The organism is Pedobacter sp. 01N310, from assembly GCF_056399805.1.
The window spans coordinates 115,344-230,686 of sequence record NZ_JBFTSB010000007.1; the positions used below are offsets into that span (position 1 = coordinate 115,344).

The 115,343-nt window shown below is 37.9% G+C and carries 104 protein-coding genes (2 of these 104 cut by a window edge); 39 read left to right on the forward strand and 65 right to left on the reverse strand.

Annotated elements, in window-relative coordinates:
* Positions 1-247, forward strand: the 3' end of a protein-coding gene (fabG, locus tag AC1DNH_RS16035; protein WP_477609788.1) for a 3-oxoacyl-[acyl-carrier-protein] reductase. The gene continues 497 nt to the left of window position 1, outside the view; 247 of the gene's 744 nt are visible here — the last part of the coding sequence; the start codon falls outside the window, past its left edge; the stop codon is at positions 245-247.
* Positions 248-339: 92 nt separating this feature from the next.
* Here fabG and AC1DNH_RS16040 read toward each other — a convergent pair whose 3' ends face one another.
* Positions 340-1,074: a L,D-transpeptidase family protein gene (locus AC1DNH_RS16040; RefSeq protein WP_477580170.1), complete on the reverse strand. Its 735-nt coding sequence runs from the start codon at positions 1,072-1,074 to the stop codon at positions 340-342.
* 258 nt (positions 1,075-1,332) lie between these two features.
* Here AC1DNH_RS16040 and AC1DNH_RS16045 point away from each other — a divergent pair, with 258 nt between their 5' ends.
* Positions 1,333-3,417, forward strand: coding sequence for a hypothetical protein (locus tag AC1DNH_RS16045; protein WP_477625513.1), 2,085 nt, complete (start codon positions 1,333-1,335; stop codon positions 3,415-3,417).
* A 123-nt stretch (positions 3,418-3,540) separates the two neighbouring features.
* The gene (locus tag AC1DNH_RS16050) at positions 3,541-4,089 is read left to right on the forward strand and encodes an REP-associated tyrosine transposase (protein WP_477625514.1); all 549 of its coding nucleotides are present in this window, start codon (positions 3,541-3,543) and stop codon (positions 4,087-4,089) included.
* Positions 4,090-4,248: 159 nt separating this feature from the next.
* Here AC1DNH_RS16050 and AC1DNH_RS16055 read toward each other — a convergent pair whose 3' ends face one another.
* The 5 genes from AC1DNH_RS16055 to AC1DNH_RS16075 all read right to left on the reverse strand — a co-directional run bounded on the left by AC1DNH_RS16055 (position 4,249) and on the right by AC1DNH_RS16075 (position 8,470).
* A complete protein-coding gene (locus AC1DNH_RS16055) occupies positions 4,249-4,863 on the reverse strand; it encodes a trimeric intracellular cation channel family protein (RefSeq protein ID WP_215131366.1) in 615 nt (204 codons plus the stop codon).
* 107 nt (positions 4,864-4,970) lie between these two features.
* A complete protein-coding gene (locus tag AC1DNH_RS16060) occupies positions 4,971-5,270 on the reverse strand; it encodes an FtsB family cell division protein (RefSeq protein ID WP_025145767.1) in 300 nt (99 codons plus the stop codon).
* 167 nt (positions 5,271-5,437) lie between these two features.
* A complete protein-coding gene (gene eno, locus AC1DNH_RS16065; RefSeq protein WP_029278432.1) occupies positions 5,438-6,733 on the reverse strand; it encodes a phosphopyruvate hydratase in 1,296 nt (431 codons plus the stop codon).
* A 305-nt stretch (positions 6,734-7,038) separates the two neighbouring features.
* A complete protein-coding gene (locus tag AC1DNH_RS16070) occupies positions 7,039-7,887 on the reverse strand; it encodes a DUF2911 domain-containing protein (protein ID WP_477580754.1) in 849 nt (282 codons plus the stop codon).
* 61 nt (positions 7,888-7,948) lie between these two features.
* Positions 7,949-8,470 carry a GNAT family N-acetyltransferase gene (locus AC1DNH_RS16075; protein ID WP_477610063.1) on the reverse strand — a complete coding sequence of 174 codons (522 nt, stop codon included), beginning with the start codon at positions 8,468-8,470 and terminating at the stop codon, positions 7,949-7,951.
* A gap of 74 nt (positions 8,471-8,544) precedes the next feature.
* On the opposite strand from AC1DNH_RS16075, the gene AC1DNH_RS16080 reads away from it, so the two are divergent.
* On the forward strand, positions 8,545-9,177 hold the full coding sequence (locus AC1DNH_RS16080) for an ABC transporter ATP-binding protein (RefSeq protein ID WP_477580758.1): 633 nt from the start codon (positions 8,545-8,547) through the stop codon (positions 9,175-9,177).
* Positions 9,177-10,307, forward strand: coding sequence for a hypothetical protein (locus AC1DNH_RS16085; RefSeq protein ID WP_477580760.1), 1,131 nt, complete (start codon positions 9,177-9,179; stop codon positions 10,305-10,307). Before AC1DNH_RS16080 ends, AC1DNH_RS16085 begins: the two co-directional genes overlap by 1 nt.
* Positions 10,308-10,418: 111 nt before the next feature.
* Here the strand turns inward: AC1DNH_RS16085 and dacB are convergent, their stop codons facing one another.
* The 19 genes from dacB to AC1DNH_RS16180 all read right to left on the reverse strand — a co-directional run bounded on the left by dacB (position 10,419) and on the right by AC1DNH_RS16180 (position 32,566).
* Entirely contained in the window at positions 10,419-11,825 is a 1,407-nt protein-coding gene (gene dacB, locus AC1DNH_RS16090) for a D-alanyl-D-alanine carboxypeptidase/D-alanyl-D-alanine endopeptidase (protein WP_477580762.1), read from the reverse strand.
* Positions 11,826-11,842: 17 nt separating this feature from the next.
* Positions 11,843-12,967, reverse strand: a complete 1,125-nt coding sequence (locus AC1DNH_RS16095; protein WP_477607700.1) for an ATP-binding protein — start codon at positions 12,965-12,967, stop codon at positions 11,843-11,845.
* Positions 12,968-13,110: 143 nt separating this feature from the next.
* Entirely contained in the window at positions 13,111-13,713 is a 603-nt protein-coding gene (locus AC1DNH_RS16100) for a CDP-alcohol phosphatidyltransferase family protein (protein WP_477580766.1), read from the reverse strand.
* A gap of 67 nt (positions 13,714-13,780) precedes the next feature.
* Positions 13,781-14,770 (reverse strand): aspartate-semialdehyde dehydrogenase, encoded by a 990-nt coding sequence (locus tag AC1DNH_RS16105; RefSeq protein WP_029274013.1) that lies wholly within the window; start codon positions 14,768-14,770, stop codon positions 13,781-13,783.
* 360 nt (positions 14,771-15,130) lie between these two features.
* Positions 15,131-16,000 carry a TIM barrel protein gene (locus AC1DNH_RS16110; RefSeq protein WP_477580769.1) on the reverse strand — a complete coding sequence of 290 codons (870 nt, stop codon included), beginning with the start codon at positions 15,998-16,000 and terminating at the stop codon, positions 15,131-15,133.
* 9 nt (positions 16,001-16,009) lie between these two features.
* Positions 16,010-16,885 (reverse strand): sugar phosphate isomerase/epimerase family protein, encoded by an 876-nt coding sequence (locus tag AC1DNH_RS16115; RefSeq protein ID WP_215131348.1) that lies wholly within the window; start codon positions 16,883-16,885, stop codon positions 16,010-16,012.
* A gap of 10 nt (positions 16,886-16,895) precedes the next feature.
* Entirely contained in the window at positions 16,896-17,786 is an 891-nt protein-coding gene (locus tag AC1DNH_RS16120) for a hydroxypyruvate isomerase family protein (RefSeq protein WP_477580773.1), read from the reverse strand.
* A 1-nt stretch (position 17,787) separates the two neighbouring features.
* Entirely contained in the window at positions 17,788-19,029 is a 1,242-nt protein-coding gene (locus AC1DNH_RS16125; RefSeq protein ID WP_477580775.1) for a nucleoside permease, read from the reverse strand.
* A gap of 155 nt (positions 19,030-19,184) precedes the next feature.
* On the reverse strand, positions 19,185-19,865 hold the full coding sequence (locus AC1DNH_RS16130) for a 3-keto-disaccharide hydrolase (RefSeq protein ID WP_477580777.1): 681 nt from the start codon (positions 19,863-19,865) through the stop codon (positions 19,185-19,187).
* Positions 19,866-19,925: 60 nt separating this feature from the next.
* Positions 19,926-21,383: a Gfo/Idh/MocA family protein gene (locus AC1DNH_RS16135; RefSeq protein ID WP_477580779.1), complete on the reverse strand. Its 1,458-nt coding sequence runs from the start codon at positions 21,381-21,383 to the stop codon at positions 19,926-19,928.
* Between the two features lie 30 nt (positions 21,384-21,413).
* Entirely contained in the window at positions 21,414-21,800 is a 387-nt protein-coding gene (locus tag AC1DNH_RS16140) for a c-type cytochrome (protein ID WP_477607703.1), read from the reverse strand.
* 108 nt (positions 21,801-21,908) lie between these two features.
* Positions 21,909-22,961 (reverse strand): sugar phosphate isomerase/epimerase family protein, encoded by a 1,053-nt coding sequence (locus AC1DNH_RS16145; protein ID WP_029274021.1) that lies wholly within the window; start codon positions 22,959-22,961, stop codon positions 21,909-21,911.
* A gap of 9 nt (positions 22,962-22,970) precedes the next feature.
* The gene (locus AC1DNH_RS16150; protein ID WP_230149676.1) at positions 22,971-24,128 is read right to left on the reverse strand and encodes a Gfo/Idh/MocA family protein; all 1,158 of its coding nucleotides are present in this window, start codon (positions 24,126-24,128) and stop codon (positions 22,971-22,973) included.
* Between the two features lie 80 nt (positions 24,129-24,208).
* Positions 24,209-25,909: a GMC oxidoreductase gene (locus tag AC1DNH_RS16155; protein WP_477580784.1), complete on the reverse strand. Its 1,701-nt coding sequence runs from the start codon at positions 25,907-25,909 to the stop codon at positions 24,209-24,211.
* A 24-nt stretch (positions 25,910-25,933) separates the two neighbouring features.
* The gene (locus tag AC1DNH_RS16160; protein ID WP_029274024.1) at positions 25,934-26,518 is read right to left on the reverse strand and encodes a gluconate 2-dehydrogenase subunit 3 family protein; all 585 of its coding nucleotides are present in this window, start codon (positions 26,516-26,518) and stop codon (positions 25,934-25,936) included.
* Positions 26,519-26,797: 279 nt separating this feature from the next.
* Positions 26,798-27,703 carry a TIM barrel protein gene (locus tag AC1DNH_RS16165; RefSeq protein WP_477625515.1) on the reverse strand — a complete coding sequence of 302 codons (906 nt, stop codon included), beginning with the start codon at positions 27,701-27,703 and terminating at the stop codon, positions 26,798-26,800.
* A 47-nt stretch (positions 27,704-27,750) separates the two neighbouring features.
* A complete protein-coding gene (locus AC1DNH_RS16170; RefSeq protein WP_477625516.1) occupies positions 27,751-30,681 on the reverse strand; it encodes a TonB-dependent receptor domain-containing protein in 2,931 nt (976 codons plus the stop codon).
* A 195-nt stretch (positions 30,682-30,876) separates the two neighbouring features.
* A complete protein-coding gene (locus tag AC1DNH_RS16175) occupies positions 30,877-31,899 on the reverse strand; it encodes a FecR family protein (protein WP_477580791.1) in 1,023 nt (340 codons plus the stop codon).
* A 106-nt stretch (positions 31,900-32,005) separates the two neighbouring features.
* Complete coding sequence (locus AC1DNH_RS16180; protein ID WP_029274028.1) at positions 32,006-32,566, reverse strand: sigma-70 family RNA polymerase sigma factor; 561 nt, start codon at positions 32,564-32,566, stop codon at positions 32,006-32,008.
* A 320-nt stretch (positions 32,567-32,886) separates the two neighbouring features.
* Between AC1DNH_RS16180 and AC1DNH_RS16185 the strand changes: the two genes are divergently transcribed.
* Positions 32,887-33,831, forward strand: a complete 945-nt coding sequence (locus AC1DNH_RS16185) for an NAD-dependent epimerase/dehydratase family protein (protein ID WP_477580933.1) — start codon at positions 32,887-32,889, stop codon at positions 33,829-33,831.
* Between the two features lie 74 nt (positions 33,832-33,905).
* Positions 33,906-34,634, forward strand: a complete 729-nt coding sequence (locus AC1DNH_RS16190) for a YebC/PmpR family DNA-binding transcriptional regulator (RefSeq protein WP_029274031.1) — start codon at positions 33,906-33,908, stop codon at positions 34,632-34,634.
* Between the two features lie 452 nt (positions 34,635-35,086).
* Here AC1DNH_RS16190 and AC1DNH_RS16195 read toward each other — a convergent pair whose 3' ends face one another.
* From AC1DNH_RS16195 to AC1DNH_RS16250, 12 genes are all read right to left on the reverse strand, one after another.
* Entirely contained in the window at positions 35,087-35,866 is a 780-nt protein-coding gene (locus AC1DNH_RS16195; RefSeq protein WP_477580931.1) for a carboxylesterase family protein, read from the reverse strand.
* 149 nt (positions 35,867-36,015) lie between these two features.
* Positions 36,016-38,313 carry a beta-glucosidase BglX gene (gene bglX, locus AC1DNH_RS16200; RefSeq protein WP_477625517.1) on the reverse strand — a complete coding sequence of 766 codons (2,298 nt, stop codon included), beginning with the start codon at positions 38,311-38,313 and terminating at the stop codon, positions 36,016-36,018.
* Positions 38,314-38,464: 151 nt separating this feature from the next.
* Positions 38,465-40,210: a family 43 glycosylhydrolase gene (locus tag AC1DNH_RS16205; protein ID WP_477580927.1), complete on the reverse strand. Its 1,746-nt coding sequence runs from the start codon at positions 40,208-40,210 to the stop codon at positions 38,465-38,467.
* A gap of 1 nt (position 40,211) precedes the next feature.
* On the reverse strand, positions 40,212-41,579 hold the full coding sequence (locus AC1DNH_RS16210) for a glucoamylase family protein (RefSeq protein WP_477580925.1): 1,368 nt from the start codon (positions 41,577-41,579) through the stop codon (positions 40,212-40,214).
* Between the two features lie 15 nt (positions 41,580-41,594).
* On the reverse strand, positions 41,595-43,259 hold the full coding sequence (locus AC1DNH_RS16215; protein WP_477625518.1) for a glucoamylase family protein: 1,665 nt from the start codon (positions 43,257-43,259) through the stop codon (positions 41,595-41,597).
* 64 nt (positions 43,260-43,323) lie between these two features.
* Positions 43,324-44,151, reverse strand: a complete 828-nt coding sequence (locus AC1DNH_RS16220) for a LamG-like jellyroll fold domain-containing protein (RefSeq protein ID WP_477580856.1) — start codon at positions 44,149-44,151, stop codon at positions 43,324-43,326.
* Positions 44,152-44,169: 18 nt separating this feature from the next.
* A complete protein-coding gene (locus AC1DNH_RS16225) occupies positions 44,170-45,618 on the reverse strand; it encodes a RagB/SusD family nutrient uptake outer membrane protein (protein ID WP_477607915.1) in 1,449 nt (482 codons plus the stop codon).
* Between the two features lie 48 nt (positions 45,619-45,666).
* Positions 45,667-48,681, reverse strand: a complete 3,015-nt coding sequence (locus AC1DNH_RS16230; protein WP_477580852.1) for a SusC/RagA family TonB-linked outer membrane protein — start codon at positions 48,679-48,681, stop codon at positions 45,667-45,669.
* Between the two features lie 365 nt (positions 48,682-49,046).
* Positions 49,047-51,929, reverse strand: a complete 2,883-nt coding sequence (locus AC1DNH_RS16235; protein WP_477580850.1) for a triple tyrosine motif-containing protein — start codon at positions 51,927-51,929, stop codon at positions 49,047-49,049.
* Between the two features lie 360 nt (positions 51,930-52,289).
* Entirely contained in the window at positions 52,290-53,225 is a 936-nt protein-coding gene (trhO, locus tag AC1DNH_RS16240) for an oxygen-dependent tRNA uridine(34) hydroxylase TrhO (protein ID WP_477580848.1), read from the reverse strand.
* 181 nt (positions 53,226-53,406) lie between these two features.
* Positions 53,407-55,854: a DUF5686 and carboxypeptidase regulatory-like domain-containing protein gene (locus AC1DNH_RS16245; protein ID WP_477607911.1), complete on the reverse strand. Its 2,448-nt coding sequence runs from the start codon at positions 55,852-55,854 to the stop codon at positions 53,407-53,409.
* Between the two features lie 133 nt (positions 55,855-55,987).
* Entirely contained in the window at positions 55,988-56,341 is a 354-nt protein-coding gene (locus AC1DNH_RS16250; RefSeq protein ID WP_477625519.1) for a hypothetical protein, read from the reverse strand.
* Positions 56,342-56,577: 236 nt separating this feature from the next.
* Here AC1DNH_RS16250 and kbl point away from each other — a divergent pair, with 236 nt between their 5' ends.
* From kbl to AC1DNH_RS16270, 4 genes are all read left to right on the forward strand, one after another.
* Entirely contained in the window at positions 56,578-57,765 is a 1,188-nt protein-coding gene (gene kbl, locus AC1DNH_RS16255; protein WP_477585160.1) for a glycine C-acetyltransferase, read from the forward strand.
* A gap of 148 nt (positions 57,766-57,913) precedes the next feature.
* Positions 57,914-58,954: a phenylalanine--tRNA ligase subunit alpha gene (pheS, locus tag AC1DNH_RS16260; protein WP_215131298.1), complete on the forward strand. Its 1,041-nt coding sequence runs from the start codon at positions 57,914-57,916 to the stop codon at positions 58,952-58,954.
* On the forward strand, positions 58,954-59,364 hold the full coding sequence (locus AC1DNH_RS16265) for a Rieske (2Fe-2S) protein (protein WP_477607827.1): 411 nt from the start codon (positions 58,954-58,956) through the stop codon (positions 59,362-59,364). The genes pheS and AC1DNH_RS16265 overlap by 1 nt, the downstream gene beginning before the upstream one ends.
* A 1-nt stretch (position 59,365) precedes the next feature.
* Positions 59,366-59,941, forward strand: coding sequence for a TetR/AcrR family transcriptional regulator (locus tag AC1DNH_RS16270; RefSeq protein ID WP_029274048.1), 576 nt, complete (start codon positions 59,366-59,368; stop codon positions 59,939-59,941).
* A 278-nt stretch (positions 59,942-60,219) separates the two neighbouring features.
* Here AC1DNH_RS16270 and AC1DNH_RS16275 read toward each other — a convergent pair whose 3' ends face one another.
* From AC1DNH_RS16275 to carA, 6 genes are all read right to left on the reverse strand, one after another.
* A complete protein-coding gene (locus AC1DNH_RS16275) occupies positions 60,220-60,903 on the reverse strand; it encodes an XAC2610-related protein (RefSeq protein ID WP_477607825.1) in 684 nt (227 codons plus the stop codon).
* Between the two features lie 55 nt (positions 60,904-60,958).
* Entirely contained in the window at positions 60,959-61,915 is a 957-nt protein-coding gene (locus AC1DNH_RS16280; RefSeq protein ID WP_477583334.1) for a Fic family protein, read from the reverse strand.
* Positions 61,916-62,031: 116 nt separating this feature from the next.
* Positions 62,032-63,108 (reverse strand): ABC transporter permease, encoded by a 1,077-nt coding sequence (locus AC1DNH_RS16285; RefSeq protein WP_477583333.1) that lies wholly within the window; start codon positions 63,106-63,108, stop codon positions 62,032-62,034.
* A gap of 173 nt (positions 63,109-63,281) precedes the next feature.
* Complete coding sequence (locus AC1DNH_RS16290) at positions 63,282-64,046, reverse strand: ABC transporter ATP-binding protein (protein WP_477607823.1); 765 nt, start codon at positions 64,044-64,046, stop codon at positions 63,282-63,284.
* Positions 64,047-64,142: 96 nt separating this feature from the next.
* Entirely contained in the window at positions 64,143-65,003 is an 861-nt protein-coding gene (locus AC1DNH_RS16295; RefSeq protein ID WP_477625520.1) for a hypothetical protein, read from the reverse strand.
* A gap of 75 nt (positions 65,004-65,078) precedes the next feature.
* On the reverse strand, positions 65,079-66,191 hold the full coding sequence (gene carA, locus AC1DNH_RS16300) for a glutamine-hydrolyzing carbamoyl-phosphate synthase small subunit (RefSeq protein ID WP_477607821.1): 1,113 nt from the start codon (positions 66,189-66,191) through the stop codon (positions 65,079-65,081).
* Between the two features lie 35 nt (positions 66,192-66,226).
* Between carA and AC1DNH_RS16305 the strand changes: the two genes are divergently transcribed.
* The 4 genes from AC1DNH_RS16305 to AC1DNH_RS16320 all read left to right on the forward strand — a co-directional run bounded on the left by AC1DNH_RS16305 (position 66,227) and on the right by AC1DNH_RS16320 (position 68,702).
* Positions 66,227-66,421 (forward strand): hypothetical protein, encoded by a 195-nt coding sequence (locus AC1DNH_RS16305; RefSeq protein ID WP_477583325.1) that lies wholly within the window; start codon positions 66,227-66,229, stop codon positions 66,419-66,421.
* 92 nt (positions 66,422-66,513) lie between these two features.
* On the forward strand, positions 66,514-67,329 hold the full coding sequence (panB, locus tag AC1DNH_RS16310; RefSeq protein WP_057932746.1) for a 3-methyl-2-oxobutanoate hydroxymethyltransferase: 816 nt from the start codon (positions 66,514-66,516) through the stop codon (positions 67,327-67,329).
* 143 nt (positions 67,330-67,472) lie between these two features.
* On the forward strand, positions 67,473-68,159 hold the full coding sequence (locus AC1DNH_RS16315; RefSeq protein ID WP_108198402.1) for an RluA family pseudouridine synthase: 687 nt from the start codon (positions 67,473-67,475) through the stop codon (positions 68,157-68,159).
* A 114-nt stretch (positions 68,160-68,273) separates the two neighbouring features.
* Positions 68,274-68,702 (forward strand): hypothetical protein, encoded by a 429-nt coding sequence (locus AC1DNH_RS16320; RefSeq protein WP_477583321.1) that lies wholly within the window; start codon positions 68,274-68,276, stop codon positions 68,700-68,702.
* A 107-nt stretch (positions 68,703-68,809) separates the two neighbouring features.
* Here the strand turns inward: AC1DNH_RS16320 and AC1DNH_RS16325 are convergent, their stop codons facing one another.
* From AC1DNH_RS16325 to AC1DNH_RS16385, 13 genes are all read right to left on the reverse strand, one after another.
* On the reverse strand, positions 68,810-69,283 hold the full coding sequence (locus AC1DNH_RS16325) for a hypothetical protein (RefSeq protein WP_477607817.1): 474 nt from the start codon (positions 69,281-69,283) through the stop codon (positions 68,810-68,812).
* A gap of 144 nt (positions 69,284-69,427) precedes the next feature.
* On the reverse strand, positions 69,428-70,738 hold the full coding sequence (locus AC1DNH_RS16330) for a sensor histidine kinase (RefSeq protein WP_477607815.1): 1,311 nt from the start codon (positions 70,736-70,738) through the stop codon (positions 69,428-69,430).
* A gap of 77 nt (positions 70,739-70,815) precedes the next feature.
* Positions 70,816-71,493 (reverse strand): response regulator transcription factor, encoded by a 678-nt coding sequence (locus tag AC1DNH_RS16335; protein WP_215131276.1) that lies wholly within the window; start codon positions 71,491-71,493, stop codon positions 70,816-70,818.
* Between the two features lie 34 nt (positions 71,494-71,527).
* A complete protein-coding gene (locus AC1DNH_RS16340; RefSeq protein WP_477607811.1) occupies positions 71,528-72,727 on the reverse strand; it encodes an aspartate aminotransferase family protein in 1,200 nt (399 codons plus the stop codon).
* A 70-nt stretch (positions 72,728-72,797) separates the two neighbouring features.
* A complete protein-coding gene (locus AC1DNH_RS16345) occupies positions 72,798-73,238 on the reverse strand; it encodes a hypothetical protein (RefSeq protein ID WP_477585859.1) in 441 nt (146 codons plus the stop codon).
* 88 nt (positions 73,239-73,326) lie between these two features.
* Positions 73,327-73,983 carry a hypothetical protein gene (locus tag AC1DNH_RS16350; RefSeq protein ID WP_477585857.1) on the reverse strand — a complete coding sequence of 219 codons (657 nt, stop codon included), beginning with the start codon at positions 73,981-73,983 and terminating at the stop codon, positions 73,327-73,329.
* A gap of 33 nt (positions 73,984-74,016) precedes the next feature.
* A complete protein-coding gene (locus tag AC1DNH_RS16355; RefSeq protein ID WP_025145705.1) occupies positions 74,017-74,577 on the reverse strand; it encodes an RNA polymerase sigma factor in 561 nt (186 codons plus the stop codon).
* A gap of 92 nt (positions 74,578-74,669) precedes the next feature.
* Positions 74,670-75,626, reverse strand: a complete 957-nt coding sequence (locus AC1DNH_RS16360) for a transketolase family protein (RefSeq protein WP_029274068.1) — start codon at positions 75,624-75,626, stop codon at positions 74,670-74,672.
* An 88-nt stretch (positions 75,627-75,714) separates the two neighbouring features.
* On the reverse strand, positions 75,715-76,560 hold the full coding sequence (locus AC1DNH_RS16365; RefSeq protein ID WP_057932756.1) for a transketolase: 846 nt from the start codon (positions 76,558-76,560) through the stop codon (positions 75,715-75,717).
* 57 nt (positions 76,561-76,617) lie between these two features.
* The gene (gene bcp, locus AC1DNH_RS16370) at positions 76,618-77,082 is read right to left on the reverse strand and encodes a thioredoxin-dependent thiol peroxidase (protein ID WP_029274070.1); all 465 of its coding nucleotides are present in this window, start codon (positions 77,080-77,082) and stop codon (positions 76,618-76,620) included.
* Between the two features lie 177 nt (positions 77,083-77,259).
* A complete protein-coding gene (locus tag AC1DNH_RS16375; protein WP_477625521.1) occupies positions 77,260-78,993 on the reverse strand; it encodes a M23 family metallopeptidase in 1,734 nt (577 codons plus the stop codon).
* 3 nt (positions 78,994-78,996) lie between these two features.
* Positions 78,997-79,608, reverse strand: coding sequence for a fumarylacetoacetate hydrolase family protein (locus AC1DNH_RS16380; protein WP_477579637.1), 612 nt, complete (start codon positions 79,606-79,608; stop codon positions 78,997-78,999).
* A gap of 75 nt (positions 79,609-79,683) precedes the next feature.
* Positions 79,684-80,166, reverse strand: a complete 483-nt coding sequence (locus tag AC1DNH_RS16385; protein ID WP_477579636.1) for a T9SS type A sorting domain-containing protein — start codon at positions 80,164-80,166, stop codon at positions 79,684-79,686.
* A 228-nt stretch (positions 80,167-80,394) separates the two neighbouring features.
* Between AC1DNH_RS16385 and AC1DNH_RS16390 the strand changes: the two genes are divergently transcribed.
* Positions 80,395-82,353 carry a KUP/HAK/KT family potassium transporter gene (locus tag AC1DNH_RS16390; protein WP_477625522.1) on the forward strand — a complete coding sequence of 653 codons (1,959 nt, stop codon included), beginning with the start codon at positions 80,395-80,397 and terminating at the stop codon, positions 82,351-82,353.
* Between the two features lie 3 nt (positions 82,354-82,356).
* Entirely contained in the window at positions 82,357-82,509 is a 153-nt protein-coding gene (locus AC1DNH_RS16395) for a hypothetical protein (RefSeq protein WP_426325474.1), read from the forward strand.
* A 187-nt stretch (positions 82,510-82,696) separates the two neighbouring features.
* On the opposite strand, the gene AC1DNH_RS16400 is transcribed toward AC1DNH_RS16395, so the two are convergent.
* Positions 82,697-83,248 (reverse strand): hypothetical protein, encoded by a 552-nt coding sequence (locus AC1DNH_RS16400; protein ID WP_477579632.1) that lies wholly within the window; start codon positions 83,246-83,248, stop codon positions 82,697-82,699.
* A gap of 16 nt (positions 83,249-83,264) precedes the next feature.
* Positions 83,265-85,214: an amino acid permease gene (locus AC1DNH_RS16405; RefSeq protein WP_477608877.1), complete on the reverse strand. Its 1,950-nt coding sequence runs from the start codon at positions 85,212-85,214 to the stop codon at positions 83,265-83,267.
* A gap of 291 nt (positions 85,215-85,505) precedes the next feature.
* Between AC1DNH_RS16405 and AC1DNH_RS16410 the strand changes: the two genes are divergently transcribed.
* Complete coding sequence (locus AC1DNH_RS16410; protein WP_477579643.1) at positions 85,506-86,723, forward strand: MFS transporter; 1,218 nt, start codon at positions 85,506-85,508, stop codon at positions 86,721-86,723.
* Positions 86,724-87,463: 740 nt separating this feature from the next.
* Here the strand turns inward: AC1DNH_RS16410 and AC1DNH_RS16415 are convergent.
* The 3 genes from AC1DNH_RS16415 to yihA all read right to left on the reverse strand — a co-directional run bounded on the left by AC1DNH_RS16415 (position 87,464) and on the right by yihA (position 90,817).
* Positions 87,464-89,170 (reverse strand): M3 family oligoendopeptidase, encoded by a 1,707-nt coding sequence (locus tag AC1DNH_RS16415; RefSeq protein ID WP_477579626.1) that lies wholly within the window; start codon positions 89,168-89,170, stop codon positions 87,464-87,466.
* A gap of 75 nt (positions 89,171-89,245) precedes the next feature.
* A complete protein-coding gene (locus tag AC1DNH_RS16420; RefSeq protein ID WP_477579624.1) occupies positions 89,246-90,103 on the reverse strand; it encodes a UbiA-like polyprenyltransferase in 858 nt (285 codons plus the stop codon).
* A gap of 90 nt (positions 90,104-90,193) precedes the next feature.
* Positions 90,194-90,817, reverse strand: a complete 624-nt coding sequence (yihA, locus tag AC1DNH_RS16425; protein ID WP_029274081.1) for a ribosome biogenesis GTP-binding protein YihA/YsxC — start codon at positions 90,815-90,817, stop codon at positions 90,194-90,196.
* Between the two features lie 154 nt (positions 90,818-90,971).
* Here yihA and ubiE point away from each other — a divergent pair, with 154 nt between their 5' ends.
* The 14 genes from ubiE to AC1DNH_RS16495 all read left to right on the forward strand — a co-directional run bounded on the left by ubiE (position 90,972) and on the right by AC1DNH_RS16495 (position 105,339).
* Positions 90,972-91,703, forward strand: coding sequence for a bifunctional demethylmenaquinone methyltransferase/2-methoxy-6-polyprenyl-1,4-benzoquinol methylase UbiE (ubiE, locus tag AC1DNH_RS16430; protein ID WP_215131244.1), 732 nt, complete (start codon positions 90,972-90,974; stop codon positions 91,701-91,703).
* Positions 91,700-92,497: a type IX secretion/gliding motility protein PorT/SprT gene (gene porT / locus AC1DNH_RS16435; protein ID WP_477579621.1), complete on the forward strand. Its 798-nt coding sequence runs from the start codon at positions 91,700-91,702 to the stop codon at positions 92,495-92,497. The genes ubiE and porT overlap by 4 nt, the downstream gene beginning before the upstream one ends.
* Positions 92,498-92,586: 89 nt before the next feature.
* Positions 92,587-93,345, forward strand: coding sequence for an SDR family oxidoreductase (locus AC1DNH_RS16440; protein WP_477579619.1), 759 nt, complete (start codon positions 92,587-92,589; stop codon positions 93,343-93,345).
* Positions 93,346-93,456: 111 nt separating this feature from the next.
* Positions 93,457-93,903 (forward strand): GatB/YqeY domain-containing protein, encoded by a 447-nt coding sequence (locus AC1DNH_RS16445; RefSeq protein WP_057932770.1) that lies wholly within the window; start codon positions 93,457-93,459, stop codon positions 93,901-93,903.
* A 183-nt stretch (positions 93,904-94,086) separates the two neighbouring features.
* On the forward strand, positions 94,087-94,851 hold the full coding sequence (locus AC1DNH_RS16450; RefSeq protein ID WP_057932771.1) for an alpha/beta fold hydrolase: 765 nt from the start codon (positions 94,087-94,089) through the stop codon (positions 94,849-94,851).
* On the forward strand, positions 94,852-95,514 hold the full coding sequence (locus AC1DNH_RS16455; protein WP_029274088.1) for a CBS domain-containing protein: 663 nt from the start codon (positions 94,852-94,854) through the stop codon (positions 95,512-95,514).
* 9 nt (positions 95,515-95,523) lie between these two features.
* Positions 95,524-96,405 (forward strand): NAD kinase, encoded by an 882-nt coding sequence (locus AC1DNH_RS16460; protein WP_477579616.1) that lies wholly within the window; start codon positions 95,524-95,526, stop codon positions 96,403-96,405.
* Between the two features lie 2 nt (positions 96,406-96,407).
* Positions 96,408-97,205, forward strand: coding sequence for a type IX secretion system protein PorG (gene porG, locus AC1DNH_RS16465; protein WP_477609644.1), 798 nt, complete (start codon positions 96,408-96,410; stop codon positions 97,203-97,205).
* A gap of 19 nt (positions 97,206-97,224) precedes the next feature.
* Positions 97,225-97,965, forward strand: coding sequence for an isoprenyl transferase (locus AC1DNH_RS16470; RefSeq protein ID WP_029274091.1), 741 nt, complete (start codon positions 97,225-97,227; stop codon positions 97,963-97,965).
* Positions 97,966-98,114: 149 nt separating this feature from the next.
* Positions 98,115-100,658, forward strand: coding sequence for an outer membrane protein assembly factor BamA (bamA, locus tag AC1DNH_RS16475; RefSeq protein ID WP_215131232.1), 2,544 nt, complete (start codon positions 98,115-98,117; stop codon positions 100,656-100,658).
* Positions 100,659-100,758: 100 nt separating this feature from the next.
* Positions 100,759-101,289, forward strand: coding sequence for an OmpH/Skp family outer membrane protein (locus AC1DNH_RS16480; RefSeq protein ID WP_121283542.1), 531 nt, complete (start codon positions 100,759-100,761; stop codon positions 101,287-101,289).
* 63 nt (positions 101,290-101,352) lie between these two features.
* Complete coding sequence (locus tag AC1DNH_RS16485) at positions 101,353-101,931, forward strand: OmpH/Skp family outer membrane protein (protein WP_057932778.1); 579 nt, start codon at positions 101,353-101,355, stop codon at positions 101,929-101,931.
* Positions 101,932-102,164: 233 nt separating this feature from the next.
* Positions 102,165-102,986: a glutamate racemase gene (gene murI, locus AC1DNH_RS16490; RefSeq protein ID WP_477579612.1), complete on the forward strand. Its 822-nt coding sequence runs from the start codon at positions 102,165-102,167 to the stop codon at positions 102,984-102,986.
* Positions 102,987-103,437: 451 nt separating this feature from the next.
* The gene (locus AC1DNH_RS16495) at positions 103,438-105,339 is read left to right on the forward strand and encodes an amidophosphoribosyltransferase (RefSeq protein ID WP_029274096.1); all 1,902 of its coding nucleotides are present in this window, start codon (positions 103,438-103,440) and stop codon (positions 105,337-105,339) included.
* 672 nt (positions 105,340-106,011) lie between these two features.
* On the opposite strand, the gene AC1DNH_RS16500 is transcribed toward AC1DNH_RS16495, so the two are convergent.
* Entirely contained in the window at positions 106,012-106,638 is a 627-nt protein-coding gene (locus AC1DNH_RS16500) for a LysE family translocator (RefSeq protein WP_477579608.1), read from the reverse strand.
* Positions 106,639-106,781: 143 nt separating this feature from the next.
* On the opposite strand from AC1DNH_RS16500, the gene AC1DNH_RS16505 reads away from it, so the two are divergent.
* The 7 genes from AC1DNH_RS16505 (at position 106,782) to AC1DNH_RS16535 (ending at position 113,807) form a co-directional block, all read left to right on the forward strand.
* On the forward strand, positions 106,782-108,218 hold the full coding sequence (locus AC1DNH_RS16505) for an MFS transporter (RefSeq protein ID WP_215131225.1): 1,437 nt from the start codon (positions 106,782-106,784) through the stop codon (positions 108,216-108,218).
* Between the two features lie 64 nt (positions 108,219-108,282).
* On the forward strand, positions 108,283-108,741 hold the full coding sequence (locus AC1DNH_RS16510) for a deoxycytidylate deaminase (protein WP_138818054.1): 459 nt from the start codon (positions 108,283-108,285) through the stop codon (positions 108,739-108,741).
* A gap of 134 nt (positions 108,742-108,875) precedes the next feature.
* Positions 108,876-109,112, forward strand: a complete 237-nt coding sequence (locus AC1DNH_RS16515) for a type II toxin-antitoxin system Phd/YefM family antitoxin (protein ID WP_477579606.1) — start codon at positions 108,876-108,878, stop codon at positions 109,110-109,112.
* A complete protein-coding gene (locus AC1DNH_RS16520; protein ID WP_477579604.1) occupies positions 109,109-109,507 on the forward strand; it encodes a type II toxin-antitoxin system VapC family toxin in 399 nt (132 codons plus the stop codon). Before AC1DNH_RS16515 ends, AC1DNH_RS16520 begins: the two co-directional genes overlap by 4 nt.
* A 244-nt stretch (positions 109,508-109,751) precedes the next feature.
* Positions 109,752-111,281: a glutamine-hydrolyzing GMP synthase gene (gene guaA / locus AC1DNH_RS16525; protein ID WP_230151643.1), complete on the forward strand. Its 1,530-nt coding sequence runs from the start codon at positions 109,752-109,754 to the stop codon at positions 111,279-111,281.
* Positions 111,282-111,392: 111 nt separating this feature from the next.
* On the forward strand, positions 111,393-112,604 hold the full coding sequence (locus AC1DNH_RS16530; RefSeq protein ID WP_477579600.1) for an ABC transporter substrate-binding protein: 1,212 nt from the start codon (positions 111,393-111,395) through the stop codon (positions 112,602-112,604).
* 33 nt (positions 112,605-112,637) lie between these two features.
* The gene (locus AC1DNH_RS16535) at positions 112,638-113,807 is read left to right on the forward strand and encodes an RsmB/NOP family class I SAM-dependent RNA methyltransferase (RefSeq protein ID WP_477579599.1); all 1,170 of its coding nucleotides are present in this window, start codon (positions 112,638-112,640) and stop codon (positions 113,805-113,807) included.
* 89 nt (positions 113,808-113,896) lie between these two features.
* Here AC1DNH_RS16535 and AC1DNH_RS16540 read toward each other — a convergent pair whose 3' ends face one another.
* From AC1DNH_RS16540 to AC1DNH_RS16550, 3 genes are all read right to left on the reverse strand, one after another.
* Positions 113,897-114,121 (reverse strand): hypothetical protein, encoded by a 225-nt coding sequence (locus tag AC1DNH_RS16540; RefSeq protein ID WP_477579597.1) that lies wholly within the window; start codon positions 114,119-114,121, stop codon positions 113,897-113,899.
* 58 nt (positions 114,122-114,179) lie between these two features.
* Positions 114,180-114,746, reverse strand: a complete 567-nt coding sequence (locus AC1DNH_RS16545; protein ID WP_029274105.1) for a MarC family protein — start codon at positions 114,744-114,746, stop codon at positions 114,180-114,182.
* Between the two features lie 79 nt (positions 114,747-114,825).
* A protein-coding gene (locus AC1DNH_RS16550; RefSeq protein ID WP_477579595.1) for a porin crosses the window boundary here: on the reverse strand, positions 114,826-115,343 show its 3' end. The gene runs 814 nt beyond the window's last position; only the last 518 of its 1,332 coding nucleotides appear in the window; its start codon lies off the right edge, out of view; it ends in the stop codon at positions 114,826-114,828.

Sequence of the window (115,343 nt, forward strand, 5' to 3'; positions counted from 1 at the left end):
TACCAAATCAATTGCTAAAGAATTAGGTTCGAGAAATATCCGTGCCAACGTAGTGGCACCAGGATTTATCCGCACCGAAATGACAGATATTCTTGATCCGAAAGTTGTTGAAGGATGGGAAAAAGATATTCCATTAAAACGTGCTGGGGAAACTGAAGATATTGCCAATGTTTGCGTGTTCTTAGCCTCAGATATGAGTGCTTACGTAACTGGCCAAACTTTATCTGTTTGCGGTGGGATGCTGTAAGAGAAGGTTAAGAGATTGAAAGGTTGGAAGGTTGAAAGGTTTGAAAACGTAGCCTTGTAACATTCCAACCTTTTAACATTAAAACGCTCCAACTATTTTACAATATATTTCCCTTTTACCTCACTTACATTTGCTTGGTTTTTATTTTTCTCAAAAGCTAAATAGCCTACCTGCAACGATTTCCAAAAACTAGCCTGTGTAGGAAATTGAGCAATATATTTCTTCATATTACCATCTGTCATTTTAAAAGGATAGATGTTAACCGGAATTTTTTCCTGGCCTGCATTTCTGGCCTCAACCCCTAAAATATAAACTTCTTTTATTTTTTCGTCTGTTAAAGGAATGCAACCTACGGTTACACAATTACCATGGATGTAAATATCACTTCCAGGTTTTCTGCCCTTTCCAGTTCGGGCATAATCTGCAGCGTTTGGATAATTCACGCCTAACGATAGATGGAAATTACTCATCGGGTTAAAAACGTTAATGTAATAAAAACCTTCCGGTGTTTGCCCATCTCCTTCAATCACTTTTGGACCAATGGTGCCAGAATGTGCACAGAAATCATATGTTCTAAACAACGAATATGTTTTTGCCGAATTATTTTTTAACCAAATCTCTAGTTTTCCTTCAGTTTTATAGGCATTGATCAACATCGAAAACTGATCACCATAGCCACCTGCCACAACAAATTTTCTCATCGTTTCCCATTTTTCACTGTAGGCCTTTTCTACTCTTTCAAACTTAATTTGAGTGGCTTTAAAATTATTTTGGGCATTTACCATAAGGCTTAGAGACAGTAGAAACGTTAAACAGATTAATTTCATAAATTTTGATTTGGTTTAAAAATAGGGATTTAACCACAGAGCGCATAGCGTTCTCTTTTTTTTACCACAAAGGTCACCGAGGAAAGGCACGAAGTACACAGAGTTGGGTGCTTAAAGACAGTTTAGGTAATCTGTATTCCTCAGTGTAAAACTCAGTGAACTCGGTGGTTAAATGAAGTTGTATTTTAGCCCTCGCATAAATTCTTTTATAGACAATAATCTTGAAAATTTCCCCAAAATTACCATCTTTATAAAAGTATGAACAGTTTTTTTTCGGGTACATCTATTTTGTTTTTTCTCGGTTGCTTGGCGTTAGGCGCGTTGTATGCCTGGTTGCTGTATCGCGGCAACAAAAATTTGGATAAAAAGCTTCAGTATGGCTTAACTGCCTTGCGGATTATCGTAGTGACTACCATTGCGTGGTTAATATTTGCACCGCTCATCAAAACATTAAATTATACCTTAGATAAACCCGTAATCATTATCGGACAAGATAATTCTCTTTCCGTAAGTCAGGTTAAGGCAGTTGGTTTCGACCAAAAATTATACGAAAATAACCTTAAAGCTTTACAGGATAAACTATCAGACAAGTACGAGGTAAAAACGCTTCACTTTGGCGATCAGGTTGCAGATGGTTTCGATTTTAAAAATCAGGGAAAATTAACAGATGCCTCGGCTTTTTTTCAGAAAGTTAGAGATGAATATACCAATAGAAATGTTGGCGCCGTTATTTTAGCCACCGATGGTATTTTTAATCACGGTGGAAATCCGCTGTACAGCGTAAATCAGATTAATGCCCCGGTTTATACTATTGGCCTGGGTGATAGTATCCCAAAGCGCGATGTTTTAATTTCGAACGTAAATTACAATAACATTGTATACCTGGATGACGATTTTACGATCGAAGTTCAGGTTCAGGCTTTTCAAAGTGATGGCGAAAGTACTTCTTTAACGGTTAACCAAAATGGTGTTAAGGTAGAACAGCAAAATATTTCGATTAATGGAAGTTCCTTTGTTAAAACGATCCCGGTTAAGATCCATGCGGGTAAAATTGGTGTTCAGAAATATACCGTTCAGCTCGGGGCATTGAAAAATGAAATTACTACCCGGAATAATATCCAAACTTTTTATGTCGAAGTTATTGATGGTAGGCAGAAAGTATTACTTGCTGCGGTGGCACCACACCCTGATTTGGGCGTGTTAAAAGAAGCTATTTCGCTCAATAAACACTACGAGGCTAAACTTGCACTTGCTGATGATTTAAATACAACAGATCCGTCTAAATTCGATCTGATCGTATTGTATCAATTGCCCGATGTGCAAAACATTTCGTCAACGTTTTTAAAGAAATTAACTGGATTAAAGAAACCGATCTGGTACATTTTGGGCGCACAGAGCAATATAAATGCTTTTAATCAAATGCAAAATCAGGTCAACTTAGGTTCTGCAAATGGTTCCATTCAGGAAGTGTATGCCGATTTTGCCAATGGATTTACAAGCTTCAATCTTACGGAAGATGACAAGAAGCAGTTTTCATCTTTCGATCCTTTGTTAAGTCCGTTCGGAAGGTTAACCGTAAATGCAGGCGCAATACCCGTTTTTAATCAGCGTATCGGCAAAGTAAGCACACAACAGCCATTGTTGTTCTTTGCCAATGAAAATGGCTTAAAGATAGGTTATTTGATGGGAGAGGGGCTTTGGAGATGGAAACTTTCAGAAGCTGAAAATGAAAGCAATCAATTGGTTTTAAATGATCTGATTTCAAAAACGGTTCAATACCTATCTGTTAAAGATGATAAGAGAAGGTTTAAGGTGTTTACTTCAAAGTCTGCTTATGATGAAAATGAAACCATCCAGTTTAACGGTACCCTTTATAACGATAGCTATCAGCCTGTAAATGAGTCGGAAGTTAATCTTCAGGTTAAAAACGAAGCGGGCAAGGTGTTTAATTATATTTTTTCTAAAACCGAAAATGCTTATCAGCTAGATGCAGGAACCATGCCTGCAGGGAATTATTCTTATCTCGCCAATACCGAACTGGGTGGAAAGAAATTCACGGCTACAGGTAGTTTCTATGTAAATGCGTTGATTGCAGAATTTCAGCAAACAACAGCCAATCATCAGCTGTTAAATACGATATCCAAACAAAGCAATGGTAAATTGTTTATGCCAGAAAACCTACTCAAAATAGCTGATGAGATAGCTAAAAATGAGAATATTAAAACCATCAGCTATGAAGACCGTAAATACGACGAACTGATCAGTATGAAATGGCTATTCGGCTTAATTTTGATTTTGCTGGGAGTAGAGTGGTTTTTAAGAAAAAGGAACGGAGAACTTTAAGTTTGGAGTGCAGTCAGATGTTACCATCTGACTGATTAGATTGTTTTGAAATTGAGTAAACCACAGTATTCAATTAATTTGAAAATGTCAGGTGGTAACACCTGACACCACGAAAAAGATTATATGGGATTAAGAAACAGAAGTTTATTTCTGGAGAAAAAATGTTTTTTCGTGACTACCAGTTGTTATAAACATTTAAAACTTCTCGAAAGTGACTCATGTAAATTAATAATTGTCAATAGTTTAAATTTCATTGCTTTAAAATATAAGATTTCAATTCTTGGTTATGTAATCATGCCTAATCACTTTCATGTCTTATTCTATTTCAACGATGAAAATAAATTATCGGATAGTATGCGTGATTTGAAAAAATTTTGCGCTTTTGAGATTCGAAAATACCTGGAATCTAGCAAGAATTCAATGCTAAATTTGATAAGGATTGAAAGTGATAAACAAGCATTTAAAGTTTGGGAAGATAGATTTGATGATGTCTGGATAGGTAGTAAGGAACTTCTGGAAATTAAATTGGAATATATTCATCAGAACCCGTTGCAATCTCATTGGAATTTGAGTGAGTATCCCGAAAATTATAGATACAGCAGTGCTGCTTTTTACTTAGGTACTCGGGATAATGTTGTTAAAATAATTGATTATAGAAATATTTTTGATTGATTGTATCCGTTGATAGATGTGTAGTCAGATGTTACCATCTGACTGATAAATAATCCTTAAATTGGAGAATAATGAATGGTGTTCAAATAATTTGAAAGTGTCAGGTGGTAACACCTGACACCACGGAAAAAAGCTCTAAGTTGAAAACTTCCAACTGAATCAATGCCATTCATCACGATAAACGAACTTAGGCATGTGCCATTCGAAGCGGATAGAAAGTAATCTTAGGGCTAATCCAACTACGGCTGCTAAAATAGTAGCCAGCATCTCGCTTCCATGAAAATGCTCTATGCCGATATAAACCGCGCCGGTGACTATCGCTGCGCTGGCATAAATCTCTTTTCTAAAAAGAAATGGAACTTCGTTGCAGAGTACATCACGAAGTACCCCGCCAGCACAACCAGTAATCATTCCGCTAAAAAGTACAATTAAATAAGGTAAATGGATTTCCTGTGCAACCTGACAGCCAATAATCGTGAAAACCACCAAACCTAAAGCATCAAGATAAAGGAAAAGTTTTTTGAGTTTAGTCATAATCGAGGCAATAAATGCAGCGAGTAAGGCTGCTACTGCAGTAATTACCAAATATTCTGGATGTTCTACCCAGCTCATTGGGTAATGGCCAAATAATACATTTCTAACTGTTCCGCCGCCTAATGCTGTAACCCAGGCAATAATGCAAACACCAACCCAATCCATATCACGTCTGCCCGCAGAAAGTGCAGCAGTCATGGCTTCGGCGGTTATGGCAATAATGTAGAGGATGTGAAGCATTAGATAGGTTAACTGTTTGAATTGGTTAATCGGTTAACTGGAAATGGATTGTTCTATTGTTGAAATTGCTAACCTCAACCTGTTAACTGAGCACTGCCAACTGAAAACTAATCCTTCTTCTCTTCCTGGATAATCACAAAAACATCTTCATTATCTTTTTTCATGAAGTATTTTTCGCGGGCAAATTTTTCAGCCGTATTCAGATTGGTATTCAGTTCGTTTAAATCTTTTTTAACCTGGGCGGTTTCTTTCTCGAAATATTCTTTTTCTTCCTGCAGTTTATTGGCCTGACTGCGGTACTCGTATTGCGACATCATATCGTTTTTGTCGAAAAATAGCATCCACATCGCAAAAGCGACAGTAGCAAGGAAATATTTATTTCGGAAAAGATCTATTAAACGTTTCATATATTGATATGAGATTTTAGATGTGAGATTTGAGAAAACCCGAATCCAACAAACAAATATAGTATTAAAATAAAAACATCCGAAGATTTAAAATCTCCGGATGTTTCGCAAATAAGTTTTTCAACTTGTTAACATTATAGCATTGGGTTTAAACCCAATACTATAAATTATTTCTTAGCGTATTTGAATTTTGAACCAATGAAACGAGCGTTTTCACCTAATTCTTCTTCAATACGTAATAATTGATTGTATTTAGCAATCCTGTCTGAACGTGATGCAGAACCAGTTTTAATCTGTCCGCAGTTTAATGCAACAGCTAAATCAGCTATCGTAACATCTTCAGTTTCGCCAGAACGGTGACTCATTACCGAAGTATAGCCATTGTTTTGTGCTAAAGTTACCGCATTGATGGTTTCAGTTAAGGAACCGATCTGGTTTACTTTTACTAGGATTGAGTTAGCAGTAGCCTCATCAATACCACGTTGTAAACGGGTTACGTTAGTTACAAATAAATCATCACCAACCAATTGAACATGGTCACCAATTTTATCGGTTAAGCTTTTCCAGCCAGTCCAATCGTTTTCATCCATACCATCTTCAATAGAGATAATTGGATATTTTGCAGAAAGATCAGCTAAATATTGTGCCTGCTCTTCGCTTGAACGAATTACCCCAGTGGCGCCTTCAAATTTAGTATAGTCGTATTTGCCATCTTTGTAGAACTCAGATGATGCACAGTCTAAAGCTAAACAGATTTGAGAACCTGGTTTGTAACCAGCAGTTTCAATTGCTTTTAATACAGTTTCAATTGCATCTTCAGTACCGTCAAAAGTTGGTGCAAAACCACCTTCGTCACCTACTGCAGTAGATAAACCTCTATCGTGAAGAATTTTTTTCAAGCTATGGAAAACTTCAGTTCCCCAACGTAAAGCTTCAGAGAAAGAAGGTGCGCCAACTGGCATAATCATAAATTCCTGAAAAGCGATAGGTGCATCAGAGTGAGAACCACCGTTAATGATGTTCATCATCGGAATTGGTAAAGTGTTTGCATTAACACCACCAATGTAACGGTATAATGGTTGACCGATTTCATCAGCAGCAGCTTTAGCAGCAGCCAAAGAAACACCTAAAATTGCGTTAGCACCTAAGTTACCTTTGTTTTCGGTACCATCCAGGTCTAACATGATTTTATCAATTGTATTTTGCTCAAAAACATCAATACCTCTTAATGCATCAGCAATTTTAGTATTTACATTTTCTACAGCTTTTAAAACACCTTTACCTAAATATGTAGATTTATCCCCATCACGTAATTCAACAGCCTCATATTGTCCAGTAGATGCACCGCTTGGTACAGCTGCACGGCCAAAAGCACCTGCTTCTGTTACAACTTCTACTTCTACTGTTGGATTGCCTCTCGAATCGAGAATTTGTCTGGCATGGACATTAACGATTATGCTCATTTTTATTTGATTTTTTATTGATTTTTTAACCTGCTTAGTGTATAAAATACAATTACTAAGCGCAACATCAAAGTTAGTATTATTTTTAAATAAATAAAGTGTTTTAAGGGTTAATGTTATGATAGTTGTTCAAGTTAATCAGTGGTTAATTTTAAGTTAATATTGGTATTCTGTCATGCTGAGGTACGAAGCATCTGCAAGCTATGGAACAGATGCTTCGTGCCTCAGCATGACAATGTTATTTATAGCCTCATAAAAAAACCGTTGAATCAACTCCAACGGTTTTATAAAATATTTTAATCTCTTTATTTTTTAGCTTCGGCCAAAAGTTCAGAATTGAGGCGTACATATTCATCAATCTTTTGTGCCTTTGCAGCGTCTATACCTTGCTGCGCAGTAGCTGATGCTCCCGCTTTATCGCCCATTTTCAATTGGATACGGCCTTTCCATAATTTAAACCAGGGTGCTTTAGGATCTGATTTTTCTGCTTCCGTCATCCATTCTAAAGCTGTTTTTAAATCTTTTCCATTTTGATAATAATACAATGCCGAATTAAAGTAAGGTTTTTTTTCGCCCTTCATCGCTTCAGCAATATTTGCCATTACTTTTTCATCGATAGAAGTTGTAATATTGATGGCATAAGCACTATTCTCCCACATCATATTTAACTGCGCCGAAGTTTCGCTAACAGCCGAAAACTGCATGCTAAGGGTTTCTACTTTATCTTTTAAAGCTGTTGTTTTTACTTTTACACGAAGCACATCATCACTTTCCTTATATGCGTAGGCACCCCATTGATCGGGCGTTTTGCTGAAAATAACCGTCCACTCATTTTTGCCTGGAATGCTGAACAGGCCATATTCACCAGCAGGCAGATCTTTGCCTTCAATTTTAACGGCATCGGTAAATTTAATACGTGTGGCCGCATTTGCCCCGTTACGCCAAACTACGCCCATTGGCTCCATGCCGCCAAAAATTTTGCGGCCTTTAACATTCGGACGAGAGTAGGTTAAAGTTATTTTGCCTAATCCAAAATCCTGGATAATGGTTTGCCCGCTACTCGGTTGTGGAAACTTGGCTCCCTGGGCATTTGCGAAATCTGCTGCACCTAAAAGTGCAACAAACAGCATTACTGATTTGATCGATATTTTCATTGCTTTGTTGTTTTTGGTTTACACGAATTTACGCAATAAGCTTCGAGTTTAACAAAATGTTTTAATGCTGTTCTCTGCCTAGCTGGTGTTTCCTAAATCCAAAAATGAATTCATCAAAATATTCGCCATTTTTAAAAATAGTATCTTTTAGCGCTGCCTCGAAAATAAAGCCCGATTTCTTTAAAACCTGCTGCGAGGCCAGGTTCGTATGTGTAGTCCGTGCGAAAATTCTTTCAATATCAAATGTTTCGAAACCATATTTAAGCATTTCTTTTATGGCAAGCGGAACAATGCCTTTGCCCCAAAAATCCTCAGCAATCCAATAGCCTATTTCTGCACTTTTGCTGTAAATATCGGCCAGTTGATGCACACCAATCGATCCAATTACTTCATCGTTTAACACAATGGCCTTGATTTGTAAGGGATCATGACTCAGTGCGAGTTGAATAAAAGCCTCGCCATCTTTTTTCTCATAAGGAAAAGGGAATTTATTGGTTAAATATTTCGAAATATTGAAATTGTTGGCATGTTTAACCAAACTTTCAACATCACTTGGTTGGTAAGGGCGTAAAATTAATTGCATTGTGTATGATTTTATCAAGATGATTGTGCTTTGTAACTTTTCATTAAAACTAAAGTCAGAAACAAAATGCTTTTATGTTACACTTCAATCAATTTGAAAAATCTTATTTCAATCATCTTGTTTTAAAGATAGATAATATTAAAATTCCCGAAGGCATTTTCTGGATAAAAGGAAGTAACGGTTCGGGGAAAAGTACCCTCTTGAAAGCAATTGCAGGAATATTGTCTTTCGAAGGTGATATCGCGATAAGTACTATTTATTTAAAAGATCATGGTGTTTCCTATCGAAAGCTTGTAAATTTTGCCGAGGCCGAACCACTGTACCCCGAATTTTTGACCGGATTTGAAATGGTTGATCTTTTCGCTAAAGCCAAGGGGGCTGTTTCTGATCAAGCAAAGATCTTAATTGCTGAAATGGGTATGGAGCCTTACATTCATAATCCATTGGGTTCATATTCTAGTGGCATGTTAAAAAAGTTGTCGTTGGTTTTGGCTTTTTTAGGGCAACCTAAATTGATCTTATTAGACGAGCCTTTAAATACGATCGATGTAGAATCTTTGGAGATATTATACCGCTGGATTAATGAAAAGTGCCAAAATGAAAAAATCAGTTTTTTACTTTCCTCACATCAGCCATTAGATGAGTTAAAATTGCCCGGACTTCAACAGATCAATATTCAAGATAAAAAAATAATACTGAATTTTTAATGTCGTTGCTTTCAAATACCGCCTTAAAGAAAATATTTGTTGATGGTTTTTACCGTACCCATGCAGCTATGTTGGTATTCATCTTTGTGATGTTGATCAGTTACTGTTTGTTTATCAATACCCTGGGCACGGTTTGGCCCGACCAGATTGATTTCTGGCAGTTTTTCTTTACCATTAGTTTGGTGAGTAATCCACTAATGATGACTTTCTATCTTATAGGTAGCACATTGTATGCTTACAAAAGCTTAAAATACGTCTTAAGTCAACTTGTTTTGCCCCAGCAAGAGTTTCTGTATTATAGTTTCACGTCGTCAACCAAAAAACAGCAGTTTATGGCCTGGTGTGTAGTGCAGACCTGCATATTTATCCCTGTATTGTGTTATACGCTATACGTCATAAGCATTGGAATTGTATTTGGATATTATCTTATTTCTATCGGGATTTTATTTTTTCAATTGCTTCTGGTTTTAGCAGGCGCTTATATATACCTTAAAGAAAGTAACCGTTTAATAGAAGCTAACAAGCCAAATTGGTTACTCAGGGTTAGCAGAAAATGGAGCAAACCTGTTTTTTTGTTATATAGTTTTCAGGTTTTCAATCAGGCGAAATTGGCTTATGCGCTCACCAAACTGCTTTCGTGGGTGCTGATTTCGAGTGTGTTGGTAGTTTTTGCTGATCTTAAAGATGATTCAAGATTATTGATGCTTGTTACCTCCTGTATTATTGTGGCACATGTGGTGCTCATTTATCAGGAGAAGGTTTTTAATAATAGATACTTGTCTTTCTTGCCAAATTTTCCTTTTACTAAAGAAAAAGTATTTTTTAGTTTTTGTTTAAACTATCTCGTTTTATTACTGCCCGAAATCTGTTGGATATTTACCAACTTTGGTATTTTAACATCGTTTGGGTTAATCGCATTTACCTTTTCTGCGATTCTGTTATTTAGAAGCTTACTTTTGTTAAATGCAATACAGGTTAAAGGATTTTTGATATGGGTTTTTAGTCTGTTTTTCCTTTTTTATGTATTTATCATGTTTGGCTTCGGATTAATCCTTATTCCGTTGAATTTTATTGTGGCTTGGATGGTATTTAGGAGAAATTATTTGAATAATAATTGTATCGGTATTTGATGAAAAGATTTACCTACTACCATCGCCGTGCTGATCCGATAGCTATTGGATCAAGGTGACTGCGCGGATGTATATGTGGCCAAATGATATATTTTAATCGAAGTTTTTCTATTACTTCAGTTCATCTAATACCCTGAACAGCTTTTTGTTAATCCCGCTTCCACTATAGTTATTGATGTTAATAACGATTACATATTTATTACCTGCAGCATCAGTATGATAGCCTGCAAATGCCGAAACATCATTTATTGTTCCACTTTTAATTTTCATACCATTGTACTCGGGTAAGGCCTTATAATAATCTGCGAACCAGTTTTCTTTCTGGATCTGGAAAAGTATATCCGCCATTGCCGAAGTTGTTATTCTATCTCCCGGAGAAAGTCCGCTACCATCAATAATGTTTAATGCCGTTTTATCAATGCCTTTATCGGCCCAGAAATTGATTTCGGTTTCCGCTCCTTTACTTGTTGTACCTGCTTTGCCTGATTTTATCGCAATGGTTTTTAAAAATGACTCGCCATATAAATTGATGCTTTTCTTTAAAAACCAGTAGGCCATCTCGCTTAAATTAGGCGAACTGATGGTGCTTATTTTCTGTGTAAGCGAAGGAATGACCTGATTGTTCAAGGTCATTAACCTTGCCGTTGTGGCTTGCTGACCAGTCGAAATACCCAATCTTTTTAAAGTATCCTGTAAACGGTAAGCGCAATCAAAAGCAGGGTCGGGGAGGGCTACAGAAATGCCTGTTTTGGCAATGCCTATTCCCCAGCTTCCGCGGAGGTAAGCAATATTACTGTAAGGTGGAAGAAAAGCGTAACTTCTATCGCCAGAACCCGGACTTCCGGTTTTTAGTTCATTTATGATCTGTACATAAGGCGTTGCCGGAACTGTTTTTACTACCTTAACTTCATCTGCTGTACTACTTCCAGGTTTCAAATGAATATCAAATTGATTTTCGCGCCAGGCTAAGCCAGAAGTCCCGGCACCATAATAATTGCCAATATCCTGCCAAACCCAACCCTCAGGCGTTGTTTGTGTGCCAAAAATGCGATCGTCGCCAATTATTGTGCCTTCAATTTTTTTGATTCCTGCAGATTTTACTGCAGTAACCCATTGTGTTAAAACAGCATTCTCTTTGTTCTGATATCGCCAGGAGCCCAAAGTTGGATCGCCACTGCCAATAATGATCAGGTTTCCTTTTAATATTCCATCTGTAGTAATTGTTCCAGTATAGGCCAATGTGGTTTGGAATTGAAAATCCTTCCCTAAAATACTGAAAGCCGTGGCTGCAGTTATGGTTTTTAAGGTTGAAGCCGTAGCCAGGCCGATCTGCTCATTTTTGGCATAAAGTGTTTTACCTGTATTGGCATCTAAAACGCAAAGTGAAGCAATGGCATGTTTTGCCTGCTCATCATTTAATAAATTATCGAAGGCTTTTTCGAGGTTCTGAATTCGATTTTGAGCAATTGCAGCTATGCCTGAGAAAAGAAATAAGGTTAATATTTTGAAAAATTTCATGTAAGGCAAAGATTATTTTATATCAGAAAATTAGTATAGTTAGATTTGTTTATAACGTTTGTATCGTTTGTGGGATATGCATCTAAAAACGTTGATGGAAACCTCACTTTTTTATTCTCGTTCCATTTTATCTCTATGGCATTTATTTTTCCATCAATTTCTTCTATTAAATCAATTTCCTGCTGTTGAAAGCTTCGCCAGAAATGATATTTAGCATGTTTTCTTTTGTTATTACTTGCTTTTATGTATTCCGAAACGATATAATTTTCAAAAAGCTGACCAGCATCCTGCCTCAGCGCAAGCATACTAAAGTTTTCGATCACTGCATTGCGGATCCCAGTATCATAGAAATATATTTTTTTGCTCTTTTTTATTTCATTCCGTAGGTTACTACTGTATGCCCCCAGCCTAAATACAACAAAACATTGCTCTAATAAATCGATATAACGCTCAACGGTTAGTTTATCGGCTTCAATCATCTGGCCAAGCTCGGTATACGAAACCTCATTACCAATTTGCAAGGCTAAGGCCTGCACTAATTTTTCGAGCTGCAAAGGCTTTCTGATGCCTGTAAGTGATAAAATATCTTTAAAAAGATAACTATTGGCCAAATTCATTAAGAGTTCTTTTTCTTCTCCTGGATAATTAATCGCATCGGGATAAGAGCCATAGATCAATCTTTTTTCCAATGCCTGTTCTTCGGTAAGGATATTGGTATCATCAACAAGCTCTGCTACCGAAAAAGGAAAAAGATGATATTCAAATTTTCTTCCCGTTAGCGATTCTTTTATACCAACAGCCAGATCTAATGATGAAGAGCCTGTAACCAAAAGTTGCACATTGGTAAAATTATCTACGATTAATTTTAATGTTAAACCGATATTCGCAACCCGTTGGGCTTCGTCGATAAAAATGAATTTATTTGAACCGACGATTGATTTTAGTCGCTCAATGCTAATGTCTGTTAATGCGGTGCGAACATTGGCTTCATCACAATTAAGAAAAACAAAGGGAAGTTCTGTTTTTTGTACCAATTGCTTTAACATAGTGGTTTTACCTACCTGCCTTGCGCCGGTAACTATAATTGCTTTTTGCTTGAAAAATTTTGATTCTATGTGCGTTTGCAGACTTCTAATTATCATTTCATTATATCGTATTCAATAACAAATATAATGAGAAATTTAATTGTAATCTCTTTTTTATATATAATTTAGTGATTACAATCCCTTTTTTATATATAATTTAGTGATTATAATCTTTTTTTTAGTTTTTATGTCGCAGCAAATTATCCATTAAACAGCTTGTTACGTTTAATTTCTTTTCCCTGCCTTAGCTTTACTGCATGATAGATGGTAGGTACATCGTTGGTCCATTTTTTTAGCGTGAAAACGATGGCAAGTATTTCTATTCGGGTTGCCAATCCGAGCCAAAAGCAAATTTCAAATAATACAACCGATTCGCAATGCACTATAATTTCGACCAAAGTGGCAAATATAGTCAACGTCCAGATTTTAGCGCCGATAGAATGGGTAGCGATTTCTTTTCTGAATTTGATATAACTTAATGCATAGGTTGAAACTTCGAAAGAACCAAGGACAATCAGTTTTACCAAGTTGACTTTGAAAAAATCAGGACATTGGATATAAGTAGCAACCGCAACCGAGATAAAAAATACCTGATCAATACTGGAGTCTAAACGTCGTAATTTTTCGGAGGAGATATTGAGTTTTCTGGCTATTATTCCATCAAATACATCTGTTAATAAACCGATCGATAATAATGTGATTGCAAGAAAAGAATAATGATTGACGTGGAAAAAGCTTAATAGAATTATTATAAAACCAATCAGTAACCTGGAATATATTAAAGCGATTGGAATATGTTTCATGGTGGAGAGCGGGTATAAAAAAAGTCCCCCGATTTTTACACCGGGGGACTTCTCTTGAGGTTATTAATTAAACTAATTCTTTCTGAATTAGATATTCGGCAATCTGAACGGCATTGGTTGCCGCGCCTTTGCGCAAGTTATCTGCAACAATCCAAAGATTTAAAGCTTTAGGCGCCGATTCGTCTCTACGGATACGGCCTACAAAAACTTCATCTTTTTCATGAGCATCTTTTGGCATTGGGTATTTTAAGTTGGCAACATCATCAACAACGATTATGCCTGGTGCTTTTTCTAAAATACTTCGCACTTCAGCTAAATCGAAGTCATTTTCGAACTCGATGTTTACCGATTCTGAGTGACCACCCATTACCGGGATACGAACTGTGGTAGCGGTAACTTTAATGCTATCGTCGCTCATGATTTTGTTCGTTTCCTTAACCATTTTCATTTCTTCTTTGGTATATCCGTTATCTGTGAAAACATCAATATGTGGAAGAACATTCAAATCAATTTCGTATGGATAAGCTTTAGGGCCATCAATGCCTTTACGCTCGTTCATTAATTGCTCAACGGCTTTAACACCTGTACCCGTAACTGATTGATAAGTAGAAACGATTACACGTTTAATTTTGTATTTATCGTGCAAAGGTTTTAAAACCACAACCATTTGAATGGTAGAACAGTTCGGGTTAGCAATGATTTTGTTATCGATAGAGAGTTCGTGTGCATTAACTTCTGGTACAATTAATTTAATTGCAGGATCCATTCTCCATGCAGAAGAGTTATCGATAACAGTTGTTCCGGCTTCTTTAAAACGTGGAGCATGCTCTAACGAAGTATTTCCACCTGCTGAAAACAAAGCGATATCTGGTTTCATGCTGATTGCAGTATCCATGCTAACAATTGGGAACTTCTTACCCTTAAAAGTAATTTCCTTGCCAACACTCTTTTCTGATGCTACGGGAATCAACTCTGTTAAAGGGAAATTTCTTTCCTCCAATACTTTTAACATGACAGTGCCTACCAATCCGGTGGCACCTACTACTGCTACTTTCATTTTAAATTTTAATTATATATTATTAAACATTTGATATAAGCCCAAATATGCTAAAAATTAAGCTTATATCCCCATTGTTACCAATTAAATTTGCTTTTAATATTTAAAATCTTACTTTTTCAGTAGAAAATAAGGTTAAAAAGATTAGGCATAATTCGATTTAGTTGTACTTGATGGGTATTAAATGAGAAGGTATATGATAACCTTAGGTTGTAGAGAGCACTACAACTAGTATGAGGCGTCACCCTGAATTTATTTCAGGGTCTGTTTCATAAGAAAGATGCTGAACTAAATTCAGCATGACGATCGGAGAGATTTAAACCTCGCAGGTTTTCGAAACCTGCGAGGTTTGGATAAGTTTTAAATCAAATTGGCTTTGATATAATCACAGCTTGTTTTGATCGAACCAACTGGATCAGGTTGGTAATTGGTTTCGTGCTCTACAAAGAAATGTTGCATGCCTGAAAGTTTTGCCTGAGCAAAAATGCTTTTAAAATCAATAGAACCTTTACCTACCTCGGTATTCCATTCAGGTTTGGCTTTGTCCATATCTTTAACATGCCACATTGGGAAACGGCCTGGATATTTTTTGAACAAAGCTAACGGATCGTTACCTGAGCGTACCACCCAGTATAAATCCATTTCGAAATTTACCAGATTTTTATCGGTTTCGCTTAAGTAAACATCGTAACCGGTAGTATCACCTAATTTTTTAAATTCGAAATCGTGGTTGTGGTAGGCGAATTTTAAACCAGATGCTTTTGCAATTTCGGCAACCTTATTAAAATCATCAGCGGTTTTCTTAAAGCCATCTACTCCTTTGCTCATATCTACGTGTGCACCAGCAATGGTAAAGTATTTACCACCAATTGCTGCTGAAGATTCGATATCGGCTTTTAACTTATCGGTTTTTCCGGTTTTTGAAAATTCATCCATTCCGTAATGTCCGCTTGGTGCTTTTAAACCGTTTGCATTTAATAATGCTTTAAATTCTTTTGGGGTTAAGCCCCAAAATTTTCCATTAGAAAAACCATAGGTTTCTACTTCTTTGTATCCGGCTTGTGCCACTTTTTCGATAATGCCTTTTACATCTTTTGGCAGCTCATTACGTAAAGAGTATAGTTGTAAGCCAATATTTTTATTTACTTTATCAAAGGCAAACGACGGAATTAATAATACCGCTCCGGCAGCTAATCCTGCCTGTTTTAAGAATGTTCTTCTTGAATTCATCTCTTAAATTTAAATAATTTCTTTTTTAATGTATGCACAGCTCGCTGCAACAGATTCCATTGGGTTTGGCTTGTAATTGGTTTCGTGTTCTATAAAGAAGTGTTTCATGCCCGAAAGTTTGGCATCAGCAAAAATAGGTTTGAAGTTGATAGAACCTGTTCCTACTTCAGCATTTAACGCTGGATTTGCTTTATCCATATCTTTAACATGCCACATGGTAAAACGGCCTGGATTTTCTTTAAATAGTTTGATCGGATCGTTTCCTGAACGAACTACCCAATATAAATCAAGTTCAAAATCAACAAGGTTTTTATCAGTTCCTTTTAGCAGGATTTCGTAACCAGTGGTATCACCTTGTTTCTCGAATTCGAAATTATGGTTGTGGTAAGCTAACCTGATACCCGCTTCTTTGGCCAATTTTCCGGCTTCGTTAATTTTAACCGCAATTTTTTTGTAGTCGTCGGCACTTTTTCTAATGCTTTCATCTAACCAGGGAATGGTTACATATTCGCTTCCAAGCACTTTGGCAGCAGCAATTGCTGCTTTTAATTCTTCAGTGTTTCCATCGGTTAAATAGCTGCCTAAACCGTAGTGACCGCTTGGTGCAGTTAATCCGTTATCATCAAGCAATTTTTTGAATTCGGCTGGTGTTAAGCCCCAAAATTGATCCTTTATCGAAAAACCGTAGGTTTCTACCTCTTTAAAGCCTGCTTTTGCCACTTTAGCTATGGTGCCTTTTACATCTTTCGGAAGTTCATCTCTTAAAGAATATAACTGCAGACCAACTGATTTTTTATCGGAAGCCACACAAGCAAATGATGGAACCAAAAGTGCTGCAGCTGCAGCCATACTACTGTTTAAAATAAAACTTCTTCTTGATAACATAGGTATATTTTTAGATGTCGCAAATAGAAACTGCCTTTTTTAGAGAGGCTATTTTATCTGCATTTTTAGGTATAAATTCTTGTGCAACGAAACCTTTAAAGCCAGTTTCGGCAATGGCTTTCATGATGGCAGGATAATATAATTCCTGTGTATCGTCTATCTCATTTCTACCCGGAACACCAGCGGTGTGATAGTGGGCGATGTATTGATGATATTCTCTGATGTTTCTAATTACATCACCTTCATCAATTTGCATGTGGTAGATATCGTATAACAATTTGAAGTTTTCAGATCCTAAACGTTTGCAAAGTTCAGCGCCCCATGAAGTTCTATCGCACTGGTAATCTTTATGGTTAATTTTGCTATTTAGCAACTCCATTACAAGTACCACATTGTGTTTTTCTGCCAAGGGCATTAACTGTTTTAATCCTTTCACGCAGTTGTTCCAACCTGTTTCATCATCTTTACCACGGCGGCTTCCACTAAAGCAGATTAAGTATTTGTAGCCGGCTTCGGCAACAAGTGGAATCATCGCGGTATAGTTTTGAATTAACTTTTCGTGGAATTTTTCGTCGTTAAAACCATCTGTTAAATTAATTTCGGCACCATTACACATGGTAGATTCTAATCCATGTTTCTTTAAAGTCGGCCAATCTTTTGGCCCAACTAAATCAATGCCTTTAATGCCGATCTTTTTAGCTTCAACACAAAGCGTTTCTACATCTAAACCGCTAAAACACCAACGGCAAACGGCATGATTGATATTTCCTTTTAGCCTTAATGGCTGATCTGATTCTGATTTATCCATTGCTAATGCTGAAAATCCTGAAGAAACACCAATCGCAGCAGTTCCTGCGATGATGTTCTTTAAAGCATTTCTTCTATTTACGTTCGACGCCATATTAAACAGTTTTAGGTTCTATTTCAGCCTTGGATTTATCGTTGAAAACCAATGCAAATAATAAAAATACCACTAATGCAATTCCTGCTGGGATAATCCAGATCATTTTCCAGTCCATTACGCCATCTGCTGCTTTGTAGGCATCAGAAATTTTACCTGCTACGGCAAATCCAATTAACATACCTACGCCGTAAGTAGCTAAGGTAATTAAGCCTTGGGCTGAGCTTTTAAAACGCTCGCCGGCTTTAGAGTTGGTATAAATCTGTCCTGAAACGAAAAAGAAATCGTAGCAAACACCGTGTAATGCAATTCCTAAAATTAGCATAAAACTCAGTTCGCCTGCATTTCCGTAAGCAAATAATGCATAACGTACTGCCCAAGCCAGCATGCCCACCAAGATGGTCATTTTAAAACCGAATCTTTTAAAGAATATTGGGATAAATAATAAGAAAATAACTTCTGAAGCCTGACCAATCGTCATTTTTCCCGTAGGGTTATCCATACCGATATTGGAAAGGAATGGATTTGCATTTTGGTAGTAAAAAGCCAGAGGGATACAGATCAAAATAGATGAAATAAAGAAAATCAAGAAGTTTCTGTCTTTCAAAAGTTTTAAAGCATCCAGACCTAATACATCAGAAACGGTAATTTTTTCGTCTGAAGATACCTTAGGTGGGGTCTTTGGTAAGGTAAAGCTGAATAAACCTAAAACTAAAGACACTATACCAGCCATTAAGAAAGTATTTTTCAATAAGCCAGCTTCTGTACCTTCTTTTGAATCCCAATGGAAGAAATAACTGATTAATAAACCTGCAGCAATCCAGCCTAAGGTACCCCATATGCGGATTGATGAAAACTCTTTCTCCGGATCTTTCATTTGATTGAAAGAAACTGAGTTTACCAAAGCCAGTGTTGGCATAAAAAGAATCATGTAGCCCAACACGTAAGGATAAAATATGCTTACATCTGTAGCATTATACATTTGGTACATCAATAGTGCTCCGACAATGTGCAGCACACCTAAAATGCGCTCAGCATTAAAATATCTGTCGGCAATTAAACCTACAATAAAAGGAGCAATGATAGCGCCCCATGATTGGGTTGAAAATACAGCTCCGGTTTCTGAGCCCGTGGCTTTAAGGTTGTTTCCTAAGAAAGTTCCAAGTGTTACAAACCAGGCGCCCCAGATAAAAAATTCCAGGAACATCATGGCAGAGAGTTTAAAGCGAGTAGTGCTATTCATTTGGCTTATATAAGGTTGTTTAAGGTTAAAGGTATAGGGTGTAAGGTTAATGCGAAAGCGGATAAACTTTATGCTTTCCCGCTTTCTAACTCAAATGTCTGGTTTAAGCGAAAGACAAGAAACCTTCAGCTTCTACCTTACGCCTTAAACCTCAATTATAGTTCTTTAATAGAGATGTTTTTGTACCAAACCTCATCTCCGTGATCTTGTAAGGCAATTTTGCCTGTTTTAAAAGTTCCCCAGTTTTCCCATGTTGCAAATTTGCTGCCCGCAACAATTTTTTTCCAGTTATCATCCCAAAGCGTGGTTTTTACTACTTCAACACCGTTTAAAATTAGTGTTAATTTGCCCTTTTTACTGATGATTTCTGCTTTATTCCATTCGCCAACAGCTTTAACTGGCTCTGATGAACTTTTTACCAGATCGTACAAATCGCCGGCACGGTGTTTAGTGATTTTTCCATCTGGGTGGCCATCATTATCAATAACCTGCATTTCTAAACCTGTAGAATAGGTAGCATGGTATTTAGGTTCTTCGTGAACATAAAAAATTAAACCGCTATTTGCTTTTGGAGCCACTTTCCATTCATATTTTAAATGGAAATCGCCGTATTCCTTATCAGTAACCAAATCGCCGCCACCGTCTTTACCTTTAGTAGCTAAATCTAAATGAAGGGCACCATCCTGAACCTGCCAGGCGCTACCAACCGTAGTTTTGTTGTAAGTATGCCAGCCTGTTGTTGTTTTACCATCAAAAAGTGGCTTAAAGCCCTTTTGGGCCTTTGATATTTGTGTTAAGCTTAACAAAATGCAAGCAGAAAGAAAGATTTTTTTCATTTTTTTGAATTTAAACCTCGCAGGTTTTTAAAACCTGCGAGGTTTGTAGATGTGTTTTTATTAAAGCGTTAAATTGTTCCAGCCTTTGCGGTATTCGCGTTTTACAAACTGGTTTGCTTCGTCAAAATTGGTGACTTTCATATTGTCGTTATCCCAAAGCATTTTAGTGTACCGGCCTGGGTAAGTAGTTTTGCCGTTTACCGTTTTTTGGATATCAAAACTTCTGATTGCCAAATTTGCCATCAGTAAAGCTTCAGTTAATGGACCTGCAATTTCGAAAGGAGAACTTACTTCCTGCTTGCCATAACCTGCAATTGCAGCTTCAACCCATTGTTTATAGTGCCCGTTTGCACCATCTGGTACGCGAGCGTATTTTGGTGCAACTTTAATGTCTTTGTTTTTACTTAAAGGCAATAATTTCGGATTGGCACTATACGTTTCAGACATCATTTTACCTTTAGTTCCGATAAACAAGGTACCATTACCACCATCGCCAAAAGTTTCGTTTGCTTCTAATTCTTCAGGGCGTTCTGGTTGGATACCACCATCCATCCAGTGTAAGGTAACATCACCTTTTGTTTTATCTGTTTTCGGGAATTTCAAGGTAACATGGCTTGATGGAGGGCAGCTTTCAGGGAAATAACCACGTTTAAATTCATCTACATAAACAGAACCTACACTGGCCTGAACTTCTTTTGCGTATTTTAAGTTTAATACGCTAAATGGAGCTTCGATTAAGTGACAACCCATATCGCCCAAGGCACCAGTGCCATAATCCCACCAGCCACGCCAGTTAAAAGGAACCAATTTGTCAATATAATCTTTTTCAGGCGCAGTACCTAGCCATAAATTCCAATCCAATTCGGCGGGGATTTCGGCTTTTTTTGTAGGGCGAGGAATGCCTTGCGGCCAAACCGGTCTATCAGTCCACGCGTAAACTGTATGTACATCGCCAATTAAACCAGCTTCGTACCATTCTTTCATTTGGCGCGGACCATCGTTTGATGCACCTTGATTTCCCATTTGGGTTACCACTTTATATTTTTTTGCAGCAGCGGTTAGAATCCGAGCCTCATAAATATCATGTGTTAAAGGTTTCTGCACATAAACGTGTTTGCCCAATTGCATAGCTGCTAAAGCCTGGATAGCATGATTATGATCAGGAGTAGAAACAGATACAGCGTCGAAATTTTTATGTTCTTTATCTAACATTTCGCGCCAATCTTTATAGTATTTTGCTTTAGGGAAAGCTTTAACACTATTTGCTGCACGGCGATCGTCTACATCACATAAAAAAGCAATGTCTGCTTTTCCGCTTTTGTAAAACATGCTTAAATCGCTTTGGCCTTTTCCGCCAACACCAATACCGGCAACCAATAAACGATCGCTTGGTGCCAGATAACCGGGGCCACCTAAAACATGGCGGGGCACGATCATAAACGCAGCAGCGGCAATAGCTGTGGTCTTAATAAAATCACGGCGGTTACTCGTGTTTTTATTTTCTTGCTCTGTTTTCATATAAGTAAATCGATTTGCTAACTGGGTCGATTATTTTTTCTTTAAGGATAAGATATACTTTACCATTAATTTTGCATCGTCTTTTTTAAGTGTAGCATGAGCGGTCATTGGCATATTGCCCCAAACTCCCGTTCCACCTTTAATAATCTTATCAGCTAACATGTTGATATTTTTCTCAGTAGCCGGATATTTTTTTGCAACTTCTACGTATGCAGGGCCAATAATTTTGTTGGTCTTGTTATGGCAACCAAGGCAATCAGATTTGTTGATCAGTTTTTCACCTGGGTTTGACTGCAAAGCAGCATGATTGGTTAATGTTGCTGTCGCAACCACAGTTTTCTCCTTCGTTAAATCGGCTTTTGAAAACGACGCCATAAAAATGACTACAGCGCCTAAAATTAAAAATGTTTTTTTCATGTGTGTTGTGTTGTTTTTAATTGCATTCAAGCTTGCATAAGCGGTAATATTTATTCGTTGTTGCTTATGCAGGTTTTCATTCTGTGTGTGTTTTGTGTTTTGTTAATCTTATAATCCTAATATTTTTTTATTGAAAGCGCTATCACTACCCGATGCTGCAAAATCGTCAAATGCTTTATCGGTTACGTTAATGATGTTCTTTTTAATAAATTCTGCGCCTTCGCGGGCACCATCTTGCTGGTTTTTGATACAGCACTCCCATTCCATAACGGCCCAACCTTTAAAATCATATTGCGCCAATTTACTAAAAATGGTTTTAAAATCAACCTGACCATCACCTGGTGAGCGGTAACGACCGGCTCGGTTTGCCCAACTCTGGTATCCACCAAAAGTGCCTTGTTTGCCTGTAGGGTTAAATTCTGCATCTTTAACGTGGAACGCTTTTATGCGTTCGTGGTAAAAATCGATGTATTGAATGTAATCCAATTGTTGCAACACAAAGTGAGATGGATCATACAATAAGCATGCCCGAGGGTGATTATTTACTGCAGCGAGGAACATTTCGTAGGTTTCGCCATCAAATAAATCTTCTCCTGGGTGTATTTCGTAGCAAACATCGACGCCACATTGGTCGAATTCGTTTAAAATTGGTGTCCAGCGTTTTGCCAATTCTGCAAAACCTTCTTCAACCAATCCTGCCGGGCGCTGTGGCCAGGGATGGAAATATTGCCACAATAATGAACCACTAAATGTAGCATGTGCATTTAAACCTAAGTTTTGAGAAGCTTTAGCTGCATATTTCATTTGCTGCACCGCCCATTCTGTTCTTGCTTTTGGATTTTTGTGTACTTCTTTTGGTGCAAAAGCATCAAACAGGTCATCGTAAGCAGGGTGTACCGCAACCAATTGACCTTGTAAGTGTGTAGAAAGTTCAGTAATTTCTAGGCCATAAGAAGCTATTTTTCCTTTCAGTTCATCTGCATAGGTTTTGCTTTCAGCAGCTTTTTGAAGATCGATAAATCTTGTATCTAAGGTTGGCATCTGAATACCTTTAAAACCTAAACCTGCTGCCCATTTACAAATACTGTCTAGGGAGTTAAATGGGGCCTCATCGCTTATAAATTGTGCTAAAAATACTGCTGGTCCTTTTATCGTTGTCATGCTCGCTTGTTATAATTTATAATCTAACCACTTTTGGTCTGATTGGCTAGAAGCCACTACATTTTCGATAAATGCCATTCCTCTAATTCCATCTTCAGTACTTGGAAAGTCTAACATTGCAGCAGTAGGCTGCTCGTTGTTCAACTTCGCATCTACTGTTAATGCAAAGTTTTTATAAATATTGGCAAATGCTTCTAAGTAACCTTCTGGGTGACCACCAGGAGTTCGGGTATTGTGCTGTGCGAAACTGCCCATATAACCGTTGCCTGTTCTGTAAATTTGAGCAGGAGCATTTAACCATTTTACAATTAAGGTGTTCGGCTCCATCTGGTGCCATTCCATGCCACCTTTTTCGCCATATACTTTAATCTTCAATGCATTTTCTTCTCCGGCAGCAATTTGCGAAGCTACAAGAACACCATTGGCACCATTATCGAATTTTAATAATACGTTTCCATCGTCATCAATAGCTCTACCTGGAACAACAATGCTTAAATCAGCACAGATTTTAGTAATTTTTAAACCAGAAATATACTCTGCTAAATGAGCGGCATGTGTACCGATATCGCCCATACTACCGCTTTTTCCGGTTTTAGATGGATCAGTGCGCCAGGCTGCCTGTGCATTTCCTTCGCGTTCTGATAAGGTGCTTAACCAGCCTTGAGGGTATTCGACCATGATTTTTCTGATTGCGCCTAAAGCACCTTCGCTAACCATTTGTTTGGCCTGTTTAACCATTGGGTAACCAGAGTAGGTATGCGTTAAGCATAGTGTTAAGCCAGTTTCTTCTACTTTGGCTTTTAGCTGCTTTGCTTCTTCCAAAGTTAAAGTCATTGGTTTTTCAATCACCACGTTAAAACCCTTATCCAAAGCCATCATTGCAGGAGCAAAGTGAGCAAAGTTAGGGGTAACGATGGTTACAAAGTCAATTCTTTCATCTGCTGGCAACTCACTTTCCTTCGTCAGCATTTCTTCGTAATTGGTGTAGATTCTGTTATCCGGAAGAAAAAGTAGTTTTCCAGATTCGTATCCAATTTCAGGATTTACACTTAAAGCTCCGGCAGATAATTCAATAAGGCCATCCATATTGGCAGCCAAACGGTGTACGGCACCGATAAAAGCGTCTTTTCCACCGCCTATCATGCCCATTCTTAATTTTCTTTTCATTTTTATAAAAGGTGTGAGGCGTAAGGTGTAAGGCTTAGGGCAATTTCCCTTTACCTTAAACCTTACGCCTTTTACCTTGTCTAGATGTTCTTTTTCTTTAATTCTTTTACAGCGTAATCGCAGGCACGGGCAGTTAAAGCCATAAATGTTAACGATGGGTTTTGGCAAGCGATTGATGGCATACAAGACCCATCAGTTACAAAAACATTATTTACTTCGTGCATCTGGTTCCATTTATTCAGTACAGAAGTTTTGGGATCATTACCCATTCTTGCAGTACCCATTTCGTGGATCGCCATACCTGGATAACAGCCATTATCGAATGTTTTAATGTTTTTCATACCAGCCTTTTCTAACATTTCGGCGGCATCATTCATCATATCCACACGCATTTTTTTCTCGTTCTCTTTGTACTCGCAATCGATAGCCAGTACGGGTTGTCCCCATTTATCTTTTTTGGTTTTATCGATGTATACCTTGTTTTCGTAATAAGGTAACATCTCTCCAAAACCGCCCAAGCCCATAGACCATTTGCCTGGAGTGGTCATTTTTTGTTTTAAATCTGCTCCGAAAGACAATTCAGCAACATCATCTTGCCAATTTGATCTGCTTGCACCGCCCTGGTAACCGAAACCACGCAGATAATCGCGTTTATCGTTGCCGATATTCTGATACCTAGGCACATAGATTCCGTTTGCACGGCGCCCATAAGTGTATTTGTCATCAAAACCTTCGGCCTCTCCAGATGCTCCGCAACGGAAATGGTGATCCATTAAATTGTGTCCTAACTGACCACTTCCATTACCCAATCCATTTGGGTGTGCTTCTGATGTAGAGTTTAATAAAACAAAGGTTGAACCTAGCGTAGAACCATTTACAAAAACGATTTTAGCATAAAATTCCATCGTTTTGTTGGTTTCTGCATCAATAACCATTACACCTTTGGCTTTTTTAGTGTCTTTATCATAAATAATATGATTTACGATAGAGTATGGTCTTAACGTTAAACGTTTAGTTGCCATAGCTGCAGGCAGTGTAGAAGATTGTGTACTGAAATAAGCGCCAAACGGACAGCCCCGGCTACATAAATTTCTGTACTGGCAATTGCCACGGCCTTTATGTGGCACAGTTAGATTGGCAACACGGCCAATCATCATAATCCGTTCTCTTTTATAATGCTCTTCGATACGTGCTTTAACGGATTTTTCTACAATATTTAAATCCATTGGCGGTAAAAACTGTCCGTCAGGGCAGGTAGACCAGTTTTCTTTTGAACCACTGATCCCCGCAAAACGTTCTGCATAATCGTACCATGGCGAAAGTTCTGCATAACGAACAGGCCAATCGGCTCCGTGTCCATCTTTTGCATTGTCTTCAAAATTATGATCACTAAATCTATAACTCTGGCGGCCCCACATTAACGATTTTCCTCCAACGTGGAAACCACGGTACCAATCGAAACGTTTATCTTCCGTATATGGACACTCTAAATCGTTTACCCACCATTTTTCATTTGCTTCCTGGTAAGGATAATCTCTTTTTTGTACCGGGTGAGTACGTTTTTGCTCTTCGGTAAGTTTTCCGGCATGTTTAAAATCCCATGGATTTTTCATTGCCGTTTCGTAACCGGTAATGTGCTCAATGTTCATTCCTCTTTCGAGCATCAACACGCGTAAGCCCTTTTCTGTAAGTTCTTTGGCAGCCCAGCCACCGCTAATTCCCGATCCTATAACAATAGCATCGTAAGTATTTTCTGCTTTTAAATTTGTATTTAAATTCATGATGTTTTGTTGTTGTTTTAGAAATTAGGTTGCCCAAGATTTTTGACCTGGTTTTAATGGCGCATTGCCATCATACCGGCCTGGAATAAGCACATATTCGCGTGCTTTGGTACAACCAATTTCTGAAGAATAATAACCAAGTAAGGTTAAATCTCTTGCGGTAATAAAAAAGTAAGCTAAATCTTTATTCTCTTCTGATTTGCTCGCTTTTTGGGCAAGCGCGATTGCCCTTAAATCAATCATTAGTTTTTTACGATCGGCTGGTGTTAAAGTGATATAACTTTTACCAAAATCTTTCATTGATTTAGCCTGAAGATCTTTAAACCCTTGCGCAAATGAGGTTTGCATAGTGGCAGGGTAACAATCTTTCATCATCATCGGGATAAACTTCCCTAAACCTGCAGCCTTGGCGCCAGCAGATGATTTGGTAGTGGGAACAATAATATCAGCGAATTCAGCAAAAATTTTTTCGTCTTCCAGTGAATAGAGGACAAAGTTCTTTTCGTTTTCCGGTAGCGTAAAACTTTCAAATAAAACGCCCATTGTACTTGCTGAGATTGCTCCACCCAGCAAAAATGCAACGTTCTTGAGTGCTTCTCTTCTGTGCATCGTCTTTATGATTTTATATATTGGTTACTTATGTGTTGAATTAGTAATATTAGAAAAAATATAACGGAAAGAATAACTTTTTTAAGTTAAATTATCGGTATGCAATGTGATTGTTACTGAATAGAATTGTTCTAAATAAATGATTTTTTGCCGCTCTATTGTGGTTTAGACTGTGTTTTTATGTCGATTTTACTTGGTGTAAAAAGTACATTTAGTATTGGTAAAAATATTATTTACTAATAAATCTTAAAACACCGATTTTTTAAGGAGAAAATCTGCTTAAAGTAGATTTTTTTTGATGTAGTTATAGCTTTCGGCTATACTCTCATAAGGTGCTTTCCTGATGATGTCCTGTTCTGTAAAAATATAATCTACTCCAGCCAATTTAGAAGCAGCAAAAATGCGCTTGAAATCGATCCTGCCAGACCCCACTTCCACGAAAACTGCTTTGTCTGTTTTATCCATATCCTTAACATGGAACATTTTATAACGGCCTGGATTTTTCTTGAACATATCAACAGGATTTAAACCTGCATTTACCGCCCAAAAGATATCGAGTTCAAAACCAACCAGTTCGGCATCGGTCTCAGCGAGCAGGATTGCGTAGCCTGTAGCCCCGTTGCCCTGATCTTTAAATTCGAAGTTATGGTTGTGATAAGCTAATTTCAATCCTGACTTTTGGCAAAGCTCGGCCGCTTGGTTAAATTTTGAGGCCATGCGCTTGTAATCATCTAATGTTCCATTGGCCCTGATATCGGTAGGCAAAGCTGGGATAACGAAATATTTCTGGTCAACGGTGGCTGCGGTTTCGATGTGCGATTTTAGCACTTTATCGTCGCCTGAGGATAAAAACTCAGTTACATTATAATGGCCGCTGGGAGAGGTGAGGCCATTTGCTTTTAATAAGGTATTAAAGTCTTTTGCTTCCAAACCCCAAAAACCTTTCACTTCGTATTTGCCAGGATAACCGTAATAGGTTTCTACCTGGCTATAACCGATTTTAGCTACCTGTTCTATGGTCGCTTTTACATCTGCAGTTAACTGCTCCCTTAAAGTGAAAAGTCCGATTCCGATTTTTGAAACTTTAGCAGACTCAGCTAACGCTGTTGTAACTAATGATGGACTTAAAAAAGCTGCTGCACCAGCAAGGCTTACCTTTTGTAAAAATGATCTTCTTGTTGTCATGATGTTTTAGAATTAAAAAACCGGAGCGTAAACTCCGGTTTTATTTGTTAGAATGAATAAGCTAATGATCCCCAGAAGGTACGTTGAAGTAATGTTCTGCCAATCATTAATGTGCCAGGGGTTATGGTTGAGAAATCTCTGAACTGATCTCCTCGAACATCGCCCTCTGTCAGCACTTTTGCATTTAACAAGTTGTCTGCCCAAAATCTTATCGAAATCTTTTTAGTAAAATTATATCCTGCCCCAGCTTTCATTACTACATAAGCAGGTAGTTTATAGCTATCGCTAGGAGAGGTGAAGCGGCTACCTACGTAATTTGCTGCTACATATAGGTTAAAGTTTTTGTAGTCGTAATTGGCGCCAAGTTCGGTGTTGAGTACAGGAACACGTTCGGTCCTTTTGCCGGTGAAGCTATAGATCCGATTGCCGAATTCGGCTGCAACAGCGGCGTTGTTACTCGTGTTTGCTTCGTAATCGGTGTATTTAGAATCCTGCAATGTTCCGGTTAAACGTAAGCTTAGTGGTTTAGCAATTTTGTAAGAAACCTCATACTCGGCACTCCAGGTACGTGTAGAACCAAATGCCACCAATGCCTGTAAACCTGAAGCAACTGTTGGAACATTAATGGTTAATGACGTGTTTTTAATTGCCGAATAACTTCCAGATGCGAAAATGGCCAAGTTATTTTTAGCGTATTTAAAACCCACTTCGCCCAAATAAACCGGGCGTTTTTTAATGTTTACAGGGTTATAGGCTGATGCATTATAGTCGCCAATGTTTGGTGCGTTGTAAGCTTTTGTAGCCCTTGCAAAAATACTTGATGTATTGTTTATTTTGTAGTTTGCTCCTACTGAAGCTGCCCAGTTGGTTAAAGTTTCATCATAATGCGTGTAGCCTAAGATATTAGGGTTTGCACTGGCGGTTGTATTAACCGTACCATTTGCATTTAATGCATAATAAGGTCTGTCGCCTTTAACATTTTGATTATCTATGCGGGCACCAATATCTAAGCGCCATTTTTCAGATATTTTAATCTCATCTCCTGCGTACACAGAAAGGGTTCTCGTATCGCCAATAAAAGTGTTTTTGGTCTGGATGGTACGCTCTGCAGCTGTTGGTGATTGTAATAAAATGCTAGGGTGCTCTTTAAATTCAGTAAATGAACGGAAAGCATAACGTAAATCATCCCGGTTATACTGGTGGATGCCCAATCCGATGTTAAGACTGTGGTTTTTTACTTTCTTTCTTAAATCCAGGTAATCAACAATCTGAACATCACTATTAATTTGTCCTTGTGCATTAGAGGTAATTACATAATCTCCAGCTACGAAAGGTGCCACTGAGCCACCGGGATAGTAATAAGGCGTTGCTGCTGTTCTCGCTACAATTCCTGCAGGGGCAGTATAGGTAGAATTGGTATGGGTATTTTGATAACGAAAATTGTTAACAATCTGCCAGCCACTGTCGGTTAGGTAGTTGAACTGAAAACCACCCGATCCCAATTTGGTGTGGATTCCATCTGTTAAACTAAAATTATGGCTTCCTGCCGCCGGATCGTTATAGCTCCATTCTGTTTGAGTTGGCGTAATCGATTGAGCGGCCATATCATAATCGCGGTAAGTAGTTGGTTTACCGGTACCATCGTAAGGGTAATAACTTGTTAGTAAGAACTGAACTTTATCATTCAGGTATTTACCATACACCCTAAAAAATCCTTTATTGTTCTTAAAATTAAAAGTCATGTTCCCTTTAATCTGTCCACCCTCGTTAGCTGGCTTAAAACCTTGATCTACCACACCGTTATCGGTACGGTAAAAACCACCGATATTGTATTTAATCTGGTCGTTTATTTTGCCTCCGGTGTTGCCATCAACACGGTACAAACCTTGCGAAAAACCTGTTGTAAACTTAAATTGACCATATTGTTTATCTGCACCAACATAGCTGATGTTATTTACCACCGCACCTGGTGTGTTGGCCTGAACGATTGATGCGTTACCCCCTCTGATGGCTTCTATGTTCTGGATAGTCAGATCTGTTTTATAGTATTGATCTACAGATGGGTTTGTGTTGAACCCTGTTGGTAAAAGCGGTAAACCATCTTCCTGTATACCCAGGAAGATATATCCGCCCTGCTGCGGAAACCCCCTTACCCAAACATTTCCCGGGCCGTCGCCACCTGTACTTTCTACTGTTAAACCTGGTATGGCCTTTAATAAATCGGTACTGTTTAAAGGTGCCCGGTTGGTGATATCTTTATTACTCACTGAAGTTAAGGCCACACTGCTTTCTAATTTTTTCTTTGGATTACCACCGGTTACCATCACACTTTCCAATTGTAGGTTATCTTCTGATAGGCTGATACTCAGGTTTTCGTCGGCATTGCCAGGTGATAGGTTTACTTCTTTGGAAATGAAACCTACATATCTTACCACGATTACACGGCTGTCGACAGTTAAGCCTTTTAGCGCAAAAGCGCCATTTTCGTCGGTTGTGGTCCCGATTGATTTTCCTTTAACGGTAACTGATACCCCAGGGATGGCATTCCCTTTACTGTCGGTTACTTTTCCGGTAACAATGCCTTCAAAGGCTTTTAGCAGTTCGAGGTTGTTATTGGCGGGAATAGAATAGAGCAGAATCTGATCTTTAACTATTCTATATCCCACGTCATAACGTTTTAGCGAATTCTCAAGAAAGTATTTAAGTTTTTGGTTAACCACATTAATAGAAACTTTACGGTTGGAGTTTATTAATTGTGGGCTGTAAACAAATTTAACATTGGCTAAGTGTTCTGTTTTTTCTATAATGGTTTTAATATCTGTTTGATCGGCTTTAATCGAAATTGATTTGTTCAGGAAATCTTGTGCGTCGACATTTTTGGCAAAAGCACCACAAGTAAAAATTATTATTGCAAGTATTTGGTAAATCGAAACTCTCATTGCATATATCGCCAGCGAAATAAGTTGATTTTTTTTCATAAATTTGGTTATTGTTCATTAAATGATTGGATTTATTGGACATAGAAATACCATGAATACATTTCTAATGTATTTAACTCGCCGGCAATGCCCCACATTGTCGGCTTTGTTTTTTAGAAAAATATTATGGAATATGGCGCCGCGGTTACGGGCTGTTGGTGTTGTGGTTCTTCTTCATCATGTTTATATATTTGGTTAGTTTTTATTGGAAACCACAATGCTGGTTCCCTGGATGTAATATTTGCTTGATATGGTTCCACAGATCAGGTCGAGCTGCTCATATAGCCCTTTTTTGCTTAAATCTCCGGTAAAAGTATAAGTCGAAATCTGCTCATTATCTGATTTTATCTCTATCCCATATGCTTCAGATAAGGTTTTGAAAATTTCTTTAATGCTTTCTTCTTTAAAATTGTAGCTCAAGCTTGTGGGTATGTTATAAGCTTCGGCCAATGGAATAGGCTTGCTTACCAATGTTTTATTTAATTTGTGGTCGGAAAAAATACCTTTTTGATTTGGCGTAAGCAGAATTGGTTTCGCCAGTTTTTCTTTAGCAAAAGTGAATAGTGAGCTTTTCTGATTTTCTTCTACCTGAACTTTTCCGGTCCTTACCGCAACTTGGGCGGGAAGTTTATCTGTTGACGATTTTACCCAAAAGCTGGTACCCAAAACACGTATAACCAGTTTTTGATTATATACATAAAACGGCCGCTTTGGGTTTTTGCTTACCGAAAAGAAGGCTGTTCCTTTTAAATAAACCATTCTTTTGTTGGCAGCAAAAATCTTTGGATAAATAATATTGGCCTGCGGTTTAAGTGTTACTGTGCTTTCATCGCTAAGCGCTATAATGATGGGACGATCAGTATCATTGGTTTTGCTGATTAGGCTTAAATTGCTGTTTTCATCAATAAAAGATTGTTCAGCATGGTTGTAGTCCGTTAGGTATAATCCCCCGATAAAAAAGGCAACCAATATAGCTGCTGCAATTGCAAATTTTGGCCAAAGCTTTTTAACCTTTAATGTTGGTGCTGGTTTGCGTTCAATATTATTGATGTTTAGCCAGGTATTGGCCTGCATTTCCTCCAGTGCTGTTGACGATAGATCTTTAAAATTCCTGCTATTTAAGTTATGATACCATTTATCTACCCAAAGCTTTTCGGCTTCGGTACAATTTCCGTTTTCGTAACGGCTTAGTAAATCGTAAAATGATTTCTGGTCCATAAGAAAGAATATTTGGCTTTATACTATACAAGTAACACAATGAATGCGAACCCCTAAAGGCAGGAGATAAAAAAGCTAAAATAATTTTCAATTGCCTGGTAATCAGTTACAAAAAGATGTAGAAATTTTTAATATATTCTTTAATTCTTTTAATTGAGCGGGTAATATGGTATTCTACAGCTTTTTCGGAGATATTTAAACCAGCAGAAATATCTTTAGTAGATTGGTGTTGGTATCGGCTCAGCCTGAAAACTTCCTGTGTTTTTTCCGGAAGGGAGTTGATACCTTCTTCAATGATGGAAGATAGATCATGAAGATCGACCAGGTTTGCAGTGTCCTGATGGTTTTCTGAATAAGTTAGGCTTTGGTACTCCATGTACTTATTCTCCATAACCAGGCTCCTGATGTGGTTAATCACACTTAACTTCAAGGCACCGAACAAATAAGCCTGGAGGTTATTAATCACCGCTTCCTGCCGCTTTTCCCAAAGGGAGATAAAGATGTTTTGCACCAGTTCTTCAGCAATTACCTTATCGCCTGTTTTTTTGTAGGCTGCCAATAAAAGCTCATTACTATAGGTGAAATATATTTTTTCGTAAGCCTGTTTGTCGCCCAGTTTTAAGCGATCAAGTAAATCATCAGATTTTTCAGGCTCAGCGTGAGTCATTTGTTATTTGGTTATGCAGGTAAGTGTAGTAAATGTAATAAAATTAATGTTGAAATGTAATCAAGTTTGATTGTTGTATTGTTGAAAGGTTCTAATACCTGAGATATCAGTTAACAGTTTTCAGTTGGCAATTTGCAGTTAGCAATTTAAACAATCCGGTTTACAGTTAACTAGTTTATACAATTAACCGATTAATCCTTTTTAAACTAATCTAACCGATTAACCAGTTTAAACAATTAACCACTATTCTATACACTAAGTATAAATATTTTATCGCCTTTTATCTCATTTTTTTACCTTTGCTCAATCTCAAAAAAATTATGCAAGAAAAAATTGTTGTTTTAGGCTCTAACGGGCAAATTGGTACCGAGTTGGTAACCATGTTACGTAAAATATATGGTGATGATCATGTGGTTGCATGCGATATACGCAGACCAGATTACGATATCAAAAACTCTGCACCGTTTGAATTTGTGAATGTGCTTGATAAGGAAATGATCAATGGTATTTTTCATAAATACAAACCAACACAGGTTTACCTTTTAGCAGCTTTATTATCGGCTACAGGTGAGCAGAATCCAAAATTAGCCTGGGATTTAAATATGAACGGCTTGCTGAATGTTTTAGATTTAGCTTTAGAATATAAAACTGCAAAGGTATATTGGCCAAGTTCAATCGCTGTATTCGGCCCGAATTCGCCAAAAGATAATACCTCGCAATATTGTGTAATGGATCCGAATACCGTTTATGGAATCAGTAAACTGGCAGGTGAGCGCTGGTGCGAATATTATAACCAAAAATACGGATTAGATGTGAGGAGTATCCGTTATCCGGGATTAATCAGCTGGAAAGCTGCCCCAGGTGGTGGAACAACAGATTATGCGATTCATATTTTTCACGATGCATTGAAAAAAGGCAGCTACCAGAGTTTCTTAAATGCAGAAACGGAGTTGCCAATGATGTATATGGATGATGCCATTCGTGGAACAATCGAACTAATGGATGCACCGGCAGATCAGATTTCGGTGCGTAGCAGCTATAATTTTGGTGGGGTAAGTTTTACACCTGAGATTTTAGCAGCCGAAATCAGAAAACATATTCCGGATTTTACATTATCTTACGCCGCTAATGATCCCCGTCAGCAAATTGCAAATAGCTGGCCACGTTCTATCGACGATAACTATGCTGCAAAAGATTGGGGATGGAAACCAGAGTTCGATTTGTCGAAACTGACAATTGATATGTTGAATAATTTAAAAAAATAATATAAAGGTAGAGGGTTGAAAGGTTGAAGGCATAAGGTCTCCTATCTCAAATCTTATATCTCAATACTCGAAAAATGGGAAGAGCATTCGAATTTAGAAAAGAGAGAAAATTTAAGCGTTGGGCCAAAATGGCGGTTCAGTTTACGCGTATTGGTAAAGATATTGTAATGGCAGTTAAGGAATCCGGACCTCATCCAGAAACCAACTCGCGCTTACGTACGGCTATGCAAAATGCGAAAGCGGTAAACATGCCAAAAGATAGGGTAGAGGCAGCTATTAAGCGTGCATCTGATAAATCGATGGCCAATTACGAAGAAATTGTATATGAAGGTTATGCGCCACACGGTGTTGCCGTTTTAATTGAAACTGCTACTGATAATACCAACCGTACCGTAGCAAACGTTCGTAGTTATTTTAACAAAACGGATGGTTCTTTGGGTAAAACCGGATCGTTAGATTTCGTTTTTAACCGCAAATCTGTTTTCCGTTTTGTACCAGCTGAAGGTTTAGACTTAGAAGAGTTAGAATTTGAACTAATTGATGCTGGTTTAGAAGAATTATACGTAGAGGCTGATGAAGAAGGCAACGATATCGCTGTTGCTCAAGGTGCTTTCGAAAACTTTGGATCTTTACAAAAAGCTTTAGAAGAAAAAGGCATAGAGTTAAAGAGTTCAAAATTAGAGCGTATTGCTTTATCTCACCATGAGGTAACGGAAGAGCAGGCAGCTGATGTTTTGAAATTGATCGATAAGTTAGAGGAAGATGATGATGTGCAGGCGGTTTACCATAATATGGCAGAATAATATCAATTAGAATATTTTACAAGAGCTTGAAGATTTTTCTTCAGGCTTTTTTTGTGGTTTTTGTTTTTGAAGAGCAAAATCGGTGCTTATTGGTTACGACGGTCCCGCCATCATTTCAAGTCCTCGGCCTCGTTCCTCAACCTCCGGGCTTTCCATTTTGTCGGGTCTAGGTTACTTAGGTCAACCTAGGTAAATTAAACCTGACAGCAGCGGGCACGAACTCCCGATTTAAGCACTATTTTTATTGTTCTATTGTGTGCTTGCTTGTTTCACAGGTTTTCAATCGGGGTGAGTAAAGCGGATGGCAGGGCTTTTGGAACCGATAAGATACCGAACCTTGCTTTTCTAATTCTTTTACTCCTGATCGTCACCCTGATCCGATAGCTATCGGATTTATTTCAGGGTCTTGCCAGATAGATACTGAAACAAGTTCATTATGACGGATCGTTCTACTATTTCTTATGTGAAAATAGCCAGGTTAACAATTCTGGCTCTGCAAAGGCGCTGTCCCAGCTATTGTGGTTGGCATTTGGGTAAAGGGTAAATTTTACCTCATCTCCAACGGTTTTTAAGCGCTCGGCAATGGCAATCGAAAAAGCCGGATCAACTACATCATCTTTTGCGCCATGGAAAATCCAAAGCGGTATTTTTTGATATTTTTTAATATTGTTGGTGTTATCGCCACCACAGATGGCAATGGCAGCGGTAAATTTGCGGCGTTCTCTTCTTAAAAGCTCATAAGTACCCATTGCCCCCATTGATAAACCGCCCACATACACCTGGTCTTTGTTTATATAAGGTTTATTAAGGAAGTTTTTAACCATGCCTTGTAGCGCATGCATAATTTTGGTTGGTTTGCCACCCTCCACAAAACTGATTCTCCTTTTACCTTTTGCATCTTTCTCAAAATTGGCATTTGCCCAAAAGTCGTTTGATGGGCATTGTGGGAAAACAACAATAGCAGGGAAATTTTTGCGTAAATCATCTTTTAAAAACAATTTTCCACCATGTACCAGTTGACTGGTATTGTCATTCCCCCTTTCGCCGCTTCCATGGAGGAAGAAGATGATCGGATATTTTTGGTCGGGATTAAAATTCTCGGGAAAGAGGATTCTGTAGTAAATAGAGTCCATTCCTTTGATATAGCTTCCCTTGTCGTATTTTTTTAAGTCTTGAGCGTTTAAAAAGAGTACAGAAAAAAGAATGCAGATGGTAAAAAAAATCTTTTTCATCCGTTTTATATATTTTAAAGTTGATGAAGCTATCATGATTTGTTATTTCAAGGTGTGTTTTGATAAATTATGATGGTTTCATTTAACAAAAATAGAAAACCCTGGCTACTTTACAATAGCACAGGGTTCATAACCAAACCTAATTGTCTTTATTTGAGTGTAAAAGATGCTTCTTTTACATCGCGTGAATTTGTGCCAATGAATACTTTAAAATCGCCGGGTTCAGCCACGAATTTTAGATCAGCATTGTAAAACTTAAGATCATTTTCGGAAATGCTGAAAGTGACGGTTTTACTTTCTCCGGCTTTTAAATTAATCTTTTGAAAACCTTTTAGCTCTTTTACTGGACGGGTAATACTTCCCACAAGATCTTGAATGTATAATTGAACGACCTCTTTACCCTCATATTTACCCGTATTACTTAGCGTAACCGATGCCGTGATCGTTTTCCCTTTGGTTAAGGTATTTGAACTTAATTTAACATCGCTATAATTAAACGTGGTATAGCTCAGGCCAAAACCGAATGGATATAAAGGATCGTTGCTTACATCTAAATAGTTGGAACGGAATTTTTCGAACCATTTACCCTCTGCCAGCGGTCGACCGGTGTTTTTATGTGCATAATACAAAGGCACCTGACCTACATTTTGAGGGAAAGTTGCACTCAGTTTACCTGAAGGATTAACATCGCCAAAAAGTACATCGGCAATTGCATTTCCTGCTTCACTACCCGGGAACCAAACATTTAAAATGGAAGGAATATTTTCCTGCTCCCAGTTTAATGCCAACGGACGACCGGTAAACAACACCAGTACCACTGGTTTGCCAGTTTTAGCCAGTGCTTTTAACAGGTTTTTCTGTGTCTCGGGAATCTGGATATCGGTTACACTACTGCTTTCGCCTGTAAATTCAGAACCTTCGCCAATGGTAGCCACAATAACGTCCGATTTTTTAGCAATCTCTAGCGCTTCCTTGATCATTTCTGCTTCGGTTCGAGGATCGCGTTTGTAAGTGGGATTGTGGATGTTAACATAACGGTGTTCCATAGCAGAATCTGCTAAAAAATTAGCGCCGCGTGCGGTTAAAATTTTCGCTTTATCACCCAAAACATTTTTTAAACCTTGAAGTACCGTTACCGATTTATCGAAAAGGGCAGCAACACTCCAGGTACCGTACATGTTGGCGGTATTATCTGCCAATGGACCGATTAAGCCAATAGTCCCTGATTTTTTTAATGGAAGTATATTATTGTTATTTTTTAGTAACACGAAGCTTTCAGCAGCAATTTCACGTGCAGCCTGACGGTTAGCTGGACTAAAAACCTCTTTTTCTGCTCTTTCTGCATTACAGAATTTATAAGGATCAGCAAATAAACCAAGTTTATATTTTGCCTGAAGCACTAATCGGCATGCCCTGTCTATTTGTGCCATGCCAACTTTTTTCTCTGCCAATGATTTTTTTAAAGTACCTAAAAAGCCTTCGCCCACCATATCCATATCAATGCCAGCATTTAAAGCCAGGGCAGAAACAGTTTGTAAATCGCCCATGCCGTGGGCAATCATTTCAGGAATACCTGTATAATCAGTTACCACGAACCCTTTAAAGCCCCATTGGTTACGTAAAACATCGGTCATTAACCATTTGCTTCCGGTTGCAGGGATACCATCAACTTCGTTAAAAGAGGCCATAATACTGGCTGCTCCTGCATCAACAGCGGCTTTATAAGGGGGGAAATATTCATTGTACATGCGCACTTTGCTCATATCGGTGGTATTATAATCTCTGCCAGCTTCAGCAGCACCATAAAGCGCATAATGTTTTACGCAGGCTAAAATTTCGTTATTAGCCTGAAGTTTACCTTGATAACCTTTCACCATGGCTGCGGCAATTTGTGAACCTAAATAAGCATCTTCGCCACTTCCTTCCGAAATGCGGCCCCAACGCGGGTCTCTAGAAATGTCGACCATAGGAGAAAAGGTCCAGTTAATTCCACTTGCACTGGCTTCTATCGCAGCAACCCTTGCCGATTTTTGTACGGCGGCCATATCCCAAACGCAACTCATTCCTAATGGAATGGGGAAAACGGTATTATAACCATGGATTACGTCCATTCCAAAAAGCAAAGGGATTTTCATGCGGCTGTTTTCTACTGCAATCTTTTGAACTGCCTTTATCTTATCTACTCCTTTAATGTTAAATAAACCACCAACTTGTCCATCTCTGATTTTTTTAGAAATGTCGCTGCTGTTAGCCTGGCCGGTGGTGATATCGCCAGAACTTGGCAGGTTCAATTGACCAATTTTTTCATCAACGGTCATTTTCGCCATCAGATTGCTGATGAAGGTATTCATCTTTGCATCTGCTGCCGAAACAGGTTTTTTTGTTTGTGCTGATCCATTCAGTACAAGCAGGGTTAAAAAAACAACCAGGATATTCGCTCTCTTCATTATATGTGTGTTTTATTCTTTTTATTAGTTGGTGCTCGTTTCCAACGAATGCCTAAATAGCTTTACGATTTTATCGTGTTTTAACATTAATCGCTTAAAGCGATTGTTTATTTCCACACTCGTTAGAAACGAGCGTGAGCTATGTATTTTATTAATCAACTTTCTTTACCTCGGTTTTTGCCGATACACCATTCTCATTTATTGCTTCAATGGTAAAATAATAAGCTTTTTGGCTGTCCATTGCTTTGAACCAGTACTCGTTAAAATCATGGATCATAATGCAATTGTATAGCTTATCTGGCGCAGTACCGTAGTAAAGATTATAGGCAAATGCATTATCAACAGGCTGCCATTTGATGTAGGCGCTTCGTTTATCTTTTTCTGTCCTCAATACAATCAGGTTTTTAACCTTTGTTGGTTTTTCTCCATTTCCATTGCCGAAAACACGTAAGCCGCTAATGGCAAATTTTCCGGTTGGCATATGGATGTTTATCATTTTGATGAACCTGGTTTTTACTAGTGTCTGCAGTTCGATATAATCGTGCGGCACATCGGTTTTGTTCTGGCTTTTATCAACCAGGGTAGTCCATTTTTTACCATCAGTTGATGATAGAATCTTATATTGATGGTAAATTCCGATCTGTTTACCAATAAATTCTGCATCCTGATCTGCATAATTAATCTGGATGGCATTAACGGTTGCCAGACTACCCAGATCGGTTTGGATCCATTCTCCATTATTAGCGGTTTTGGCACTCCAATAGGTCTTAATGCTTTCATCAACAGCATTATTGGCATTAAAGCTTCCTAAAGTTGAAGAAACAGTAATGGGTTTTTTATAGTTAATTAGCATCCAACCTGGGCCTGCCGGACCACCTTCTTTTCTTTCGGAAGGAAGATAGAGGGGGTAGTCTCCAAAGGCAGTATTGGTCCACATCACATCGTCTTTATCAAAACCGGTTGGCCAGATACCCATTCTGCGCTCCCAGGTGTTTTTTACACAGATAATGCTGGTAGAAATGTGCCAGTAATTTTTACTGTTATCTTGAAAGGTTGCACCATGCCCTGCACCACGCGAAAATCCACCACCTTTATAACTTAAAGGATCAGATTGAGGCGTAAATGGGCTATCGTAAAACAAAGGTTTGGTTCCAACCACCACTCCATCAGAATAACCGCTAAATTCGGTTCCTGGTGCTCCGTATTGAAAGTAATATTTGCCATTATGTTTGGTCATCCATGCACCTTCGGCAAAAGGATCAAGAAATGTATTGTCCATATATTCGCCAAAACGCTGCCAGCCATACCGCCAGCTTTCAAGCAGGTACATTGGTGTGCGGGTACCTTTAGGTTGAAAAGTTTTGCGGTCTAATTCCACACCATACATGGGGTAGTTATTACTGCTTCCGTTATACATGTAAAATTTGCCATCGTCATCGGTAAAAAAGGACGGATCCCAGCCACCAATTTCTAAAGAATCAACCAATGGGAACCATTTGTTCCCTTTTGGATCGGTACTTCCCCATAAAGTGAAGTTTTTAGTATAGGTACTCCCGAAAACGACCATGGTATCGCCAACGATGCCTACCCCTGGTGCACAGAGTTCATCTTTTGTTTTGTTCCATGGACGGAGAAATTTTCTTTCATGGAATTTCCAGTTCAGCATATCAGCGCTATGCCAATAACCCCATTGGTTGGTGCTGAAAAGATAGAAATCGCCCTTATAATTTACAATCACCGGATCGGCAGTGGCACGGTGTTTCCCCCATTCGGTAAAAGATTCGAATGGTGTATAACCATAATCTACATTGATTGGATTGCAGTAAGTTTTTTGATTTTGTGCAAATGCCGAAGCAGTGCAGATCATGATTGCTATTGTTATAATCAGCCTTCTCATTTTATTTTTTTAAAGTAGGATGTTCAAAACCTAATTTTTGTAATCCATTCTGAACATTCTTGTTTCCCATAAAAAGCTTCCAAAGTAGGCCCGATCTGTAATTTTCGATCATCACAACTATTGGGCCTTGGTCGATACCTAAATATCTTTTCGGATACCAATTGTCCTGCTCTGAAAAGGCATCGTAAAAACCATATTTCCCCCAAACTTTATCGCCCAGATCTTCGTAAAGATGCCTGATTACCCTCATCGATTCTTTTGGAGTGTATGGGATCGATGATATAGCTGCAGTAGGAGAGATTACGCCAAAATCTTCCTGAGGATTGTGTGCTGCATAACCTTTTACCGAATAACTGGCTGTTAAACCCCAATTGTTTTCTCCATAACCTTTAAATTTCTTTGGGTTGGCCACACAGTAATCGTGTATGGCAAGTGTGTGGTTTACGTTATTTTCCCAATAATTTGCATAACGGTCTTTTAATCCTTTCGGATTTAAACCTAAATAGGAGTAATGTGCCCAAAATAATGGTCCTACTGAATTTTTCTGACCTTGATAATCAAGTGTAAAAGGATGTCCGTAAAATTTGAAACTAGTTTTAATCTGCCCGTTTCTTGCCCAACCTTCGTGATACACCTCTGCAGGGATACCATGCGTGGGGGATGAGGCGGCCATTACATACATAATCAAACATTCATTATAACCTTTAACCGGAAAGTTCATTTCCCATTTATACGCTGGCGACCAATGCCAGTACAATACATTTTGGCCATTGCGGTACCAGTTAAAATCGATTCCTTTCCAAAGTTCATCAGCTTTTTTCGCTAATGCCTTTTCACCATCCGTTCCATTTTTATAATATTCGTTAATACAGATTAAGGCCTGTGCAACAAAAGAAGTTTCTACAAGATCGCCTCCATTATCTTTTTGCCCAAAAGGACGTACTTTGGCAGTTTCTCCATTTATCCAATGCGACCATGCACCATGAAAACGATCGGCTTTGGATAGAAAATCCAATATTTTGTTTAATCTGTCTAATCCTTCTTTTTTTGTTACATAACCTCTATCAATACCGCTTAAAATGGCCATCAAGCCAAAGCCAGTTGCACCGGTTGCCACTGTATTCTTATCATTTTCCGGGTACACATTATCCACATGAAAGCGTTCTCTACCAGCACCTGATGTTGGTTCAGCCCCATCCCAAAAATATTGGAAAGTCTGTTTTTGCACAAGATCCAGTAATTCAATGTCGGTAAGGTTTTTTTTGATCTTCAGATCAGGATTGTATGCCTGTTTTTCACGCTGTGCACATGATGATAGCGTAAAAAGGGTAAATGATAATAAAAGGAAGTTTCGGAATATAAATTTCATTGCTGCTGTATAATGTTAAAGATTGGGACTGCTAAAACCAAGATTTTTCATGCCTGTTTTAACTTCGGGAGCAGACATAAATAAGTTCCAGATTAATTTGGTTCTATAATTTTCGATCATCACTACTATTGGTCCCTGATCTATGGCCAAAGTAGAAGAAGCAAACCATTGATCTTTTAGCGAGAAAGCATCGTAAAAACCATAATCTCCCCAGGTTTTGTTGCCCAGTTTATAATAAAAATATTTTAGCGCCTGCATCGATTCGGTTGGCGTATACGGAAAAGATGATAAGGCTGCGGTAGGGGCAATTACACCAATATCATTGTTCGGCGCACTTGCAGTATATCCGTTAGGAATATCACTTGCCGTTAAACCCCAGCAATTTTCGCCATAACCATAGTTTCCGAGCGGATTAGCTTTGCAATAATTATAATTAATCTGCGTGTGTGCTTTAGCCTGTGTTTCGTAATTTGCGTAAGCATCGCTTAACCCTGTTGGATTGATGCCCAAGAAAGAATAGTGTGCAAAAAATAATGGGCCACCATTGGCTGTGCCTAAAGGAAGTTGAACACCATAATAGGTATTCCCATTTTTCATTGCTCCATTTTGTGCCCAACCAGTATCATAAACAGTTTTAGGGATCGAATAAGTAGGAGAGGCTGCTGCCATTACATAAGTGATCAGGCACTCGCTCCAGCCTTTAATGGGCAGGTTCATGTCCCAGTTATAATTAGGGCTCCAATGCCAGTAAAGTGTATTACTGTTATCTTTTCTGTACCATGTCCATTCTACGCTGTTATAAATGGTATTAATATCAGCTCGTAACGCAGTTTCTGCTGCATCAGTTCCATTAAAATATTGACGGGCGGTAATTAAGCCTGCCATTAAAAATGAAGTCTCAACGAGATCGCCACCATTATCTTTGGTACTGAACGGAATTACTTTTCCGGTATTGCCATCCAGCCAATGTGGATAGGCGCCATGAAAACGATCGGCAGTTTTTAAAAAGGATACCATCTTTTGGATCCTCGTCAATCCATCGGCCCTGCTGATGAAATTTCTGCTGATACCAGTAACCAAGGCCATGATTCCAAAACCCGATCCACCAGAAGTTACGGTATTACCAGATGTATTTCTTTCCCTTGCAAGGCCACTGGTTGGGTGTGCAAAATCCCAGAAATATTTAAAAGTCTGCTTTTGAACTAAAGTTAAAAGGTCGTCGTCGCTGATGCGGGCAAATTTATCTGCATCATCAACAGCAGTGATCAGGTTTACAGCAACCGCCGATTGAAGTTTGCCACCGGTTTTTGATGATAAATTGTTATTAACGTTTAAGATATATTTAGTAATGGGCTGCAATGCAGTAGCAGTAATTACAACCGTATTATCGTTGTTCTCTAATTTGGAAGTGAATGCTGCCGGATTTCCAGAGGCATCGGTAAGGGTAACGTTGCCACTTATAGAAGTAGAATTGATTGGTGATGAGAATGTTATTTTGATAATTGGGTTATTGTTTAAGCCATAATAGGTAAAGCCACTGTAAGCATCGTTTACCTTTAAATCGCTAAAAGCGAAAGATGATGGTGTAACAGGCGGATCAACCGGTGCTGGTGTATCGCCTTTTTTGCACCCAAAAAAAACAGCCGATAAGATGAAAATATAAAAATATTTTTTTTTCATAGTGTGGTAGTTGAAAGGGCCCCCAATCGGTGGCCCTTTTAATTTGGTCTATCAGGGAGGAAAACTATTTTCCTCTTCCTTCTAGTTTAGATAATGAACCAATTTCAACATCGGTTAGTGCCTTGTTAAAAATTTTAACTTCATCTAATTGACCTACTAAATAACTCGCCCAATCTTGTTTGCCAGTTGAGTTTGTTAAACTAGGTGTTGTTTGAAATTGCACGGTGCCAAAAACCATTTTAGAGGCATCTTGAAAGGTTAGTTGACCCAAGTTTGCTACAACTTTTTCTCCGATTTTAGAGCCATTAAAATATACCTTATAGGTTGAAGTGGTAGCATCATATGAATAGGCTATTTGATTCCATTTATTCCAAGGATCAACAATCTTTAAAAAATTGTCTCCGCCATTGTTAACCACACCTGTATAAGAACGGGCAACCAATCTGCCAGTTGAAGCATCCCCGTTATTTTCCATAAACAGCGTTAGATTTCCCCAAAAATCGGATGATTTTGCAACATCAACTAATCCTACAATCCCTTTATCATTAAGGGGCATATTAAACCAGCAGGTAAGCGTAAAACTTTTTAAATTTTGTACTGCCGCTGGCGTGTTGGAAGTTACGTAGCCATTTAATGCGCCTTGTAACGATCTCCCTTTAATACCGGTACTGAAACTGGTACCAGTATTGGTGCCTGCTGTATTCGATACACTATCAATTAAACTGCCATCAAATGCCCAATAAGCTATTAGGCTTGAAGGAGCAATCTGTTTTGAACTCGTGTAGCCATTAATGTTTAAGGCTGGTGCATAAGTTGTTGGATCAAAGTCTTTTTGGCATGATGATAACACCAAGGTTACAGCTGTCAATAATAAAAAATATTTTGTTTTCATTTTCGTAAAAATTAGCGATTAGTAACCTGGGTTTTGAGTTAAAGTTCCTGCACTTTTATCAATCTCATTTGCGGGTATTGCCCAAACTTCGTTTTTGCCTGCTTTCCAGCCTTTAGGGCCAAATATAGCCGCTCCACGACCTTGGCGAATTACATCGAAATACCGGTCTGACTCCATAGCTAATTCTACTTGTCTTTCTTTCCAAATCGCCTGGCGCAAAGCCTCTTTATCAGAAGTGGTTACATCTGGTAAAATACCAGCAATCCCTCCGCGTGCACGCGCACGTACCCTGTTCAATGATGTTTTAGCTAAAGTGGGATTTCCTTGCTCGTTTGCAGCTTCTGCATTCATTAGCAATACATCCGAAAATCTTATTACCCTAACATTTTGTTGCGAGCCTTCTGTATAACCGCTTACAATTAAACTAAATGGTACATATGATTTTTGATTATACATTGGATTATCTCCAGTCGGACTAATAGCATCACCTTGTGGAGTAGTTTCTCCTCTAAAAATTATTGTTGCATCTTTACGGGGATCACCAGTTTCGTAAGCTGCTACTAGAGCAGGAGTAGGTACATTAAAACCCCAACCTGCAACACTACCCCGTACACCTTGTACCTGGCTATATTGAGAGTTAGAAGCATCTTTATTATTCAATAAAAGTTCGCATTGTATCTCAAAAACTGATTCGATATTATTTTCGTGGTTAGTTCTAAAGCCTTCTTGATAATTAGGATATAAATCGTAACCCAATGTAATTACAGTATTTGTAAAAGATAGTACCTGATCCCATTTTTGCTGATACATAGCAACTTTTGCATGTAAGGCAAGCGCAGCGCCTTTGGTTGCTCTGCCTAAATCAGCTGCTGGATAGGTTTGAGGCAAAACTGCTGTTGCATCATCCAGATCTTTCTCGATAGCGGCCCATACTTGTGCTTTAGGCGTTCTCGGAATATTAAACTCAGCCGGTGTTTTGGGTACGTTTAAACGCAAAGGTACATCGCCAAAAGCGCGAACCAATCTAAAATAAGAATATGCTCTAATAAATTTTGCCTCGGCTAAATAACGGGCTTTTAAGCTTGCATCCATATTGATCCCTGGAACGTTATCAAGCACTTGGTTACAAAGATTTATATTTTGATACTGTGCTTCCCAGAAACCTCCCATTTGCCCTTCTGTTGATGTTACTGTAAAATTATCATAGGCATTTAAATAGTCAGAATCATTTGCCGCACTACCTTTTTCTGCTTCATCAGAACCCATACTTTCGAGCGCTAATGCCGGAAAAGCGGTATTTCCCCAAGTTCTGAGCTGTGCATACATCGAATTAACCGCTTTTGCAGCATCGCTAGCATCTTTCCAGAAAACTACTGCAGGTTGCTGTGCTTGTGGATCAACATCTAAAAAACTTTTCTTACAAGCAGGTATTATTAAAAGTGAGGAGCAGATTACTACTATCCCCATCTTTTGTATATATGTGTTTTTATAATTTATTTTCATCGCTATTTGATATTAAAAAGTAACATTAACACCTAATCTGTAAACTGCAGATAGTGGATACACACTCGCATCGATACCTGCATTTGTTGGCGTACCACCGATTTCTGGGGTAAAACCTTTATATCCAAATAAGGTCACAGGGTTTTGCGCATCAACAAAAACTCTTACTTTTTTCATTGTCCACTTATTCATTAAAGTTGACGGTAAAGAATAACCTAATTGGATATTTCTTATACGGATATATGATCCATCTTCAACATAGAAAGAGTTTGGAGCGGAATTAAAGGTTGAGCCAACTGCTGCAGAAGGATAGGTGTTTGAAGTGCCTGCTCCATGCCATCTGTTATCATAAAAATCTTTACTAAAATTTTCGTTTCCAAAACGCGAGCCAATATTGGCATTGTAAACATCTACCCCGGCAACACCTTGTATATCAACGGTTAAATCGAAGTTTTTGTAGCCAAATGTAGTGCTTAAACCATAATTATATTTAGGATTAGGATTACCTAATACAATTCTATCTTTACCATCAATTACACCATCATTGTTTTGATCAATGTATTTAAAGTCGCCAGGTTTTGCTGTTTTTTGGGCAGATGCAGCAACCTCTGCAGGAGTTTGAAATATCCCATCTACTTTATAGCCATAAAATTCTCCAATTGCACCACCTTGTATAGTGCGTGTTGCTAAGCCTCCATTAGAAAGCCCTGCGCCACCTGCATAAATAGGGTTTAGGCCCGTAACAACTGATAAAACTTTGTTGTTATTTAACCCAACGTTACCGCTAATAGAGTATGAAAAGCCACTTTTAGTTTGATCTCTCCAAGTAGCCAAAAACTCAAAACCACGATTTTGTAAATCAGCCTGGTTGCCAATTTGCTTACCAGAAGAGGTACCAATAGAAGATAAAATAGGGATTTCGAAAATTGCTTGCTCTGTTTTTTTATTGTAAAAGCCAGTTTCTACATTTAATCTGTTATTTAAGAAACTTGCTTCAAGGCCAATGTCAGTACCAGTAGTACGCTCCCAATTTAAGAACGATGGCACTAATGAACTAACGTTTGCGCCAGTGTAAGCAACGCCGTTAAATACCACAACATAAGCGCCATCTTGTTTTACTACAAGCGTTGTTGGGTTTACAGGAACACCAGCATTACCCACTTTTCCCCATGATCCTTTTAGTTTTAAGCTATTGAAGATTTTCTGATCTTTCATAAAATCCTCATTGGAAATTACCCAACCAGCACCTACTGATGGGAAATAACCCCACAGATCTCCTCCACCATAAAATTGCGATGCTGCATCAGCACGTATCGTTGCATTTAAAAGATAACGGTCTTTGAATGAGTAATTTGCTCTACCAAAATAAGAAGAATAGGTTGTTAAGCTACCACCATCAATTACTGATCTATCTGCAGCATTACCAAGTGCTAAATATAGATCGCCCTCGCTTGAGTAAGGAACATTAAGCGCTGATGAATTAATATAGTAATTTTTTCTTCTCTGGGCAGTTTGACCTGCTAAAACTGTTAGGTTATGATCACCGAAAGTATTTTTATAAGTTAAGGTGTTTTCTAAGATCCAGTTTCTATCCTCGGTTCTTTTAATTTCTAATAAGCTTTTGTCGTTTCTTTGCCCCTGTGTAGCCTGATAAACCGGAGTGTACCCACGAACTTCAGCCTGACCAAAATCTCCGCCTATACTTGTTTTAAAAGTAAAGTGCTTAGCAAAATTTAACTCAGCATAAAAATTACCATTGTAACGGTAATTTTTAGATTTTTGATTAAAAAAATCTAAGGTTACCTGAGGATTAAAATTATTTCCTCCACCTAAACTAAAATCATTCGCATCACCATAGGTGCCATCAGCATAATAAACCGGAACTACTGGACCGGCTGCATATAACTGACGGAAAATAGAGCCGTTAACATCATCAGAGTTTGATGCTGTTGCTGAAATGGTATAACCAATTTTTAAAGGCTTTAATACCTGAATATCGTTAGAAAATTTAGCTGTATAACGCTTGTAGTTTTGTGTTTTAACAATTCCATCTTCTCCGGTATAACCTAAAGAAAAGTTATAAGTGCTCTTTTCACTACCACCGTTAATAGATACTTGATGATTGGTTTGTAACGCGTTTCTGAATGCCTGGTTATACCAATTGGTACCCTCGCCAAAGCTTGATGGGTTTGCGAAAAGGTTCGGAGCGCCATTAATTGCAGATAACTCATTTATTATCGTAGCATACTCTGTTGCGTTAGCCATAGCCAATTGATTGGTAACTACTCGATAGCCAACAGATCCGTTATAATTTATTACGGGATCACCTGATTTACCTTTTTTGGTCGTTATTAATACAACGCCGTTTGCCGCACGGATACCATAAATAGATTGAGACGAGGCATCTTTCAGGATACTTAAGTTTTCAATGTCGCTTGGATTAAGGAAACTGATCTCATCATACCAAACGCCATCTACTACATACAATACACCCGTATTGCCATAAATAGAACCAGTACCGCGAATGGTAATTTTTGGAGAAGAACCTGGTGCACCATTGTTGGTAATGCTAACCCCTGCAACTTTTCCCTGTAACGCACTTACCGCGTTGGTAGAGGCCTGCTTTGCAATGTCTTCACCTTTAACGGTAGCTACTGATCCTGTAACATCAATTTTTCGCTGTGTACCATAACCCACAACCACAACTTGCTCTAGTTGTTGTGTTGATGAAGCTAATGATACATTTAAAGTAGCTTGATTGTTTACAGCTTGCTCAAGTGCTGTATAGCCTACAAAGTTAAATACTAATGTGGCATTGGCCGGCGCGCTAATGGAGTAGTTGCCGTTCACATCTGTTTGCGTACCATTTTGTGTGCCCTTGATTAAGATAGTTACGCCTGGTAACGGAGTTTTATCACCCCCATCAACTACTTTACCTTTTACGGTAATGTTTTGCGCTAATGCTACGTTAATTGTTAGCAAACAAAATGCAGCGAGAACAGAGATTCTTGTAAAGATTCTTTTCATGCTTTATTATAAATTTAGTTTAATTGTTAGTTAAATGTGAGGTTGTTTTTGCTGATGTGCAAGTGTTTTTACCTCTACATTAATACATCATCTGATACTGTGGGGTATCTCAATCAAATAAACCAAATGCCATTTTAGCCTAAAAATGCAGTTTTTTAGATTTTAACATCACATTAATAAATACACAAGTGTACAAATAACACTAAGTGTTTTGTGGGGCCGGAAAGCTCGCTATGAGAGGTAATGATGTAGTGCCGATTGAGTGAGATAACATGAAAAAGCCTCAAAAATCGTTTTTTGTGCAAACGTTCCCGAGACTGGTTCGAGCAATTTTTGACCGCTCTAATTTGATTCTAGCTGCAAGATTAAAGTTCCATTAAAAACTCTGTCAGGTTTTTATCGTGCGGTACTTCGAGCTTTTTGCGTAAGCGATATCTTCTGATTTCTACACCCCTTAAACTAATGTTCAACAGTGATGACATCTCTTTGCTACTCATGTTCATCCTGAGGTAGGCGCAGAGTTTCAAATCATTCGGAACAAGATCGGGATGCTGTGCCTTTAATTTTTTAAAGAAACTTTCGTGTGCCTCATTAAAACTATTCTCAAATAAATGCCAATCACGCTCGTCATTCATACCATCATTAATTACTTTCTGGATTTTGCGTGTTTGATCATCTGAGAGTTTTTTCCCGTTCTCATCCTTTAATTTGGTGATCTCATCACTCAGCTTTTGGAGCAGTTCATTTTTATAAACAAGGGTCATGGCTGAGTTGGCCAGTTCTCTATTTTTCGAGGCGAGTTCTGCCTGTAATTTTTCTGTTTGCAGCTTGATGATCTGCTTTTCGTTGATCTCTGTTTCCTGTTTCAGGATCTCTTCTTGCTCGGCCTGTAAGCGGTCGCTGATTTTTTGGCTATCCCGCTGTAGTTTTCTTTCGTAAATTTTCTTACCCAGAATCAACACCACCACAAATAAAACAACATAACACAAAATGGCCCAATTATTTAGATACCATGGACGCAAAATAGTAAATGAATAAACGGTTTCCCTGCTTACTGAAGTATCATCGATTTTTGCCCTAACTTTAAAAATATAGTTGCCAGCACTTAAATTGGTAAAATCTTTTTGTGTGGCATAACTCCAATCAGACCAGGCCTTAGAATATCCTTCTAAATAAAACTGATATTTAACCTTAGCCTGTCTGTAATAGGGCAATGCATAAGAAATGCGGATATTGTTACGGCTGTTTTGGATCTCTGTTGCTTCCTCACCGTTTCCAGCTTCACTGATGAGCGAAAATTTATCGGTAATATCTTCTACACGCCTGATCAGTACGGCAGGCAATTTTTGTTTCTGCAAACTCAGTTGAGCCGTAGGATTGTAGATTACGAACCCATCATCAACGCTGATCAGGTAAATGGAATTACTGATTCGGCTGATATTCTCATAATATTGCACCATCCGGCCATCTAAAATACTGAATTGATTCGAATCTATTTCTACTTTACCAGGTTCGCTAAAGTTAACCAGTGCTGTTTTGCCGTGATTAATAAACCAATATTTTTTGCCACCGGCGCTAATAATTTTATTGGAGGATTCGAAAGAACCGAGTTCTTTATTAAGTGCTTCGTACTTTGTAAACTTATTGCTCAATTCATCGTAAGTATAAAAACCTGCATCAGAAGAAAAGACAATCTTGTTTTCTAAGTTAAATATATTAATGTTGTAATTTCCGGGCAGACCGTTCCTTTCATCAAAATATTTGGTGCTGGTTACACTCGTGTAGTTAGGGCTTAAGCTTAATTTATACAGCCCCTTATAAGCATGCGCTACCCAAATATCCCCCTTATTATCCTGTTCTACATATCTGGATGGGGCATCAAATCCGGCAATTTTAGTAACAAACTTTAATCCTGATGCAGGATATTCTGTGAAAAGCGAAAGACCGGTATAAGTACCCTGAATAAGGTAATTCGGATTTGAGTTTAACTTTTTAATTGTCCAGCCACCAGATGATCTCGATAACCAATCGATTTTATCGCCGTTTACTTTAAATGTGCCGCTATTGTGTCCACAGATCAACTCATTATCAATAATGGTGAGTTCCCATACCTGCCCTTGCGAATTAGAGATTAACCGAAAATTAAATGGCAGTAGGTTATCTGGCGACCACTCGCTATAAAATAAACCCTGATTGGTGCCAAGATAAATTTTATTATTAAAGATAATGCTGGAGTAAACAGTACCAAACTGACCTGTTTTATCAAAATAAAAATATAAGGGAGAGTTAAGTTCTATGCGGTCGATCCCATTGTCAAGACCTGTCCAAAGATTTTGTTCATTATCGGCGTATAAGCTTAAAACAGTATTGTTCTGTAAACCGCTCGATTTATTGATCCGCTGCACAACTCTTCCATTTTCGTCAATAATGATCAGGCCATTAAGGATAGTGCCGTAAGCAAAATATTTACCCAATAAACTTACTCCATTGTTAAGTTGGTAGGTTTTAAGATAGCTATTTGCTGATGTGTTTAGCGGCGTAAAATCTTTTCCGTCATAGGTAAATAATCCGTTTTTACTGGTGCCGATAATGAGGCCGGTGGTTTTGTAAGGAAGGATAGAAAGAATTCCTTCTTTGCCAAGTTTTTCACTATTTGGGATGTGGACCAATTTGTTGCCAATGAGCTCGAACAAACCTTTTTCCAGTACTTCAATTAAGTACCTTTTGTTCACCTTATGAAGAAACAGAAAGGATGATGGCGATTTTACAACCTCGATTTTGTTGTTTTTATAGAGAAATATTTTCGAAAAGGATTGAAAGATTACCCTATCCTGATCTACATATATTTTCCAGACTTCATCATTGATTTTTATTCCTTTTGGCAAAAGATTGGTAAGTGAGCTATAGGTTAACTTGTTGCTTTTAATCGACCAAAAGCCAAATTCACCAAAGCTACCGGTATAAATTCTTCCTTTATCATCTGTTGCGACCGATCTAACAATTTGCCTGTTGGGCATCTGATATTTCTGCCAGTAGCGGCCATCGAAAGTTAAAAGTCCTTCAGCATTGCCAAAGTACATCACACCATTTTTATCTTTTGCTATACTCCAGTTCTGGTTTCCTGAAGAATAAACCGATTTTGGATAATTTTCTATATATGGAACGCCTATGCTTTTAATTTCTGATGCATGGGCATTTATTGCGAAGCAGGATAATAATAATAATAGGAGCCGGAAATGGTTTAGCATAAAATGGTTAATAGGTAAAGCCATTAATACACAAAGTAAATGAAAAATTGTTTAATAAGGGCGATAGATGGTTGATGGTTTAAGGAATCAAGCGCGAAAAAACATCATAACCTCGATTTATTAAAAATTATTCACAAGTGATTAATTTTTAGCCTTTGCTGAACGCGATCGTCATGCTGAATTTATTTCAGCATCTTTCCTGCAAGATAGATCCTGAAATGAATTCAGGGTGACGACACTATTATTATCACGGTTTCAAGAGGTTGTCAAACTTGTAATAACCTCTTGCCATTCTGTTCATCTATTGAAATGTAAAATTCTCTTGAGAAGAGTGCTATGTTTCTAGTAACTTTAAATTCGTTACGCCTTCACTGCTACCGGCTGCGGAACCTTTACATAATAGCCTGTACCATCGTAAGGGCGCTTGCGTGGATTGGTAGTGCACTCCGCTGAGCAACAGCCCTGAAGCTGATCACCGCATTCATCGCATTGGGTAATGTGCTCATTACATTCCGGATTGGCGCAGTTAATCATTTTAGGGGTAGTTTTACCACAGTTATAACAAACTGAAACAATGGTAGGGTTTACCGCATTTACATCAACAGCAATGCGGTTGTCGAAAACATAACACTTACCTTCAAAATCCTTTCCACCCGCTTCTTTTCCATATTTAATAATGCCACCATGTAATTGGTAAACATCGTTAAAGCCATGGTGTAAAAGCAAAGCAGAAGCTTTTTCGCATTTAATACCTCCGGTACAATAGGTTAATATTTTCTTGTCTTTATATTGGGCAAGTTGATTAATCTGTTCAGGGAAATCGCGGAAATTCTCGATATCGAGTGTTAATGCATTTTTAAATTTACCAAGATTGTGCTCGTAATTGGAGCGGACATCCAGGATAATTACATCCTCATCATCTTTCATTTTCATGAAATCTACAGGCTCTAAATGTTTGCCTGTTTTTTCATTCGGATTAATGATCGAGGTATCTCTTAAACCAGAATGAACAATTTCGGATTTATAACGGCAGTGCATTTTCAGGAACGAGGGCTCCTCAACATCATCTATTTTAAACTCTGTTTTTGCAAACCTTTCATCGGCATGTACTGCTTTCATGTAAGCGTCGCAAGCCTCAACCGTACCAGAAACAGTGCCGTTTAAACCTTCATCAGCAACGATAATACGGCCAACTAAACCTAATGATTTACAAAATTTAAGGTGATCGGCAGCAAATTGTTCTGCCTCTGCTATGTAACTATAGCAATAGTAAAGTAATGTCTGATATTTTTCCATAACGCTGTTGATACCGTTGCAAACGGCGTTTAAAGCGGGGCAAAGATAATAAAAAAAGGTAGAAGGTAGAAGGTAAGGTGGAAGGTTTTTAACTCCTGATTTCAGAATCTTCCCTTTTTAGGAAAACAGCCAAAATTGGCTGAGTATACCTTACGCCTTATACCCTACGCCTTAAACCTTATTATAAGGTGTAAGCTATTCTAAATCCTTGTGTTAATTTGCGGGCACCGTCGTAAGCAAAGCCATAACTGGCCCTTAATACCAGGCGTTGGAAGCCGAAATAAAATTCTTTATAATTTCTTTTTTCTGGAGAAGACAAATAGCCACCCCCAATAAACTCTTCCAATTTAGCTTTACGCAGTAACGGCACTTTATTTGTGAAAAAGCCTGCAAAGTTATGCTCTAAATGCGCTTCGAAGTATTGCTGATTGGTACTAAACTGATAAAAATCTAAATATTGAAACTTTCTTATATTAGGAGGGAAGATGGTAGAAATGTTACCTGAAAAATGTTTGAAATCAGGATAGTACATCTTTGCATTATTAAGAAACTTTCCTGCCCCAACCAAAAATGAACTATAGCCCAATAACCCTAGGCTAATTCTATCCTGATAAACTTCTGCTTTTACAAAATCGTAATCAACATCGCTATTTAAAACGTTGTTAAATCCTTTTTTATATAATACCGTAATTCTAGGAAAGTGAGATTCGGTATAAAACTTGCCATCTGGACGGGTAATGTATTTCTGGCCGATAGTGTAGGTTAAACTTACAGTTGCACTTAGGGAATTGTACGTAGGAAAAAGTGGCGTTTCTACAGTTGGACTAAAAGGATTGTTCGACGTAAATTCCCTATCCTTGGCATCGATAAACTTAAATGTAGAGTTATTGATTAAATTTTTGTTCCTGCTATAATCTACACTCGCACTTCCCTGTAATCCTGTTGCCAGTTCTCTGGTTGTATTAATGTTAATGAAGCTTTTCTCGTAAAATTTCGAGAAGTTTTTTTCGTAAAGCAATGAGTTAATGGTATTGCCTAATGCAGTCATTGAGCCCAGATTGTTTAGGTCAAAAATGCCATTTCCGAACGATGCACCTACACTGGCCCTTTTAAGTGGATTGTAATAGTAACTTCCGGTTAAACTTCCGGTAAGTTTTTTGTTGGCAAAACCATACCTCAGTTCAGGCCGGATAGAATAAGATCTTCTATTCTCGAAATCCTTTCTGTACGTAACCCCATATTTTACTGCAAAACCTTCTACAGTGTTGTAAAATATGGCTTTAAGTACCGGATCGAAAGACCAGTATTCCTTATCATAGCGATCGTTAACACTATGTCCTCTTAACAGCAATTTGCCGATGCCAAACTTATTGTTGTCTTTTTCTAGTGAATCGAGATACTTTTTCGATTCCTTTAATTTAGCAATACTATCTTTTTTAACGTAATTGAGCTTCTCATCACCTGTTAAAGGAATCGGCCTATTGTTTGTCCAGTAGGTAGAGTCTTTTTTGTTCACCATTTCAGTTATTTTCAATATTTCGCCATTGAAAAAGTTTTTAGGAAACTTAGGGTCAACATTGTAATTGCTATAAATACCAACAAAATAGCCTGCAATTTTAAAGCCTAACACATTACCCGCAAATTGAAAATTGATCGCGGTAGGCATATAAACCTCCTTAACCTTGGTAAATTGTTGGCTGATGTTTAAGGTATCGATAAAGTTGATGCCTGATTTTTTAGTTAAATAAACATCGGTATTGTAAATTCTCCAGCTGCCATCAATAATGTATATAATTCCCCTAAACACAGGATCATTTTCACGACGGGGGATGACCTCTATTTTGTGGATCAGTTCTCCATTCTCTTTGGTTTCGCCAAGCAACTTGTATTTATAGTAAAACAGGGCATTGTCTGCAATTGGCGAAATGAAGCCCCTGGTGCTTAATTTGTTTTCGAGCAGGTAATTATCATAGAAATTAATGATGAGATCAGATGCTTTATTAAAACTGAAAGCATTGTTTCTTCCGGCAACTTTTGATGAAATCATTTCTTCGTGCACATCATTAGGCCTTCTAAAATTAAACTTACTCTGCGATTCTGATAAATAAATGATGCCTTTTCGATTGGTATCAAGTTCTAAAACTTTTTGGATATCCTGACCGAAAAACTTTTTAGGAGCACCCCTTAAACGTTGTACACCTTTAATGTAAACATTACAACTAAACTCCTTAACTTCATTTAGGTGTGTTTTTCTCTGTTTAATGGTTTTGCGGATAATGGCATAAGCCGGATCCTCGGCATTTGCCCTGATGTTTACATTTTCTAAAGTATAACTTTCGGATGTTAGGGTTACGTTGAGCGAAATATCATCGGTAAGGTTGATGATATGTTCCTGCTGTTTGTAGCCCACAGCCCTAAAATTTAGTGTGTATTCTCCCGTTTTTAGCTTCATCGAATATCTCCCATCAACATTTGCAGATGTGCCGGTAGTGGTGTTTTTTAAATAAACCGAGGCAAAAGGAACAGGCTGCCCGTTGGTATCTTTAACTATACCCGTGATCGTAAATTGTTGAGCAAAAACAAAATTGGTGAGGCCACAAAAAAATAGGAGCGCGCAAATTCTTATCATAAATTAGATTAGTAAGCTATAAATATCGAATAACTTTTAAGACTATACATATAGGGGGGTGTTAAAGTTTGTTAAGATTGAAAAAATAATAACAGCTGATTACTATAACAAGTCGTTTTCATTCATTTAAAAGCTATTCTAATCGGTATCCCTTAGAAATAATTTTGAATTCACTTCCCGTGGATGAAGTTTTAATCACATAACAGGATAAATCGGTATCAATTAATCCACGCCATTTTCCCTTAAATCTGATAAGATCGACATCTTCCGCCAGAGATATAAATGCATCATCAATACAATCATCCGCTACTATCCCAAAATTCATATCAATGCGCATCCAATAAACATCTTCAAACAAAAGTTTTCCTATTCCACTGTCGTACCAATCAATTTCAAAGGTGATAGTATCTTGTTTTCCTGGTTTAGTTCTATCTATTTCGACTCTCTTTATAACTGAGTCGTGCCAGTATAATTCATCAAATTTCATATTGGTAGTAATTAGTTTTTGCGACCATAATTAGTAGCGCCATTCAATAGGATCTGGGTTTTGTCGGATTTGGGAAATAATAATAGTACTAATTTTCTTAAAATCAATAAATCTTGTGGTAATTAATTAATTGATCAAACGTTTGTCTACAAAATATAGGTATAAAATTGCCTTTTTAGGTCTGTAAAGACTTTTTTTTATAACTTTGGGCGTAAAATCAACCATATAAAAAGGCCATGTATAAAACATTACAACCTGTTCTTCAGAAAGAACTTGAAGAAATCGAAAACGCTGGATTATTTAAACGCGAAAGAATTATTATTACCCCTCAGGGTGCCGACATTAAGGTAAGTGGCGGTGCTGAAGTAGTTAACTTTTGTGCAAATAATTATTTAGGGCTCTCTTCTCATCCAAAGGTGATAGAAGCGGCTAAAAAAGCGATCGACGATCATGGCTATGGAATGTCTTCAGTGCGTTTTATCTGCGGCACACAAGATGTACATAAAGAATTGGAGGCTAAAATTTCTAAATTTTTAGGTACAGAAGATACCATTTTGTATGCTGCTGCATTTGATGCCAATGGTGGTGTTTTTGAACCATTATTTAATGCAGAAGATGCCATTATTTCTGATGAATTAAATCACGCATCAATTATCGACGGTGTTAGGTTGTGTAAAGCACAACGTTTCCGTTATAAAAATGCAGATATGGAAGATCTGGAAAAACAGTTAATTGCTGCTAAAGATTGCAGACATAGAATCATTGTTACCGATGGTGCTTTCTCTATGGACGGATCAGTTGCTCCGCTGGATAAAATTGCAGATCTGGCCGATAAATACGAGGCCTTGATTATGATCGATGAATCGCACTGTACAGGTTTTATCGGTAAAAATGGCCGCGGAACACACGAACACTTCAATGTAATAGACCGTATTGATATCATCACCGGTACTTTAGGTAAAGCTTTAGGTGGTGCATCTGGCGGTTTTACTTCAGGTAAAAAAGAAATCGTTGATATGTTGCGTCAACGTTCACGTCCTTATTTGTTCTCTAATACCTTAGCGCCAGCAATTGCAGGCGCATCTATCGCAGTATTAGATATGTTAAGTGAAACCACTTCGTTAAGAGATAAATTAGAAAATAATACGAAGTATTTCCGTGAAAAAATGACTGCAGCTGGTTTCGATATTAAACCAGGTTTCCATCCAATTGTTCCGGTAATGTTGTACGATGCAAAAATTGCACAACAATTTGCTGCTAAAATGTTAGAAGAAGGTATTTATGTAATCGGGTTCTTTTATCCTGTTGTGCCTCAAGGTAAAGCGAGAATCCGTGTACAATTATCAGCCGGACATGAGCAACATCACTTAGATAAAGCGATTGCTGCATTTACTAAGGTAGGGAAAGAATTGGGTGTAATTTAAAATCTATATATCTACGATAACTATAAAAGCCGCTTAAGCGGCTTTTATAGTTTATGGGTCCATTTTCTTTTATAATGGTATTGTAAACAGATTATTTGAACTCATTTACCCCTAAAATTATTGGATAATTTGCCGTATATTTGAAGCCATGTTACAGGACAAAATAACACAATATACCGATAAAATTAATGCTTTCGTAACTGAAAAAGCAGACGAGTTAGAGCAATTCCGCATCAAATATTTAGGAAGTAAAGGCGTAATCAAAGAGATTTTCGACGAATTCAAATCTGTTTCTGTTGAAGAAAAAAGATCGTTAGGTAAAGTTTTAAATGAGTTTAAGCAACTTGCCGAATCAAAATACTTAACCTTAAAAGAATCTACAGAAAGTGCCGAGGTGAAAACTGAAAACGCACAACAAGATTTAACTTTGCCAGGTGAAGGTTTCGAGATTGGCTCGCGCCACCCTTTAGCTTTAGTGCGCCGCGAAATTGTAGAAATTTTTGCCAAACTTGGTTTTACAGTAGCAGAAGGTCCTGAAATTGAAGATGATTGGCATAACTTCTCAGCACTGAATTTTCCTGAAGAGCATCCTGCAAGAGACATGCAAGATACTTTCTTCATAAAAAAAGGTGGAGAAAAAGGCGATATTGCACTGCGTACACATACTTCTTCTGTACAGGTTCGTATGATGGAGCAGGGTCAACCGCCATTCAGGGCAATCATGCCTGGTCGTGTTTACCGTAACGAAGCCATTTCTGCACGTGCACACTGCTTTTTCCATCAGGTAGAAGGTTTGTATGTTGATGAAAATGTTTCATTTGCCGATTTAAAACAAACGTTATTTTATTTCGTTCAAGAATTATACGGAGAAGGTACAAAAGTGCGTTTCCGTCCATCATATTTTCCTTTTACAGAGCCATCTGCAGAGATGGATATTTCTTGTACCATTTGTAAAGGAGCAGGCTGCCAGTTTTGTAAATACAGTGGTTGGGTTGAGATTTTGGGCTGCGGTATGGTAGATCCCAATGTTTTGGAAAATTGTGGTATCGATTCGAAAAAATACAGCGGTTTTGCATTTGGAATGGGAATAGAACGTATTACCAACCTGAAATACGAAATTAAAGATCTGCGTTTGTTCTCTGAAAACGATGTACGTTTCTTGAAGCAATTTAAATCTGCTTTAATTTAATGATGAAGTATTTATATAGCATATTGTTTGTACTCTTAATTACCACAGGCTGTGGCAAAGATGAAGGTTACATTCCTGATGTGCCGGTAAATTATAATGTAACACTTCAAGAGTTTTCCATTAAGCAAAAAGATAATGTTATGCTAGTTGCTGATCGGGGTGTTGGAGGTTTAATTATTGTGAGAATATCATCCAACAGTTATGTCGTATTTGATCGTTGCAGTACCGTAAATCCTGAAAAAATTTGTAAAGTAGTGCCTGATGACAGTGGATTTACCGCAACCGATCCATGTTCGGGCGCAAAATTTTCACTGCTTGATGGTAGCCCACAAAAAGCCCCCGCAGAAAGAAGCTTAAAAGCATATAATATTTCTTTGCAGGGCAATACACTATTACACGTAAGCAATTAAAATGGAAGCTGAAAAAATAAAAGAAACAGTAAAAAAGGCTGCCAAAGAACTATTTAGAAAATACGGTTATCATAAAACCAGTGTAAACGAAATTGCTAAAAAGGCGCGTATTGCCAAAGCAACGATTTACAAATATTTCGAAAGTAAAGAACAGGTGCTGGATAGTATCCTAATGGATTACCTTGATCAGAATCTTCACGAAATCCTGCATAATAAATTAAGCTACGCATCAGAAGAAGAGCATTTAAAAGCATTGGTAATGAAAACCAGCCGTTTATCTTTTACGGCCTGTAACGAATTTATCGGGTGGGATTTCGTTCGCGAAAATGCAAACTCACAGGAATTCTTAAAACACTTGTCAGATCAGCTTGAGGCTTTATTATTAGCCGCTTACCTGCAATTGGATAACTTTAAGAATAACCCTGCCAGAAGAGAAGGATTAGCCTTTCTGCTAAAAGCCAGTAAGAGCATAGTATTTTCATTTGCATTTACCTCAGTTAGTGATTCTGACGTTCGTAAAAACTTTGTAAGTTTCCAGAAAGAAATATTGCCATTTTTGGTAAAAGCAGCACTTTAAATAGAAAAGTCTTTAATAACAGGTTCGTCATCTCGACCGGAACATGGCGGAGAGATCTAAGTTAAAAGTGCTCTCCAGATAGATTTAGCTTCGCTGAACACTTTGTGGTTCTCGGCTGCGTTGCACTTCGCACAATCTGGTCTTAGCATCCTGCTAAGACACTAAAAAATAAACTTATTGGTATGTCGTAGCGAGGCGCTACCACCAGAAAAAAATAAAAAGGGAACGAACGCAGAAATCCGTGCTTATCTGTGTGTACCTGTGGTTAAAAATTCGACTTATTGATTGTAATAATCTTTCATCTTAAATTTTTGCACAGTCCTTTTTATTTTTCCATCAACAAGTTTTTGCGTAATCACCGTAACATTATCTGTAATACTCGAATCTTCAATTACCGATGAGTCTTCGTAAAGCACATTTTTAGTATCATATTTATAATTGATGGTTTTGTCAAAACAGCATCCATCTTTTTGGTGGATGGCAATCTGCTTTGTTTTTTTATCAATATCGAACATGCCCAGGTTTTCGCTTGCCAGTTTAGTAAGTTCTTTATTCAGTAAAAACTTATTTTCTTTTGATGATAAATAAATGTTGTAAGATGGACTGGCATAAGCACCATTATTGCCATTTCTTATGGCGATATCTTCAAAACCATCAAAATTAAAATCGCTAAAAATTAAAGGTGTTTGGTATTTGCCCAGATCGAGCCATCCAAGTTTGGCATTCTGGGTTTCAGTTAGGCCAAAATCTAAATCTTCAGAATGGAAGGTGTCTACTTCTCTATCTGTGGCCTTATCGTAAATAATAATTGTAGCTTTTCCGCTACAAGCATTACCTTCGCATTTATCAACAAAAATTTTGGCCTTGTATTGGTCAGAGCTGTTATTAGCTAAGAATTTAAACTGTGCTTTTGAAGTATTGGCAATCAATAAAATACTGCAAAAGATAATCAAGCTTTTCATTAAATATTTTTCGGTAAAATTACATCAATATCAGTCTGTAAAAAGTTAAAAAAGGTTAACGTTTTCTTTTTCGTGTTTTGATATAGCTTTGAACTGCCGATTTTGTGGTAAGCCAATCTCTACCTTCTTTGTAAGCATCTATTTTGCCCTGCCTCGCTAACAAACTCACATACTCCTGCCCATATGGAACATCAGGTTCTGAAACAATATGCGATATTAGTTCGTAATCTCCGTAGGTGTTTCCTGGCAATGCATTTATATAGATGTTTAACGAGCGCTCCAGAGCCTGCAGCATTAACAAACAAAGCTTATGGTAATTACCCTTGTTGGCTTGGTTAAGTGCCTCGTAGTATTTCTTTCTGTCGTTTTTAAGGATAATGGCAGGTGGGAAGCCTTTGCGCATGAGCAGTAAATTCATGGCAAGCCTCACCGTACGGCCATTTCCATCAAAAAAAGGATGAATCCAAACCAATTTATGATGGAAAATAGTAGACAGTAAAATGTCATTTAAGCCTAAAGGATTATCATTAACGAAGCCAACTAATTCATCTAATAGATCAGAAACGTTGTTAGCGTTGGGCGGTGTAAAATTTGCACCAACAATACGAACACCGCCGTTTCTTAGCCGGTCTGCATAATCATCTTCAATGCTCCTGAGCACTAAGCCATGAAGCGACAAAATATCGATGCTTCTAAGCGCGTAGTTCTTATTGACTATGGTATAGAGGTAATCGATGGCTTTTGCGTGGTTATAGGCTTCAAAATGCTCTCTCAATGATTTCCCTTTAACGGTCATACCTTCCTGTAAAACTATTTGGGTTTCTTTGAGGCTTAAAGTGTTTCCTTCTATGCTATTGGAGTTGTAAGTCCATTCTAAGGTAAGGTCTTCTTTGATACGGTGTAGCGCGCTATTAGGCAGTGGCCTTGAGGTTTCTAACCTGGCTTTTTTCTCGTACAACCTGTCTATTTGAGGTAATAGTTCTTCTAAATCGCTTAAATCGAATTTCCACATACCCAAATATAATAACTATCGGTTTGATTTAAAAATTCACTTATCCGATATTAAAGATTTTTATCCAAAAAAAATGATAGCTGATTTGCTACCATTTAAAAACCTTCTTTTTTCAGTTATTCCCATTTGAATACTTTTACCGCAACAGCGTAAATACCAATGCCCCAAAGCAATAGGATCATGATCTGGAATTTAACGTCCCATAAGCCCAAGCCCTCAAAAGCCACTTTGCGCATGGCATCGTTTAAATAGGTAAGGGGTAATGCTCTACTAATGGGCTGTAACCAGCTAGGAAAAGCCTCGATAGAAAAGAATGTCCCTGATAGTAAAAACTGTGGTAAAGTAACGATGTTCGAGATGGGTGGTACCATACTTTCGTTTTTAGCAATGCCTGAAATGATAAAACCAAAGCCCATAAAAACAATCACACCAAGCGTAGCCAGTATGAGCATATTGACGACGGTGAGCGCACCATGGACGAGTGTAAAGCCAAAAAAGAAATGACCTATCAAAATGATAAACAACGCACCAATTAAGGCAAAACCAATGCGGGCAATACCTTCGCCGATTACAATGCTTGAACGCCTTACTGGTGTTGCAAAAAAGCGTTTAATAACCAGGGTTTGGCGCAGACTTAAAAAAACGAATGCAGTTCCGAAAACACCCGTGCTTAATAGCGAGAAACCTAACTGCCCAGGAAGTATAAAATCGATGGTTTTATATTCGCGGCCAGTAATGGTGCTTTCTTTTATCTCTGCTACTGTCGGTTTTAATGTTTTATCGTAAAAAATATTGTTTAAAACCGATTTTAAAATCCCGCCTTTATCTCTTGATGCGGAGGTGTAAACTACGTTGACCGAATAAGCAGCTGAATTGACTTTTCTGTGAACATCAATCATGGCATCAACATTGCCTTTTTCTAACAGTTTATCAAACTCAGCTTTCGATTTATCTTTAACCAGGCGGATCATTCCTGTTTTTTCCAACATGCCCATTACCGGGTTGTTTACATCAGAGCCCGGTGCTACGCCCACATCGATGCGTGTTCCTCCGCCACCTAAAAATCCGAAGACTAAAATAAATATCAAAGGAAAAGCAAGCGTAAATACCACTGCCGATGGGCTCCGCATAATTGACCGGAAACTCGCTTTGGCAAGGGCAAGGGTTGCTGTAAGGTTATTGTATTTTTTCATTTACTATTTGATTAATAGTTGTACTGTTTTTATGTTCTTAAACCCGATTGTAGTGTAAATCCTTTTTGTTTTAGATGTTTTATTACCTATTGATGGATTTACAAAAAGATTGTAACGGAAAGCGGGCGTAACGTTAATTGTAATGCTGTCCTTGCTTTTCAAAAGAAAATTAATTATTCTCTCCATTCCTGGCCGGTAAGATTGATGAAAACATCTTCCAGATTGGCCTTTTTAACCTCTTTTTTGCGCTCAAAACCACTGCTCACTAATTTATCTATTAAATTATCAGGAGTATCCAGCGCGATAATCTGTCCGCGTTCTACAAAAGCAACGCGATCGCAAAGTTGTTCAGCCTCGTCCATATAGTGGGTGGTGATTACAACGGTGGTGCCTGCATTTCGGATTTCGATAATCAGATCCCAGAGATTTCTTCGGGCCTGTGGGTCTAAGCCTGTAGTGGGCTCATCCAAAAAAATAATTTTGGGTTGGTTGATTAATGTAGTTGCTATAGAGAAGCGCTGTTTCTGGCCGCCAGAAAGTGCTTTGTATTTGGCTTTGGCCTTATCCTGAAGGTTTACTTTCTCCAGCATTTCCATCGGTTTGATGCTGGCACCATATAAACCAGCAAAAAGTTCGATCAGTTCGATGAGATTCAGATTTGGATAATAACCAGCTGCTTGTAGCTGTACGCCAATAATCTGTTTAATATCCTGCGGCTGTTTGTCGACAGAAAAACCATCAACGATAATTTCTCCGGAGGTTTTATCCCTTAGGGTTTCAATAATTTCGAGGGTAGTGGTTTTTCCGGCACCATTAGGGCCAAGCAGACCAAAAATCTCATGCTCGTAAACTTCAAAGCTAAGCCCTTGAACGGCCACGAAATCATCGTATTTTTTTACCAGGTTTTTAACGCTGATAATGGCTTTTTTTGTTTCCATGTTGCGAATGTAAGCAGCTTTAAATGAATAGAGAATGAATTTGTAGATGGATAACCGAAAATGTCGGTAAAATGATGTTTGTAGTAGGTAAAAACATTAATTGGTGCTCTTTTTGGTTAAAATGATCACATCGCGATCTATCGAGTCTATTTTATAAGTGTTTTTAGCCTTGTTAAAAGCTTCGCCGAAAACAATTTGATCTTTTAGAAAACTAAACTTTCCTTTTGTATTTATACTGTCGGCAGGAATAACATACGATTCTCTATAAGTGCGATCGTATTCCATTCTGTGTTTCCAGGGGTTTTGGTATTCGCGTACCTTTTTTCCCGTAAAGGTTCCATTGGTTTTAAGCGATACCAAGTAGGTAGTTTTTAGATCATATGATTCAATACTCCACGTGGTATCGGGCTTTTTTGTCGCGTTAAATTTATAGATTAACCCATATTGTATTTTCTCTACAAATTCCCTGTTATTGGTTACTGAATTTTGAAGCCTGAAATTGGCATTTGTGCCATAGAGGGTGTCTAAGCTTTTATTTGCGACAAATTTCCAGTCCGCATAAATATAATCTTTAGCGTTAAGTACTTCATTTATTCTTTTTAAGTAAATCGTGTCGATGCTAGCAGCTGCACCCTTTCCCTGTCCGCCACCAAAAGGGTTATGTCCTTCTATGTTGTAACTCAAAAATCCTTCTTTTTTTATAATTTCAGAAAAGTGAAGGGGAGGGGCTTCCATCATGARGATTTCGGATATGAAAAATTTACTATAACGGAGTTCTTTTAAATAAAACTTACCATTTGCATCTGTAATGGTTTCGCCCACCTTACAGCCAACAACAGGGTTGTTCTGATAATCCAATATAGTGCCTGTAATTGCCGGTCTTGATAATCTGGAAATACAGGAGCTGAAGAAACATAATAAAACAGCAATACACGCAATAAAAAGGTTTTTCAACATGTTCTAATTTAAATAAAAAAACACTGCCAATAGGATTGAGCAGTGTTTTAATGCTTTAATAAAAAGACTTGTAGTTTACCAGGATAATTCGCCCTTCATTACATCAACAAAATCGTCGAATAAGTAACGCGAATCGTGTGGACCTGGTGAAGACTCTGGGTGATACTGAACCGAAAATGCTTTTTTACCTTTAACACGGATACCCTCGATTGATTTATCGTTTAAGTTAACGTGGGTAATCTCTACTTTATCAGAGTTTCTAACCTCATCAGGAATTACACCAAAACCGTGGTTTTGTGAGGTAACTTCGCAGTGGTTTTTGATAATGTTTTTTACCGGATGGTTTAATCCACGGTGACCGTTAAACATTTTCATGGTGCCAATACCATTAGCTTCGGCCAATAACTGGTGACCTAAACAGATCCCGAACATTGGTTTATTTACCGCTAGAATATCTTTGATTGTTTCTACGGCGTAAGGCATCACTGATGGATCGCCAGGGCCGTTAGAAATGAAATAACCATCAGGGCTGAATTTTTCCATTTCGGCAAAAGTAGTTTTCGCCGGGAAAACCTGAACGTAGATATCGCGGTTTTCGAAACTGCGCAAAATATTTTTCTTGATACCTAAATCTAAAGCCGCCACTTTTAAGCTCGCTTCAGGGTTGCCATAAAAATAAGGCTCGGTTGTACTTACTTTAGATGAAAGCTCTAGACCTTCCATTGAAGGTACTTCGGCTAATTTTTGTTTTAATTCTTCTAAATCCGTAATCTCAGAAGAAATAATCGCATTCATTGCGCCTTTATCTCTAATGTGGCGAACCAACGCACGTGTGTCAATATCAGAAATGGCAACCAAGTTGTCGTTCTGAAAATAATCCTGAATCGATTCTGTTGCTTCTTTACGGCTATAAACGATGTTGTAATTTTTGCAGACTAAACCAGCAATTTTAATCGAACCTGATTCGATTTCATCTTTGTGGATACCGTAATTACCAATATGCGCATTGGTGGTAACCATTATCTGGCCAAAATAACTTGGATCAGTAAAAATTTCCTGGTAACCTGTCATCCCGGTATTAAAACAAATTTCGCCAGTAGTGGTGCCAATTTTTCCGGCCGCTTTGCCGTAAAAAACTGTGCCATCGGCCAGTAATAAAATCGCAGGTAACTTGGTGTAGTTAGTCATGGTAATTACAATATGGATTTTGATTTAAAAAAGAGTTGAAAAAAGAATGGCTTTCGGCATTAAAGCCGTTTTTGCTGGGTGCAAAAAAAGATGAATATATCCCTTCCATTTCGGGGTACAAAGATAGAGTTTTAGATTGGAAATGTAAAGAGAAAAGTGAAATAAGGCTGGAGCTAAAAGCAGAAAGACTAAAGCTGAAAGCAGTGAGACACGATTTAAATAAAAAATGATTTTGGCCTGAAATAGCTTTGGTCTTTTACCTTTAGTCTTTTCAGCTTAATTAAAGAAAAAACAATACTTTTGGCAACACAAAACAAATCCCATGTCGGTACATAAAGAAATCAAACGCATCACCACGCACACTTTACAGGAAATGAAGCAACGTGGTGAAAAAATATCTATGTTAACGGCCTACGATTACTCGATGGCTACCATTTTAGATGATGCAGGATTAGACGTTTTACTTGTAGGTGATTCTGCTTCTAATGTAATGGCTGGTCACGAAACAACTTTGCCTATTACGCTAGATCAGATGATTTACCATGCTGCCTCGGTAATCAGGGCAGTTAAACGTGCTTTTGTTGTTGTCGATTTACCTTTTGGCTCTTATCAGGGAAATTCAAAGGAAGCTTTGAACTCAGCGATAAGGATTATGAAAGAATCGGGCGCCCACGGTGTTAAATTGGAAGGCGGCGAAGAAATTATCGAATCGGTTCAACGTATTATCACAGCAGGAATACCTGTAATGGGGCATTTGGGTTTAACACCTCAGTCGATTTATAAATTCGGAACATATACAGTCCGCGCTAAGGAAGAAGAAGAAGCAAATAAGTTAAAAACAGATGTTTTGGCTTTACAGGCTGCGGGCTGTTTTGCTATCGTATTAGAAAAAATTCCTGCTGCTTTAGGTAAAGAAGTTACAGAAAGCTTGAATATTCCAACTATTGGTATTGGTGCCGGACAAGACTGCGACGGCCAGGTTTTGGTGGTAAATGATATGATTGGCTTAACAAAAGGGTTTAAACCACGTTTTTTACGTCAGTATATTAATTTATACGATGAAATTTTAGGCGCAGCACAATCGTACATTCGTGATGTAAAAGCAAACGATTTCCCGAACGAGAAAGAACAGTATTAAGTTTGGGTTGGGCGTTTTGAGTTTGGAGTTTTTTCAAGCGCAGATAAACCATCCAACTTTAAACAAATTAACCAATTGACTTTTGCAATAGACGATTTGCCTTGTTAAGTGAACTAATGACGAATGAACCAATAAACTAACCGATGCCAATTACCGATAACGACATCCTTTTTGAAGACAACCATTTAATCGCCATTAATAAAAGAGCAGGTGATATTGTGCAGGTTGATGAAACCGGCGATGAGCCTTTGGATGAACAGGTGAAAAAGTATATCGCTAAAAAGTACAATAAACCCAATGGTGCTTTTTTGGGTGTAGTACACCGATTAGATCGGCCGGTGAGCGGCGTAATCTTATTTGCTAAAACGAGTAAGGCTTTGGAACGGATGAATGCCGTTTTTAAAAATAGAGAAGTAAAGAAAACCTATTGGGCAGTGGTGAAGAACAAGCCGGAGAAAGAGTCGGCTACTTTGATCCATTGGCTGGTTAAAAACCCGCAGAAAAATGTCGTTTCCTATTATAATACAGAGGTTACTGGTAGTCAGCGTGCGGAGCTTTCTTACAAAGTAAAGGCGAAGGTTGGCGATTATTACCTCTTAGAAGTAGATCCCTTAACCGGACGTTCGCACCAGATCAGGGTTCAGCTCTCATCAATGGGGTGCCCGATTATGGGTGATAATAAATATGGCTATCCCCGCGGAAGCAGAAAAGGGAGCATTTGCCTACATGCCCGCCGTTTACAATTTATACACCCGGTTAAAAAAGAACCCGTAAATATATTTGCCAAGCTGCCTGTTGATGGTTTTTGGGAACGCTTTGAAGACTTATAGCACAACAATATTTAATATAATTAAAATATCCGGTCACAATATTTAAGTATTTGATCGGATTTTTTATGATTTGGCATCATATTTCGTCTGTTCAGGACTAAAACCAAATTAATCATGAAAAACACCATCTTATCTATCGCTGCAGCAGGCTTATTGGCTTCTACATTAGTTTCGTGTGATAGCACTAAAAAAACGGAAACAACCAAAGACTCTAGTGAAATTTCCGCTAATGGAGACACCATTACCAAAATAACGACAAAAACAACTGAAACAGTTAAAACCGATGTTCCAACTTTCTCAAGTGAAGAGGTAAACAAAGGGCTTGCTGAATATGCTAAACTTAAAGACGAATATGTTGCAGCTGTGAAAAGTAAAAATGCTGCAGAAATTAAAGCGTTAAGCGATAAATACACGGCTTGGGCAAATCAGGCAACGGGCTGGGCAAGCAAGCTAAAGCCAGATGAAATACAAAAATACTCTGATTATATGCTTAAATTAAGCGAAGAATGGACGAAAGCAGCAAAGGAAGCAGTAACTAAGTAAAGCTCAGATTATAGAAAATCGTCATTCTCGCGTATGCGGGAATCTTAAAGCACTTTTGTTAGGCATTAAGATTCCCAATCAAGTTGAGAATGACGGTTCTTCGGAATTTATTTACAATCAATTTTGTCAAAAGTCATTAATCCATCAAACTTTAGTTTGCTTAGGTCTTTGAACTTGGTTTTTCCTTTTACTTCCTCTACATCGCCAAATCCCTCTGCTAGCTGATCACCCTTTTTCAAAAAAGCCACTTCCCTAATAGATGTTTTGCCTTCAGACTGAAAAGTATAGTTAGCAATTATGGTATCGCCTTTAACAATTCCGGCTATTATACCTGCATTTTTATCTTTTTCGTATAAATTATAACCTAATGTACCTGTTACCTTATTATCCGCTGTTTTTAACGATAGGGTGGCAGTATCCCGGTTTTTAATGTACTGGAAGCACCGAATAGAATCGGGGCTTGCCGTTGCATTGGTTACTATGGTGGAATCTATTTTAGCCTGTGTTTTTTTTGCCGTGCCACCCTGGCAAGATGCCAGCAATAAAGCGGCTGCTCCTAGTATTGGGAAGATGTTTTTCATTAGGATATATTCTTTTCTTATCGGATTGATTTTTTATTATTAAGCAAAGCCCCTGCCAAAAAGATTCTTAAACCTGTGCCGATCTTACATCGGAATTAAGTTTATCCTAAATATATGAGCTATGTTATAAGCTTAACTGGGAAGTTATTTTAAAAAAAACAACGAAATGTTGGTTCCTTTGTGTTCTTCAGATTTTATATCGACCTCTATTTTATGGAATCGGGCAATACTTTGCACAATGGCTAGCCCCAGGCCAAAGCCGTTTTCTTCGGTATTTCCCCTTTTAAATCGATCGAAAGCATTTTCTACGAGTGCTGCGCTCATGCCAGATCCGGTATCGCTGATGGTGAGGATATATTTTTCGGCTTCGGTTTTATCTGTTATGGCAATGGTCCCCCCCTCAATATTATACTTTATTGCATTATTGATAATATTGATTAAAAGGGTATGTATCAGTGCTTTATTTCCGGTAAAATGAAAGTCCTTCGAAAGGTGAGCATTATAACTGATATTTTTATCTGCTATTCGATCTTCCAGATCTTCATATATATCATCGATTTCCTGTTTGAGGCTAATTTCTTCGGTTTTTAGATACTGATTGTTTTCTACCTTCGAAATGAGCAATAAGCTGTTGATAATTACCTTTAAGCGGTTTAAGGTTTTTAAAGAGGCGTAGATTTTATTTTCATGCTCTACAGGAATATCTCGAGTATTGAGCATATTTTCGAAGCGCGTACTTAAAATTGAAATAGGGGTAAGCAGCTCATGCGAAACGTTAGCTATAAACTGCTTTTCTAAAGCAAAAAGCGTATTTATTTTACGCATTAAAGAGTTTATGCTATTGTCAAGGATTTTAAAATCGTTGGTGGTAGTTGGTATATTCTGATAATTGTAATGGGAAGGATCATCAACTAGATTGATCTTTTTGTCGATAATGAGGTAAAAAGGCTTTAATAAAAAGTTTGAGAAGGTAAAATCTGCTACCAAAGTAATAAGTAAGGCGGCAACCAGCACAATCAGCATGTAAAAACGGATCGAATTTTTAATGGATTGGAGCGCCGTCATTGTTTCTCCAATCTCCAGATTATACCAGTTTGTATGATACGAAAATTTATAATTGAGGATTCTATATACTTCAATATCGCCTTCAATTTCCCTCTTTTCTGTAAATACTTTTGCTGTGGAGTCTTTCTGGTTATCGGGGATATCTGTTAAAACGATAAATTCTTCCTTTAAAATATTGTAATCGGTAAAAGATTGTTCCTTATTTAAAAGGCTATCGATCTCATTATCGTTTAAGTTTTTAATGATTTTGTTTTTCTTTTTGATTAAACGGTTGTCAAATTGGTTGTAAGCAAGTTTATCCAACGAAAATAGAATGATAGCCCCCAATACCAGAATAATGGCAATTTTGGTTACTGCATTGTATAAGGAAAACTTAACCTGTAACTTCATTTTATTTAATGGTTCATTGGTTCAATTGCCATTGGTTCATTGGTAGATCGACGCTTAACTTCTGACTTCCCGACTCTCTAGCAATTAATCCTATAGCCAATACTCCTTACGGTTTCAAACCAATCTGTTACACTCACTGCTGCAAGTTTTTTTCGCAGGTTTTTAACATGAACATCAACAAAGTTGGAATCAGAATTAACTTCTAAAATATCACCCCAAACGTGTTCAGTTAAACTCATTCTAGATACCACACGGTTTTTGTTCAACACTAAATAGTTAAATATTTCGAATTCCTTTTTGGTAAGGTTTAGTCTTTCATCACCAAATGAAACAGTCCTGTTCTGGATATTGAGCAAAAAATTATGAATGTTTACCTCATTTTTCTCCAACTTATGTTTTCTACGGGTAATGGCATGCATGCGCGCTAAAAGTTCATTTAGCGAAAATGGTTTTGGTAAATAATCGTCTGCGCCTTCATCAAGCCCCTTAATCCGGTCATCTACAGCACTACGGGCGGTTAAGATAATTACAGCATCATCACGATCTTTCATGGCCTTTAACTGTTTTAAAATTTCAAAACCATCACCATCTGGCAAACCTAAATCGAGTAAAATGAAATCATAATTGTTTACAAATATTTTTTCTTCCGCAGAAGATTTTTTCCAGGCATGCTCTACAATAAATCCTTCTTTGCTCAAGAATTCATCCATTTCAAGCGCCAGGCTTTTTTCATCTTCAACTATGAGTACGTTCATTTTAATTTAGTTAATGTTCTTTAGTCTTTCAGCTTTATGCTTTAGTCTCTAAAACTAAGTTAATATTTTTTAAGATGATCGCACAAGCTTCTTCAATTTCTTCTTTGGTAATAATTAAAGGAGGAGCAATGCGCATAGAATTGCTGCAATGTAAAAACCAGTCTGATAACACACCATCTAAAATGCAGGCATCAATGATTTTTTTATTGATCTCGAAATTTTCAAATTCAACCGCCAACATTAAACCTTTTCCCCTAATTTCTTTAATGGCAGGATGTTGAAGGAGCAGTTTAAACAATTGTCCTTTTTCTTCTACTTCTTCAACAATATGATCATCAACCAAGGTACGTAAGGTAGCCAACCCAGCAGCACAACAAACCGGATGACCACCAAAAGTAGTCATGTGACCCAAAATTGGGGTATGTGATAATACCGACATAATCTCTAGTGAACTTATAAAAGCCCCAATTGGCATTCCACCACCGATTCCCTTCGCCAGGAGCAGCACATCGGGCACAACATTATAATGCTCGAAAGCAAACATCTTGCCGCTGCGGCCGAAACCAGATTGTATTTCGTCGAAGATTAACAAAGTTCCGGTTTCTGTGCATTTTGTCCGCAAAGCCTGCATATAGCTTAAATCGGCTACCCGGATTCCGGCTTCACCCTGAATGGGTTCGATAAAAACAGCAGCAAATTCTGAAGTGATTTTATTAAGATCTGCTATATTATTATGCTCGATAAAACTTACATGTGGCAAGAATGGGCCGTAGCCGGAGGAATAGAAATCGCTTTCCATTAAACTTTCGGCACCTTGTGTACTCCCGTGGTAAGCATTTTTGCAAGCAATAAAACCTTTACGGCCAGTATAACGTTTAGCTAGTTTCATGGCGCCTTCTACAGCCTCGGTTCCTGAGTTTAAAAAGTAGGTGCAGCTTAAGCTTTCAGGTAAAATATCGGCAAGGGCTTTGGCAAAATTTACCTGAGGCGTTTGTACATATTCGCCATAAACCATTAGGTGCATGTAGGTTTCCGCTTGCTCCTGAATGGCTTTCACCACCACAGGATGGCAATGGCCAACATTACTTACGCCGATACCGGCAATAAGATCGATGTGTTTTTTGTTTTGGGCATCGTAAATGTAGATTCCTTTTGCCCTTACAAATTCGAGCATAAGCGGCGCTGGAGAGGTTTGTGCATTGTGTTGTAAAAACAACTGACGTTGGGTAAGCATGGCACAAAAGTACGGAAATGAAAGAGTGCTTTAAAACAAAAAAGACCTACATTGCTGTAAGTCTTTTTATTTATTGCCTCTGGCCGCCTTTAAATCTATTGAGTAACTCGCGTTTAAAACCTTCCTGCGCCCGGTAAAACTTTCCAACAATTTTTATCGGCAATACAGCTTTAAGTTTGTTGTAGTATTTTTTATCGAGATTGAGGTCTTTTTGCTTGAAGTCGAATTCGCTGGTAATTAAACTTTGCACCTGTGCATCGGTTAGATTATCTATTTCAGTTGTTTTTCTGAAAGAGATCATTTTCTGCATGCGTTCTTTGCGCAAAGCGTTTTGCTCTGCCTGCATATCGTTATAAATCGGCCAGAAAATTTTAGCCTCTTCTGGTGATAGGTCCAGTTTTTGAGTGAAAAAAGCTATTTTAAGTGATTCTATTTCCTCTCCCTTTGGTTTTTGTGCCAACAGGGTTGTGGGTAATAAAAACATTAAAGCAACAAAAAGTAAATTCTTCATTTTCATCAATTTGTTATTGTTTTCAATAGTGATGAAGCTATCATGATTTGGTATGTATTTTATTCGGTAAATCATGATGGTTCCTTAATTAATTATTTAGTTCCTGAGATAAATCACTTGATGAGAAATTACTCAAGATGTAGTTTTCCATTTCTGTATCTGACGCAGAAGTAGTTTTTATATTAGATGATGTAGTATTTTGCGCTTCTAAATGATCGATGATCGTACTTTCGTCAATATCATATAATAGCTGTTCGTTTATTGCTTCTGCAGATTGTGTTTGCTGAACAGCAGTAGTTGAGCCGTTCTGGTAAAAATAAACACCAAACGAAGCCATTAATAAGAAACAGGCCGCGCTTGCGTATTTAACAATGTTGCGCCTCCATAAAGGAATAATTTTGGTCTCTTTTTTAGGTTCCGATGCCGCAATTCTATCAGCAATTCTACTCTGCAGGCTGTCGAAATAATTTTCAGGTACTGCAAAGGCCTGTTCTGCTTTAGGCAATTCGGACAGCGCAATTTGGGTTTGTATGCGTTCCGTTAAATCTTCAAAATAATTCTGCGGAACTTCAAAATTATTGTTACTTGTTTTCTGTTTCAACCCATCCAAAAAGGCAGCAGAAAAAATAGCCTCATCACAATTTTCGAAATATCCATCAGGAACGGAGAAAGGATTGCGTTTCCCCATTGCCGCAAGTGCAGGGGCTTCCTTCATCCAGTCGTTATTTTCTATATTTTCGTTCATCACAGATATATGATACAATTAAAGTGAAAAGGTTTAATAGTCTATTTCATCATTTGTAATAAAAGCTTCAATTTTTTTTGCAGCGATGTGAAATGATGCTTTTAAAGCCCCTACAGAGGTACCTAACACTTCCGAAATCTCTTCATATTTCATATCGTCGAAATATTTCATGTTGAAGATAATCCGTTGTTTTTCAGGCAGGGTAAGGATTGCTTTTTGCAGTTTAAGCTCAAGTTTATCGCCGTTAAAATAAGATGAGGCAACTAAGTTATCGGCAAGCTCGGATGATACTTCATCTAAAGGTGTATTGTTCCGCTGTTTTTGCTTGTTTAAGAAAGTGATGGATTCGTTGGTGGCAATACGGTAAATCCAGGTATAAAGCTGAGAATCGCTCCTAAATTTATCAAGGTTTTTCCAGACTTTAACAAATACTTCTTGTAAAAGATCGTCACAATCATCGTGGTTTAAAACCAGCCTGCGGATGTGCCAGTATATTTTTTGCTGATATTTTTTCAGCAACAGGTTAAAGGCTTCATTACGCGTACGCTCAACAGCGAACATTGCAAGAATTTCTGAATCTTCAACTTGTTTCATTTATGATAATTATAAAACCACAAAGACACTAAGTACACAAAGGTTTGGTTATGCTTAGTGTTCTTGGTGTCTTTGTGGTTAAATTTTAAATTTTATTTTTTTCTGCCAATTACTTTTTGAACAGCTTCAACAATGTTTACAGCATCTAAGCCATATTTAGACATTAATTGATCTGGTGTTCCGCTTTCGCCAAAAGTATCATTAGTGGCTACAAACTCTTGTGGTGTTGGCAATTCGGTAGTTAACAAACGTGCTACACTTTCACCTAAGCCACCAAATTTATTATGCTCTTCGCAGGTAACCACACAACCAGTTTTTTTAACTGACTTTAAGATGGCTTCGTCATCTAAAGGTTTAATGGTGTGGATATTGATAATTTCAGCATCGATACCCAATTCAGCTAATTTTTCACCAGCTTCGATTGCTTTCCAAACCATATGGCCTGTAGCAATAATGGTAACATCTGTTCCTTCGTTAACCATCCATGCTTTACCGATCTCAAATTTTTGATCTGGATCTGTAAACACAGGGATTACCGGACGGCCAAAACGTAAATAAACCGGGCCTTCGTATTCTGCAATGGCCATAGTTGCTGCTTTAGTCTGGTTGTAATCGCAAGGATTGATAACTACCATTCCTGGCAACATTTTCATTAAACCTATATCTTCTAAAATTTGGTGTGTTGCACCATCTTCGCCTAAGGTTAAACCTGCGTGAGATGCACAGATTTTAACGTTTTTGTTCGAGTAAGCTACTGATTGGCGGATCTGGTCGTAAACGCGGCCTGTAGAAAAGTTGGCAAAAGTACCTGTAAAAGGAATTTTACCACCAATAGTCATGCCTGCTGCAATACCGATCATGTTTGCTTCTGCAATACCAACCTGTGTAAAACGCTCAGGAAAATCTTTAATAAAAGCATCCATTTTAAGTGATCCAACTAAATCGGCACATAAGGCAACCACATTTTCGTTTTTCTTTCCAGCCTCATGTAAACCAGCTCCAAAACCCGAACGTGTATCTTTTTTTTCTGTATATGTATATTTTTTCATTGTTTTTTAGCTATGAGATGTGAGGTTTTAGACGTGAGATCAGGCGACAATTCGTCTCAAATCTCATATCTATTGTCTCAAATCTAGTTTAATAGTCCCCTAAAGTTTCTGGTAATTGCGCTAACGCTGCTGCCAACTGCTCATCATTAGGTGCTGTACCGTGCCATTTATGTGTGCCCATCATATAATCTACACCAGCACCCATTTGAGTACTCATTAAATTTAGAATTGGTTTACCTTTTCCGGTTAGTGTTTTAGCATAATGTAAGCCTTCAACGATTGCTTGCATATCGTTACCATCGGTATTGATTACATGCCAGCCAAAAGCTTCGAATTTAGCTTGTAAATCATCTAAGGCAAGAACTTTACTTGTAGGACCATCAATTTGCTGTCCGTTATAATCAACAGATGCAATTAAATGATCTACTTTATTAAAAGGGGCGAACATTGCTGCTTCCCAGTTTTGTCCTTCCTGTAATTCTCCATCACCCAATAAGGCGAAGATGAGAGATTTATCACCGTTTAATTTTTTGGCTAAAGCTGCTCCAATAGCAACTGATAAGCCCTGACCTAAAGATCCTGAAGCAATACGGATACCTGGTAAATGCTCATGGGTAGTGGGGTGGCCTTGTAATCTAGAATCCAGTTTACGGAAAGTTGCCAGTTCACTTTTATCGAAATAACCAGCATGAGCTAGTGTACTGTACCATACCGGAGAAATGTGTCCGTTCGAAAGGAAGAACAAATCTTCGCCAGCACCTTCCATTGTGAAGTCTGTTTTGTGGTTCAATACTTCAAAATATAAAGCTGTGAAAAAATCTGTACAACCAAGCGAAGCGCCTGGGTGACCTGATTGACATCCGTGAACCATTCTTACGATATCTCTTCTAATTTGAGAGGCAATATCTTCTAGCTCTTTAATTGTATGTTTCATTAAAATAAGAGGTTGTTGTTACATAGCAAAGGTAATATTTTACCCGCTATATCATAATTAGTTATTAATTAAATCGAGTACTTGTTGCGTTGAGTTTTTTGTGTCAACTTTCTTGATGATATGGGTAATTTTTCCATCGCCATCTATAATGAAAGTGGTACGTACTGTACCCATGTATTTTTTGCCGTACATATTTTTTTCTGCCCAAACACCATAGTCGTTTACAATTTTCTGGTCGGTATCTGCAAGCAGGGTAAATGGTAAATTATGCTTGGTAACAAACTTTTGGTGCGATTTTTCATCATCAACGCTAACACCTAAAACCACAATGCCTTTTGCTTGTAAGCCCTGATAATTATCCCTGAAATCGCAAGCTTCGGCAGTACAGCCTGGTGTATCATCTTTGGGGTAAAAATACAGAACAACCGTTTTGCCTTGATAATCGCTTAAAGAAACTTCAATGCCGTTTTGATCTTTTGATGTAATTGCCGGTGCCTGATCACCTTCTTTTAACGCTGCCATATTTATAATGATTGAATTTAGAATGTTATATTGATTGAATGCTTAAGATTACACGCAATTTAAACGTTTTAACTTATTATACTGTTCAATTTATGTTAAAAGATGACATTTCTTAGTTTTAATTATGGTTTTGATGCAACTCGATCATAAAACCCTTAAATCTTGAAAATCCTGATCCTATTTAAAGAATGTTACTGTGTATTTTCTGGTGTTTTCTTTCATATCCACTACAACTAATTCCAATATATGCTTTCCGGAAGTTGTTCTTTCGTCAAAACTATGCCAAAGTGTAGCTGTTTTAGTGTCAAATTCCATTAAAGCCCATTTGCCATCGATATAACCATTAAAACTTTTTATACCTGATAAATTATCACTGATTCTGAAAAATATTTTAGATAAACCGGCCATGTTTTTTCCTTCAGCAATATTTACAGGTACGATCCTTGGTGCAAGGGTATCAATAGCGATATAAAAACTGCCGAAGTTTTTTGGAGTAGCCTTAACATAGCCATTTTCGAAAAACCCGCCCTGAGATGTACCGTTGTTATTTACAATTAGGGCTTTGCTTCTTAAGTTTTCCGGAAGGTTATCAGCCTTGATCGAGATGTCGAAACCGATATGCAGTGGCGTGTATTTATTATGAATCTGATGTACGGCCGACCAGGCATTTCCCGTCGGTTTAGGCAGTTTTTTATAAGTGAAATTTAAATCGCTGTACAATGTTCCGAGTGGGAAAACTACTTTAATATCATCGGTATTAAATTCATTCACCTTATTATACGGATAAATTATTCCGGCGGGAATAACCGGCGCTGCAATAGGTGCTGAGCCTGCATTTACGGTAAAAGGGAGGACAGAAGAGTTCCCTTTCGAATCGGTTACGATGTAGCGCAGTTGGTGTGAAGCACCATCATTGAAATTAATCCTACCACTGTTTACCAAACCGCTATAAATTTTTAAAGGGTTACCAGGTTCAACAAAACTTTTCTGAATACTTCTTTTGGTATTTAAATAAGTTGGGTAATCGATGTGCGAGTTGATGGCCTTACTGTCTTCAAACGCAAAGCGTTCAAGGGCAGAAGTATATATTTTCTTCCCATCAAGCTCCAGTTGGATCGAATATACCCCGTTGGTGCCTGATAAACCATTATGCCGATCGGTTACCACGATGCCGAAGCCAACCTCACCAGTTAAACTGATGGGGGCAGTGGTTTTATAATTGCCATTTGCTCCACTAATGCCGATGGCTTGTTTAGGTGTATTTTCGTTAAAGGTTTTGCCATTTAAACGGTATACATACAAACCATGAAGAACAGGTGGAATGTTATCGGGTATGATGATCCCGAAAAACTGAGGATTTATGGTCTCTTCTGTTCTGGTATCTCTGATTTCGAAATGCAGATGCGGACCGCCCGAACTTCCACGGTTACCAGACCAGGCAATAATCTCGCCTTTATGTACCGGAATTAATGTGGCATCGGGAAACTCATCAATCTCAAATGATTTTTTCTCGTATTCAAGGTTTTTAACAATGGTTGCAATTTTGGGAGCAAACCGTTGAAGGTGGCCATATACAGTAGTGAAACCATTAGGGTGATTAATGTACAATGCCTGTCCGAAACCACTGTTCTGAACCCTTAACCTCGAAATATACCCATCTGCAACGGCATAAACAGGGTAACCTTCGCGTTGGTTGGTCCTGAAATCAATTCCAGAATGAAAGTGATTGCCGCGGATTTCACCAAAAGAACCTGCAAGGGCAGGAGGACTAATATCCAAAGGTTGTCTGAAATCGGTAATAGGGTATTTATTCGTACTATAAATCTGTTGCGCCTGAACAAAAGTTGAAGCAAATAAAAGGCAGATCGAAACCAAAAATTTTAACTTATGCTGGATCGGGTTTTTAATCATTCGTTACTTTACATCAAAATTTAAAAGTTGCTTTCCTTCTAACCAGGCTTCCAATTTATCGCCCTTATTTATTTTTCCGACGCCCTGTGGTGTTCCGGTAAAAATTAAATCGCCTTTTTTTAAAGTAATGTATTGAGAAACAAAGCTGATTATCTTCTCGAACGAGAATAACAAATCTTTAGTATGGCCTACCTGGCGGCTTTCTCCATTTACCTTCAACTCAAAATTTAAGTTGTAAAGATCCTCAAAATCACTTTTAGGATAGAAGATACTGATGGGTGCCGAGTTATCAAAAGCTTTGGCAAGTTCCCAAGGCAATCCTTTTTCTTTGTGTTTGCTCTGGATATCTCGGGCGGTAAAATCGATGCCTAATCCCACTTCATCATAATAAGTCGCGGCGAATTTTTCTGCGATGTGTTTTCCTTCTTTACAGATTTTTAATACCACTTCTAATTCGTAATGTACATCATCAGAAAAATCAGGCAGGTAAAAAGGTTTATTGTCTTTTAAAACAGCTGTATCAGGTTTCAGAAAAATTACGGGTATAGTTGGAACCGGATTGTTCAGTTCTTTTGCATGTTCGGCATAGTTTCGGCCAATGGCGATGATTTTCATTCTTAAGAATATGAAATATGATAAAATAGACGGGAATTAAATCCACATCAATCAAAAATAGAAAAGAAAATGGTGTTATAAAACCGAGATCCGTTTTACCTGGCTTTCGGAACCGGCAATAACCCTCAAAAAGTAAATGCCAGGATTAATCCTGTTTGGAATGACGAAGCTTTTGGTCTGCTCACCAGCATTTAGGCGTTCATTTGAAAGTGTTGCCACTTCATTTCCCAATAAATCGATGATTTTGATCGTAGTCTGTGTGCCATCTTTTCCGATAGATAAGATAATATTTAACTGATCTTCTACAGGATTTGGATATATTTTTACGATGGTTAACAATTTATCTTTTGCTATAACCGTTGTATTTTTTGGAGTTGTGGAGTAAGTATTGAACATTCCAGAGCCGCCAACTGTCATATAAAGTGGTTTGTAAGGCGTAATGTTGGCTTTGATTTCAGGAATTCTGCTTACTTTTTTTGTTCTGTTTTTTAAGCTAATGCGAATACTATCAGCTTGTTGTGCCCAAGAATTTACGCCGCACAGTAAGACAATGCACAATGTGCATGCAAGTTTTGTGAGGAACGTTATCTTAGCGTAGAGTTTCATCAAATTGGTATAGCAAATGTATTAATTTAAAACAAAGAAATTAAACATTTTGTTTAAAACCCATAATTTAACACAATTTAACAATAAAATTTAAATTTCATAGTGTTAAAAATACACAATAATTTGGTTGTTAAATTGTTATAGTTAGTTTACTTTTGCCGCACTAAAATAATCAACGAAGTGTCAAATCATAAAAATGTCAACGCGTTAACCGCCGGCGGGGTTCTAATAAGTTTAGGAATTGTGTTCGGTGACATTGGTACATCTCCATTATATACCCTAAATGCAATTTTTACAACCATTTTAGGCGGTAAACAGGATATAAATCCCACAAATGTTCTTGGTGTACTATCCTGTATCATTTGGACGCTAACACTACAAACGACCATTAAATATGTTATTATTACCTTAAGGGCCGACAATAAAGGTGAGGGTGGTATTTTCTCTTTATTTTCTTTGGTTCGGAAAAAGGCGAAGTGGCTGGTGGTTCCGGCTGTGGTAGGAGGTTGCGCATTACTCGCCGATGGAATTATTACACCAAGTATTACGGTTACCTCAGCAATTGAAGGTTTAACCAGTAAGTTCGATGTGCCGGTTATCCCCATTGTATTAAGCATTTTAACGGTTCTGTTTATTATCCAGCAGTTTGGAACCAATTTGGTTGGAAAGCTTTTCGGGCCCGTAATGTTTGTTTGGTTTGCTGTCTTGGGTGTATTGGGTATGTCTTTTATTGTTAAAGATTTTACTATCCTGAAGGCATTTAACCCTTATTACGCCATTCATTTACTGGTTACCAATAAACTAGCGTTTTTAATTCTTGGCGGTGTATTTTTATGTACAACAGGAGCTGAGGCCTTATATTCAGACTTAGGCCACTGCGGTAGAAATAACATCAGAATCAGTTGGATTTTCGTGAAATTAACCCTTATTTTAAACTATTTAGGGCAAGGCGTTTGGATTTTGCAGAACAGTGGAAGTTATGTTCCAGGTGCAAAAATGAATCCATTTTTTCAGATCGTTCCCGATCAGTTTCAGATTCCGATGGTTATACTGGCCACTATGGCGGCAGTAATTGCGAGTCAGGCTTTAATTAGTGGGTCTTTTACCTTAATTGCTGAAGCAGTACGTTTAAACCTTTGGCCTAAAATTAAAATTGTTTACCCATCGGTTTCTAAAGGCCAGTTATACGTTCCCTCTATTAACTGGATGTTATGGATTGGTTGTTGTGGTATTGTACTGTTGTTTCAAAAGGCAGAGAAAATGGATGCGGCCTATGGTCTATCTATCACCATAGCCATGTTAATGACCACCATTCTGGTTAGTTTTTATTTGCGAAGTAGACGTTTTCCGAAATATTTAGTTGCGATATTCTTTTTTACCTATGTAATTATTGAAGGAACATTTTTAATCAGTAATTTAACCAAATTCTTACATGGTGGTTGGGTAACTGTATTAATCGGTTCGTTATTGTTTACAGTGATGTGGAGTTGGTTTGTAGCCCGCAAAATCAAAAACCGCTTTGTTAAATATGTCGAAATTGAGGATTATTATGAGATTTTAACTGAACTGAGCGGGGATGAATCGGTTCCGAAATACTCTTCTCAGCTGGTTTATTTAACCAGTGCGAACTTTAAAACGGAGATTGAATCAAAAATTATCTATTCCATTATACAAAAGGAACCAAAACGTGCCGATGTGTACTGGTTGGTACATGTTGATGTAATGGACGAGCCTTATACCTTAGATTATAAAGTTGAATTCCTGATCCCGGGAAAACTGATCAGAATTGATTTTAGATTAGGTTTTAGGATTGAGCAACGTGTAAACTTATTGTATCGTAAAGTGGTTGAAGAGCTGGTGAAGAATGGAGAAATCGATATTACCAGTCAGTACACTTCGTTAAACAAGCATAAAATTGCTGGCGATTTCAGGTTTGTTCTTTTAGAAAAACATTTATCTAAGTTTACCAAGTTAAGTTTCTATGAAAGACAGATTATGGATTATTACTTTATCCTTAAAAAATTAAGTTTATCTGAGGAGCGGAGCTTTGGCTTGGATAGCAGTTATGTTGATGTAGAGAAAGTTCCGTTGATTTTCGTTACACCAGATGATATTGAATTGAACAGGTTGCCGGTTTAACTGATGAGAACTGCGATTTTAATATTGGGCATCAGTTTGTTTATAGCTGGACCCATAGCTAAACTGTACCATTTCGATCATGCCAATAATTATATGATTGCATCTGGATTGGGGCTGGTGATGATTACCGCGCTGGCCTTTATAAAGAAGAAATAAATTGAATCCTCTTTCTGTTAAAGAAAGGGGATTTTTTGTTAGAAGGACATTTGCGAGATCGTCACCCTGAACTTGTTTCAGGGTCTTACCACTCGAGGGCTATCGGTTGGTGTCTCACCTACCGAAGAATTAGAAGATACTATAAATAAATTTCAGCATGACGCAGAATGAGTAAATAAGCAACAATTTATAGCTTTGCCCTTAAGTATTTAGTCATTGTATTGATATAGTTATCATCAAAGCCTATAGCAGAAATTTCTTTATACTTTATCTTTGTTGGTTCATCATCCATATAACCTGCGGGATCGAAGTTCAAAATTTTTAAACTTTTTCTTTTCACTTTCACAATCTCTCCGATTCTAAAAAAGAAGCGATCATTGTTTTCGTTTTCTACAGCACATTTTAAGTTTGTGCTTTTTATAGAATTGAAAATGGTTTCCCAGCTTTCTAAATCAATTTGGTAAGGTATTTCGATCAGCTTTTTCTGGCCCTCCTGTTCCATTATGGAATCGAAAAATTGATCATAGTCGTTGTGTCTGATCTTGATAATAGAAGATATTGGGAAAATGGTAAATCCGTTAAATAGAAAATCATCGTTCACTTTAAGGAGAACAAAATCAAATGAGTGATCTAAGATATAACCATGAGAAAGTACATAAGATTTGTTACCAACGTCTCTTTTAATTTTGACATAATTTTCCTTTGTCTGATGTTTCTCTATTTTCTCAAAAATTGTCATATCATTCATTAATAGCTTAAACCTCCGGATTTGCCAGTTTACTATGCCTGTAACCATAGGCAAAATAAACCACGAGGCCAACTACCAGCCAGATGCCGAAGCCGATCCAGTTCGAAATGCCAAGTTCGCACATCATGTACAAACAGCTAATCAATCCTAAAACCGGAATTAATGATAAGTTTTTGGTGATGCAATAGTAGGTAATCACCACACAGATGATCAAGAAAATCCACATGGGAATTTTGTGTTTAAACAACCCCCAACCACTTTCGTATTTCTTTTCTACGGGTACTTTTGAGGCTGAAATAAACTGTTCGTAACGATCGGCCGGTAATGCACTTAAATAAGATTCTGCATCTACTTTTTCTGCCAATACAATTTGTGGCGAGGCATTTTTAACAATTTCCTCTTTAACAATTTTAAGTTCATCGCCACTTAAAGAAGTAACAAAAGTTACCGTTTGGATTGTTTTAGGGGAATTGAAAAAGAAAGCTTTGGTTTCTTTACCATATTTTGTGAATGCAAAAATTATAGTCGCAATTAAAACAATAGGCACAATAAACTTACTGTTTACATAAGGTATCTTGAATTTTCCACGCTGTACATCGGGCCTGTTCTGTAATACTAAAACCCCTGCGCAAACCAGTACGAAAGCAAAAAGTGTTCCGATAGAACAGAGATCGGTAACGATAGTAAGATTCATAAACAACGATGGTACTGCCACTACAAAGCCTACCACAATGGTAGCAAACGAAGGCGTTTTGTATTTAGGGTGAATTTTCGAAAAAGATTTTGGTAATAAGCCATCTCTGCTCATGCTCATCCAGATACGTGGTTGACCCATTTGAAAAACCAAAAGTACACTGGCCATGGCAAATACTGCACTTACGGCAATAATACCGCTCATTAATTTTAAGTTAATCTGATCGAAAACGAATGCCAACGGATCGCCAACGGCTAAGGTATCTGACTTAACAATACCTGTTAAAACCAGTGCAATAGCCACATAAAGGATGGTACAGATAATAATCGCCCACATCATTCCGCGCGGCAAATCGCGTTGTGGATTTTTACATTCTTCGGCCGTTGTAGAAATGGCATCGAAACCGATATAAGCAAAAAACACTGCCGAAACTCCCTTTAAAACTCCTGAAACACCGTTCGGAGCAAATGGATCCCAGTTTTTTGTGTCTACATAAAATATACCTACCGCTAATACCAAAAGGATTACCGCAAGTTTAACCACTACCATCGCGTTGCTGGCATTCCGGCTTTCTTTCATTCCACGGTAAATTAACCAGGTAATTAAAATGATAATACCTAAAGCAGGAATATCTGCAACAAGATGAAAACTACCGATTGTTGGGGCGGTAAGCCAAGCATTATTGGCCAATGCTGTAGCCGAATCTAAATCTGCCAGGTTTTTGCCAGCCGCCAGAAGCGCTTCAGCATGTTTATGTCCGTTATAGGCACTTAAATAGTCCATTGTCATCCAATCGGGCACATGGATGCCCTCTATGCCGAGGGGTGGTATTTTGATGGTAGAGAGTAGTCCTGTAAAGTAATCAGACCAGGATATGGCTACCGTAATATTACCGATGGAATATTCCATAATAAGCGACCACCCGATAATCCAGGCCACCAACTCGCCGAAGGCTACATAAGAATAGGTGTAAGCACTGCCAGAAACAGGTACCATTGAAGCAAACTCTGCGTAAGCAAAGGCTGCAAAACTACAGGCTACTGCTGTAAAAATAAATAAAAAGATTACCGCCGGACCACCATCTGCACTTGCTTTGCCAATCGTACTAAAAATCCCTGCTCCAATAATCGCTGCAATTCCAAAAGCTGTTAAATCGCGTACTCCGAGTGTTTTATGTAATGTATTTTCATGGTCGCCATAGCCTTTTGCCGCATCTTGTAATATCTTGGAAATAGATTTTTTTCTGAATAGCTTTTCGAACATCTTTTGTTTGCTTGTTTCCTCAAACTTATAAAAAGTTTGGTTAAAAACGTTTAAAGCAGGATATAATTTTCAATACACCACGCGCTAGTAGGCAAAATGCCATCAAAAAGAGTGGTAATTATTAGATTAAAGTAAAAAAATACAATTATTTGGCTTGAATAATCCTTTGTTTGATTCGCATAATTTTAGGATAAATGAAACAGTTAATTTTGCTGTCAATAATCAGTAAAGCACATAAAACGATATAAGTTTTGTTTGATTAGAATATTTATATACCATTACAGTACCATTATGAATGCAGATATAGCACAAATAAAATACATCAAAGAACGTCACCAGGGTTTTGCTACTTTACTGGCCTTTGCCTTAATTCCATTGTCGGGTTTTGCTACCGATATTTATATCCCCTCATTACCTACCATGGCTGGCGAAATGCAGGTGAGCAATGTTCAGGTTCAACTTACACTCAGCATTTTTCTAATAAGCTATGGGGTTGCACAACTTTTTATCGGTAGTGTGCTCGATAGTTTTGGAAGGTATAAAATCTGTTTATACGCATTATTAATTTTTGCCGCAGCAAGTATCATCATTGCAACCACCCATAACATTTACCTTATTTATTTAATGCGCATTATCCACGGACTTACCGTAGGGGCTATTATTGTGGCCAAACGAGCATACTTTGTCGATCTTTTTGAGGGCGATCAGCTAAAACATTACCTGAGTTTGTTTTCCATCATCTGGTCTACCGGACCAATTATAGCACCTTTTATTGGTGGTTATCTGCAAACATTATTTGGTTGGGAATCTAATTTCTATTTCTTGGCTGGTTTTGCACTTGTTTTTGCAGTGCTGGAGTTCTTGTTCAGTGGCGAAACATTAAAACACTTTACCGATTTTCAACTGAAAAAGATAACGGGTATTTATATCGAAATGATTAAAACAACAAGCTTTACCTTAGGTATTGTGATGTTGGGTTTAGCCTATTGTATGGTGATGGTTTACAACATGACTGGGCCATTTATCATTGAGCATCATTTCAACTTCTCACCCGTTATTGCAGGTTATAGTTCCCTGTTTTTAGGTTTCGCCTGGATGGTAGGGGGCTTTATTGGTAAGGCCACCATTAATAAGCCCTTCTTTAAGCGATTAATGATCAACTCGCTGTTTCAGGTAGCATTTGTAGTCCTGATGATTATAAGCTTAAATTTTGTTTCTAATATTTGGTCGTTAATTTTCTTTGCATTTTTAATCCATGTAGGAGCAGGCTTCACTTTTAATAATTACTTCACTTTCTGCCTGAGCAAATTCCCCAAAAATGCTGGAATTGCCGGCGGCTTAACAGGAGGGATTACCTATGTTATTGTTTCTTTTTTGAGTTATGGTATCGTAAATCTGATCCCTGCTAAAGATGAACGTAATCTAAGTTATAGCTATCTGGTCATGATCTTAATTTCAGTTTTGGTGATGTTTGTTATTCTTAGGCTTCGAAAAAAAGATGAAGTGTAAGGTATTGGAGATGATGTGTGTTTTCTCTTCCTAAGCGGAGTCGAATATTTCTTGAAGAGCAAAGTTTGCAATATATAGGTAGGGTCCAGTCCTGCTGTTTGTTACAATCCTTTTGGGAAAATTTTGATAAAAATAATTATCCAACACCCAAAAGGGATTTTCACTTCCATCAGGTCTATTATTTGGGTACGGCAGATAAAACATGGGTATGATTACCGAAAAAATGTGAGGTAAATAGCAGCTATGTACGCCTATTTAGTTTCCGTGTCTTCTGTGTTTCCGTGGCAAAAAAATGCTTAGCGATATGTTAAATCCATTTGATAATCTCTCTCGGGTTGTCGCGCTGAACGGAGTCTATGCGTCTTTTTATAATATCCGTATTATTGTGTTTCCTTGGAGAAAACCAATGCCTTAGCGAGACGCTAAGACCAGATATGAGGTTCTGAATTCTTGCTTAGTTTCCGTGTCTTCTGTGTTTCCGTAGCAAAAAAATGCTTAACGATGTGTTAAATCCAGTTGACAATTCTCCCTAGGGTGTCACGCTGAGTGGAGTCGAAGCGCCTTTACAACGTCCATGCCGTAAAAAAAGAATTAAACTTCGGTCTTAGCGAGACGCTAAGACCAGAACTAGTATTAATCTGTGTTCATCCTTTTTATCTGTGGTTCATAAAAACAAAGAAGTCGTGGCAAAATGCCACGACCCTTATTATATTCCTATGAGGAGAAAAAAATCTTCTGCCTTATCCCAGTTTATCCAGTTCTGTTTTTACAAAACTTGCAAGTTCTTTTACATATTCTGCGCTGAAATCAAATTTGATTCCCGCTGTTTCATATATTTCGTTCATTGGCTTAGTATAACCTAATGAAAGTGCCGCTAAGTATTGATTTAAAGCCTTTTCTGGATTTTCTTTATAGTTTTTCCAAACAGCAATAGCACCTAACTGGGCAATTGCATACTCAATATAGTAAAACGGAACTTCGAATAAATGCAGTTGTTTTTGCCAGCCATTTCCAAATTGTTGTTCTAAATCTTTCCAATCGGCAAAACCAGCGCCAAAACGGTTAAAAATCTGCTTAAAAGTTTCTTCACGGTCAGCCGCAGTATGGTTTGGGTTGGTGTAAATCCAGTGCTGAAACTGATCAATTACAGCAACCCACGGTAAAGTTTTCAAAACATCGGCCAACTGTTCTTTTTTAGCACGGTTTAAATCTTCTTCGTTGTCGAAATAAACATCCCAGTTATCCATAGAGATGAGTTCCATACTCATAGATGCGAGTTCAGCAACTTCAGAAGGGCAATGTTTAAAATCGTTTAATTCTAAATCTGCGGTTAAAAAAGTATGTACCGCATGGCCGCCTTCGTGAACCATTGTGGTTAAATCGCGCAACGAATTTGCCGAATTCATGAAGATAAACGGGGCTCCGGTTTCAGCCAATGGGTAATTGTAACCACCTGGCGCTTTACCCTTTCTGCTCTCTACGTCAAAAAGGTTATTGGCTTTCATGGTTGCCAATTTTGAGCCTAACTTTTCATCAATGGCATTAAAGCAGGCAATACTTTTATCAATCAGTTCTTCGCCGTTGTTAAAAGGTTTCAAGGCTGGCTTGCCACTAATGCTTACTTCTAAATCCCAAGGCCTTAATACTTCTAGTCCTAAAGCTTCCCGGCGTTTTTCGGCCTGCTCTTTTAAAATCGGTACTATTTCTTTTTCAATAGCATTGGCAAAATCGTAACAGTCTTGTGGGGTATAATCGAAACGGCCCAAAGCCTGGAACATGTAATCGCGGTAATTCTCAAAACCCGCGTTTAAGGCAACCTGATTACGCAGTTTAATCAACTCATCAAACAACACGTTTAAATCATCTTTATCAATTAAGCGGCGTTGTTGAATCGTTTTCCATGCATTTTCGCGTACCTCGCGGTTTAAATCTTTGATAAAGATCGAGGCTTGCTCCAAAGTATATTCCTGACCGTTTAGCTCAACACTCATGGCGCCTGTAATGCTCTGGTATTTTTGTTGTTTCACCTGTAATTCGGTAAACAGCTCAATATTTTCATCGCGGTAAAGCGCTAATGCTTTTTTTATCGCACGGCTGTAAACGAAATATTTTTCTTTGTCCAGGTCGTTCATAAAAGGACTTTCGACAAATTTTTTGTTCAGTTCGTTGGCGAATGGAGAAATTTTCGGCTCTATTTCAGTTGCAAAATATTGAAAGTTTTTAACCAATTCTTCATTTGCGGTATCGCAACTCATTTTAATATATCTCCAGGCAAAATCTTCTTCTAAAGCAGCTTCAAGCTCCGAACGGTCTTTTAACCAGTGTTCTAACTCAGCAGTACTGGTTATTTCGCGGTTTTGCAGTTCGGTAAAAAGTGGTTCTAAATTTTCCCAGGTAATGTTTAGTTTCTGTGGAATGTATGTTCTAGGTTTCTTAGTTATAATCATGATGTTTAATTATTGAATTGGAGAATGATGGAATTAGTGAATGTTAAACATTCTATCATTCGGCCTTCTCTCATTTTATTTATGTCTCAAATACGCATCTATTAAAAAGCATATCGCAAATACTACCGATGCATAACCATTTAAGGTTTGAAACGCCCTGTTTACTTTGCTGATATCATTTGGTTTTACCAGTAAGTGCTGATAAATCAACATCGAACAGAAAAACACAATACCTATGTAATAAACCCAGCTAAAGGAGGTAAAAAACACAGGCAAAATAACACAGGTAGCAGAGAGTATATGCAACAGCACCGAAACATTCAAAGCATTTTTAATGCCAAGTGCCGATGGAATGGAATGTAATTTCTCTTCCCGGTCAAATTCTTCGTCCTGTAATGCGTATATAATATCAAATCCACTTACCCAGAACAATACGGTTAAGGAGTAAAGCACAGGAACCAAAGCAAAATGTCCGGTTACGGCAATGTAAGCGCCGATAGGAGCAAGCGCCAGGCCTAAGCCCAATACCATATGACAAAGCGCCGTAAATCTTTTGGTGTAGCTATAAAACAAAACTACAAACAAAGCTACTGGCGACAGATAGAAACAAAGTGGGTTAATAAAGTAGGTGGTAATAGCGAAAAGTACACAATTGGCGATTACGAAAATCAGCGCTTCGTTTGCCGAAACTTTGCCCGCAGGGATATCGCGCATTTTGGTGCGTGGATTTTTTGCATCAATATTTCTGTCCAGGTAACGGTTAAAAGCCATGGCAGAGTTTCTGGCAAAAACCATACAAAGCAAAACTAAAATCAGCTTATACCAGGAAAATGGGTTTTCTGTTGTAGTTACGCCCAAAAAGAAACCAATCATGGCAAATGGTAGCGCAAAAACAGAGTGGGCGAATAATACGAGTGAAAAGTATTTTTTCATTTTTTTAGAACTGATTAATTTCCCGTAGGGGATGATTACACAGATTTTTAATGTTAAACTGAAAATTGTGCACTGTGAACCGAAAACTGGTTAAAACTTCTTATAATCTGTTGGCACAACAAAATCTTTATTCACCTCATAAATGAAATTCAGCACTTCATCTTTTCCGGTTCCTTTTTCGGCAGAGGAAATAAAGGTGGCAGGGATCTCTTCAAAAAACTCACCTAATTTTTTCTTAAAGGCAGCTACATTTTTTTGGGTAGTTGTCATGCCCTGTTTATCAGCTTTGGTAAAAATTAACGAAAAAGGTATCTGTTTTTCACCTAACCAATAGCAAAATTCTATATCAATTCCCTGTGGCTCTAAACGGCTGTCTATCAAAACAAAAACACATTGTAAACTTTCTCTTTTGGTTATATAGGCGCGGATAAATTTCTCCCATTTCTCTCTGCTGGTTTTAGAAACCTTGGCATAGCCATACCCCGGTAAATCGACAATGTACCAGGCTTCGTTAATCAGAAAGTGATTAATTAATTGTGTTTTTCCCGGGCGTTGAGAGGTTTTGGCTAATCCATGTTGATTAACCAACATATTGATTAATGAAGATTTACCCACGTTAGAGCGGCCAATAAATGCATATTCGGGCATAGTTGGTGCTGGTAGTGCCGAAATCTGGGTGTTGCTGCAAACAAATGTTGCCGTTTTGATAATCATAGTGCAAAGGTAACAATTAGTTTTGAGTTGGGCGTTTGGAGTGTGGAGTCAAAAACCTACCGTCGTCAGCAATTCGTAAAGTTTAAGGGAATCGCTAAACTCCCAACTGCAAACTCCCAACTGCAAACTCTTTTCTCTATCTTTGCCCCATATCATGAATCAGAATATCACCCCATACCAAGTAGAAGATGCAACTAAAAAGGAGCAGGTTGCAACCATGTTTAATAACATTTCGGGCACTTACGATTTTTTAAACCATTTTCTTTCTTTAGGGATAGATGTATTATGGCGTAAGAAAGCCATTAAAGAACTGGTTTCCATCCACCCGAGAACTTTGCTTGATGTAGCTACAGGAACTGGCGATTTTGCCTTTGAAGCCATTAAAAAGCTTCATCCCGAAAAGGTAATTGGTGTTGATATTTCTGAAGGTATGTTAGAAGTAGCCAAGAAGAAAATTAACGAGCGTAGTTTAAACGAAGTTTTTACCGTTCAGGTAGGCGATTCTGAAGGTCTGCATTTCGAAAATGATACTTTTGATGCGATTACCTGCGCTTATGGTGTGCGTAATTTCGAAAACCTCGAAAAAGGATTAACCGATATGTACAGGGTATTAAAGCCCAACGGGAAAATGGTAATATTGGAATTTTCTAAGCCAAAGGTTTTCCCGGTAAAACAACTGTATAGTTTTTATTTTAAACAGGTAACGCCTTTCTTTGGAAAACTATTTTCTAAAGACCACAGAGCTTATACCTATTTGCCAGAATCGGTAGCAGCTTTTCCCGACGGAGAAGATTTTACCAACCTGATGGAAAAAGTTGGCTTTAAAAGTACCAAACAAAGAATTTTAACGTTTGGAATAAGTTCGATATATGTAGGAACCAAATGATCAGAAAATTAAGCCTCATTCTTTCACTTTTTATGATTTCTACAAGCGCCTTTGCTCAAAATTGGGGCGGTGGAATAGATGATGAAGATTGGAGTTTTGGTTTTAATTTCCAATATATCTCAGCCGAATACAAAATTCTTAAAAAGCAAAATTGGCGATCGCCTTTTTATGAGGTGCCAAATTCTCTGGATCCTTCTTACGATCCGAATTCGGGCATTCCGGTTACCTCAACATTAAATTCTATTTCTAGCCCACCATCGCAAGGTTTTGGGTTGGGTTTTGTAATGAACAGAATGATCTCTGATAACTTCGATATCAGGGCAACGCCGTCCCTTATTTTTAGTGATAGGATAGTAACTTACGAGTATGAACCTATGGCGCCGATCAACGTAGGCAATGGGCAAACGAAAAACTTTCAAACCGTAGTTGAAAGAAAAGTTCAGGCAACCATGTTCGAATTTCCATTAGGCCTAAAGGTGAAGTCGAACCGGATGAATAATTTTAGGGTATATTGGTTAGGCGGCGCTAAATATTCAATAGATATAGCTTCGAAAAAGAAAACTTTCGATGAAGGCGAAACACCGGTAAATAAGTTTTTAAAAAATCAAAGAAATTATCTGTCGTACGAAACAGGTATTGGTTTCGACATTTACTTTGAGTATTTTAAAATGTCGCCCGAAATAAAACTCTCCTATTCGACCAACGATTTGCTTCAGCACGACAATACGGTTTATGCCAATCCGATAGATAAGTTGAAATTACGTCAATTAACATTCAGTTTGATTTTTCAATAGTCCTGCAATCCAAAAAAACTTACCTTTGTTGGTGTAGGTAAATCAAAGATGTTATCTTAAAGAATTACCGAGACTTAAAATTCATAAAAATGTCTAAAATCGCATTAATTACAGGCGCAACTTCTGGTATTGGCGAAGCTTGTACACATACATTTGCTCAGCAAGGTTACAATCTGGTATTATTGGCCCGCAGAGAAGATCGGTTGGCAAAAATTGCCCATCATTTAGAAGACAAGTATGCCATTACCATCAAACAGGTTTTTGCCGATGTTCGCGATAAAGAAAGTCTTACCGCTGCTTTAGAAGTTTTGCCAACAGAATGGAAAAAGGTTGATGTTTTGATTAACAATGCGGGCTTAAGCCAGGGTTTAGATCCGATTGATAAAGGCGATACCAACGATTGGGACACCATGATTGATACGAATGTAAAAGGTTTGCTTTATGTAACCAAAATTGTTTCCAACTGGATGATACCAAACCAATCCGGCCATATTATTAACATTGGTTCTATTGCCGGGAAAGAAGTTTATCCAAATGGAAACGTATATTGTGCCAGCAAACATGCTGTTGATGCTTTGAGTAAAGGTATGCGTATCGATTTATTGCCCCACGGCATAAAGGTTACCGAAATTAATCCGGGCATGGTAGAAACCGAATTTTCGGTGGTGCGCTTTAAAGGTGATGAAGACCGGGCAAAAAAAGTATACGAAAACCTGGAGCCGTTAATTGCCGACGATATTGCAGATGCCATTTGGTATGTAGTAAGCAGGCCAAAACATGTTAACATTAACGACATGCTGATTATGCCTACCGCACAGGCTACAGCAACAATTATAAGTAGGGGTTAACTGTTTAAATTGTTTAAACTGGTTAACTGTTGTGAATAGCAATGGCATTTAACAGATTAACCTTATAACAATTAACCACTTAACCCCTGGAACGATTAACCAATTAAAGAAATGATATCAAACACAATAGATCAGGAAATAAAAAAAGCCATGTTGGCTAAAAACAATGCACAGTTAAGAGGTTTAAGAGCAATAAAGGCAGCTTTACTTTTAGCTAAAACAGAGAAAGGATCTTCAGAAGAAATTACGGAAGAAACTGAACTTAAAATTCTTCAGAAACTGATTAAACAACGCCGCGAATCTGCTGATATTTACAAGCAACAAAATCGCGAAGATTTGTATCAGGTAGAAGAAGAAGAAATTGAAGTGATTAGTCAGTTTTTGCCAAAACAGTTAGATAGGGCAGAGGTTGCTGCAATTATTGAGGCTGTAATCAAACAATCTGGTGCTACATCGGTTAAGGATATGGGGAAGGTAATGGGCATGGCAAATAAGGAACTTGCAGGTAAAGCCGATGGTAAATTAATTGCTGAGATTGTTAAAGAAAAACTAGCTTAATTTAAGGCTAAAAGCAGAAAGACTAAAGCTTAAAGCGCATTTATCGCTGGTCGCTAGTTGCTTACCGCTTTACAAAGGGCGTTTTTATACCGTTTTCGATTTTATTTCAGAAAAATGGCATAGAAATGCATAAATTTAATTTTACTCTACTAACTTAGTAGCACAATACCATCTAGAATATATATGACCTACCCGATAATAGAAGAAGACGGATTTAAATACATCGAAGCTGGAACAGGCGAAACACTGGTATTGCTACATGGCCTAATGGGCGAACTAAGCAATTGGGAACTGGTTATAGAACAGTTTAAAGATCGCTATCGTGTAATTATTCCAATTTTACCAATTTACGATTTGCCTATTTTAACATTGGGCGTAAAAGCATTGTCGAGATATCTTCATCGCTTTTTAAAATATAAAAATTTAAACCAGGTAGTACTTGTTGGTAATTCGCTTGGTGGCCATGTGGGTTTGGTATTTACGGTTGCCCATCAGGAATTTGTTAAAGCCTTGGTACTAACAGGTAGCTCTGGTTTATACGAAAATGCTTTTGGAGGTTCTTTCCCGCGGAGAGAGAGCTACGATTACATTAAGGAAAAAGTAGAGTTTACTTTTTACGATCCTGCAACTGCAACCAAAGAACTCGTTGATGATGTTTTTAAAACGGTTAACGATAGATCGAGGGTTATTAGGATTTTAACTATGGCTAAATCGGCAATACGCCACAACATGGCTAAAGAACTGTCGAAAATTACCATACCGGTTTCTTTAATCTGGGGTAAAAATGATAAGGTTACGCCTCCAGAAGTGGCAGAAGAATTTCATGAATTGTTGCCGAATTCGGAATTAAATTGGGTTGATAAATGTGGGCATGCGCCTATGATGGAACATCCGGAAATATTTAATGCATTTTTAGAGAAATTTTTAGATAGAATATTGTTAAAATAAATGTTTGCAGCAGAAATCATATCAGATGCAATTCCATCACTAAGGGCCGATGACACGGTGCAGAAAGCTTTAGATCGTATGAACGATTTTAAACTAAAGCATTTGCCGGTTGTTAACGAGGTAACTTTATTGGGGCTGGTTTCTGAAGATGATTTACTAAATATTGATAATCACGATACACTTTTAAGCGATAGTGCGGTAAACATACTTAATGTTTTCGTGTTGAGTAACGTACATACTTATGATGTAATCAGGTTATTGAGTCAGTTAAAATTGACAGCTGTTCCGGTTTTAGATCAACAGAAAAATTACCTGGGTTTAATTTCGATCAATAACATGGTAAATGCCGTGGCCGAACAGTATGCTGTAAATGAACCTGGAGGAATTATCGTTTTGGAAATCAGTAACCGCGATAATTCTCTGGCACATATTGCACAGATTGTTGAAGCCGATAATGCACAGGTGCTCTCTTCTTACGTGAATTCTTTCGAAAATTCTACACGTTTAGAAGTAACGCTCAAAGTAAATAAAACAGAAATTACTTCATTGGTAGCTTCTTTCGAAAGATATGATTATCTGGTTAAAGAGGTATACAATAACACGCAGATTGATGATGGGTCGCAGGAGCGTTACGATTCTTTCATGAACTATTTAAATGTATAAACCTACTTTATGAGGATTGCAATTTACGGGAGAGATTTTAATGACACGGTTTTGCCCTACGTTCAAGAGGTTTTTAATCATTTAGCCGAGCATCATATCCAGCCGGTTTTATATTCAAAATTTAAAACATCCCTTCATGGCAAAATTAAGTTGCCTGCCAATACGATTATTTTTCATAACCATAGCGAACTAAAAGACCTTGCCGATGTATTGTTGAGCTTAGGAGGCGATGGTACCTTACTGGATACCTTATCGTTAATCCGTAATTCGGGCATACCCGTAATAGGAATCAATTTTGGCCGGTTGGGTTTTCTCGCCAGCATCAACAAAAATGAAATAGGATCGGCGCTAAAGGCCTTAATTAACGGAGAATATACCTTAGATTCCCGTTCTCTTTTAACTTTAGAATCGGATAATGGCCTGTTTGGAGAAGAGAATTTTGCACTGAATGATATTACCATTCACCGCCGCGATAATTCTGCCATGATGATTATCCATGCCTCAATGAACAATGAGTTTATTAATTCTTATTGGGCCGATGGATTGATTATTGCAACCCCGACGGGATCAACCGCTTACTCATTAAGCTGTGGTGGCCCGATTATTTATCCCGATTCTGAAAATTTTGTAATTACGCCTATTGCACCGCATAACTTAAATGTAAGGCCGGTGGTTGTACCAGATGATAATAAACTCTCTTTTGAGGTAGAAGCACGCGAATCAAAATTTCTGGTTTCTTGTGATAGCCGAACTGTCACCGTAGAGCGTTCAGTAAAAATTAGCATAAAAAAGGCAGATTTTTGTGTAAATCTTATCCGCCTTAACAATGAAACCTACTTAAACACGTTAAGAAATAAATTATTATGGGGCATTGATACCCGTAACTACTAAGTATGACGCCAACCAAACCTCTCTTAATTCTCCTCTTCTTTATCTTTAGCGGACAAATTCTTCGTGCGCAAGAAGGCACCTGGGAAGTTGGGCTAATGGGTGGAGGAGCAGGTTACATGGGCGATCTCAATCAAAATAATCCATTGCAAATTAGCGGACTCTCAGGCGGTGCTTATGTAAAACGTAACTTTAACCAATATTTGGGCGCTCGCTTAAATTATACTTACGGACAAGTTAAGGCAGATGATGCTAATTCTAGTAATGAACAGTTCCGTGAAAGAAACCTCCGTTTTAAAACATCAATGCACGAGTTTAGCGGGCTGATCGATTTTAATTTTTTTAACTTCAGTATAGGTGGCGGAACCAGACAATTCACTCCCTACCTTTTTACTGGTGTTGGTTTAGTTGTTTTTAAACCTACGGTAAAAATTGATGGTGAAAGATACCGGTTAGATCGACTCGCAACCGAAGGGCAGGAAAATGGTTACAATAATGCTGTTTTAACTATCCCATACGGATTAGGGCTCAGGTATAATTATAAAAATACCTGGAGTGTTTTTACTGAACTAGGTTACCGGACACCACTTACCGATTATATTGACGATGTAAGCGGCCGCTATCCGGTTAATCCTGTAATAGTTGGAAATGGCCAAAATCAGGTCAATTTATCCGATCCTTCACGCTACCAAATCGGACAAGCGGGTACCCAAAGAGGCGATTTTAGAAAAAGGGACACTTATCTATTTGTTAGTGTTGGCATATCTTTTACCTTTGTATCCTCAAAATGCTATTCCTTTTAAGCTGATTTTGACATAATTAATGGGATTTAAAGAACAAATAGACTATAGCCGCCTGCCAAAGCACATTGCCGTAATCATGGATGGTAATGGAAGATGGGCAAAAGGCCAGGGTAAAGTGCGGGTTTTCGGACATGAACAAGGTGTACTTTCTGTAAAAGACATTGTGGAAGGTTGTGTGGAAGTAGGTATCGAGTACCTCACTTTGTATGCTTTTTCTACAGAAAATTGGAACAGGCCTAAAGAAGAGGTAGATGCATTAATGCAGATTCTGATTTCTACCATCAACAAAGAAACCGAAACACTTAATAAAAACAATATTAAACTGAATGCCATTGGTAATATTGCATCTTTACCTCAAGAATGTATAGATGATTTAAAAGAAGCCATGGAAAAGACTGCCCATAACGAAAAATGTACTTTAACATTAGCGTTGAGCTATAGTGCAAAGTGGGAAATTTTGGAGGCCGCCAAAAAAATTGCATCAGCTGTGAAAGATAATACGATTTCTTTGGATGATATAAACGAAGACCTGTTTTCATCTAAACTAACAACTGTAAATATACCCGATCCTGAACTCATGATCAGGACCAGTGGCGAGCACCGTATCAGCAATTATCTGCTTTGGCAAATGGCTTATACCGAGTTTTATTTTACTGATGTTTTATGGCCGGATTTCAGACGAGAAGATCTTTTCGAGGCTATTGTAGACTATCAAAAACGCGAACGCCGTTTTGGTAAAATTAGCGAACAATTAAACTAATTTTTCTTTTAACACTTTTTAACAAGCGTTTAAACTAACTTAGCACCACTTTTATACGATAAATGAAACCATAATAAGGGAACAACGTAAAGAAATTTTGCTTTATAAAATATCGTTACCTTTTGGCCATTACTGAACAATTAATTTTAATGAAAAGAATATTTCAAGTTTTAATCCTACTAGTTTTAGCCGCTCCGGCCTTCGCTCAAGTACGTCCACAAGGTCAGGCACCGGTAACCCCTTCTTTAAAGGTTGGTGGCTTAGATCTCGATTATTTTAGTCCAAAAGAATATATCATTGGTGGTACCACGGTAACCGGAACCCAATATTTAGACAAAGAAGTATTAATTACCTTATCTAAACTAACTAAAGGCGATAAAATCGTGCTTCCCGGCGAGGCAACTTCTGATGCGATTAAAACGCTTTGGGCGCAGGGATTGTTTGATGATGTTAAACTTAATATCGAAAAGTTTGTTCAGGATTCGGTTTATTTTGAAATTGAAGTAGTTGAGCGCCCGCGTTTAAGTTCTATCGATTTAAAAGGTATCCGTAAATCTGAAAAAACTGCAATTCAAGAAAAGCTAAATGATAAAACAGGTAAAATCGTAAACGATAACCTGTACAACACCACCTCAGCCATTGTTAAAAAATACTTATTGGATAAGGGCTTTTTCTTTACCCAGATCGATTACAAAACACGTAAAGATCCGAATGCAGAAAACAGTGTGGTATTAGAAGCAAATATCGATAAAGGTCACCGTGTTAAAGTACAGCATATCGATTTTACCGGAAACAAAGATTTTAAATCAGCAAAACTCAGAAAATACCTTAAAACCCCTAAACAATTTGCCTGGTGGCGCTTTTGGGGCTCTGGAAAATTCGCGAAAGAGAAATACGAAGAGAACAAGGTGAAAATGATTGCCAAAATGCACGAGAAAGGTTATCGTGATGCCGAATTATTAAAAGATACCATTTACCAGCATAACAAGAAAAAGGTTAACATCAGGATGGACCTTTACGAAGGGAAAAAATATTACTTCGGTAATATTACCTGGGCAGGTAATGCCATTTATCCGGATAGTATTTTGCAAAAAGTATTAACCATCGAAAAAGGTGATGTTTTTAGCGAAGAAAAATTAAATAAAAAATTAAACGGCGGTGGCGAAAACGGTGGCGACATTAACAGTATGTATACCGATAATGGATATTTAACTTTTAATATCGATCCGGTACAGACCAAAATTTATGGCGATACTGTTGATGTGGAATTACGCATGTACGAAGGTCCACAGTATACCAACAACCGCATTACTTTAAAAGGTAATACCATTACAAACGATAAAGTTGTTTTGCGTGAGATCCGTACCAAACCCGGACAGAAATTTAACAAAAGTGATTTGATCCGTACCATCCGCGAAATCGGTCAATTGGGTAACTTCGACGAGTCTAAAACTGTACCTACACCTCGCCCTAACCCGGCAGATGGTACTGTAGATATTGAATATGCTGTAGAAGAGAAACCTTCAGATCAGATTGAGTTATCAGGTGGTTTTGGTGGTGGCCGTATCATTGGTACATTAGGTTTAACCTTCAATAACTTTTCGTTACGTAACTTATTTAATTTAAAAGCTTACAAACCATTGCCAAAAGGTGATGGGCAGAAATTAAGCTTACGTGGACAAACCAACGGTAAATATTACCAATCATATAGTTTCTCCTTCTCTCAACCTTGGTTTGGTGGCGAGAAACCGGTAAGTTTCGGTGTGAGTGCATTTACTTCACTACAATCTAATGGATTAAGTTCAGATAATGCGCAGTTTCAAAAAATACGTTTAAATGGTGTAACGGTTAGTTTAGGTAGAAGATTAAACTGGCCAGATAACTATTTTCAGTTAAGCCATGCGGTTAGTGTACAACAGTACATCTTAAATAACTATTCAGGATATTTATTCAATACGGGTACATCTTACAACATAAGTTTATCACAGGAGATTAGCCGCGATTCAAGAGATTCGCCGATCTTCCCTAAATCTGGATCATTCTTACGTTTCACCGTTCAGGCAACGCCACCATTTTCATTGTTAAATAAAACAAACTATGCAACGGCATCAGATAGAGAGAAATATCGCTTTACTGAATATCATAAATGGAAATTCGATTCACAATGGTACCAACGTGTAGCCGGAAACCTGGTAATCAAAGCGCAGGCCCAGTTTGGTTTCTTGGGGCAATATAACAAAGCAGTTGGCCAATCAGCATTCGAGCGTTTTAAACTTGGTGGTGATGGTATGCAGGGATTCGATTTCTTGCAGGGATCTGAGCTGATCGCGATGCGTGGTTACGCTAACAATGCTGTTATCCCGAATGGATCCGATCCGGCTGTAGCGCAGCAATCAGGTAGCCCAATTTATACCAAATATGTATTAGAGGCACGTTATCCCGTTATTGCAAGCCAACAAGCCACAGCTTTCGTTTTGGCCTTTGCAGAAGCTGGTAACACCTGGAACAGATTTGGTGATTTTAATCCTTTTAACGTTAGAAGATCAGTGGGTGTAGGTGCAAGGATCTTCCTTCCTATATTTGGTTTGTTGGGTATCGATTATGGACATGCGTTTGATACCATACCTGGACTATCAGACGGAGGAAAGCAAAATTTTACATTTAGTATCGCACAACAATTAGGTGGATTTTAATTGATAAAGAACAAAAATTTAACTAATTATGCAATAAATCATTGCAATAGGAGTTTAAAGAAAGCTTAGGTTATTAACTATATCATTAACACACACACAAATGAAGAAGTATCTTTTTATCGCATTCCTACTTTGCACTTCTTTTGGTGCCTTTGCACAGAAGTTTGCTTATGTAGACACGGAGTATATTTTGAAACATTTACCAGAATATAAATCGGCACTAAGTCAATTAGATGTTGCCTCTAAACAATGGCAGCAACAGGTGGACCAGAATTTTTCTGAAATAGACAGGATGTACAAGGCTTATCAGGCCGATCAGGTTTTGTTAACCGATGATATGCGCAAGCGCCGTGAAAACGAGATTATAGAAAAAGAAAAACAGGCTAAAGAATTTCAACGTTCTAAGTTTGGGCCAGATGGGGATCTTTTTCAAAGCAGGGTAAAATTAATTAAACCCATTCAGGATAAAGTAGCCGAGGCGATTAAACAGATTGCAAAATCTAAATATTTAGACTTCATTTTCGACAAGAGCAGTGAAGCAACAATGATGATTTATGCGAGTAGCAGTTACGATGTTAGTAATGACGTAATTGTAAAATTAGGTTATAAACCAGGGACTGTAAATAATTAGTATATTCGCCCCTGATTTTTGAAGAAAAACAATTAGAAAAAAATAAAAAAGTAAAATAAAACGATGAGAAAGTTAATTAACGTATTCTTTGTAGCAGCAGGGTTATTGTTTACAGCGAATATGGCAAGTGCACAACAAAAATTGGGTCACATTAATTCTGAAGAGGTATTTGCAAATTTACCAGAGGCTAAAACAGCTCAAACTACTTTAGAAACCTTAGGTAAACAAAAGCAAGCCGATATTGATGCAATGATCAAAGAATATCAAAGTAAAATGGCTGCAGCAGAAGCTAAGCAAAAAACTTTGAGTGAGGCTAACAAAGAAACAGTAGGTAAAGAATTACAAGCTGCGGGTCAAGAATTACAGGATTTAGAAAAACGCATTACTGATGCGCGTACTAAAGCGTCGCAAGATATAGGTACTAAACAAGGTGAATTATTCCAACCTATCCAGGCTAAAGTTGCAACTGCAATTTCTGCTGTAGCTAAAGAAAAAGGTTTAGCTTACGTTTTCGATATCGCAAACGGACAAGGTGGTAACAATTTAGTTTTCTGGGATGGTGGTGATGATATTACTGCTTCAGTAAAAACTAAATTAGGAATCACTGCAACTGCTGCAAAACCAGCAGCACCTAAAAAGTAGTTCTGAGTCGGAAGTTCGGAGTTCAAAATCTCCTTACCAATTCAAAATATAAGGCGGAATTAAGTTTAACTTAGTTTCGCTTTTTGTTTTAGGATTTTCGTCATGCTGTCCCGAGTTTCGGGATCAGCATCTTTGATGTCTAACTTCAGCGCAGCAGATCCTGAAACAAGTTCAGGAAGACGACCGTTTTAAAGATTTAACTTTTCAATATTTATCTATAACTTTCCAACACAATGCAGGCTTCGCCAATAGGTATTTTCGATTCAGGTTACGGTGGTTTAACAGTTTTCCGGTCTATTGCCGATAAATTGCCCGATTACAATTATATCTATTTGGGCGATAATGCCCGTTCGCCCTATGGCGACCATTCTTTCGAGACCATTTATAAATATACTTTAGAATGCGTAGAATGGCTTTTTGCTAAAGGATGCCATTTGGTTATTCTTGCCTGTAATACGGCGTCAGCTAAAGCGCTTAGAACGATCCAGCAAATAGATCTTCCTGCTAAATATCCCGGTAGAAGAGTGCTTGGCGTAATCAGGCCCACAGCTGAGGTAATTGATGGTTATACGAGCACTAAATCGGTAGGGGTAATGGGGACCAGAGGTACAGTTAATTCTCAATCTTATCTTTTAGAGATCAATAAATTTTTTCCTGAGATTAAGGTTTACCAGCAAAGCTGCCCGATGTGGGTTCCACTGATTGAAAATAACGAACACTTACAATCTGGCGCTGACTTTTTTATCAATGAATATTGTGATCAGTTATTGAGCCAATCGGCAGCTATCGATTGCGTGCTATTGGCTTGTACACACTATCCTTTATTAATGCCTAAACTGAAGAAGGTATTCCCCGACCATATAAGCGTTTTAACGCAAGGCGAGATTGTATCCCGCAGTTTAGCTGATTATTTAAAGAGACACCCTGAGATGGAAGAAAAACTAGCTAAACAGGGCGAAAGGTATTTCTATACTAGCGGTGATCCTGCAGCTTTTGATGAACACGCCTCTATTTTTTTCGGAGAGCCGTTGAAATCAGATAGAATGATTGTTTAACTGTAAACTGAACCCTGGTTAATTGTTTGAATTGGTTAACTGGAAATTGCGCATTGAAAATTGTTAATTCCTGATCTGCGTCCTGCTGAACTTCTTTCAGTATCTATTCTGTTGATAAAAATCTTTAAATTGATTTGTTGCCAGTACAGATGGACGGTTCAGTAATCTTTCTCTTTTGCATTAGTAACTGTAAAACGCAAACCGTTGATATATGAAATTAATTGAATAGCGCGATCTCTGTAGGTAATTCAAGTAAGTGTGTATAATTTACACTAACTAAGCTGGCTATTTGAACATATTGGAATTAATTAGAAGGGGCGATTGGAGTTAGAGATAGATTAGTCGCACTTTTAGTTCATCTGTCAGCCTAAACTCATCATAATAAAAGAAAACATTTTTCTTTAGGTTGTAACGAGTTAAAAGGATAACTTTGCGGCTTCAAACCCACACAATGAGTGATCAGATAAAACACGAATGCGGAATCGCTTTTATTCGCCTGTTAAAACCACTTTCTTACTACCAGCAAAAGTACGGTACAGCACTTTACGGCCTTAACAAATTATACCTTTTAATGGAAAAACAGCATAACCGGGGCCAGGATGGCGCAGGTATTGCCACCATTAAGCTGGATATGAAACCGGGCAGTAGGTACATCAGCCGATACCGGAGCATGGCATCTAATGCGGTAGCTGATATCTTCGAATATGTGCAGAACAAATTTGTCGATATCCAAGAAAACACGCCTGAATTAATGCAGGATACAGAATGGCTCAAAAACAACGTAAGCTTTATCGGCGAGGTGTTAATGGGCCATTTGCGTTATGGTACGCATGGTAAAAACAGCATCGAAAATTGCCACCCTTTTTTAAGGCAAAACAACTGGATGACACGTAACCTGGTAATTGCAGGTAACTTCAACATGACGAATGTTGATGAATTATTGGAGCAATTGTACGAGTTAGGTCAGCATCCAAAAGAAAAAGCAGATACCGTTACGGTATTAGAAAAAATCGGGCACTTTTTAGATGATGAAAACCAGGAGCTTTTCGATCAGTACAAAAAAGAAGGGCATGATAACATTGCGATTACACACAAAATATCTGATAATTTAGATATTGCAAATATCCTTCGCCGTTCGGCCAAAACATGGGATGGAGGTTATTCGATCTGTGGTATGGTGGGTAATGGCGATTCGTTCATTATGCGCGATCCGGCAGGTATCCGTCCGGCGTATTATTACTATGATGATGAGATTGTTGTAGCGGCATCTGAAAGGCCTGCTTTACAAACTGCATTTAATATCCAGTTCAAAGATGTTAAAGAGATCGATCCTGGGCATGCTTTAATTATCAAGAAAAACGGTGAGGTGAGCATGGAGCAGTTCCGCGAGCCAACCGAAAGATTGTCGTGCTCTTTCGAACGTATTTATTTCTCAAAAGGAAGTGATGTAGAGATTTACCGCGAACGTAAACAGCTTGGTCGCTTATTAAGCGATAAAATCCTTCAGGCCGTTAATTACGATCTAAAAAATACAGTATTCTCATTTATCCCAAATACGGCAGAAGTAGCCTTTTTTGGAATGGTTGATGGTGTTCAGCAATATGTGCGCAGGCACCAGAAAGATATACTTTTACATAAAAAAGAAACATTAACAGATCAGCAGCTTGAAGACCTGTTATCTTTAGCGCCCCGTGTAGAAAAGCTTGCGGTTAAGGATGTAAAACTGAGAACTTTTATTACTCAGGACGCAGACCGTAGCGAAATGGTAGCACATGTTTACGATACTACCTATGGTATTATCAATAACCACCAGGATACTTTAGTGGCACTTGATGATTCGATTGTGCGTGGTACAACTTTAAAGCAGAGTATCATTAAAATTGTTGACCGCTTACACCCTAAGAAAATCATTATTGTTTCTTCTGCACCTCAGATCCGTTACCCTGATTGTTATGGTATCGATATGAGCAGGATGGGGCAGTTCGTGGCTTTCGATGCAGCTATTCAGTTGTTAACGGAGCGCGGTATGTGGCAGGTGATCGAAGACGTTTACACGAAATGTAAAGCTTCGTTGCTTTTACCTAAAGAGGAAATTGTAAACCACGTTAAGGAAATTTATAAACCGTTTACGCCTGAAGAAATTTCGGCTAAAATTGCACAGATTATTACGCCAAAAGGTACTGTTGCTGAGGTTGAAGTAATTTATCAAAGTTTAGAGAACTTGCACGAAGCTTGTCCGAAAAACAAAGGTGACTGGTATTTCTCAGGAAATTATCCTACCCCGGGGGGTAATAAAGTGGTAAATAAAGCTTTCGTTAACTGGAAAGAAGGAAATAACCAAAGGGCTTATTAGGTCCTAATTCCCTAAAGGGTACTTGAATAATAAATAGCTCATATTTTATATGGGCTATTTTTTTTGTTTTTTACCACTGAGAACAACGAGTTTGCACAGAGAAAAGAAGAGTTCCGAGCCCCTGTTTAGCGCTGAGCACGAAGACACAAATTGTAGCTTCCTATGCAGAGAAGAGTCCTTCGACTCCGCTCAAGGTGACCATCAAAAAAGGTAACAATCTTTTCCTACCTAAACCTGACATTCGCGGAAAGCCCGGAACCCGATCCTTTATCGGGTGAGGACTTGCAGCATTGGCAGGACTAACGTTTAATAGCAGCAATGCACCTGCTTTCCAAAAAAACAGAAAACTGGTTTAGTGATTTTTGTTTGCCCTTCGACTCCGCTCAGGATGACCGTAAGATTGAGTACGATCTTCCCTAATCTAAACCTGACATTCGCGGAAAGCCCGGAACCCGATCCTTTATCGGGTGAGGACTTGCAGCATTGGCAGGACTAACGTTTAATAGCAGCACTGTCCCTGCTTTTCAAAAAAAACTGCTAGTAATTTTTGTCGGCCCCTCGACTCCGCTCAGGGTGACAAAACGTGAGGAAATTTCCGTGTGTTCTGTGTTTCCGTGGCTAATAATAAGATGTGTATGCTGCGATTTTCTTTATAATCTTTGTGGTAAAAACCTATACGTAGAACTTCAGGTAAGTTTTAACGATGAGCCAAATGGCAAAAAAGATGATAACCACACCTGCGATTTTATTCAGTTTTTTAAGCGCGTCTTCTTTTATTTTATAACGGAGTTTACTCGAGTAGAAACTCTTTGCACCATCTATACTCAATTGGGTAGCCATGGCAATAAAAAAGCAGACTAGCTTTTCGTTCAGCATGTTATTCAATTTAACCGAGATGATCCCGCTTACAATAATCCAGAACATTAAGGTAGAGGGGGTAAGGATGCACATTAAAAAACCTTTTATTACATAGCCACGTTTACTTACTTTTTGAAGCGTTGAACTATTATAGTGCACCGTTATTTTAGAAACCAGGTAATATATACCTACGGCTAACAAGAATAGGCCCCCAATGGTGCCTACATATTTATCAAATTCTGCTTTATAATCAAAAAACTGGCTGCCAAAAAGAACCAGGCCAATTAAGACCACATCACTAATAATTACGCCAACAGCTAAAGAAAACCCAGCTTTGAAGCCCCTCTCTATGCTGGTTTTAATCATTGCAAAAAATACCGGCCCTGTTAAAAACGACGAAATAATCCCTGCTCCTATACCTAGTAATATGGCTTCAAACATGCATTGTATTGTTTATAATATGCGAATATGCAACTTTATACCTAAACATTTAACATTTATTTTTGTTGCATAGGTTGCATAAAATTTACTGGTTTTCATTTTTTTTTATTTATGTTTAGAGCCACTAAAACTAGATTTAAAAAATGAGTTCAGAACAAACACAAACCAAGTGGGGGCAGTTTATTCCTTTGGTTACGGTATTCTTTTTCTGGGGCTTTGTAGCCGCCAGTAATGATATTTTAATACCGGTATTTAAAAAAGCTTTTGATTTATCGCAAGCCGAAAGTCAATTGGTTTCATTGGCATTTTATATTGCTTATACAGTGGGTGCTTTAATTTATAACGGTATTTCTGTTATAATAGGACAAGATATTGTAAACAAATTGGGTTATAAAAATTCGCTTGCGCTTGGTCTGGTTATTTCGGCACTTGGAACCTTATTGTTTTATCCTGCAGCAAACATGCATTCGTTTCCTTTAATGCTTTCAGGCTTATTTATTGTGGCATTAGGTTTCTCCTTACAGCAGACTGTTGCAAATCCATTAGCTATTGCATTAGGGCCAATTAAAACAGGTTCGCAACGTTTAACGCTTGCCGGTGGTATTAATAACTTTGGTACAACCATTGGACCACTTATTGTAAGTTTCGCTATTTTTGGTTCTGCGGCAAATGCAACTACAAATATTAGTATAGAAAGCGTTAAAATTCCATATCTAATTTTGGGAGTTGCTTTTATTGCCGTTGCTGTTTTCTTAAAAATGTCATCGTTGCCTGATCGACCTGCTTTGGTTGAAGCTGTGGTTGAGGATACTAAATCGATTAAGGGATCTGCTTTGCAATATCCGCAATTGGTTTTGGGTATGATTGCCATATTTGTTTATGTGGGTGTTGAGGTATCTACCGCAAGTAATCTACCGGCTTATATGGAGAAAGATTTAGGCTTTGCCATTAAAGATATCGCACCTTATATCTCTTTATATTGGGCCAGTATGATGATCGGTCGTTGGACAGGTGCTGTTGAAGCTTTTACTGATAATATCAGCACACAAAAAGTATTACGTTTTATTGCACCATATTTAGCTTTTGGTATTTTCTTAGCTGTAAATGCTATAGCAAAACATGATCTTGCTCCATTTTATGTATACGGTTTGATTATATTGGTGTTAATTGCTGCTGATATGGCGAGTAAAGGTAACCCGGCCCGCATGTTGCTAATCTTTTCGGCAATAGGTATTACTGCGTTGTTAATCGGAATGTTTACTAAAGGAATGGTAAGTGTTTATGCCATTACCAGTGTAGGTTTATTCTGTAGCACTTTATGGCCTTGTATTTTTACCTTGGCAGTAAGCGGTTTAGGTAAACACACCAGTCAGGGAAGTAGCTTCTTAATTATGATGATTATGGGCGGTGGTATTATTAGTTGGGCACAAGGTGCTGTATCAGAATTTACAGGTATTCAATACAGTTATGTTGTAGGGATTATCTGTTTTGCTTACTTGGCATTCTATGCCTGGAAAGTAGCTGGAATATTAAGATCACAAGGAATAAACTTTGATCAAAAAATTTCTGGCGGACATTAATTTTTAATAAAGTAATTTTGCAGCCACAGAGATTTAGTTCTTTGTGGCTTTTTTGATTTTTATAATGGCAGATAAACCAAGTTTCGATTCGATATTTATGAACCTTGCCACCGATTTGGCAGCCCGTTCGCATTGCGTGCGTGCCCATGTAGGTGCAGTGTTAACAAAGGATACCCGTATTATTTCTATCGGCTACAATGGCCCACCAGCTGGTACCCACAATTGCGACGAGGAATGGCCTGAGCATGGCTGTGCGCGTGATAGTAAGGGAAGCTGTTCTTTAGCCTTACACGCTGAGGAGAATGCAATTCTGTATGCTTCTAAAAACGGTTCGAAAATAGAAGGCTGTACTTTATATACCACCTTATCGCCCTGTATTGCCTGCGCCCGCTTGATTTTGTCATCAGGAATTAAATTGGTTTATTATTCTAAATCGTATGCAGCTTACAAAGGTTTGCCTAGCGATGAAGGAGTAGACTTTTTACGGAAATTTGGGGTTGAGGTGGTTTTGATAGAATCGTAAAGGTTCAGTGGTTCATTTGTCATTGGTGACTGCAAGTTGTAAATCAGCTCACCAATTTTATATCTAAAACATAACTCGGTTTATCTTGACAACTTGACAAGTTTTGTTTATATTTGATTATAAATCTATTAGCTATGAAAACAATGTCTGTTGGAGAATTTAAAGCTCACTTTTCTGAAGTACTTGAAGATGTTAAGGCAGGTATTGGTATTGCCGTAACTTATGGAAGAAAAAAAGAGGTTATTGGGTATTTTGTTCCTGATTTGGAAGAAAACAATAAAGAGCGTAAAATAGGTATGCTTGACGGGAAAGCCGAAATAATATTTAAAGATGATTTCAAAATTACTGAAGAGGAATTCTTAGGCATATGATTTACCTCTTAGATACCCATGTACTAGTTTGGTCATTAATGTATTCATCCAAGCTTTCGAATGTCTGCTTGGAAATTTTAAAGAACAAAAAAAATACAATTCTAGTGAGTACGATAAGTTTTTGGGAAATATCTTTGAAACATTCAATCAATAAACTGGATATTTTGAGAATCATACCGGAGGCTTTGCCTGAACTCGCAATCGAGGCCGGTTACGAACTTTTACCCCTTTTACCAAATGATGTGGCTAATTACCATCACTTAAATGCGAACTGGCACAGAGATCCTTTTGATAGGATGTTAATATGGCAGGCTATTCAGAAAGATATAACTTTAATCAGTAAAGACGAAGACATTAATAAATACCGATCAGCGGGATTAAAGGTTGTTTGGTGATTATTGTTCAATGGTTCATTTGTCATTAGTTCATTGGTGACGATAAGTAGTTTACTGGTTAATTGTTTAAATCAGTTAATCAACTTCGGACTTTTTAGTTATACTGGTTAATCGGTTAACTGTTTGAAGCGGTTAATTGACTCCAAACTGGCTTCGGACTCCTGACTGCCGACTCCGGACTTTTTTAAGCTAAAAATCTCAAATCTCCGGCTTCAAATATCATATCTAATTGGTACCTTTGCGGATGCAAGAAAAAATCATTATCGTCGATTTTGGTTCGCAATTTACACAACTCATCGCTCGTAGGGTTCGCGAACTAAATATTTACTGTGAAATATATCCATACAACAATCTTCCTGAGGTTACGCCTGATGTAAAAGGAGTTATTTTTTCGGGTAGTCCATTCTCCGTTCGTCAGGAAGATGCACCTCAGATCGATTTATCGAAATACCATTTAAAATTTCCTTTATTGGCTGTTTGTTATGGTGCACAATATATTGCCCAACATTCTGGCGGTGCAGTTCAGCCATCTTCAACACGCGAATATGGTCGTGCTAACCTGAATTTTGTAAACCAGGAGAATAAATTATTTAAAGGCATTAACATCGGTTCACAAGTTTGGATGAGCCATGGTGATACCATTACCGATATTCCAGAAAATTTTGAGCTGATTGCCAGTACTGATAGCGTAAAAGTCGCAGCTTACCATATTAAAGATTCAGATACTTATGCCATCCAGTTTCACCCTGAGGTAACGCATAGTATTGATGGGAAAATCCTTTTAGAAAACTTCTTGGTTGATATTTGCGGATGTAGCCAGGACTGGACTTCTGCTGCTTTTGTTGAAACCACAATTGCCGATATTAAAGCTACTGTAGGTAACGATAAAGTTGTTTTGGCACTTTCAGGTGGTGTTGATAGTAGTGTTGCTGCGGTACTTTTACATAAAGCCATCGGTACAAACCTTCACTGTATATTTGTTGATAATGGTTTATTGCGTAAAAACGAATATGAAAGTGTTTTAGAACAGTATAAAGATTTTGGCTTAAATATTAAAGGCGTTGATGCTAAAGATAAATTCTTGGGCCAATTGGCCGGGGTAGAAGATCCGGAAACAAAACGTAAAATTATTGGCCGTGTATTTATCGAAGTTTTCGACGAAGAATCTCACCTGATCCAGGATGTAAAGTGGTTGGCCCAAGGTACAATCTATCCTGATATTATTGAATCAGTTTCGGTTAAAGGGCCGTCGGCAACCATAAAATCGCACCATAATGTAGGTGGTTTGCCAGATTTTATGAAACTTAAAGTAGTAGAGCCACTTAAAACTTTGTTTAAAGATGAAGTAAGAAGAGTAGGCACCACTTTAGGGTTAGAATCGTTTATTTTAGGCCGTCACCCATTTCCAGGCCCAGGCCTGGGTATCCGCATTATCGGAGAAGTTACTCCAGAAAAAGTAGCCATTTTACAAGATGCCGATAAAATTTATATCGACAATTTAAAAGAAGCAGGCCTTTACGATAAAGTATGGCAGGCAGGCGCTATTTTCTTACCGGTAAGATCTGTAGGAGTGATGGGCGATGAGCGTACTTACGAAAATGTAATTGCATTAAGAGCAGTTGAATCACTTGATGGGATGACTGCAGATTGGTGCCATTTACCTTATCCGGTATTGGCTAAAATCTCAAACGAAATCATCAATAAAGTTAAAGGGATCAATAGAGTGGTATACGATATCAGCTCTAAACCACCTGCAACTATCGAGTGGGAATAGTTTTTAGTTCAGAGTCCTGAGTCATTAGTCGGGAGTCGATATACAAATAATATGCTTATGCTAGCAAGGTGGAATAAACTTTGCTAGCATATTTTGTTAAAAATGATAGGTATGAATTTCAAGAAGGTTTATTGGTTGCTGGTTTTGTTTGCGGTAGTTTTGGGTGCTTGTTCGCCTAAAATCAGGACACCCAAGCCTGAAACGGAAAAACCGGTTGAAAAAGAAAAGCCAACAGATAAAAAGCCTATCAAAAAGTTTTCGCAGGCAAGTGTTTCCTTACTTGTTCCCTTTAAATTGGATGAGCTGAATTTAAAAACAGCAACAAAAGCCGATATAGAAAAATATGCTATGCCTATCGATTTTTATCAGGGCTTTAAATTGGGATTGGATTCTGCCGCGGCTCAGGGTTTAAATTTTAAACTCAATGTTTTCGATACACAGGATGATAATGCACATATATCGGTTTTGTACAAAAATGAGCGTTTTAAACAAAGCAATTTAATTATTGGCCCTGTTTTTCCTGATGGGTTAAAGTTTATCTCCAATTATGCCAAAGAAAACAATGCAATCATCGTATCTCCTTTGGCTGCTTCCGAACCTGCAGAATTTAATAATCCAAATCTGGTGTCCATTGTAAATAATATTGGTTTACATGGAAAAAAGATAGCCACATACATTGCTAAAAATTATAATCCTGCCAATACTATAGTGGTACTGATTAACCCAAAGAAAACAGAAGACGAACAATTTGCAGCGCCAATAAGGAACTATTTTCAAGCCAGTACCAAGTTTGTGGTACAGGAGTATGCTTCGGCCTATGCTTTTGAAACAAAAATGATCAAAGGCAAAGAATATGCAGTGGTGCTTACCTCATCCGACAGGACTTTTGTATTGCCAACAGTAGAAAAACTGTATAAATTAAAGCATCTACCCACTGGTGGTTATAGCATTAATCTATTTGGTCATCCTAATTGGGTAAAACAGAATTATCCCACTGATAAATTACAAGACCTAAATACCATTATCAGCTCATCTTATAAAATAGACTATAAAAACAGTACAGTTGTTACCTTTATTAAAAAATATCGCTATAGGTATGGATTTGAGCCTGGAGAATACGCCTTTAAAGGCTTTGATGTTGGCTATTATTTCGGTAAACTGTTAACTACTTATGGAGAGGATTATAGAGATTATCTGGTAAAAGATAAATATAAAGGCCTCCATAATAACTTTTCATTTATCCATGATGAAAAATTAGGCTATATTAACACCAGTTTAATGTTACTGAAGTTTAAAAACTTTGCGTTAAACCTAGTTGAGTAATTCTATAATTTTTTCTTCCATTTTAATTATTGCATGAGAGCAGATCATCAGTTAAGAGCCTTTGAACAGATTTTGAGTAATTATGATGGAAGTTTGCCCTTGCATCGTTTTCTACCAACCTATTTTAAGCAGCATAAGCAAATGGGTTCATCCGATAGGAGATGGGCTACACGTCATATGTATAGCTTTTTTAGATTAGGTAAGGCTTTATCGGCACTTCCGCAGGAAGAACGTTTAAGTATTGCCGATTTCTTATGCCACGATACACTTAGCCTTATTGTAGAGAAAAATCTGCCGGAATTAAAGGAAAGTATTATACTGCCGCTGGGAGAAAAAATATCCATCATTAAAACCAGGTATCCGGATTTTGATTTGCAGGAGGTATATCCGTTTCACGAAAATCTATCTGATGGATTAGACCGGGAAGCGTTTTGTACCTCATTCTTCAAACAGCCAGATCTCTTTATCAGGGTAGGAGGAGAAGAATCTGTAGCTATTATTGCAAAATTAGAAGATGAAAACATTGCGGTTAAAGCGATTTCTGATACTGCTCTGGCTTTGCCTAATGGAACCAAGTTAGAAACCATATTAAAAGAAGGCAGTTATCAGGTTCAGGATTTATCTTCTCAGCACACAGGCAGTTATTTTAAACCGAACAAATGGGATAAATGGTGGGATTGCTGCGCGGCATCTGGTGGGAAAACGCTGCTGTTGCACAGTTTGGAGCCTGTGATTGAGCTTTTGGTTTCTGATCTGAGAGAAAGTGTACTCTTAAATTTAGATGAACGTTTCCGCTTAGCCGGGATCAAAAAGTACCATAAAAAGGAACTGGATCTTTTACAGAACAACGATCAGGTTTTACACCACTATCAATTTGACGGGATCATTTTGGATGCGCCCTGCACTGGTTCTGGAACATGGGGCAGAACACCCGAAATGCTTACATTTTTCGAGGAACGGAAAATTAATCAATTTGCCAGCATCCAGAAGGGGATTGTCCAAAATATTGTAAAGTATTTAAAGCCAGGTAAGCCCTTAATTTACATTACTTGCTCTGCCTTTGCCGAAGAAAACGAAGCCATTGTTCAGCATATGATTGATCAGTTGCCATTAGAACTGGAAAAAATGGAATTGATAAAGGGTTATGAAAACAATGCCGATACGATGTTTGTGGCGAGGTTGATTAAGAAGAGCCAGGATTAAACTACTTGTATCGTCACCCTGAATTTATTTCAGGGTCTTAACATATAGATGCTGAAATAAATTCAGCATGACGCTCACTTAAAGCGACATTACGTATGTTCAAACCAGGATTTGAAATTCTTTTTAAAGTATTTTACCGCTTCGATTAAAACGGCTATTGCTCCAATAATTAAGGTATATTCTTCAAAGCTGTTCATGATGTAAGCTTTATGTTTAGATGGATATACGTAATTATTGTTACAGATTGATTGGAGGATTGTCATTTTGATGAGTACTTTTCTACGTTCGTCGTCTTGCTGAACTTGTTTCAGCATCTTTTTTGATTATTGGACCCTGAAATAAATTCAGGGTGACGAATCTTTGAAATGATACCTATAGTCCCGTATTATTTCTGAACAATTTAATCGCTATAGCCAATAAAATTACCCCAAAGGCTTTACGTAAGATGTTCAAGCCCGATTTTCCAAAAAGTTTTTCAAGTCTGTTGGTATTTTTCAATACAAAGTATACAAACAACATATTGAGTATAATGCCCACTAAAATATTCTGGGTATGATATTCTGTTTTTAGCGAAAGTAGGGTAGTCATTGTTCCTGCTCCGGCAATTAAAGGGAAAGCCAACGGAACGATGGAGACTGTTTCTGGTGCTTCTTCTTTAAAAATCGTTAATCCCAATACCATTTCCATAGCGATAAAAAAGATCACGAAAGAACCCGCAATAGCGAAAGATTCTACATCTAATCCGATTACTTTTAATAACGATTCGCCAACAAATAAAAAGAGGATCATTAAGCCTGTAGCAACTAAAGATGCTTTTTCTGATTCGATATGACCTGCTTTTCTACGTAATTCGATTACAACGGGAATGGCGCCCAAAATATCGATAATAGCGAAGAGCACCATCGTTGTGGATAGGATCTGGCTTAAGTTGAACGTCATAAAATCGAATTTCATAGCAGCGCAATTTTAAGCAAAGGTAGCGGAATTTGTATCAATTCCTCCATTGTACTGTTATTTATTAGAAATAGAACTGTGTTCTTAACGTGAGCACATTGTCTTTTCTATCAGCAGTATAACCCTGAATTTGGGTCGATTCGTTTTTAATGATATCATAATAAAGTACAGCCTTAAAATGTGGATTAAAATGATGTAAAAAACCAAATCCAAAAGTATCAAAACGAACATCCGCTGGAGAAAGCCCCTGAGTATTTGAAATATCAAGCCCTTTTACCTTTGAATTTGGATCATACCAATCGTATTTTAAAATAAGCTGATTGTCGGTGCTATTCAAGGTTTGTACAAATGTAACGTAAGCACCATTGAAGGTTCGGGTATAATAAGGCAAGGCTATCGATTTGCTATCAACAGGATAAGAGCCAGGTGTGGTTGAGGTAGTTGAAGTGCCTGTTTGTAAGCCAGACACCACTTCTGCCCTCAATTCAGATTTCCAGCTTTTGGTTTTTGTAGCCAGCTGAATATCGGCACCATAATATCTCCTTGGAGCAACCTTATTGATGGTATTGGCCGACGAATCCT

Bases quoted from the DNA above. Each gene is read 5' to 3' on its own strand.
- AC1DNH_RS16040 (WP_477580170.1), bottom strand. From the start codon at position 1,074: ATGAAATTAATCTGTTTAACGTTTCTACTGTCTCTAAGCCTTATGGTA.
- AC1DNH_RS16045 (WP_477625513.1), top strand. From the start codon at position 1,333: ATGAACAGTTTTTTTTCGGGTACATCTATTTTGTTTTTTCTCGGTTGC.
- AC1DNH_RS16050 (WP_477625514.1), top strand. From the start codon at position 3,541: ATGGGATTAAGAAACAGAAGTTTATTTCTGGAGAAAAAATGTTTTTTC.
- AC1DNH_RS16055 (WP_215131366.1), bottom strand. From the start codon at position 4,863: ATGCTTCACATCCTCTACATTATTGCCATAACCGCCGAAGCCATGACT.
- AC1DNH_RS16060 (WP_025145767.1), bottom strand. From the start codon at position 5,270: ATGAAACGTTTAATAGATCTTTTCCGAAATAAATATTTCCTTGCTACT.
- eno (WP_029278432.1), bottom strand. From the start codon at position 6,733: ATGAGCATAATCGTTAATGTCCATGCCAGACAAATTCTCGATTCGAGA.
- AC1DNH_RS16070 (WP_477580754.1), bottom strand. From the start codon at position 7,887: ATGAAAATATCGATCAAATCAGTAATGCTGTTTGTTGCACTTTTAGGT.
- AC1DNH_RS16075 (WP_477610063.1), bottom strand. From the start codon at position 8,470: ATGCAATTAATTTTACGCCCTTACCAACCAAGTGATGTTGAAAGTTTG.
- AC1DNH_RS16080 (WP_477580758.1), top strand. From the start codon at position 8,545: ATGTTACACTTCAATCAATTTGAAAAATCTTATTTCAATCATCTTGTT.
- AC1DNH_RS16085 (WP_477580760.1), top strand. From the start codon at position 9,177: ATGTCGTTGCTTTCAAATACCGCCTTAAAGAAAATATTTGTTGATGGT.
- dacB (WP_477580762.1), bottom strand. From the start codon at position 11,825: ATGAAATTTTTCAAAATATTAACCTTATTTCTTTTCTCAGGCATAGCT.
- AC1DNH_RS16095 (WP_477607700.1), bottom strand. From the start codon at position 12,967: ATGATAATTAGAAGTCTGCAAACGCACATAGAATCAAAATTTTTCAAG.
- AC1DNH_RS16100 (WP_477580766.1), bottom strand. From the start codon at position 13,713: ATGAAACATATTCCAATCGCTTTAATATATTCCAGGTTACTGATTGGT.
- AC1DNH_RS16105 (WP_029274013.1), bottom strand. From the start codon at position 14,770: ATGAAAGTAGCAGTAGTAGGTGCCACCGGATTGGTAGGCACTGTCATG.
- AC1DNH_RS16110 (WP_477580769.1), bottom strand. From the start codon at position 16,000: ATGAATTCAAGAAGAACATTCTTAAAACAGGCAGGATTAGCTGCCGGA.
- AC1DNH_RS16115 (WP_215131348.1), bottom strand. From the start codon at position 16,885: ATGTTATCAAGAAGAAGTTTTATTTTAAACAGTAGTATGGCTGCAGCT.
- AC1DNH_RS16120 (WP_477580773.1), bottom strand. From the start codon at position 17,786: ATGGCGTCGAACGTAAATAGAAGAAATGCTTTAAAGAACATCATCGCA.
- AC1DNH_RS16125 (WP_477580775.1), bottom strand. From the start codon at position 19,029: ATGAATAGCACTACTCGCTTTAAACTCTCTGCCATGATGTTCCTGGAA.
- AC1DNH_RS16130 (WP_477580777.1), bottom strand. From the start codon at position 19,865: ATGAAAAAAATCTTTCTTTCTGCTTGCATTTTGTTAAGCTTAACACAA.
- AC1DNH_RS16135 (WP_477580779.1), bottom strand. From the start codon at position 21,383: ATGAAAACAGAGCAAGAAAATAAAAACACGAGTAACCGCCGTGATTTT.
- AC1DNH_RS16140 (WP_477607703.1), bottom strand. From the start codon at position 21,800: ATGAAAAAAACATTTTTAATTTTAGGCGCTGTAGTCATTTTTATGGCG.
- AC1DNH_RS16145 (WP_029274021.1), bottom strand. From the start codon at position 22,961: ATGACAACGATAAAAGGACCAGCAGTATTTTTAGCACAATTTATAAGC.
- AC1DNH_RS16150 (WP_230149676.1), bottom strand. From the start codon at position 24,128: ATGAAAAGAAAATTAAGAATGGGCATGATAGGCGGTGGAAAAGACGCT.
- AC1DNH_RS16155 (WP_477580784.1), bottom strand. From the start codon at position 25,909: ATGAATTTAAATACAAATTTAAAAGCAGAAAATACTTACGATGCTATT.
- AC1DNH_RS16160 (WP_029274024.1), bottom strand. From the start codon at position 26,518: ATGCACAGAAGAGAAGCACTCAAGAACGTTGCATTTTTGCTGGGTGGA.
- AC1DNH_RS16165 (WP_477625515.1), bottom strand. From the start codon at position 27,703: ATGACAACAAGAAGATCATTTTTACAAAAGGTAAGCCTTGCTGGTGCA.
- AC1DNH_RS16170 (WP_477625516.1), bottom strand. From the start codon at position 30,681: ATGAAAAAAAATCAACTTATTTCGCTGGCGATATATGCAATGAGAGTT.
- AC1DNH_RS16175 (WP_477580791.1), bottom strand. From the start codon at position 31,899: ATGGACCAGAAATCATTTTACGATTTACTAAGCCGTTACGAAAACGGA.
- AC1DNH_RS16180 (WP_029274028.1), bottom strand. From the start codon at position 32,566: ATGACTCACGCTGAGCCTGAAAAATCTGATGATTTACTTGATCGCTTA.
- AC1DNH_RS16185 (WP_477580933.1), top strand. From the start codon at position 32,887: ATGCAAGAAAAAATTGTTGTTTTAGGCTCTAACGGGCAAATTGGTACC.
- AC1DNH_RS16190 (WP_029274031.1), top strand. From the start codon at position 33,906: ATGGGAAGAGCATTCGAATTTAGAAAAGAGAGAAAATTTAAGCGTTGG.
- AC1DNH_RS16195 (WP_477580931.1), bottom strand. From the start codon at position 35,866: ATGAAAAAGATTTTTTTTACCATCTGCATTCTTTTTTCTGTACTCTTT.
- bglX (WP_477625517.1), bottom strand. From the start codon at position 38,313: ATGAAGAGAGCGAATATCCTGGTTGTTTTTTTAACCCTGCTTGTACTG.
- AC1DNH_RS16205 (WP_477580927.1), bottom strand. From the start codon at position 40,210: ATGAGAAGGCTGATTATAACAATAGCAATCATGATCTGCACTGCTTCG.
- AC1DNH_RS16210 (WP_477580925.1), bottom strand. From the start codon at position 41,579: ATGAAATTTATATTCCGAAACTTCCTTTTATTATCATTTACCCTTTTT.
- AC1DNH_RS16215 (WP_477625518.1), bottom strand. From the start codon at position 43,259: ATGAAAAAAAAATATTTTTATATTTTCATCTTATCGGCTGTTTTTTTT.
- AC1DNH_RS16220 (WP_477580856.1), bottom strand. From the start codon at position 44,151: ATGAAAACAAAATATTTTTTATTATTGACAGCTGTAACCTTGGTGTTA.
- AC1DNH_RS16225 (WP_477607915.1), bottom strand. From the start codon at position 45,618: ATGGGGATAGTAGTAATCTGCTCCTCACTTTTAATAATACCTGCTTGT.
- AC1DNH_RS16230 (WP_477580852.1), bottom strand. From the start codon at position 48,681: ATGAAAAGAATCTTTACAAGAATCTCTGTTCTCGCTGCATTTTGTTTG.
- AC1DNH_RS16235 (WP_477580850.1), bottom strand. From the start codon at position 51,929: ATGCTAAACCATTTCCGGCTCCTATTATTATTATTATCCTGCTTCGCA.
- trhO (WP_477580848.1), bottom strand. From the start codon at position 53,225: ATGGAAAAATATCAGACATTACTTTACTATTGCTATAGTTACATAGCA.
- AC1DNH_RS16245 (WP_477607911.1), bottom strand. From the start codon at position 55,854: ATGATAAGAATTTGCGCGCTCCTATTTTTTTGTGGCCTCACCAATTTT.
- AC1DNH_RS16250 (WP_477625519.1), bottom strand. From the start codon at position 56,341: ATGAAATTTGATGAATTATACTGGCACGACTCAGTTATAAAGAGAGTC.
- kbl (WP_477585160.1), top strand. From the start codon at position 56,578: ATGTATAAAACATTACAACCTGTTCTTCAGAAAGAACTTGAAGAAATC.
- pheS (WP_215131298.1), top strand. From the start codon at position 57,914: ATGTTACAGGACAAAATAACACAATATACCGATAAAATTAATGCTTTC.
- AC1DNH_RS16265 (WP_477607827.1), top strand. From the start codon at position 58,954: ATGATGAAGTATTTATATAGCATATTGTTTGTACTCTTAATTACCACA.
- AC1DNH_RS16270 (WP_029274048.1), top strand. From the start codon at position 59,366: ATGGAAGCTGAAAAAATAAAAGAAACAGTAAAAAAGGCTGCCAAAGAA.
- AC1DNH_RS16275 (WP_477607825.1), bottom strand. From the start codon at position 60,903: ATGAAAAGCTTGATTATCTTTTGCAGTATTTTATTGATTGCCAATACT.
- AC1DNH_RS16280 (WP_477583334.1), bottom strand. From the start codon at position 61,915: ATGTGGAAATTCGATTTAAGCGATTTAGAAGAACTATTACCTCAAATA.
- AC1DNH_RS16285 (WP_477583333.1), bottom strand. From the start codon at position 63,108: ATGAAAAAATACAATAACCTTACAGCAACCCTTGCCCTTGCCAAAGCG.
- AC1DNH_RS16290 (WP_477607823.1), bottom strand. From the start codon at position 64,046: ATGGAAACAAAAAAAGCCATTATCAGCGTTAAAAACCTGGTAAAAAAA.
- carA (WP_477607821.1), bottom strand. From the start codon at position 66,191: ATGACTAACTACACCAAGTTACCTGCGATTTTATTACTGGCCGATGGC.
- panB (WP_057932746.1), top strand. From the start codon at position 66,514: ATGTCGGTACATAAAGAAATCAAACGCATCACCACGCACACTTTACAG.
- AC1DNH_RS16315 (WP_108198402.1), top strand. From the start codon at position 67,473: ATGCCAATTACCGATAACGACATCCTTTTTGAAGACAACCATTTAATC.
- AC1DNH_RS16320 (WP_477583321.1), top strand. From the start codon at position 68,274: ATGAAAAACACCATCTTATCTATCGCTGCAGCAGGCTTATTGGCTTCT.
- AC1DNH_RS16325 (WP_477607817.1), bottom strand. From the start codon at position 69,283: ATGAAAAACATCTTCCCAATACTAGGAGCAGCCGCTTTATTGCTGGCA.
- AC1DNH_RS16330 (WP_477607815.1), bottom strand. From the start codon at position 70,738: ATGAAGTTACAGGTTAAGTTTTCCTTATACAATGCAGTAACCAAAATT.
- AC1DNH_RS16335 (WP_215131276.1), bottom strand. From the start codon at position 71,493: ATGAACGTACTCATAGTTGAAGATGAAAAAAGCCTGGCGCTTGAAATG.
- AC1DNH_RS16340 (WP_477607811.1), bottom strand. From the start codon at position 72,727: ATGCTTACCCAACGTCAGTTGTTTTTACAACACAATGCACAAACCTCT.
- AC1DNH_RS16345 (WP_477585859.1), bottom strand. From the start codon at position 73,238: ATGAAGAATTTACTTTTTGTTGCTTTAATGTTTTTATTACCCACAACC.
- AC1DNH_RS16350 (WP_477585857.1), bottom strand. From the start codon at position 73,983: ATGAACGAAAATATAGAAAATAACGACTGGATGAAGGAAGCCCCTGCA.
- AC1DNH_RS16355 (WP_025145705.1), bottom strand. From the start codon at position 74,577: ATGAAACAAGTTGAAGATTCAGAAATTCTTGCAATGTTCGCTGTTGAG.
- AC1DNH_RS16360 (WP_029274068.1), bottom strand. From the start codon at position 75,626: ATGAAAAAATATACATATACAGAAAAAAAAGATACACGTTCGGGTTTT.
- AC1DNH_RS16365 (WP_057932756.1), bottom strand. From the start codon at position 76,560: ATGAAACATACAATTAAAGAGCTAGAAGATATTGCCTCTCAAATTAGA.
- bcp (WP_029274070.1), bottom strand. From the start codon at position 77,082: ATGGCAGCGTTAAAAGAAGGTGATCAGGCACCGGCAATTACATCAAAA.
- AC1DNH_RS16375 (WP_477625521.1), bottom strand. From the start codon at position 78,993: ATGATTAAAAACCCGATCCAGCATAAGTTAAAATTTTTGGTTTCGATC.
- AC1DNH_RS16380 (WP_477579637.1), bottom strand. From the start codon at position 79,608: ATGAAAATCATCGCCATTGGCCGAAACTATGCCGAACATGCAAAAGAA.
- AC1DNH_RS16395 (WP_426325474.1), top strand. From the start codon at position 82,357: ATGAGAACTGCGATTTTAATATTGGGCATCAGTTTGTTTATAGCTGGA.
- AC1DNH_RS16400 (WP_477579632.1), bottom strand. From the start codon at position 83,248: ATGACAATTTTTGAGAAAATAGAGAAACATCAGACAAAGGAAAATTAT.
- AC1DNH_RS16405 (WP_477608877.1), bottom strand. From the start codon at position 85,214: ATGTTCGAAAAGCTATTCAGAAAAAAATCTATTTCCAAGATATTACAA.
- AC1DNH_RS16410 (WP_477579643.1), top strand. From the start codon at position 85,506: ATGAATGCAGATATAGCACAAATAAAATACATCAAAGAACGTCACCAG.
- AC1DNH_RS16415 (WP_477579626.1), bottom strand. From the start codon at position 89,170: ATGATTATAACTAAGAAACCTAGAACATACATTCCACAGAAACTAAAC.
- AC1DNH_RS16420 (WP_477579624.1), bottom strand. From the start codon at position 90,103: ATGAAAAAATACTTTTCACTCGTATTATTCGCCCACTCTGTTTTTGCG.
- yihA (WP_029274081.1), bottom strand. From the start codon at position 90,817: ATGATTATCAAAACGGCAACATTTGTTTGCAGCAACACCCAGATTTCG.
- ubiE (WP_215131244.1), top strand. From the start codon at position 90,972: ATGAATCAGAATATCACCCCATACCAAGTAGAAGATGCAACTAAAAAG.
- porT (WP_477579621.1), top strand. From the start codon at position 91,700: ATGATCAGAAAATTAAGCCTCATTCTTTCACTTTTTATGATTTCTACA.
- AC1DNH_RS16440 (WP_477579619.1), top strand. From the start codon at position 92,587: ATGTCTAAAATCGCATTAATTACAGGCGCAACTTCTGGTATTGGCGAA.
- AC1DNH_RS16445 (WP_057932770.1), top strand. From the start codon at position 93,457: ATGATATCAAACACAATAGATCAGGAAATAAAAAAAGCCATGTTGGCT.
- AC1DNH_RS16450 (WP_057932771.1), top strand. From the start codon at position 94,087: ATGACCTACCCGATAATAGAAGAAGACGGATTTAAATACATCGAAGCT.
- AC1DNH_RS16455 (WP_029274088.1), top strand. From the start codon at position 94,852: ATGTTTGCAGCAGAAATCATATCAGATGCAATTCCATCACTAAGGGCC.
- AC1DNH_RS16460 (WP_477579616.1), top strand. From the start codon at position 95,524: ATGAGGATTGCAATTTACGGGAGAGATTTTAATGACACGGTTTTGCCC.
- porG (WP_477609644.1), top strand. From the start codon at position 96,408: ATGACGCCAACCAAACCTCTCTTAATTCTCCTCTTCTTTATCTTTAGC.
- AC1DNH_RS16470 (WP_029274091.1), top strand. From the start codon at position 97,225: ATGGGATTTAAAGAACAAATAGACTATAGCCGCCTGCCAAAGCACATT.
- bamA (WP_215131232.1), top strand. From the start codon at position 98,115: ATGAAAAGAATATTTCAAGTTTTAATCCTACTAGTTTTAGCCGCTCCG.
- AC1DNH_RS16480 (WP_121283542.1), top strand. From the start codon at position 100,759: ATGAAGAAGTATCTTTTTATCGCATTCCTACTTTGCACTTCTTTTGGT.
- AC1DNH_RS16485 (WP_057932778.1), top strand. From the start codon at position 101,353: ATGAGAAAGTTAATTAACGTATTCTTTGTAGCAGCAGGGTTATTGTTT.
- murI (WP_477579612.1), top strand. From the start codon at position 102,165: ATGCAGGCTTCGCCAATAGGTATTTTCGATTCAGGTTACGGTGGTTTA.
- AC1DNH_RS16495 (WP_029274096.1), top strand. From the start codon at position 103,438: ATGAGTGATCAGATAAAACACGAATGCGGAATCGCTTTTATTCGCCTG.
- AC1DNH_RS16500 (WP_477579608.1), bottom strand. From the start codon at position 106,638: ATGTTTGAAGCCATATTACTAGGTATAGGAGCAGGGATTATTTCGTCG.
- AC1DNH_RS16505 (WP_215131225.1), top strand. From the start codon at position 106,782: ATGAGTTCAGAACAAACACAAACCAAGTGGGGGCAGTTTATTCCTTTG.
- AC1DNH_RS16510 (WP_138818054.1), top strand. From the start codon at position 108,283: ATGGCAGATAAACCAAGTTTCGATTCGATATTTATGAACCTTGCCACC.
- AC1DNH_RS16515 (WP_477579606.1), top strand. From the start codon at position 108,876: ATGAAAACAATGTCTGTTGGAGAATTTAAAGCTCACTTTTCTGAAGTA.
- AC1DNH_RS16520 (WP_477579604.1), top strand. From the start codon at position 109,109: ATGATTTACCTCTTAGATACCCATGTACTAGTTTGGTCATTAATGTAT.
- guaA (WP_230151643.1), top strand. From the start codon at position 109,752: ATGCAAGAAAAAATCATTATCGTCGATTTTGGTTCGCAATTTACACAA.
- AC1DNH_RS16530 (WP_477579600.1), top strand. From the start codon at position 111,393: ATGAATTTCAAGAAGGTTTATTGGTTGCTGGTTTTGTTTGCGGTAGTT.
- AC1DNH_RS16535 (WP_477579599.1), top strand. From the start codon at position 112,638: ATGAGAGCAGATCATCAGTTAAGAGCCTTTGAACAGATTTTGAGTAAT.
- AC1DNH_RS16540 (WP_477579597.1), bottom strand. From the start codon at position 114,121: ATGCTGAAACAAGTTCAGCAAGACGACGAACGTAGAAAAGTACTCATC.
- AC1DNH_RS16545 (WP_029274105.1), bottom strand. From the start codon at position 114,746: ATGACGTTCAACTTAAGCCAGATCCTATCCACAACGATGGTGCTCTTC.